The organism is Streptomyces sp. NPDC005722, from assembly GCF_040630935.1.
Taxonomy (GTDB): Bacteria; Actinomycetota; Actinomycetes; order Streptomycetales; family Streptomycetaceae; genus Actinacidiphila.
This window is the reverse complement of record NZ_JBEXYN010000024.1, coordinates 1-110,767: the sequence shown is the minus strand read 5'-3', so window position 1 is coordinate 110,767 and position 110,767 is coordinate 1. Positions and strand designations below refer to the sequence as shown.

Below are 110,767 nucleotides of genomic sequence, written 5' to 3'. Positions count from 1 at the left end.
CAGGTCCCCCGTGAGGGTGAGGTCGTACCGCACGTCCTGGGCGCCGGTGACGAACGACGCCGTGCACAGGCCCAGCTCCAGCGCGGGGCCGCGGTGCGAGTTGAGGCAGTAGGCCGGCTGGGCGACGCTGCGCATCAGGCCGTCCGGCTCGTACGACCAGAACTGCGTGGCGCCGGAGTCGCAGCGCGCGGTGATCGTCCCGGTGCCGATGACGGTCCGGCGGCCGGTCAGGTCGACGCACAGGTCGTTGTCGTCGTTCCGGAGCCGGCCGCGCAGCCCGTCCTCGGGCAGGGGGCCGGTGGTGGTCGTGCCGGAGGCGGGCGCGGTGTCCGAGCCGCCGGCCGGGGACGGGACGGTGGGCGAGGCGGTGGCCGCGGTGGGCGCCGTCGCGGCGGCGCGGTCGTCGCCGTCGCCGCCACCGGTCGTGAGACCGACGACCAGGGTGGTCGCGAGGGCGAAGCCGCCGAGTCCCAGCAGGGTCGCGACGAGCCGCCGGGGCCCGTTCTTCGCGGCCCTGCGCCTGCGGCCGCCCTGGCGGCGTCCCGGAGCGGCGCCGGAGCCGTTCCCGGCATCGTTGTCACGCGCCGCCCGGCGGGTGGGGCGCGAGTCGTAGTAGCCCCGCGCCTCCCAGACCAGCACCGCCTCGGCGATCAGCACGCCCAGCCGGTCCCCGGAGTGGTCGAGCTGCTCGGCCGCGTAGCGGCAGTGGTCGCACCGGGCGATGTGACGCTGCAGGTCGGGTACGAGCCCGGCGCCGCCGCGGTGGACGGAGATGTCCAGCAGGCGGCTGAACTGCAGGCACGCCTCGTAGGGCGCGAGGTCCCGGTGCGCCTGGACGCAGGCCTCGCGGAAGCGGGTGCGGGCGAGCTGCAGCTGGCCCGCGGCCCGTTCCGGGTCGATGCCCAGGAGTCCGGCGGGCACGTCCAGCGGCTCGGCGTCGACCTCGGCGTGCCACAGCAGGCAGCGGGCGGGTTCGGGGAGCCGCATGAAGGCCCGGTTCGCCAGCCGGCGGTTCTCCGGTACGGCCAGGCGGGCGTCGGTCTGGTCGGGCCGGGGCCGCAGTCGCCGGTGGAGCCAGGCCCGCCGGCGGTCGACGGCCCACTCCTCGGAGATCTTGTGGACGGTGATCAGCAGTTCGGGACGCCAGGCGGCCGAGGGCCCGGTCAGTCGCAGTGTGTCGACGAAGACCCGGGTGAACGCGGCCGCCGCGAGTATCCCGGCGGCGTGTCCGGAGACCGTGCACAACTCCGCGTACTCGGAGACCGGCCGCCAATGGCGGGCCAGCAACTCCTCGAACGGCTGGTGCGCGCCCTCCTTTCCCAGGGCCTTTCCGATCTCTCCGGACAGCGACTCGTCCGGTACGCCGAACAGCCGGCCGGGGTGCGCGGAATTCGGATGCGGGGATTCCTTCAACGAGAGTTTCCTTCCGCGTTCGCCCCGCCGGGAAAAGTACGAACCAATGCGCCGGCGCGGCACGCAGCTACGTGGGGGGAGGTGAGGCCGGGGCGCCGGTGAAGGGGCAAGGCGGCCGCTCCTCACTCTCGGCTGATCCTTTCGAATGCCTGCCGGAATGACGGCACGACACCGGCCGGAGCACGGAGAAGGAAGGGTCCGTGCTGAACATCGCTCACCTTTCCACAAATGCAACCGGCGCAACAAGGGTGGGTTCATGGGGAACACAAAACACGACGGCCCCGCCCGCACTATTGTGCGGACGGGGCCGGATCGCTCTGCGATTACCTGCGGTTATGCTTCCTTGCTGAGGTTCGGCCCGCCGGCCGCCTCGACCGGAGGAGCGTCGGCGACGGCCACCTTCTCCTCACCGCGGAAGGTGAACTTGACGTTCTCGCCCTCGCCCTCGGTGCCCACGACCACGATGTGACCGGTGCGCAGCTCGCCGAAGAGGATCTTCTCGGAGAGCACGTCCTCGATCTCCCGCTGGATCGTCCGGCGCAGCGGCCGGGCTCCCAGCACGGGGTCGTAGCCCTTCTTGGCGAGCAGCGACTTGGCCTCGGGGCTGAGCTCGATGCCCATGTCCTTGTCCCTGAGGCGCTCGTCCACCCGGGCGATCATCAGGTCGACGATCTGGATGATGTCTTCCTCGCTGAGCTGGTGGAAGACCACGATGTCGTCGACACGGTTCAGGAACTCGGGGCGGAAGTGCTGCTTGAGTTCCTCGCCGACCTTGGCCTTCATCCGCTCGTACCCGGTCTTGACGTCGCCCGCGGCCGCGAAGCCGAGGTTGAAGCCCTTGGAGATGTCCCGGGTGCCGAGGTTGGTGGTCATGATGATCACCGTGTTCTTGAAGTCCACGACCCGGCCCTGGGAGTCGGTCAGCCGACCGTCCTCCAGGATCTGCAGCAGGCTGTTGAAGATGTCCGGGTGGGCCTTCTCGACCTCGTCGAAGAGGACGACGGAGAACGGCTTGCGGCGCACCTTCTCGGTGAGCTGGCCGCCCTCCTCGTAGCCGACGTATCCGGGCGGGGAGCCGAACAGCCGCGAGACGGTGTGCTTCTCGCTGAACTCGGACATGTCGAGCTGGATCAGCGCGTCCTCGTCGCCGAAGAGGAACTCGGCGAGCGTCTTGGAGAGCTCGGTCTTACCGACGCCGGACGGGCCGGCGAAGATGAACGAGCCACCGGGGCGCTTGGGGTCCTTCAGACCGGCCCGCGTGCGGCGGATGGCCTGCGAGAGGGCCTTGATCGCGTCCTTCTGGCCGATGACGCGCTTGTGCAGCTCGTCCTCCATGCGCAGCAGACGCGAGGACTCCTCCTCGGTGAGCTTGAAGACCGGGATGCCCGTGGCGGTGGCCAGGACCTCGGCGATCAGCTCCTCGTCCACCTCGGCGACGACGTCCATGTCGCCGGCCTTCCACTCCTTCTCCCGCTTGGTCTTCGCGGAGAGCAGCTGCTTCTCCTTGTCGCGGAGGGAAGCGGCCTTCTCGAAGTCCTGCGAGTCGATCGCGGACTCCTTCTCCCGGCGCACGTCGGCGATCTTCTCGTCGAACTCGCGCAGGTCCGGCGGAGCGGTCATCCGGCGGATGCGCATCCGGGAGCCGGCCTCGTCGATCAGGTCGATCGCCTTGTCCGGCAGGAAGCGGTCCGAGATGTAGCGGTCGGCGAGGGTCGCCGCGGCCACCAGGGCGGCGTCCGTGATGGACACCCGGTGGTGGGCCTCGTAGCGGTCCCGCAGACCCTTGAGGATCTCGATGGTGTGCGGCAGCGACGGCTCCGCGACCTGGATGGGCTGGAAGCGGCGCTCCAGGGCCGCGTCCTTCTCCAGGTGCTTGCGGTACTCGTCGAGCGTGGTGGCGCCGATGGTCTGCAGCTCACCGCGCGCGAGCATCGGCTTGAGGATCGAGGCGGCGTCGATCGCGCCCTCGGCGGCACCCGCACCCACCAGGGTGTGGAGCTCGTCGATGAACAGGATGATGTCGCCGCGGGTGCGGATCTCCTTGAGCACCTTCTTCAGGCGCTCCTCGAAGTCACCGCGGTAGCGGGAGCCGGCCACCAGGGCCCCGAGGTCCAGGGTGTAGAGCTGCTTGTCCTTCAGCGTCTCGGGGACCTCGCCCTTGACGATGGCCTGGGCCAGGCCCTCGACGACGGCGGTCTTGCCGACGCCGGGCTCGCCGATGAGGACGGGGTTGTTCTTGGTGCGGCGCGACAGCACCTGCATCACGCGCTCGATCTCCTTCTCGCGCCCGATCACCGGGTCGAGCTTGGTCTCACGAGCGGCCTGCGTGAGGTTGCGGCCGAACTGGTCCAGGACGAGCGAGGTCGAGGGGGTGCCCTCGGCCGGGCCGCCGGCGGTGGCGGCCTCCTTGCCCTGGTAGCCGGAGAGCAGCTGGATGACCTGCTGCCGCACCCGGTTGAGATCGGCGCCCAGCTTCACGAGGACCTGGGCGGCGACGCCCTCGCCCTCGCGGATCAGGCCGAGCAGGATGTGCTCGGTGCCGATGTAGTTGTGGCCGAGCTGGAGGGCCTCGCGGAGCGACAGCTCCAGGACCTTCTTGGCCCGGGGGGTGAAGGGGATGTGCCCGGACGGGGCCTGCTGGCCCTGGCCGATGATCTCCTCCACCTGCTGGCGGACCGCCTCGAGCGAAATCCCGAGGCTCTCCAGGGCCTTAGCGGCGACACCCTCACCCTCGTGGATAAGGCCCAGGAGGATGTGCTCGGTGCCGATGTAGTTGTGGTTGAGCATCCGGGCTTCTTCCTGAGCCAGGACGACAACCCGCCGCGCGCGGTCGGTGAACCTCTCGAACATCGTTAATCGCTCCTCAGAGCGGTCGGGCAGTTAGGGGCGTGTCCCCTCCCTGTCCTTCCGCATGCTAGTCCCGCACAGCGGGGCAGCTCACTTCAACCGTCGACACCTGGCGAGGTCGTTAACCCCCGCGCCGTCGACAACAGCCTCAACCCGATGGTGCGAGACGATGTTCCCGCAGGCCAGGCGGATAGCCCTTTATCCAGTACGCCGAGGGCGAACGTCCCACCTGTCCGACATGGCCGTCGTCCGTTCCCACTAGGTATTTCTTACCCGCCCGCACGGACAGTCCATGCCGGGAGCACGCCCGCTGTCTGCTATAGGCGAACAGACTTGCGTCGGGTGGATTCACGGAGGGTGACGGCACACCGGCCGCCGGGCACTCCCGGTGACCCGCTTCGTAACCCCGGACGCCCGGGGGGCGTTGCGCAGGGCATGCAGGCCTCACGGGTCCCGGTGACCCTGGAACACGCGGACGCGCTCGACGTCCCCGCGGAGGCGGGGCACGAGGTGCTCGGCCGCTTCCCGGCGCCCCGGACGGGGCCGGTCGCCCTGGCGGGGCAGCGGATGCGGTTCTTCGTCGCCCCCGGCAGCGCCGAGGAACTGCCCGGCCTTCTGGACTGGCTGGAGTGGAGCGGCATCCCGCTCGACCTCGTGCCGCTGCGCGGCGCCGGGGCCGCCTACGACGACGGCGCGCCCGCCTGGCTCCGGCCGCCCGTCCCGGACGGCGGACGCCACGCGGGCGCGCCGCTCCACCTGCCCGCCATGACGCTCGGCACGCAGCCCGGCCCCGCGGCGGACGGACGCTCCGGGGGGACCGTGGGCCTCACGCCCCTGGTCTCCGCGCTCGCGACCGCCTGCCACCGGGTCCGGCTGCGGGTCGCCCGGACCGATCAGCCGTGCGCCTTCTCGTACGCCTCGCGGATCTGCGCGGGAACGCGGCCGCGGTCGTTGACCTCGTAGCCCTCTTCCTTCGCCCACGCGCGGATCTTCGCGGTGTCCTGGCTCGCTGCGCCCCCGCGGGAGGCACCCTTCGCGGCGCGCCCGCGGCCGGCACGGCCGCCGGTGCGGCGGCCGCCGTCCACGTACGGGCCGAGGAGACCGCGCAGCTTGTCGGCGTTGTCGGTGGTGAGGTCGATCTCGTACGTCACTCCGTCGAGTGCGAACGTCACGGTCTCATCCGCCTCGCCGCCGTCGAGGTCGTCAACAAGAAGGACCTGAACCTTCTGTGCCACCGGCTTCCCTTTCATCGAATACTGATTACCGGTAAAAGCAAACCGCCTTTTCCCGGAAAACTCAAACCCCTTGCCCGAACTGCTCCCGGCCCGGTAGGCATCCCGGCGGTCTTCCGCGGAACGTTTCGGACATACTGTTGTGCCGGGCGGCCACCGTGGGCGGTCTCACAGATGCAACAGCATCCGGCTGTTGCCCAAGGTGTTGGGTTTCACTCGTTCGAGGTCCAGGAACTCGGCCACACCCTCGTCCTTTGACCTCAGCAGCTCACCGAAGACATCGCCGTCGACCGGCGTCTCGCCGATCTCGACGAAGCCGTGCTTCGCGAAGAAGTCCACTTCGAAGGTGAGGCAGAAAATGCGCCGCACTCCCAGCCACCGCGCCGTCTGCAGCAGCTTCTCCAGCACGAGATGCCCGACGCCCGTGCCGTGCCGCGCGGGGTCGACCGCGAGGGTGCGCACCTCGGCGAGGTCCTCCCACATCACGTGCAGTGCGCCGCAGCCCACCACCTCGGCGTCGTGGTCGTGTTCGGCCACCCAGAACTCCTGGATGTCCTCGTAAAGCGTCACCGTCGGCTTGTCGAGCAGGATGCGGTCGCGGACATACGCGTCGAGCAGTCGCCGGACAGCCGGCACGTCGGCCGTCCGCGCCCGGCGGATGGTGACGTCATTTGATGCGGCGGGCATGTGCGGACGCTATCGCCCGGCCGATCCGCCCGTCTCGCCGGGGTCACCCGGATCAGCTGATTGCACCACCCGCATTGCGTCACGGAGCGCTTCTCGCTGTTCCGCCGACATCATGCCGAAGAAGGCGACAAGGGCGGCGGCAGGGTTGTCGCTCGCGGCCCACGCCTCGTGCATGAGTGCCGCCGAGTAAGCGGCGCGAGTGGATACCGCCTCATAGCGATAGGCGCGCCCTTCGGCTTCCCGCCGGAGCCAGCCCTTCTGATGAAGGTTGTCCATTACGGTCATGACCGTCGTGTAGGCGATCGAACGCTCCCGGCGGAGATCCTCCAGCACCTCGCGCACCGTCGCCGGGCGGTTCCAGCGCCACACCCGGGTCATCACGGCGTCTTCGAGGTCTCCCAAAGGACGGGGCACACCCGAATACTAGTTGCTCACGGGCGCAATGCCCGGAATGCCGGGAATATCGAGGTCACACCCGGTGCTCGGTGCCGCCCGACCGCTGGGCCGGGGGCTGCGCGCCGGACAGCGCGGCGTCGACCACCGCGTCCTCCTTGGCCTTGTTGACCCCGCCCTGGCTCCTGATCAGCGTCCGGATGAGGAAGGTGAACGCGATGGCCATCACGGTGGGGGGCACGAGCGCGGAGACGTAGTCCATGGCACCAGGGTAGCCACGCCCCCGCGCGGCCCCCTCGGCGGACCTCCTCCGGGCCGGCTGAGCGGCCGTACGCGCCCCGCGCCGGGCCGCCGCGGCGAGGCCGCGCCCCGGGGCGCCGGACCGACCGCCAGGGGCCGTGCGGGGCCGAACGGGTGGCGGCGGGGGTGGTCGTCGAGGGCTGCGGCCCGTCCCGGCCGCCGGGACCGCCCCGGAAGCTCCCAGGGTGCTGCCGCCGGGAACGCACGGGAGACGCCACGGGAGGGACCCGTGACGTCTCCGGAAGGTCGTGCGGTGGCCTCGCGTCAGCCCGTGGCGCGCTCCTCGGGGGGCGGCGGGGTGCGCCGGCGCGGGGGGAAGATCTCGGCCGGCGTGGGCACCTTGCGCTTCTCCTCACCGGGTTCCGGCGCGGCCGGCTCGGTGGGAGACGTCTTCGGGTCGGGCTTGGGGCCCGGCTTGGGGTCGTCGGAGGCGGCCCTGCCGCCGGGCAGCGCGCGCAGCCTCGCCCTGCCCGTGTACGGCGTGCCGCAGGGCTGCGAGGGCGCGGGGATGCGCGCCTCCAGGCGGGCGCGCACGTCGAGCTCCGCCAGGTGCTCGCAGCGGCGCAGCACGGCCCTCCTGCGGTGCGCCTCGGCGTCCGTGCACGGCGCGTCGTGCAGCCTGCGCAGCGCGGCGAGGTCGTCGGGCAGGGGCACGTACCCCATGTCGAGCGCTCCCGTCAGCCGCTCGAGGTAGCCGGCGGCGCTGCCCGGCAGCGCGTCCCGGTACCTGGCGAGCTCCGCGAGCTGGAAGGTCCGCAGCCGTCCGCCCTCGCGGGCCGCCTCGTCGACGTCCTCGACGAGGCGCAGGTAGTCCTTGACCTCGTCGGGGGTGGGGATCATGGTGCTGGACTGGAGGGCCGCTGAGAGGGCGCGCCGGAGCACGCGCAGTTCATCCGCGCTGAACGCCATTCCGCCTCGGGACCCGTGTGGCGTGGGCATGGTCTGACTTTACGTACTAAGCGGACAAAATACGCGTAACCAGATATGCCCGGGCGCGCCGCGCACGTTCCCCCGCGGACCCGCCGGGCCGTCGGCTCGTCGGGTCGTCAGGTCGTCGACACGTTCCGCTCGTAGACGAGCCGCAGGCCTATCAGGGTCAGCCAGGGCTCGTGCACGTCGATGACCGCCGACTCGCCCAGCACCAGCGGCGCCAGCCCGCCGGTGGCGATGACCGTGACGTCGTCCGGGTCGTCGGCGAGCTCCCGCGCCATCCGCTCGGCCACGCCGTCCACCTGGCCGGCGAAGCCGTACAGGATGCCGGACTGCATGGCCTCGATGGTGTTCTTGCCGATGACGCTGCGCGGACGGGTCAGCTCCACCTTGCGCAGCTGGGCCCCGCGGGCGCCCAGGGCGTCCACCGAGATCTCGATGCCGGGGGCGATGGCGCCGCCCGCGTACTCGCCCCGCGACGTGACCGCGTCGAAGGTGGTGGCCGTGCCGAAGTCCACCACGATGCACGGGCCGCCGTAGAGGTGCACGGCGGCCAGGGAGTTGATGATCCGGTCGGAGCCGACTTCCTTGGGGTTGTCGGTGAGCACCGGGACACCGGTCTTGACGCCGGGCTCCACCAGCACCGCGGGCACGTCGCCGTAGTAGCGGCGCGTCACCTCGCGCAACTCGTGCAGCACGGAGGGGACGGTGGAGCAGATGGCGATCCCGTGGATGTTGTCGCCGAGCTCCTCGCCGAGCAGCGGGTGCATGCCCATCAGGCCCTGCATGAGCACGGCCATCTCGTCCGCCGTGCGGCGCGGGTCGGTGGAGACCCGCCAGTGCTCGACGATCTCTTCCCCGTCGAACAGCCCCAGGACGGTGTGGGTGTTGCCGACGTCGATGGTGAGCAGCATCAGTCCCGTCCCGACCCCTCGGACCGCAGGTCCAGTCCGATGTCGAGGATCGGCGAGGAGTGGGTCAGGGCGCCCACGGCCAGGTAGTCGACGCCGGTCGCGGCGTAGGCGCGGGCGTTGTCCAGGGTGAGCCGGCCGGAGGACTCCAGCAGGGCGCGGCCCGCGACGAGGGCGACCGCCTCCTCCGTGTCGGAGGGCGTGAAGTTGTCCAGCAGGATCAGGTCCGCGCCCGCGTCCAGGACCTCGCGGACCTGGTGCAGGGTGTCGACCTCGACCTCGATCGCCAGCTCGGGGAACTCCTCGCGGACGGCCTTGAAGGCCGCCGCCACGCCGCCCGCGGCGACCACGTGGTTGTCCTTGACCAGGGCCGCGTCCGACAGCGACATGCGGTGGTTGACGCCGCCGCCGCAGCGGACCGCGTACTTCTCCAGCGCGCGCAGGCCCGGGGTCGTCTTCCGGGTGTCGCGGACCTTCGCCTTGGTGCCCTCCAGCGCGTCGGCCCAGCCGCGCGTGGTGGTGGCGATCCCGGACAGCCGGCACAGCAGGTTGAGCGCGCTGCGCTCCGCGGTCAGCAGGTCCCTCGTACGGGTGCGCACCGACAGCAGCGTTTGACCGGCCTCGACCCGGTCGCCGTCCTCGACGTGCCGCTCGACCTCGAACTCGTCGGTGCAGACGATGGACAGCACCGCCTCCGCGACCCGCAGCCCGGCGACCACGCCGGCCTCGCGGGCGGTGAAGTCGCCGGTCGCCATGGCGTCCTCGGGGATGGTGGCCACGGTGGTGACGTCCACCCCGCCGTCCAGGTCCTCCTCGATGGCCAGGTGCGCGACGTCCTCGACCAGCACCGGGTCCAGCCCGGCGTCGGCGAGCAGCTGCGCCAGGTCGGGGTCGAGACCGCACTCGCCGGGGTCGTGCGCGTACGCGTCGCCGGAACCGCAGCCGCAGCCGTCGCCGCAGCCACCGCCGCCGGCGCCGCCGATCTGCAGGAGGGGGAGGTCGGGCGTGCTCATCGCTGGGGCTCCGTTCCAGGACGGGTTGCGGGAAGGTCCGCTGTGGGGGTGGTCCGGATGGTGAGACTAGTGGGTGCGGCGGGCAGCCCCGCACCACCGGAGGGGAGCCGGACGACGATGTGCCGGCGCCAGTCCTCGTCGTCGCGCTCCGGCCGGTCCTCGCGCCAGTGGCAGCCGCGGGTCTCCTCGCGGCGGCGGGCCGCCTCGACCAGCACCCGGGCGACCAGGCAGAGGTTGGTCGCCTCCCAGGTCTCCACGCAGGGCTCGGCCGTCTTGCCGTCGCGCTCCAGCAGCTCCTCGGCGTCGGCGTACATCCGGCTCAGCGCCGCCGCCGCGCCCTCCAGGCTCTCCGCGCTGCGCAGCACGCCCGCGCCGCGGGTCATGATCCGCTGGATCGCGAAGCGGGCCTCGGAGGGCAGCAGCGGGGAACGGCCCGGCTCCGGGACCACCGGGGCGGCGGGGGCCGCGGGGTGCTCGGCGATGTCGGCGGCGATCCGCTCGGCGAAGACCAGCCCCTCCAGGAGGGAGTTGGACGCCAGCCGGTTGGCGCCGTGCACGCCCGTGCAGGCGACCTCGCCGCACGCGTACAGGCCCGGCACCGTGGTGCGGCCGTGCAGGTCGGTGCGGACGCCGCCGGAGGCGTAGTGCGCCGCGGGGGCCACCGGGATCGGCTGTGTGACCGGGTCGATGCCGTTGGCGCGGCAGGCGGCGAGGATCGTCGGGAAGCGCCGCTCCCACATCCGCGCCCCGAAGTGCCGGCCGTCGAGGTACATGTGCTCGGTGCCGGTCTCCTGCATGCGGCGCGTGATGCCCTTGGCGACGATGTCGCGCGGCGCCAACTCGGCCAGCTCGTGCTGCCCCTGCATGAAGCGCACCCCGTCGGCGTCGACGAGGTGGGCGCCCTCCCCCCGCACGGCCTCGGAGACCAGCGGCTGCTGGCCCTCCGCGTCCCGGCCGAGGAAGAGCACCGTCGGGTGGAACTGGACGAACTCCAGGTCCGAGACCTCCGCGCCGGCGCGCAGCGCGAGGGCCACCCCGTCGCCCGTGGACACCGCCGGGTTGGTCGTGGCCGAGAAGACCTGCCCCATGCCGCCGGTGGCCAGCACCACGGCGCGGGCCCGCACCGCGCCGACGCCGTCGCGCTGCCCCTCGCCCATGACGTGCAGGGTGACGCCCGCGGCGCGGCCCTCGGCGTCGGTCAGCAGGTCCAGCACGAGCGCGTTCTCGATGAACTCGATCCTGGCCTCGCGCACGGCCTCGATCAGCGCCCGGGAGATCTCCAGGCCCGTCGCGTCGCCGCCCGCGTGGGCGATCCGGCGGCGGTGGTGGCCGCCCTCGCGGGTCAGCAGGATCTCGCCCGTCGCCTCGCTGGTGTCGAAGTGCGCGCCCGTCGCGATCAGCCGGCGTACGGCGTCGGGGCCCTCGGTGACCAGGGTGCGCACGGCCTCCTCGTCGCAGAGCCCGGCGCCCGCCACAAGGGTGTCGGCCAGGTGCTGCTCCGGGGTGTCGCCCTCGCCGAGGGCGGCGGCGATGCCGCCCTGCGCCCAGCGCGTGGAGCCGTCGTCGAGGCGGGCCTTGGTGACGACGGTGACCTTGGCGCCCTGTGCGGCGCAGCGCAGCGCGACGGTCAGCCCGGCGACGCCGGACCCGACGACCACCACGTCCGCCTCGTGCTCCCAGCCGGGCGCGGGGGCGTGCAGCCGTATGCCTGTACCTGTGCCGCTCATCGGCGGACTCCGAACTCCAGGGGGATGTTGTCGATCAGCCGGGTCGTGCCCACCTTGGCGGCGACGGCGAGCACCGCCGGTCCGGTGTGGCCGGGGGCGGCCTCGGTGAAGTCGTCCGGGTCGACCAGGGCGAGGTAGTCCACCGCCAGGCCGTCGCCCTTCTCCAGCACCGTCCGCGCCGCGTCCCGTACGGCGTCCGGGCCGTCGTCCAGCGCGTCGCGTCCGGCGAACAGGGCGCGGGAGAGGGCCAGGGCGCTCTCGCGGTCGCCGTCGGAGAGGTAGCGGTTGCGGCTGGACAGGGCCAGGCCGTCCGGCTCGCGGACGGTGGGCACGCCGACGATCTCGGCCGGGAAGTTCAGGTCCGTCACCATACGGCGGATCAGGGCCAGTTGCTGGGCGTCCTTCTGGCCGTAGAAGGCGACGTCCGGCCGGGTCAGGTGGAGGAGCTTGGCGACGACGGTCAGCATGCCGTCGAAGTGACCGGGGCGCGAGGCGCCCTCGTAGCCCTCGCCCATCGGCCCCGCGCTGATCCGGACCCGCGGCTGTCCGCCGGGGTACACCTCCTCGACGGAGGGCGCGAAGACCACGTCGGCGCCGGCCCGCCCGGCGGTCCGGACGTCCGCGTCGAGGGTGCGCGGGTAGCGGTCGAAGTCCTCGCCCGGCCCGAACTGCAGCGGGTTGACGAAGACGGTGACGACGACGGTGCCGTCCCCCACCCGCTCGCGGGCGGTCCGCACGAGGGTCGCGTGCCCCTCGTGCAGCGCGCCCATGGTCATCACGACGCCGGCCTCACCGGACCGGCCGCCGACGGCCTCCCGCAGCTCGCGCGCGGTGTGCACCAGCCTCGTCATCGCCCTCCCCCTTCGGCGCCGTCCGCCAGGACGCCCAGCAGCGCCTCCGCGAACTCCGCCTTCAGCATTCCGCCCGCCAGCGCGCGGTCCGCGGTGGCGCGGGCCATCGCGACGTACGGGGCCACCATCTCCGGGGCGTGCACGCGCAGCTCCGCCAGATGCGCCGCCACCGTGCCCGCGTCGCCGCGGGCGACCGGACCGGTCAGTGCGGCGTCACCGGAGCGCAGGGCGTTGTCCAGTGCCGCGCCGAGCAGCGGGCCCAGCATCCGGCCGGGCTCGCTGACGCCGGAGGCACGCAGCAGCTCCATGGACTGCGCGACCAGGGTGACCAGGTGGTTCGCGCCGATCGCCAGGCCCGCGTGGTAGAGCGGACGGGCCGACTCCTCGATCCACTCGGGCTCGCCGCCCATCTCGATCACCAGCGCCTCGGCCGCCATCCGCAGCTCCACGGGGGCCGTGACGCCGAAGGAGCAGCCGGCCAGCCGCTGCACGTCGACGGAGGTGCCGGTGAAGGTCATCGCGGGGTGCAGGGCCAGCGGCAGCCCGCCCGCGCGCAGGGCCGGCCCCAGCACGGCGGTGCCGTACCGGCCCGAGGTGTGCACCAGCAGCTGGCCGGGCCGTACGGCCCCGGTCTCGGCGAGACCGGCCACCAGCCCGGGCAGCGCGTCGTCCGGCACGGTCAGCAGGACGAGCTCGGAGCGGGCCAGCACCTCGGCCGGCTCCACGAGCGGCACGTCGGGCAGCAGGGCGGCCGCGCGACGGCGTGAGGCGTCGGACACACCCGACGCCGCGACCGGGTGGTGCCCGGCCAGCTTCAGCGCGGCGGCGAGCGCGGGACCGACCCGCCCCGCGCCGACGACGCCGACCGTGAGCCGCGCGGGGCGGGCCTCCACGTCGGGGGGCAGGGGCCCCTGGTTGTGCGATGCGTTCACGCTGCGCTGGCCTTCCGTTCCAGTCCTCACGGGGGTACCGGACGTTCTCGTCAATGCTACGCGAATGTTTCCCGGCGCCCTCGGGCACGGCAGGATCGGTCCATGACCTCTGCCGATGACGAGAAGGCGCGGCGCATCGCCGCCGTACGCTCCTGCGACCGCGTGCTGTCCCACGGGAAACCGCCGACGATGGGCGAACGGCTGGCCGGACTGGCCCGGCGGGACGGCCTGGACGGCCCCGCCGACATGTACGGCGACGGGATCGTCGCGGAACTGGAGCACCGGGTGGCCGGGCTGCTCGGCACGGAGGAGGCCGTCTGGTTCCCCACCGGGACGATGGCCCAGCAGGTCGCCCTGCGCTGCTGGGCGGGACGCACCGGCAACCCCGTCGTCGCGCTGCACCCGCTGGCCCACCCCGAGGTGCACGAGCGCGGTGCGCTGTCCGCGCTGAGCGGGCTGCGGACCGTCCACCCGACCACGGCCCGCCGGATACCCGACGCGGACGAGGTCCGCGGCATGGACGAGCCCTTCGGCACGCTCATGCTCGAACTGCCGCTCCGGGACGCCGGCTTCGTCCTCCCCACCTGGGACGAACTCACCGCCACCGTGGCCGCCGCCCGCGAGCGCGACGCCGTCGTCCACTTCGACGGCGCCCGCCTGTGGGAGTGCCCGTCGCACTTCGGCCGCCCCCTCGACGAGATCGCCGGCCTCGCCGACAGCGTGTACGTCTCCTTCTACAAGTCCCTCGGCGGCGTCTCCGGCGCGGCCCTCGCCGGCCCCGCCGACCTCGCCGCCGAGGCCCGCACCTGGCGGCACCGCTACGGCGGCCTCGTCTTCCAGCAGTGGCCCGCGGTGCTCTCCGCACTCGACGGGCTCGACCACGAACTGCCGCGCCTGCCGGAGTACGTGGCCCACGCGAAGGTCGTCGCGGCGGCCCTGCGGGACGCGCTCGCCGCGGGCACGGGCTGGGTCCGGGTGCACCCGGAGGTGCCGCACACGCACCAGTTCCAGGTGTGGCTCGCGGAGTCCCCGGACGTCCTCAACGAGGCCGCGGTGCGGCAGGCGGAGGAGACCAAGACGGCGCTCTTCGGGCGCTGGACGGGGTCGGAGGTGCCGGGGGTCGCGATGACGGAGGTCACGGTCGCGGCGTCCGCGCTCGAGTGGGATGCGGCGGGGATCGCCGAGGCGGTGGCGGACTTCACGCACTTCCTCCCCGGGGGCGCCTGACCCGGGGTCGTTTGCTTGCGGCCTGTTGTCGTGTGCGGGTTGTTTGCGCCTGCGGCGGGCTGTCTCCCACCCTCCCTCCCGATTGCCCGGCACGGTTGGTGCGGGCCTGCGCACGTTGTGATGGGGTCGGCGCCGCGCCGGCGCACTCCCCCAACCTTCGGCCGGGGGGACCCCCAGAACGCTCGCGGTTTACCCCAACATCCTCGGGCACCGCGTCCGCCGCTCGTCTCCCCCAGCCTTCGGCCAGGGGGAGCACCCCGCCACACCCCCTCCGGCCGGTTTGCGCGCACAACGGCCGGTGGGGGGTATGGAGGCAGTCCGGGGTTGCCGCCCACGTCTGCGTCGGGCGCCGTCCCTCCCGTTGGGCGGGCGCAGTTCTCGCGTGGGCGATGACAGCCGGTGAGGGATGCATCGGACACGTGCGGTGCCCCGGACTGACTTCTGACCACCCGGCCGCCGCGACTGCGGGTGCTTCGGGGTGCTGCTGGGAGGTCGGGCGGTCAGCGGGAGATCGGGCCCGCTTTCAGCGGTATAGCCGTCGGAACAGAGCCCGATGTGGGATCGGGGAAGCACCCGCAGACGCCGGTTACGGCGGGCGCGCCACCCACGCACCGTGGGCGTGGTCACCGGCCATCTGCACCCGCGGACGGCAACGAGACCCGAGCCGGACGAACAACCCGCCCCGCTCCGGCGCCTGAACCCCAGCCACCCACCGGGCCGCACACTGCACACAAAGCAGGCCCCCCACCCTCCCACCCGCAGCCAGCATCTTTGCGCCCGCAGGGCGCGAGACGGCGGTCGCTGTCGAGACGCACCAACCGCGCCGGATGGGGGCACCCCCGGCCGAAGGCTGGGGGAGGGTGGGCGTTCTGGACGCTGACGTGTATGTGATGTGCGGCACAGACGGCACCGACGAGTGCTGCCCGCCATGCACATAAATATGCGGTACAGGATGCCCACCCCGGAAGCCCCGCCCCCGGCCCACCAACCCACAGAGCGCAGGCCCGCACCAACCGCGCCGGGTGGGGGTCTCCCCGGCCGAAGGCTGGGGGAGAGCGGGAGGGCGGGGGAGAAACCCCAACAACAACCACAACGGCGCCGCACACGACAACGGGCCGCAACAAACGACCCCGGGTCAGGCGGCTCCGCCGCCTCCCGCACGGACGAGCCCCGTCTCGTACGCGAGCACGACCGCCTGCACCCGGTCCCGCAGGTCCAACTTCGTGAGGATGCGCCCCACATGCGTCTTCACCGTCGCCTCGCTGAGCACCAGCTTCCCGGCGATCTCCCCGTTCGACAGCCCCTGGGCGACCAGCAGCAGCACCTCGCGCTCGCGGTCGGTCAGCCGCTCCAGTTCCTTGTGCGTCGGCTGGCTCGCACTCGGCAGGAGCGGGGTGAAGCGGTCGAGCAGGCGCCGGGTGGTGCTGGGGGCGACGACCGCGTCGCCGCTGTGGACGGCGCGGATGGCCGCGAGGAGTTCGTCCGGGGGGACGTCCTTGAGCATGAAGCCGCTCGCGCCGGCCTTGAGGGCGGAGAAGGCGTACTCGTCGAGGTCGAAGGTGGTCAGGATGAGTACGCGGGGCCCGCCGTCGTCGGGGGTGCGGTCGGGGGCGCCGCAGATCTGGCGGGTGGCCTCGACGCCGTCCAGGCGGGGCATGCGGACGTCCATGAGGACCACGTCCACCGGGGTGGTGCGCAGGGTCTCGACGGCGTCCGCGCCGTCCCCCGCCTCGGCGACGACCTCCATGTCCGGCTGGGCCTGCAGCACCATGCGGAAGCCGGTGCGGAGCAGCACCTGGTCGTCGACGAGCATCACGCGGATCGCCATCGGTCCGGTCCCTCTTTCCCTTTGCCTGTCGTCTCTGTTTGCCGCTGCCGCGCAGCGCGTCCCGCTAGCGCGCGGCCTTCACCGGGAGGACCGCGCTGATGCGGAAGCCTCCGCCGGGGCGCGGTCCGGCGTCCAGGGTGCCGCTGACCATGCCGACGCGTTCGCGCATGCCGATGAGGCCCTGGCCCTGGCCGTCCTCGCCGCCGCCTTCGTAGAGCTCCTGCTGGGCGCCGCGTCCGTCGTCCTCGATGAGGAGGCTGAGGTCGCTGTCGCCGAAGGTGAGCCGGACCTTGGCGCGCGCCTCGGGCCCGCCGTGCTTGCGGGTGTTGGTGAGCGCCTCCTGCACGATGCGGTAGGCGGTGAGTTCGACGCCGCTGGCGAGCGGCCGGGACTCCCCCTCGACCTCGAAGGCGACCGGCAGTCCCGCGCCCCGGACCTGTTCTATGAGGTCGGTCAGCTGGTCGACGCCCGGCTGCGGCACGTACTCGCCGCCGCCGTCGTCGCCCGCGCGCAGCACCCCGAGCAGCCGGCGCATCTCGGTGAGGGCCTGGCGGCCGGTGGTGGAGATGGTCTCCAGTGCTTGCTTGGCCTGCTCGGGGGAGGCGTCCAGCACATAGGCGGCGCCGTCGGCCTGGACGACCATGACGGAGACGTTGTGGGCGACGACGTCGTGCAGTTCGCGGGCGATCCGGGCGCGTTCGGCGGCGACCGCGGCCTTGGACTGGGCCTCGCGTTCGCGGTGCAGGCGGGCGGCGCGCTCCTCCAGCTCGGCGTAGTAGGCGCGGCGGGTGCGCAGGCTGTCGCCGATCACCCAGGCCAGCAGGAAGGGGACGGCGAGGAAGACGGTCGCGACGGCGTCGGCCCAGTAGCCCTCGCTCTCGTTGGGCCAGCGCAGGGTGGAGATGGTGGAGGCGGACAGACCGCCGAGGAGGGCCAGCCGGGACGCCCAGCGGGCGCCGTTGGCCGCCACGGTGTAGATGATCACCAGCATGGCGAAGTCGCCGGGGTTGGACTGGACGTCCAGCACCAGCTGGACCACCCCGACGAGGACGGCGAGCAGCAGCATCTTCTCCGGCATGCGGCGGCGCAGCGCGACCACGGCGGACAGCGCGAGCGCGAGCGGCACGGCGGCGGCCCGGGTGTTCGCGTGCAGGTCGTCGTTGGCGATCCACAGGGCGGAGAACCCGAGCAGGACGAGGGCCCAGAAGCTGTCGACCCAGGTCGGGTGCCTGCGGAGGAAATCGTAGAGACGCTGCACGTAACCCAGCGTAGGCATCCCGGATGCGTGCGGGAGTCAACCGGAGGAGCGATCCGGGGTACTCCCCAGGGTGGACGCGCGCCCTCCGCCGAGGAGGAGGCGGTGGGCCGTCCGGGGTGCGCCCCGGCCGGTCAGCCCGCGGCGCGGCGGTGGCCGCGGGTGCCGTTGCGGGAGCGCTTCTCGATGTACATGCGCTGGTCCGCGGACTGCAGCACCTCGTCCGCGGTCATCCCGCAGCCGGCCCAGCCGATGCCGAAGCTGGCGCCGACCCGGACCGCCCGGCCCTCGAAGCGGATCGGGGGGATGATCGCGTTGCGCAGGCGGACGGCGAGGTCCTCGGCGTCCTCCCGGCCGAGGCCGTCGGCGAGGACGACGAACTCGTCGCCGCCGAGCCGTGCCACCGTGTCGCCGTCGCGTACCGCGCTGGTGAGGCGGCGGGCCACCTCGATGAGCACGGCGTCGCCGGTGTGGTGGCCGAAGCGGTCGTTGATCGACTTGAAGCCGTCCAGGTCGCAGAAGAGCACGGCCAGGCCCTTGCCGCCGTCGGCGTCGTCGGACGGCGCCGCGGTGTGGGTGTGGTGGTCGAACCCGGGGAGCGGGGCGCTGCGGTCGACCGGGTCGTAGTCGTAGGTGTAGGCGAACTCGTCGGCGCCCGCGAAGGCGGCGGTGTGGCCGTCGGCGTCCGGGGCCTGCGGGCGCGCGCAGATCTTGCCGGACAGCCGGGCGCGCAGTTCGGCGCTGTTGGGCAGGCCGGTGAGGGAGTCGTGGCTGGCGCGGTGGGCGAGGGCGAGTTCGCGGCCCTTGCGTTCCTCGATGTCCTCGACGTGGGTGAGCAGGAAGCGCGGGCCGTCGGCGGTGTCGGCGACGACGGAGTTGCGCAGGCTGACCCACACATAGGTGTTGTCGCGGCGCTGCAGGCGCAGTTCGGCGCGGCCGCCCTCGGCGCTGGTGCGCAGCAGGACGCCGACGTCCTCGGGGTGGACGAGGTCGGAGAAGGAGTGGCGGCGCAGCACCGCGGCGGGGCGGCCGAGCAGCCGGCACAGCGCGTCGTTGGTGCGGACCAGCTTGCCGTGCTGGTCGCCGCCCATCTCGGCGATGGCCATGCCGCTGGGGGCGTACTCGAAGGCCTGACGGAAGCTCTCCTCGCTGGCCCGCAGGGCCTGCTGCTCCCGCTCCAGGCGGACCAGCGCGCGTTGCATGTTCGCACGTAGACGCGCGTTGCTGATGGCTATGGCGGACTGGAAGCCGTACATCTGCAGGGCCTCGCGGCCCCACGGGCCGGGCCGCCGGCCGCCCACCGGGCGGTCGACGGAGATGACGCCGATCAGCTCGCCGCCGCCGTTGGGGTTGGCGTACATGGGGGCGAGGAGGCGGTCCTCGGGGTGCCACTCGTCGGGGAAGCGGGGCGGCGGCCCGTCGCCGGGCCAGCTGGGGACGTCGTCGCCGTCCAGGACCCAGCCCTCGTGGTGGGGTATGAAGCGCAGGGTGCCCCAGCGCTCCCCCATGGTGAGCCGGCGCTCCCAGGAGGCGCGCGAGCCGACCCGGCCGGCCATCAGGGCCTCGGCGGCGGCGCTCCCGGCGACGGCGGCGACGACCAGGTCACCGTCGGGGCGGACGAGGTTGACCACGGCGAGTTCGAAGCCGAGGCCCTTGACGACGCCGTCGGCCACGGCCTGCAGGGTGTCGGCGAGGCTGCGTGCGCAGTTGAGGTCCGCGACGACCTGGTGCACCTGGCGCAGGGTCGCGAGGCGGACATACGGCTCCGACTCGGTGTCCATGCGCTCTCCCCGGGCCCTCGACGACAACTCCTGAGACTGCTTGTGGTCCGTTGTGGTCCAATTCCCACCGCAACTGAATCACAGCGAGCAGTTCGACCGGTACACAGGGTCAACAATTCATGCCCCTTGTGACTCAAGTCACATCTGATTGTCGTGTTCCGATCACGCAGCGTAGAGCAGACCGGGTGTCCCCCTTCACCCATTGAACACAATCGAGCAGGTGAGCGGGGGTTGTACGACCGGAAGCGGTGACGGCCGGGAGGTCCTAGGACCTGGCTCGATCCGAAGTCCGATGCGGGTGGTGCGGCAGTCCGGCTAGCGTCGGGGCGTGTCACAGTCAATCACCTCCACGCCCCGCATCCCGCATCCTGGGACCGTGCCCGACGGTTCCGAGCCACCCGTGTCCGGCGTGGACAGCGACGCCTTCCGCGCCACCATGACCCGCCTCGCCGCGGGGGTGGTCCTGGTGACCGCCCACGACCCCGAGGACGGCCCGCGGGGCGAGGACGTCGGCATGACCGCGACCGCCTTCGTCTCGGTCTCCCTGGAGCCGCCCCTGGTGATGGTGAGCCTGCGCACGGGGTCCCGCATGGACGAACTGCTGGAGCGCAGGCGGCGCTGGGCGGTGTCCGTGCTGAGCGAGAGCCAGCGGCACATCGCCGGGCGCTTCGCCATGCGCGGGCGCATCAGCGACCGGCTGCTCTTCGAGGACGTGGCCTACTACCGCGGCGAGGTCTCGGGCGCCCCGGTCCTCGGCGGCGGCCTGGCCGTGCTGGAGTGCGAGACCGAGCAGCGCGTCCCGGCGGGCGACCACACCCTGGTGATCGCACGGGTGCTGACCGCGCGCACCCCCAGCGCGGACGGCGCGCCCCTGATGTACTTCCGCGGCCGCTACCGGCACCTCGGCTGAGGCGCCCCGGACACCCGGCCGGACACCGCGGGAAGGACACCGCCGGGGGGCTCAGGACCAGTCGCGCCCGTCGCGGCCGCGCTTGGTGTCGCCGCGGCGCTTCTTCTCCCTCAGCCGCCGCTCGTTGATGCCGCGCGGGATCCTCGTGGGCCTGCGCACCTTGGGCGGCGGCGCGGTGGCCTCGGCGAGCAGGGCCGCCAGACGGGTCATCGCCGTCTCCCGGTTGCGCCACTGCGAGCGGTGCTCGGAGGCCCGTACGGTCAGGACGCCGCCCACCAGGCGCGAAGCGAGCCGCTCCAGGGCACGCTGCTTCCACACCGGGGGCAGCGACTCGGAATTGGCGAGATCGAATCGCAGTTCGACCTGGCTGTCCGAGGTGTTGACGTGCTGGCCGCCGGGTCCGGACGAGCGGGAGAAACGCCACATCAGCTCGGCCTCCGGTATGGAGACCGAGCCGCGGACGACGAGTGGGGGCGGCCCTGACATGCCTCCCATGATCCCGCCGACGGGCGCCGGAGTCACAGGATTTTCCGGGACATGGCACCGGAGGCGGTTTTCGCCGTAAAGGAACCATGCCGGCCTCTCACGACGTTCCCCCCTGTGAAGGTAGCGTCGAGGTCGGCACGAACGACCGACATCACGGAGGGGACTCCCATGGCTGTAAGCCTGTCGAAGGGCGGCAACGTCTCGCTCACCAAGGAAGCACCGGGCCTGACGGCCATCACGGTGGGCCTGGGCTGGGACGTGCGCACCACCACCGGCACCGACTTCGACCTCGACGCGAGCGCCATCGCGCTCAACCCGAGCGGCAAGGTCTACGCGGACGCCTACTTCGTCTTCTTCAACAACAAGCAGACGCCGGACCAGAGCATCGTCCACACCGGCGACAACCGCACCGGCGAGGGCGCGGGCGACGACGAGGCGATCAACGTCAACCTGGCGGGGCTGCCCGCCGACGTCGAGCGCATCGTCTTCCCCGTCTCCATCTACGAGGCCGAGGCCCGCAGCCAGAACTTCGGCCAGGTCCGCAACGCCTACATCCGCATCGTCAACCAGGCCGGCGGCGCCGAGATCGCCCGCTACGACCTCAGCGAGGACGCCGCCACCGAGACCGCCATGGTCTTCGGCGAGCTCTACCGCAACGGCGCCGAGTGGAAGTTCCGCGCGGTCGGCCAGGGCTACGCCTCCGGCCTCGCCGGCATCGCCACCGACTTCGGCGTCGGCCTCTGACACCGGTCGGGCCCCAGGGCCCGACGGGCCGCCTCACCCGATGAGGCACCCCGTGCCCCGCACGCGACCGGCGTGCGGGGCACGCCGGTGCCCGGCCCGCCGCGGAGGTGCCGCCGGCACGGACCTGCCGCCGGGGCCGCCGCGTACCATCGGCGGGTGATCGACCTCGGCTACTCGCTCTCCCGCCGCTTCCCCGACCCCCCGCAGACCGACTACCGCACCGCCGACGTACGGGCGCTGCGCCACGACCTCTTCTGCGGGGACGTCTACCTGGCGGACGTGAAGGCCGACCGCGAACTGTCCACAGCCTGGGGATGGGTGCCCGTCCTCGACTTCGCGTGGGCGCTGTGCGACATCGTCGAGGAGCTGGACCGCGACCCGCTCGGCAGCCGCGCCGCCCGCCCCCAGTACGCGGAGCTGGACTTCACCGAGTCCACCGACCGGCTCCGCTTCCGGCGCCGCTTCGGCTTCGTCGACGTCAGCGCCGACTGGGCGCCGGAGGAACGGCCGCTCTCCTTCGCCCACGCCGAGCTGCGCCGCGAGGCCCGCGACTTCCTGCACGACCTGCTCGCCGACCTCACCGACATGCACGACGGCCTGGACGCCAACCCCGCGATCTGGGACCTGACGGCGCGTTTCCCCCGTCTGTAGCCCGGACGGCGCAGCCCCGGGTGCGGGACCCGTTCGGCCGCCGTCCACTTGGGGCATGGACGACTACCCTCTGCTGAACCTCTTCTGGACGATGCTCCTGATCTTCTGCTGGGTGCTGTGGTTCTTCCTGCTCTTCAGGATCATCGGGGACCTCTTCCGCGACCACACGGTCGGCGGCTGGGCCAAGGCCGGCTGGATCATCGTGCTGATCTTCCTGCCCTTCCTCGGCGTGCTGATCTACGTCGTGGCCCGGGGCAAGGGGATGGCGGAACGCGACCAGAAGCAGGCCAGGGACATGGACGCGGCGTTCAAGCAGTACGTGCGGGAGGCCGCCGCGGGCGACGGGGGAACGGCGGGCAACAACGTCGAACGGCTGTCCAAGCTCGCCGAGCTCAAGAGCCAGGGCCACATCACCGAGGACGAGTACACCAAGGCGAAGACGAAGCTCCTCGCCTGACCGGCGCTTGACCTCAACCGCGCTTGAGGTCGGACAGTGGGCGGTGCGGATCATCCGACCGCCCACTGTCGTCGTGTCCAGGGGGAAGCACCGTGCACGCCATCCGTCTCCACGCGTTCGGCCCGGCCGGCAACCTCAGCTACGAGAGGACCGGTGACCCGGAACCCGGCCCCGGGCAGGTGCGCGTCGCCGTCGCCGCCGCCGGTGTCCACGTGCTCGACACCGCCATCCGGTCCGGCGACCCCAAGGGCCCCTACCCGCTGCCGGAACTGCCCACGGTCCCGGGCCGTGAGGTGGCCGGCACCGTGGAGGCCACCGGGGAGGGCGTCGGCGCGGAGTGGCTCGGCCGGCCGGTCGTCGCCCACCTGGGCATGGTGCCCGGCGGTTACGCCGAACTCGCCGTCACCGCCGTCGAGAAGCTGCACGTGCTGCCGGACGACCGTGACCCCGCCGAGGCCGTCGCCATGATCGGCACCGGCCGCACGGCGATGGGCATCCTGCGCCAGGCACCGCACGGCCCCGCCGACACGGTCGTGGTCACCGCGGCGGCCGGCGGGCTGGGCAGCCTGCTGGTCCAGGCGGCGCGCGCCGCGGGCGCGGTCGTCCTCGGGCTGGCGGGCGGGCCCGCCAAGACCGCCCGCGTCCTGGAACTGGGCGCGGACGCCGCCGTCGACTACCGCGCCGAGGGCTGGACGGACGCGGCCCGGGCGGCCCTGGCCGGACGGCCGGGCACGGTCGTCCTGGACGCGGTCGGCGGCGGCGCCGGCCGCGGGGCGGTCGGCCTGCTGGGCCCCGGCGGGCGGCACGTCGTCTACGGCTGGGCGTCCGGCGGCCCGCTGGAGTTCCCGCCCGGGGAGCTGTCCGCACGCGGCATCACCTCCGAGGTCGTGCTCGGTCCTGCCATGTTGCGGATCGGGCTGCGGACGCTGGAGGAGGAGGCCCTGGCCGCGTGGACGACCGGGCGGCTGACCCCCGCCGTACAGCGCTTCCCGCTCGCCGAGGCCGCCGCCGCGCACGCGGCCCTGGAGGGCCGCGGCACGATGGGCAAGGTCGTCCTGGTCCCGTAGCGGTCGCCCGCTCCCCGCGCCCATCGACGCGGACACGGCGCCCGTCGCCGGATCCGATGGCGCGGCCGTGTGCCCGGTGCCGGTCCCGGGCAGGGAGAAAACGTGACAACAGCGACGCACGCCCTGCGCGCGGTCCCGCTGACCGGGGGCCCGGTGGAGATCCGCGGCGCGCTCGACCTGGAACGGACGAGGGCCGGGCTGCTGCCGCGCCGTCTCCCGGCGTGGACGCGGTCGCAGTACCCGGACGTCTTCATGGACGAGACGGCCGCCCTGCCCTCCGGCGTACGGCTGGCGTTCCGCACCGCGGCCCGGGTGGTCGAGCTGGAGCTGCTGACCTCGGTCTGGCAGCTGGCGGGGACCTCGGAGCCGCTGCCCGCGGGCGTCGTCGACCTGGTCGTCGACGGCAGGCCCGCCGGCAGCGCCCCCGCGCCGCCCGGGAACGTGATCCACAAGCCGGACCTCTTCGCCGAGCCCTCCCGGCGCGTGCCGGGGGCGCCGGGCCGGGTCCGGTTCCACGGCCTGCCGGGCGGCGAGAAGGACGTCGAGCTGTGGCTGCCCCAGCAGACCCGCACCGAACTGGTCGGGCTGTGGGCGGACGCCGAGGTGCTGCCGCCGCGCCCGAGCGGCCGGCGGAGCTGGATCCACCACGGCAGCTCCATCAGCCACTGCGCGGCGGCGGATTCCCCGACCGCCACCTGGCCCGCCCTCGCCGCGGCGCTGGCCGGGGCCGAGCTGCTCAACCTGGGGCTCGGCGGCAACGCGATGCTCGACCCGTACGTCGCCCGGACCATCCGGGACCTGCCGGCCGAACTGATCAGCCTCAAGCTCGGCATCAACATCGTGAACCGGGACGCCTTCCGGCTGCGCTCCTTCGGCCCCGCCGTGCACGGCTTCCTCGACACCGTCCGCGACGGGCACCCGGACGTCCCGCTGCTGGTCGTCTCGCCCATCAGCTGCCCGGTCGTGGAGACCACCCCCGGCCCGACCGCGCCCGACCTGTCGGCGGCCGTCCCCCGGGTGGTGGCCATGGGCTCCCCCGCGGACGTGCCCGGCGGCGCGCTGACGCTCACCGTCATCCGGGCCGAGCTGGCCCGGATCGTCGCCGCCCGGGCCGCCGCGGGCGACCGGAACCTGCACTACCTGGACGGCCGCCGGCTCTTCGGCCCCGGCGACGTCGCCGACCTGCCGGACGACCTGCACCCCAACGCCGCGGGCTACCGGCGGATGGGCCGGCGCTTCGCGGCGCTGGCCTTCGGGCCGGGCGGGCCGTTCGCGGCCCCCCGGCGGCCCGGCCCGGGACACTGACCCTGGCCCCGGCGCCCCGGCCCTGACCCGGTCAGCGGCCCGGCCCGGGACACTGACCTTGGCCCCGGGGCCCCGACCCTGACCCGGTCAGTCGAGGGCGAGGGGGCGCAGGACGCCGTCCGGGTCGTGGCGCCGCCACAGCTCGCGCACCCGGGTGCCGGTCGCGCCCGGGTAGGCGCGGTCGAAGACCTCGGAGCCGGTGCCGCTCTCGAAGTTCACGTAACTGCCGCCGCCGTGCTCCCGGACCGGCCTCCACAGCCGGTGCAGATCGTCCTGCCCGTGCGGCGGGAAGAGGTTGCCCTGCGCCAGGACCCGCGCGCCGCGGTGGGCGTAGGCGGTGGCGTCGGCCGGGACGTCGTCGATCGCCCCGCCGAGCGAGCGCAGTTGGACGAAGGCCGGCCGGCGCCGGTCGCCGGCGGTCGCCATGACGGCGCGGGCCGCGTCCCGGGTCATCGCGGGCAGCAGCGAGTTGGTGCTCACCACCGGCTGCTGTCCGGTGTTCGCGTGCTGGTGGGCGGTGGAGACCAGCGCGGTGTACGGGGCCTGCTGGGCGGTCGCCTGCAGCGGGCGGTGCCGCCCGGCGAGCAGCGGGCCGAGCGCCTCGCGGACGCGGCCCGGGTCGTCGTCGGCCGCGGCGACGGTGACGGAGAGCGCCAGCCCGGCGCCGTCGGACAGGAGGTGGGCGGCGGAGGTGAGCACGCGGGGCGCCGCGGCCATCGCGGACGCCCACTGGGCGAGGGCGCCGCCCGCCGGGTCGGCCTCGAAGACCAGCTGGGCCACCGCGATGTCCCCCAGCTCCATCGCCTCGACCTCGAACGCGGTCACGATCCCCACGCCCGCGCCCGCCCCCCGCACCGCCCAGAACAGCTCCGGGTGGTGCGTGGCGTCGGCGCGCAGCGCGGTCCCGTCGGCCAGGACGAGTTCGACGGCGCGGACCCGGTCGACGGTGAGGCCGTACGTACGGGCGAGCCAGCCGATGCCGCCCGCGGTGGCCAGGCCGCCGGCCGCGACGTTTCCGTGGTCGCCGGAGCTGACGGCCAGCCGGTGGGCCGCGAGCGTGGCGGCCGCCCGGCCCCAGCGGGCGCCCGCCCCGATCCGCACCAGCCGGGTCGCCCGGTCCAGGACCCGTACCTCGTCGAGCCCGGAGAGGTCGACGACGACACCGCCGTCGTTGGACGACCGGCCGGACAGCCCGTGGCCGCCGGAACGCACGGACACCGGCAGTCCCTGCGCCCGGGCCGCCGCGAGGGCGGCCGCGATGTCGCCGGGCCCGCGGACGAGGACCACGGCGGCGGGACTGGCGACCGTGGTGTACGTGGAACGCAGCAGCGGGTAGCGGGAGTCGCCGGGGAGCACGGTCCGCCCGGCCAGGGCGGCGGGCACGGCGAAGGCCGCGGCCGGGGCGGTGCCGTGACCGGCCGTCACCGGGCCACCCGCTCGCGGACGGCGGGCACGACCTCGCCGGCGAAGACCTCCAACTGCCGCCGGTGGGCGGTGACGGGCCAGAACACGAAGGTGTCGAAGCGCAGCTTGGTCGCCCACTCGGCGAGCGTGTCGGCCCAGTGGCCGACGTCGCCGTTCAGACCGGGGGCGCCGGAGCCGCCGATCACGCCGATGACGTTGTAGATGCGGCGGACGCGCGCCGGATCGCGCCCGGCGGCGCGGGCGGCCTCGTCGACGATCCGCTGGCGCTCGGGCACCTCCCGGGGCGGCACGTAGATGTTCAGCGGGGAGATCCAGCCGTCCGCCAGCCGGCCCGCGACCGCCAGCATCCGCGGCCGCTGGCCGCCGAGCCACAGCTCGACCCGGCGCGGTGGCACCGGCCCGGCCTGGTAGCCGGGCACGGTGAGGACCTCGCCGTGGTGCCGCACGGGCCCGCCGTCCAGGGCGGTCCGCATGATCCGCAGCGACTCCTCGGTGTACGTCACGACCTCGCGGGGCGGCATCGGCTGCGCCCCCATCGAGCCGATCGCCTCCGGTATCCCGCCGCCGCCCACGCCGAGCCGGAACCGGCCGCCGGAGGCCGCGGCCAGACTGGCGGCGGTCTTGGCCAGCATGACGGGCGGCCGCAGCCGGAGGTCGGCGACGTCGGTGAAGACGGAGACGCGCGAGGTGCGGGCCGTGACGAGGGCGGACAGCGTCAGGGCGTCGAGGTGCCCGGGCTGGTACGGGTGGTCCTGCACGGCGAGCAGGTCCAGCCCCGCGGCGTCCGCGGCGGCGGCCAGCTCCAGCGTCTCCGGCAGCCGGGTCGCGTCCGGGTCGAGGCTCAGCCCGAAGCGGAGCCGCTGTGCACGGTCGGTGGTGTCCATGGCTTCAGCGTCGAGGGCCCGGCGCGTTCGGCAAAGACAAGGGTAAGCGACTTACTTTCAGTAAGCGACTTTCCAGCGCAGCCACCGCGCTCAGGGCGCCGGGCGCCTCCGGCCGGCCTCCCATACGCCGGAGTGGACAGCGGCGCCGGGGTCGGCCAGGCTGCGTCGGCGATCATGTGCGACCGAGGGGTGGGGAGTTCGATGGAACACGTCCGATTCCGGCTGACCTGGTACCAGCGGATGATGCCGCTGCTGCCCGCAGCAATCGCCGTCACCCTGATGACGGGCGTCCTCCCACTGCTCGCCCCTGCCTCGTCCGGCCCCGGACTCACCTTCCCGGTGGGCGTGTTGCTGGCGCTGCCGGTGGTGCTGCTCTCCTCCGCGCGCTTCGGCGTCACGCTCACCCCCTCGGAGGCGGTGGTGCACAACCTCCGGCGCAGGACGATCCGCTGGGCGGACGTCCAGGGCATCTGGGTGGAGTCGGGCATGGGGGTGCGGCGGGTGGTGATCTGCGAGGCGGACGGGCGTCTCACCCGCCTGCGGGCGCCCGTCACCGGTTTCCTGAGCCAGGACGCCGCCTTCGAGGAGAAGTTCGCCGCGATCGGCGAGTGGTGGCTGCGCCACCGCGGACCCGAGTGGACTCCCCGGCCCCAGCCGTGGCGGAGCTGGTGAGTCGCTTGTGCAACGAGTCACGTAAGCCGCGCAAAAAATAGACAGCCAGCCGCACTTCTTCATCATCCTGCCGAAAACCTCGCGCAGGAGCCTTGTGGACCGGCCTGACGGGTCCTTACTGTCGCCTCACCTCACGACGTCCGCTCCGCCTCGAACGTCCCGGGCGGTCGCGCCTTACGAGAGAAGAGCTGGGGATGACACGGAGCAGCAGGAGTGCGTGGCGAAGAGCCGTGGCGGTGGTCGCGGTGGCGGCCGGCCTCGGTGCCGGCATCGGCCCGGCCGGCGCGACGGCCCAGGCCGGCACCGCGTCGGCGAAGGGTGCGGCCGGGCCGGTCGTGACGCGGGCGGCACTGGACCCCGCACTGGTCGAGGGCCGCGGCGCGGACCTCGGGTTCGTGGAACAGGAGGCCGAGAACGCCGCCACGAACGGCGAGGTCATCGGCCCCGACCGGACCGCCTACACCCTCCCCGCGGAGGCGTCGGGCCGCAAGGCGGTGACCCTGCGGCCGGGCCAGTACGTGGAGTTCACGCTGCCGAGCGCCGCCAACGCGATCACCGTCCGCTACAGCATCCCGGACGCGCCCGCCGGGGGCGGCATCACCGCGCCGCTCGACGTGACGGTGGACGGCCGCGCCCGCAGGACGATGACGCTGACCTCGCAGTACGCCTGGCTCTACAACCAGTACCCGTTCTCCAACGACCCCCGTGCCGGGCTGCTCCACGACGACTGGTGGATCACCGAGTGCGGCTGCGTCCCCAACGCGACCACCCCGGCACCGGTCATCGCCAAGCCCTTCCGCCCGAACCACTTCTACGACGAGCAGCGCCTGCTGCTCGGGCGGACGTACAAGGCGGGCGACCGCGTCCGGCTGACGGTGCCCGAGCGGGCGGGGGCCGTGCCGACGACCGTGGACCTCCTCGACTCGCAACTCGTCGCGCCGCCCCGCGTGTCCCTGCTCGCCGCGAACGTCCTCGCCTTCGGCGCCGACCCGACCGGGCGCCGCGACTCCGCCAAGGCCCTGGACCAGGCGATCGCCTTCGCCCGCCGCGCGCACCTGAAGGTCTACGTGCCGCCGGGCACCTACCAGGTCAACCGGCACATCATCGTGGACGACGTGACGATCGAGGGCGCCGGCAGTTGGTACACGGTCTTCAAGGGCAAGGAGGTCGCGCTCGACTCCCCCGCCCCCGACAACTCCGTCCACACCGGCGTCGGCTTCTACGGCAAGGACGCGTCCGCCGGCGGCAGCCGTGACGTCCACCTGTCGGGCTTCGCGATCGAGGGCGACGTCCGCGAACGCATCGACACCGACCAGGTGAACGGGATCGGCGGTGCCATGAGCGACTCCACGATCCAGGGCCTGTACATCCACCACACCAAGGTGGGCATGTGGTTCGACGGCCCGATGTCGAACCTGCGGATCACGGGCAACGTCATCACCGACCAGATCGCCGACGGCCTCAACTTCCACACCGGCGTGACGGATTCCGTCGTGCGCAACAACTTCGTCCGCAACTCGGGCGACGACGGGCTGGCGATGTGGTCGGAGAAGACCGGCAACGCCCGCAACACCTTCGACCGCAACACCGTGCAGACGCCGGTGCTCGCCAACGGCATCGCGATCTACGGCGGCACCGACAACACCGTCTCCGGCAACCTGATCGCCGACCCGATCCGCGAGGGCAGCGCCCTCCAGGTCGGCTCCCGCTTCGGCGCCGAGCCGTTCACCGGGCACCTGTGGATCACCGGCAACACGACGGTGCGGGCCGGCACGTACGAGCTGAACTGGAACATCGGCCTCGGCGCGATCTGGTTCTACGCCCTGGAACGGAACATCGACGCCGACATCCGCGTGACCGGCGACCACTTCCTCGACAGCACCTACAACGCGGTCATGCTGGTCGCCGACTGGCCGGTGAAGGACACCTACTCGATCACGAACGTGCACTTCAAGGACATCCGGGTGGACGGCACCGGCACCTCGGTCGTCAGCGCCCGGGTCGCCGGCTCCGCCACCTTCGAGAACGTCGACGCCCGCAACGTCGGCGCGGTCGGCGTCAACAACTGCGGCTCCTTCAACTTCCCCGCCACCGGCTCCGAGTTCTCCCTGACCGACCTCGGCGGCAACGACGGCGGCGGCACGACGGGCCCCTGGCTGGGCGCGTGGGAGCTGCCCAACACCATCACCTGCGACGACCGTCCCCCGGTCGTGGCGCCCCCGGGACCCGCCCCCTGGTGACCGGCGTCCGCGCCTGACCCGCGGGTCCCGCCGCGCAACGCCCCGGCCGTTCGACGGCCGGGGCGTTCCGCACGTCCGGCCGGGTACGGCGGCGCCGCGGGGACGACTTGACCGAATCCATAACACCGCACCCCCTCCGGGCCACCTGCGCATCCACCACCGGAAACCCGCGCTTCGCCGAACAGGTGTCGGGTGGACACGGGCCGGCGCCCAGCCGGCCCATCACTGGTAAGGAACACGCAATGACACTTCGCGGGAACAGAGCCGCGGGGACCGGCGCACGCCGGACCGCCGTGGTCACCGCGCTGGCGCTGGCGCTGACCGGCGCCGTCGGCGGGGCCGTGGCCACCGCCTCGGCGCCGGCGGGCGACGAGGCCGTCCAGGGCCACTCGCCCGACCGTGACTGGCTGCCGCAGACGCCGCAGAACTGGCCGCTCGTGGTGGACTACACCCGCACCCCCGCCGAGACGGTCACGCGCGGTCTGCAGCACTTCAGCGAGACGTACGACACCGTCGGCGGCCGCCAGCACGTCCAGGTGCTCAGCGCCGACCTCGGCGACCCGAACCTCCGGGTCGGCATGGTCGAGGCCGGCGACACCATCACCGACCCGGCGGACGAGACGCCGTCCTCGATGGCCCACCGCACCGGCGCCGTGGCCGGCGTGAACGGCGACTACTTCGAGATCCACGCCAGCGGACGCCCGCTCGGCGGCATCATGACCGACGGCCGCCTGCTGAAGAGCCCCAAGCCGGGCTTCGCCTCCCAGCTGGGCGTCAAGCCCGACGGAACGATGGTCATGGGCCCGCAGACCTTCTCCGGGACGATCACCGCCGGCTCCGCGACCCGCGCGCTCACCTCCGTGAACACGGTGAACGACCTGACGGCGGGCGGCATCACCGAGGTCACCCCCGACCTCGGCGAGACCCCCGGCCTGTCCAAGCCCTCCACGCTGGTGCTCGGCCACGTCACCGACGGCGGGTTCGTCGTCGACGAGGTGCGGACCGGCGTCACCACCGTGCCGCGGCTCTCCACGGACCAGCTGGGTCTGCTCGGCGCCGGCGACGGCGGACAGTGGCTGACCGACACCCTGCACGGCGGCGACACGGTGGGCATCGCCACCGCACTCTCGCCCGACAACGATGTCACGCAGCTGATCAGCGGTGTTGACACGCTGGTGAAGGACGGCGCGGTCTACAAGGACCCGACCGGCACCCCGCCGAGCGGCGCCAACCCGGAGACCGCGGTCGGCGTCACCAAGGACGGCAAGCACGCCATCGTCGTGGCCGTCGACGGCCAGGGCGGCGCCACCAGGGCCTTCGGCGTGACCCGTGACCAGGTCGCGGGCTACATGGTCGCCCACGGCGCCTACGACGCCATGCTCTTCGACGGCGGCGGCTCCACCGGCATGGTCAGCCGCGCCCCCGGCGCCGACCGGGCCGAGATCGTCAACACGCCCTCCGACCAGCCCGGCAACACCGAGCGTCCGGTCGCCAACGGCATCTTCTTCTACTCCACCGCCAAGGAGGCCGGCCCGGCCGCCGAGGTCGTGGTGAACGGCGGCGAGCAGGTCACCACCGTCGCGGGCGGCACCGTCCCGCTCGCGGTGCACTCCGTCGACCGGCTCGCGAACCCGGCGGCCGGCCAGGTCCACGTCCGCGTCGAGCCCTCGTCGCTGGCCTCGTACGAGAACGGCAGGCTCACGCCGCACCGTACGGGCTCGGGCCGGATCATCGCGTCCAACGGCCGCGTCTCCACCTCGGAGAAGCTCGAGGTCGTCAGCAAGCTGAAGACCCTCACGGTCTCGCCCGACAAGGCCGACCTCGGCAACGGCGCCACCCAGCAGCTGACCCTCTCCGGCACCGTCAAGGACGGCGGCGCGGTGCAGATCCCCGCCGAGGCCGCCACGTGGAAGGTCACCCCGGAGGACCTGGGCACCGTCGACGCGCACGGCCTGTTCACCGCGAGCGCGGACGTCGGCGGTCTGGCCGAGGTCAGCGCCGAGGTCGCCGGCACCACCACGACCACCTCGGTCGCCGTCGGCAGCGTCAGCAAGGTCATCGACCCGATGACCAGCCTCGACGTCTGGCGGCTCAGCAACAACACCACCGGCCAGCCGGCCACCCTCGCCGCCGACCCCGGCGTCCTCCCGCCCGGCTCCACCGAGTCCGGCTCGCTGCGCCTGGACTACTCGATGCCGGCCGGCTCCGGCGTCAAGCAGCTGGTGCTCTCGCCGCGCACGACGCTGAAGACCGAGACCGTGGGCGGCCAGGTGCCCACCGGCATCGGGGTCTGGATCAAGGGTGACGGCAACGGCATCGAGCTCGCCGAGAAGTACATCGGCGTCAACGGCTCGTCGACCACGCTGTACCCGACGTTCGTGACGTGGAAGGACTGGCACCTGGCGGTCGCGCAGCTGCCGGCGGGCATGCAGTTCCCGCTGACCATCAGCTTCATCGACTTCCTGGCGATCAGCCCCAGCACCGCCTACAGCGGCTCGCTGAACGTCGCGGGCCTGCAGGCCCTGTACTCGCCGCGTCCGGTCACGGTGCCCGAGTACCACGCGATCCCCGACAACCCGAAGTGGCTCTCCTTCGAGGAGGACTCCGCCGACTTCGCCAAGCGCGGCACCACGATCCTCACCGGTGACGACGCGCACCTGCTCGCGAGCGACCCGGGTTCGGTCAGCAGCAACGTGATGGACTCCATCGCCCGGCGGCTGCCCACCCTGACCCCGCAGGCACGCCCGGACTCCGCCCAGTTCCTCGGCGACATGCCCGACGACGGCAAGCCGGCCGACCTGCAGTACGCCAAGTCCAAGATCGACGCCCTCGGCGTCCCCGGCCGCGACATCGTCGGCAACCACGAGATCACCCAGGGCGCCGACGCGGAGAACGGCAACTACAGCGACACGTTCGGCGAGACGCACTACGCGTACGACCAGGGCGCGGCGCGGCTGATCGTCACCGACAACTCGCACGGCAGCCTGCAGTCCTCGGACCCGTTCCAGAACCCCGAGGGCGTGCAGTACCCGTGGCTGGTCCAGCAGCTGACCGAGGCCACCGCCAAGGACGTGCTGGTCATCACCCACATGCCGGCCTACGACCCGCACCCGGCCGCGAACAGCCAGTTCACGGACCGCTGGGAGGCGCGGATGTACCTGCGCCTGGTGCAGCGCTACCAGGAGACGCACCCGAAGCAGCACGTGGTCATGATGTACGGCCACGCGCGCGGCTTCGCCGAGCAGATCCTCGACCCCGAGGGCCGGAGCGTCAGCACCGAGGACGGCGGCATCCCGCAGTTCACCTTCGCCGACCTCGGCATGCCGGCCTACGCCCCGGCGGACCAGGGTGGCATCTACCACTTCGGTCTCGTCCGGATCGGCGACGACGGCGACCTGCAGTACACCGTCGAGCCCGCGCTGGCCTCGATCGACGTCACGGGACCCAAGGACCCGATCGCCCGCGGCGACCGCGTCACCCTGACCGCGACCGGCGACCAGATCGCCGGTGACAACATCGCACCGCTCACGATCCCGATCGCGGACCCCGCGTCCCACGTCTGGACCTCGAGCAACACCAAGGTCGCCTCGGTGGACCCGTCCACCGGCGCCCTGACCGCCCACCGCTCCGGCACCGCGACCATCACGGTGACCAGCGGCGGCGTGACGGGCACGGCCCAGGTCACCGTCCGCTGACCCCGCAGGGGTGCCCGCCCGCGCGGGCACCCCTGTCGCGGGCCACGACCGTGGCTCCTCACGGCAGTCGGTCGAGGGGCGGCCGTCCGCGTTCCCTCCGCGACCGCCGTGCCGGTCCCAGCAGCGGTACCCGCATCACGCACAGGGCGAAGGCGAGTTGGCCCGACACGGGGATGACCAGCTGCTCCTCGAAGTTCTGGAAGAGCAGGAACCAGGTGGGCAGAAGCAGGAGGACGGCCAGCGGAAGCCGGAACTGCAGGCTGGTCCGCGGGTTGAGGAGCGCGTAGTAGGCGCTGATCAGGAGTGACGGGATCGCGATCAGGGGGATGCAGGGCGCCCAGAGCGATTCCCCCTCCCCGGGCAGCCGGAGGTCCACCGCCACCCAGGTGAGCGCGTAGGTCACGGCGTAGCGCAGGACCAGATCGCCGAGCCGCAGCCCGACGAACCGGAGATTGCGCCAGGGCGTGTCGGTATCCACAGCCGTCCCCCTCGTGGCACCACGAATCAGCGGCACGCCGAGGCGGCATCCGCTGCGCACGCCATCCTGACAGCAATCTTGAACGCGTTCAATTCCGAGTCGATCACGGCCGCGTACGCAGCAGCGAGCGCCCCGCCGCCGGTCAACGCGGCAGGCCTGCGCGACTCACCGCCCCACCCCCAGCCCTGCCCGGATCAGCGAGTCCAGCCGCCGCCAGGCCGGGGAGGCCGCGTTGACCCTGTCCTGGACGAGGGCGGGGATCCCGGAAGCCGCGTCCCCTTGGGGCGGCGGGCCCGAGCCGTAGCGGCGCCGGGTCTCCTCGACGATCCGCCGGGCGAGGTCCTCGACGCGCGGATCCTCCGGGTCGAGGCCGTACGCCTGGTCGTAGCGCAGGAAGAGCCCCCGCAGCGCGGGATCGGACAGCATCTCGCCCTGGTCCCGGAAGAGTTCGGCCGCCCCGTCCGGGTGGGTGGCGAAGACCAGGATCCACAGGTCCCGCTGGAGCTCGACCCACCGGGCGGTGAAACCCCACCGCTCCAGGGCCTCCAGACGCCCGTGGACCCCGGCGGGCAGCAGCGCAGGCTCCCCGGAGGCGAGCGCGCGCAGCCGTGCCTGCGTGGCCTGCAGTCCGCGGATCCGCTCGATCAGCCGTCCGTCGATGTCGTCCAGGGCCCTGCGGAACTCCTCCTCGCCGGCTGCCCTCAGTTCCCGGATGCGGGCCAGGGGGACGCCGGCTTCGGCGAGCGTACGGATCCCGATGAGGGCGACGACGTCGTCCGCGCCGTAGCGCCGGTAGCCGGACGCATCGCGGCCGGGCTCGGGGAGCAGCCCCTTGGCGTGGTAGACGCGGACGGTCTTGACCGACACCCCCACGTAGCCGGCGAGCTGTCCGATGGTGATCACCCGGCCATCGTGGCACTTGACCCTGCCCCTGGGGCAGGGCCGCACCATGGCGCCATGGTGAACACGCACTTCGACCGCGAGACCCTGCGCGAACTGGCGGACGCCGGGAACGAGACCGCCCTCGACCGGCTGGCCGACCTCGCCGACGCCGCCGGGAACACCGAGGAGCTGAGCGACCTCCTCGACGAGGGCTCCACGCGCGCGGGCCTCCTGCTGACCCGCCGCGCCTGCGCCGCGGGCGACCTGCGCGAGCTGCAGCGCATCGCCGACGCGGGGTACGAGGAGGCCGAGCGCGAACTCGACCGGCTGCTCGACGGGTGACCACGCGCAAGGAGGGGGCCCAGGGACGCCCGGCCTTGTCGGCGCCCACGTCCAACGTGCCCGCAGGACCGGAGCGGACCATGGTCGAGGGCTGGGACTTGCTGCCGGAGAACGCGACCGCCGTGATCCACGGCGCCTCGGCAACGGATGTCAGCCCATGGCGCGTCCGAAGGAGGCCATCTCGCTCCGGAGGGCATTTTCGTGCTCGGCCCTCAGCGTGAGCGACGACCCTGCCATGTCCAGAAGAACGAGCGACGTGACCAGCAGGCCGCGTGAGAGTCCGTGCAGTACCCGGTGCTCGGTCGACGAGTACGACGCGTACAAGCCTTCGACGAACACACGAAAGGTCGGCAGAACCACGTCACAGCCGCCCAGCCGGGCGTTCTCGATCAAGCCGCTCGGCACGTCCAGGTACTCGGCCGCACCTTGGGCAAGGGAGAAGTAGAGCCGACCGCTGGCGTAGCCCGCGTCCCAGAGCGTCTCGCCGTCCAGTGCATAGGGGTAGCTCAAGCTGCCGACTCCGCCTTCTCGCAAGGGTTTCCCACCGGCCGGACAGTCTACGGAACTGCCGACGTCGATGTCAGTCACAAATGCCGGGCCGCCGACCGGTCCAGGCCCAAGGAGGCACGACGCCGTCCAGGCGCGGGACGCCCGCCGCCCCACCCGCCCGCTCGACCTCGACGGTCCAGCCGAGTGAGCACTCGTACCCCAGGCCGAGCCGAGGCCAGAACCACTCGCTGAACGGCCCCACGGGATCGAAGTCCGTTCCTGCCGGGTCCCCGTGGATCGCGCAGGCAACCCCGTACCCGTACAGGACCGGGCCGAGGCGGAAGAGGGAGCGGCCCCGCACGTGCATGTCCGGCCACCAGCGCACGTCGGCGAGGAAGTCGTCACACCATGGCGGTCTTGGTCGCCCAGCCACGTGCACCCATCTTGCCGTCAGAGTCTGCCGTCAGACGGGCGATCCACGGTCGGGCTTGCGGGGCCAACCCAAGACCAGGATCCGGGACTGCCAACACCAGTCGTGCTTCGTGAGGTCTGCTGATCTCGGCTGGTCGGAGGCATGGCGGAGGGATGTGGCCGGCGCAAGTCGATCCAGCTGGTGGCCGAGCGGTTGCCGGACGGGAACATGCGCGCGGCGCCGCTACGGCTGACGTCCACCGGTACGGCCGACGCCGGCGAACGTCCGTGAAGAATGGTGAGCGGGCGGGGCAACCCTGCTCCCGCCTCATGAGTCACACAGGCGTCACCGTCTCACTGCTTTCCCTTGGTCCAGAAGGGGCCCACTCTCTGTGATGACTCGTACCCGGCTGTCCACGCTGGCTGCGACGGCGGCGCTCGCCGCCACCGGCGGCCTGATCACCGCCGCCCCCGCCTCCGCGGCGGTCACCTGCACCTCTCCCGTCTGGAGGGCGCAGTACTTCGGCAACTCCACCTTCAGCGGCACGCCGAAGCTGACCGCCTGCGACTCCGCCATCAGCGAGAACTACGGGTACGGCGACCCGGCCGGCGTCACGCTGCCCAAGGACAATTTCTCCGTCCGCTGGTCCCTCACCCGGGACTTCGGCTCGGGCGGTCCCTTCCGACTCTCCGCCGCCACGCAGGACGGTATGCGCATCTACGTCGACGGTGCGCGGAAGATCGACCTGTGGAAGAACGTCTCCACCACCGCCCGCAAGACCGTCAACCTGAGCATCCCGGCCGGCAAGCACACGCTCCGCGTGGACTACGTCGCATGGACCGGCGTCGCCAACGCCGCCTTCACGTACGCCCCGCGTACCGAGGCCGCCGTTGACACGGTCAAGCCGCTCGCCCCGACCGGCCTCACCGCCGCGTACAACCGCGACACAGCCAAGACGACCCTACGCTGGGCCGCGAACAAGGAGATGGACCTCGCCGGTTACCGCGTGTACCGCCGGCTGAGCGCCACGAGCTGGGCGAAGGTCAGCGGCTCGTCACTGCTCACCTCCCGGTCCTTCGTCGACGCGACGTCCGCGACCGGCCAGACGTTCCTGTACGAGGTTCGCGCTGTCGACAAGGCGGGCCGCGAGTCCGCCGGCAGCCCGGACGTGACGGCGACGACCGTGGACCGCACGGGCCCGGTGCCCCCGACCGGTCTCACGGTCGTCAGCGACGCGTGGTGGGCCGCCCTGAACTGGCAGGCCGTCGCCGACGCGGCGAAGTACGAGGTGTACGCCTCGTCCGCGGCCATCGGCCCGTTCGAGCTGCTGGGCACGACGACCACGGCGTCGTACCGGACCGACGCGCCCCCGAACGCCCCGCGCTACTACCGCGTCCGCGGCGTCGACGCGCTCGGCAACCCTGGGGCGTACGCGACGGTCACCGGCGACGGCGTCGACCGTACGCCGCCGGAGTCCCCGACCGGCCTGAACTCCTACGCCGTTCCCGCCTCCACGTCGGTGAACTGGATGGCGCCCGGCGGCCGCTGGGTCGAGGATTGGGACAACGGCGGGCACTACCGCGTGTACCGCTCGCCCGGCAAGACCTTCGACCCGGCCGCGCGCACGGAGGTGGCCTGCGCCGAAGAGGGAAGCGACGAGGCGGGCAACGGGGGCCGGTGCGTCGACCTGGACATGCCCGTGAACACGTACGTGACGTACGCCGTCACGGCGGTGGACCCGGACGGCAACGAGTCGGCGTACTCCGCGCCGCTCGTCGTCCGCACCGGCGACACCGTGGCGCCCGGCCGGGTCACCGGCGTGAAGGTCACCCCGCGCGCCGACGGCATGCTGGTGAGCTGGGCCGCCTCGCCTGAGGACGACATCGACGAGTACGTGGTGTGGAAGGGCGTCCGGCAGGCCGACGGCACGGTCAAGTGGCTCGGCCCCGACACCTGCGCGGAGGGTACGAGCAATCCGCTCGCGATCCTCTGCGGCGACCTGCCGGCCGGCGAGACGCACGTGTACGCGGTGATGGCCATGGACCGCTGGGGCAACACGCTGCACCCGAGCGACCCGAAGGTCACCATGGTCGAGGCCACCGAGCTCGACGTCCGGCCGTCCGTGACCGTCACCCGGGACTGGAACCTCGGCAGGTTGAGCCACAACGCGACGGCCACCCGTCCGTCCGTCGATTGGCAGTGCACCGACACGGCCCGCTGCGCCACGGTCACCGGCTACCGCGTGAGCCGGTGGAACCCGGCGACCAAGGCGTACGAGCCCCAACACGGCGGACTACTCCCGGCGGACGCCCGGACGTGGGCGGACACCACGGCGACGAAGGGGAACACGTACTTCTACACGCTGGAGGCCGTGACGGCCGACGGCACCGTGGCGGGCACGTACCCCTGGTACACCGTCTTCCAGGATCGCGTCTAGCTTGGATGGGTTCTGGTTCTGCTTCTGTTCGGGGTGAGAGGGCGGCCGCAGGTGGTGCACATGCCGGTCCAGCACCTCAGCAAGTCCTGGACCATGACACGCGGCGCGGCTGTGCGTACCTGCTCTTCGCGGCCGGCCTCGCACCGCGCACCGTCATGGAGATCCTGGGCCACTCGCAGATCGCGGTCACGATGAACGTCTACACGCACGTCAGTGACGACAGCCGCCGGGAGGCGATGAGTCACATGGACCGGCTGCTCAAGCGGCGCCGTTAGAGGTGACTGCCGTCACAATCTGCCGTCAACGCCTCCCGTGACATCCGTCACGGGAGGCGTTGGTGCAGGTCATGGAAAGAGCCGCCTGTCGGGTTCGAACCGACGACCTTCGCTTTACAAGAGCGGTGCTCTACCAGCTGAGCTAAGGCGGCACGGCACCGTCCCCGCTCCGGGTGCCCGGGTGACGGGTGGGGCCATGAGAAGTGTACCCAGGCGGGGAGGGGGGAGGGTCGGGGAATTGGGCGCCGGGAGGGTACTGACAAAGCGGGGCTGGGCGGGTAGCGTCACGGAAGGTCCACACCCTGTGGACTAGACCTCATTCCTTTACTCGGATCGTCCGGCACGTTCCTGCCGGTGAAGGGACCACTGCACCATGGCTACTGTCACTTTCGACAAGGCGACCCGGATCTACCCCGGGTCCGAGCGCCCCGCCGTCGACCAGCTCCAGATCGACATCGAGGACGGCGAGTTCCTCGTCCTCGTCGGCCCCTCCGGCTGCGGCAAGTCGACCTCGCTCCGCATGCTGGCCGGCCTGGAGGACGTCAACGGCGGCGCCATCCGGATCGGTGACCGGGACGTCACCCACCTGCCGCCCAAGGACCGGGACATCGCCATGGTGTTCCAGAACTACGCGCTCTACCCGCACATGACCGTCGCGGACAACATGGGCTTCGCCCTGAAGATCGCGGGCGTCAACAAGGCGGACATCCGCACCCGGGTCGAGGAAGCCGCCAAGATCCTGGACCTGACCGAGTACCTGGGCCGCAAGCCCAAGGCGCTCTCCGGTGGTCAGCGCCAGCGTGTGGCGATGGGCCGCGCGATCGTCCGTGAGCCGCAGGTCTTCCTCATGGACGAGCCGCTGTCCAACCTGGACGCCAAGCTCCGTGTCCAGACCCGTACGCAGATCGCCTCCCTGCAGCGCCGCCTCGGCACCACCACGGTCTACGTCACCCACGACCAGACCGAGGCCATGACCATGGGCGACCGCGTGGCGGTCCTCAAGGACGGTCTGCTGCAGCAGGTCGACACCCCGCGCCACATGTACGACCGGCCGGCCAACCTCTTCGTCGCGGGCTTCATCGGCTCCCCGGCGATGAACCTGGTCGAGGTGCCGATCGCCGACGGCGGCGTGAAGTTCGGCAACTCGGTGGTCCCGGTCGAGCGCGACGCGGTGCAGGCCGCAGCCGACAAGGGCGACCGCACGGTCACCGTCGGCGTCCGCCCGGAGCACTTCGACATCGTGGACGGCGACGCGGGCCTGTCGAAGGACGAGCCGGCCGGTCTGGCCGTGACGGTGAACGTCGTCGAGGAGCTGGGCGCGGACGGTTTCGTCTACGGCTCGGCCGAGGTCGGCGGCGAGCACAAGGACCTGGTCATCCGCGTCGGCGGCCGCCAGGTGCCGGAGAAGGGCTCCGTGCTGCGCGTCGTGCCGCGCGCCGGCGAGAGCCACGTCTTCTCCACCTCCACCGGTGAGCGCCTGAGCGACTGAGCGGCCGGACGGTGACCGCAGGGTCGCCCCACCGCTGAGGACCCGTGTGGCCCGGCCCCCGCGCAAGGGGGGCCGGGCCATGGTCGTTCCCGGGGCCGGGCCCCGGTGTTCGCGGAACCGGGCCCCGGTGTTCGCGCCGGATCACGGCCGTTCCGGGGCCGGATCACCCCTCATTTCCGGTCATACAATGGCGTTTCGACCATGTTCGTCAATGCTCCCGTAGTCGATCAAGGGGCATTCATCACTCATCAGAGTGGCTAAATGTCGCCAAATCATCACTCCTCGCTACCATCACTGCCGTGAACCAGGTAGCCCGCCGCATCGGCAAGTCACTCGCCCTCGTCCTCCCGGTCGTCCTCGTGCTCTCCGGCACCCTCGCCGTCACCCGCGTCCCGTGGGCGACTTCGGCGTCCGAGGCCCAAGTCCTCACCGCCTCGCACCAGAAGGAGGCGGCGTCCCAGCGGTCGGCCCCGCAGGAGGTGCTCCGCCGCAAGCTGCTGGGCGAGCTGCAGGAGAAGAACCCCGGCATCGCCCTGACGCACCTGCAGCGCGAGATGAACGAGCGGCCTTCGCTGGCGCAGTACTGCGGCTCGATCGCCCGGTCCCTGGGCCGTGCCGCGGTCGCCAAGTACGGCTCGGTGCACCGCGCCCAGGCCTGGTCGCGGCCGGTCTGCGACACCGCCTTCGCGACGGGCGTGGCCTCGCTCGGATGACCCGACGCGCGGGTCACGTAGGGTGCGCCCATGACCGGCACGCCCGCGACCTCCCAGACGGTGACCCAGGCTGTCCTCCTCGCCGGAGGACAGGGCTCCCGTCTGAGGCCCTACACCGACACCCGCCCCAAGCCGATGATCGAGATCCCCGGAACCGGGATCCCGATCATCGGCCATCAACTCGCCTGGCTGGCCGCCGAGGGCGTCACCGACGCCGTTGTCTCGTGCGGCCATCTCGCTGAGGTCCTCCAGGAGTGGCTCGCGGGCGCGGCGGCCGACCTGCCGCTGCGGGTGACCACGGTCGTCGAACGCGAACCGCTCGGCCGCGGCGGTGGCCTGAGGTACGCCGCCGCCTCCCTGCCCCGGCCGCAGGAAGCCTGGTACGCCACCAACGGCGACATCTGGACGCGGTTCTCGCTGCGGGAGATGGCCGCCTTCCACGTCGAGCGGGGCGCGGTCGCCACGCTGGCGCTGGCCCGCCCGCGCATCCCGTGGGGCGCCGTGGAGACCGACGAGTTCGGCCACGTCCTGGACTTCATCGAGTCGCCGCCCTCGCCGTTCCTCATCAACGCGGGCGTATACGTCTTCTCCCCCGAGTTCACCGGGCTGCTCCCGGAACGCGGTGACCACGAGCGCACGACCTTCCCCCAACTCGCCCGCGAACGGCGGCTCGCGGGCTTCCCGCTGCCCCAGGGCGCGTACTGGCGGGCCATCGACACCGCCAAGGACCTGGCCGAGGCCGCGAAGGAACTCGCCTCCCGGACCTGAGCGCGACGGGCCGGGTCGCGGCCGGCACGACGGACGCAGCACCGCACAACGGACGCAGCACCGCGCAACGGGCCGGGACGGCCCAGGACGGCCCGCACCGGGCACGAAGAGGCGGCCGGAGGAAGGAACCTCCGGCCGCCTCTTCCCGTGTCCCGTACGGGCGTTACGCGACCTTCCCCGAGCCGTGCCGCGCCGGGGCGCCGAGCAGCCAGCCGGAGGTCTCCCCGCTGCCCAGCAGGCCGCCGAGCGCGCCGCCGCTGTCGGAGGAGCCGCCGCCGTTGCCGCCGGCCCCGCTGCCGCCGCCCGGGGTGGGCGGGTTGTTGGGCACCGTGGGGCGGGACGGGACGGACGGCACGGTCTGCGCGGGACCGCCGCCGGTGCCGCCGCCGCTGCCGGTGTTGGCCGAGGACGACCCCGGACGCGACTGCCGGGTGTTCGGCACCGAGGACGCCGCACCCGGGGCGGACGGCGAGGAGGACGGCGAGGACGAGGGACCGCCGGAGCGGCCCGCCGAGGGGGTCGCGGAAGGCCGGGAGGACTTCTCGCCGGGCACCTCGGGCAGCGGTGAGCCCTCGAGGTCGTTGGTCGGCAGGTCGGTCGGGGCGGGGAGCTGCGACCGCGGGCTGGTGGACCGTACGGCGGTGCCGAGGGTGGCCCCGACCACGAGCGAGATGCCGACCAGCACCGTGGCCAGCACCGCGCCGCGGCGCAGCACCCGGCGCCGCAGCTCCCCGAGCGGGGCGCGCGGGCCGAGCTTGCGCCAGGCCTCGCTCGCCAGGCGCCCGTCGGCGGAGTAGACCGGCGCCCCCGCGATGACCAGCGGGCTCCAGGCGGCGAGCAGGATGATGTCGGGCGTGTCGTAGGCCGGGACGGTCCGCCAGCTCACCGTCACCAGCAGCGCCACCGACAGCAGGGCGCCGACCGACGCGGCGAACCGCTGCCAGAGCCCGAAGACCGTCAGCACACCGGCGATGACCTGCAGGAAGGCCACCGTCAGCCCGGCGCCGATGGGGTGCGCGAGGGCGAGGTCGCGCAGCGGCTCGGCCATTCCCCAGGGATGGAGCGAGGCGAGCCAGGTCACCATCGAGCCGCGCTTGCCGCCGTCGAAGTAGACGGGGTCGCAGAGCTTGCCCATGCCGGCGTAGATGGAGATGAAGCCGAGGAAGATGCGCAGCGGCAGCAGGACGATGCCGAGGTTCATCCGGCGGCCCGGGTAGTAGGCGTGCCGGATGGGATCGGCACGGTCCCGGTTGCGGCCGAGGCCGTGCTCCTCGCCCGGCTCCTCGTACGGGTCGAAGTCGGGGTCCTCGTCGGCGGGACCGGCGGGGGGTGCGGTGTACGCGAACTCGCTGGTGTCCTCGGAGTCGAGGTAGTCGTCGTAGGCACCGCGCGCCGGGCGGATGCCGCCGAGCATCTCGCCGGGCGCCGGCGGCCGGCGCGGCGGGCCGACGACGGGCTGCGGCGGCTCCTCGATCCGCGGCAGCACCTGCGTCGCGGCGCCGAGGTCGAGGCCGTCCTGCTGGCCGTGGCGCACCGCGGCGAGCAGTTGGGTGGCGGCGGCGTCGCCGGGTTCGCTGCGCCCGGACCACACCAGGGGCGCGCCGCGCCGCTGCGCGGCGGCGGAGGGGCGGACGGAGGTGGGGATGACGGGGACGCGCTGGGTCCTCGTCAGGGCACGGCCCGAGGTCGCGCCGAGCTGCACGCGGAAGCTCGCGTGATTGACGATGACCTGGGCGGGGTCGGAGGAGACCTTGAGCATGTTGAGCACAGGCTCGTCGGTGATCGACGACGACCGTCCCCCCGGAGGAGTGCGGGGTGTTCTGGTGTCCACACTCATCTAACCGAGTGACACCCGATAAGGACACTGTGTGACGGGCCCCGTTGTGTCCGAGGCCCGTCAATCAGGGGTTGTCGCCGGGGCGCGCCCGGGGGCGCGTGCGGGTTCAGGCCCGGCGACGGGACGCCTCGTAGAGCACGATGCCCGCGGCGACGCCCGCGTTCAGCGACTCCGCGCCGCCCGGCATCGGGATGCGGACCCGCAGGTCACAGGTCTCGCCGACGAGCCGCGACAGGCCCTTGCCCTCCGAGCCGGCGACGACGACGACCGGTCCGGCCAGCGCTTCCAGCTCGTGCAGGTCGACCTCACCGTCGGCGGCGAGGCCGACGACCGTGAGGCCCGCCTTCTGGTAGGCCTCCAGCGTCCGGGTGAGGTTGGTGGCCCGGGCGACCTGGACGTGCGCGGCGGTGCCGGCCGAGGTCTTCCAGGCGCCCGCGGTCATCCCGGCGGCGCGGCGTTCGGGCACGACGACCCCGTGACCGCCGAAGGCGGCGACGGAGCGGACGACGGCACCGAGGTTGCGCGGGTCGGTGACCCCGTCCAGCGCGACGATCAGCGGGTCCTCGCCCGCGTCGAGGGCCCCGGCGGCGAGGTCCTCGGGGTGGGCGTACTCGTAGGGCGGGATCTGCAGCACCAGGCCCTGGTGGTTCAGCCCGTTGGTGATGCGGTCCAGCTCGGGGCGCGGGGCCTCCATCAGCGGGATGCCCCGGTCGGTGGCGAGCTTGATCGCCTCGCGCACGCGCTCGTCGTTGTCGATGAACTGCTGGACGTAGACCGCCGAGGCCGGGATGTCGGCGCGCAGCGCCTCCACCACCGGGTTGCGCCCGGCCACCAGCTCCGAGGTCGACTTGGAGCCCCGGCCGGAGGGGCGGCGCGACTGGGTGGACGCGGCGCGCTTCACCTTGGCGTTGGCGGCCCGCTGCTTGGCGTGCCCCTTGCGTGCCTCCGCGGGCGGGGTGGGGCCCTTGCCCTCCAGGCCCCTGCGCCGCTGCCCGCCGCTACCGACCGTGGCGCCCTTCTTGTTGGACGTGCGGCGGTTCCTGCGCTGGCTGTTGCCGGCCATGGGTCACCTGTTTCCTGCTGCTGTTGCTGCTACTGCGTGAACGTACGTACGTGTCAATGATGACGCGGGCGCCCGGCTACCGGGAGCCGAGCGTCCAGCGCGGACCGGAGGGGGTGTCCTCGATCTCCAGGCCGGACTGCTGGAGGCGGTCGCGGATGGCGTCGGCGGTCGCGTAGTCCTTGCGGCCGCGGGCCGACTCCCGCTGCTCCAGCACCAGCCGGACGAGGGAGTCGACGACCCCGTGCAGGTCCTCGCCGCGGCCGTCGCCGGTCCAGTGCGGGTCCAGCGGGTCCAGGCCCAGGACGCCGAGCATGGCGCGCACCTCGGCGAGGCGGGCGACGGCGCTCTCCTTGTCGTCCGCGGTGAGCGCCGAGTTGCCCTGCCGGACGGTGGTGTGGACGATCGCCAGCGCCTGCGGGACGCCCATGTCGTCGTCCATCGCCTCGGCGAAGGCCGGCGGCACCTCGGCGGCCGGCTCGACCGGGCCCGCCATCTCGACGACCCGCTGCACGAAGCCCTCGATCCGCGCGAAGGCCGACTCGGCCTCGCGCAGCGCCTCCTCGCTGTACTCGATCATCGAGCGGTAGTGCGGGGTTCCGAGGTAGTAGCGCAGCACGATGGGCCGCCAGCGCTTGGTCATCTCGCTGACGAGGACCGAGTTGCCGAGCGACTTGCTCATCTTCTCGCCGCTCATCGTGACCCAGGCGTTGTGCACCCAGTACCGCGCGAAGTCGTCGCCGAAGGCCTTGGCCTGGGCGATCTCGTTCTCGTGGTGCGGGAAGATCAGGTCGATGCCGCCGCCGTGGATGTCGAAGGCGGTGCCCAGGTACTTGTGGGCCATCGCCGAGCACTCCAGGTGCCAGCCGGGACGGCCGCGGCCCCAGGGGGTCTCCCAGGACGGCTCGCCCGGCTTGACGGCCTTCCACATCGCGAAGTCGCGGGAGTCCCGCTTGCCGGTCTCACCCTCGCTCTCCGGCTGGCGCAGGTTGTCGAGCTCCTGGTTGGACAGCTCCAGGTAGTCCGGGAAGGAGCGGACGTCGAAGTAGACGTTGCCCTCGGACTCGTAGGCGTACCCGCGCTCGATGAGGCCGCGCATCATCTCGATCATCTCGGGCACGTGGCCGGTGGCGCGCGGCTCGTACGTGGGCGGCAGGCAGCCGAGGGCGTCGTAACCCTCGTTGAAGGCGCGCTCGTTCTCGTAGCCGATCGCCCACCAGGGGCGGCCCTGCTCGCCGGACTTGGCGATGATCTTGTCGTCGATGTCGGTGACGTTGCGGACGAACGTCACGTCGTAGCCGCGGTAGGCGAACCAGCGGCGCATGATGTCGAAGTTCAGCCCGGACCGGATGTGCCCGATGTGCGGGGCTGCCTGCACGGTCGCGCCGCACAGGTAGATCGAGACGCAGCCCGGCCGGAGCGGGGTGAAGTCACGGACCTGGTGTGCGTCGGTGTCGTACAGGCGAATGGTCACGCATCAAGGGTAGTGGCCCCGGGTGCGTGCGCCGTCCGCTCCGCGCGAGCTTCACGGTGTTGTGACGCTCACGGGGGCCGTGGCACCGCCCGCCCGGCGGGCGGCCGCTTCACCCGTACGGCGGACGGCACGGCCCGGGAGGGCGGTGGCAACTCGCCACCGCCGCCCCTCACTTCGCCCTGCGGACCACCAGTGCGGTGGCCACCGCCGCGAGTCCGTCGCCGCGCCCGGTGAAGCCGAGGCCGTCGGTCGTGGCACCGGAGACCGAGACCGGGGCGCCCACCGCGTCGGTGAGGACCTTCTGCGCCTCGTCGCGGCGCTTGCCGATCTTGGGGCGCGGGCCGATGACCTGGACGGCCACGTTGCCGATGTCGTAGCCCGCCTCGCGGACGATCCGGGCCGCCTCCGTGAGCAAGGTCACACCGGAGGCGCCGGACCACTCCGGGCGGCCGGTGCCGAAGTGCGCGCCCAGGTCGCCCATGCCGGCCGCGGAGAACAGCGCGTTGCAGGCGGCGTGCGCGACGACGTCGGCGTCCGAGTGCCCGGCCAGGCCGTCCCCCTCGCCCTCCCAGAGCAGGCCCGCGACCCACAGTTCGCGACCCGCCTCGAAGGCGTGGATGTCGGTGCCGATGCCCACCTGGGGCAGCACGGGGACGTACGGCGCCGGGGCGGCGGTCGGCTCAGTAGTCATCGGTGGCCCTCCTGCGGGCGAGCACGGCCTCGGCGAGGACCAGGTCCAGCGGGCGGGTGACCTTGAAGGCCTCCTCGTGCCCCGGCACGACCCGCACCGGGACGCCGAGCCGCTCGACCATGCTCGCGTCGTCCGTGACCGCGCCGGTGACCGTGGTGTGCGCCTTGAGCAGCGTCGCCCGGTCGAAGCCCTGGGGGGTCTGGACGGCGCGCAGCAGCGAGCGGTCCGGGGTGCCGACGACGGCGTCGGTGGCCGGGTCGATCTCCTTGACCGTGTCGGCGAGCGGCAGTCCCGGCACGACGGCCGAGGCGCCGTCCCGCACGGCGGCGGCGACGGCGTCGACCATGTCGACCGGCACCAGCGGGCGGGCGGCGTCGTGCACGAGCACCACCTCGACCTCGTCCGGCAGCGCGGCCAGGCCGAGCCGTACCGAGTCCTGCCGGCTCTCGCCGCCGGCGACGATCCTTATGTCCTTCGCCTCGGGCAGGCCGTGGCTGTCGAGCAGCGCCCTGACCTCGGCGACCCCGTCCGGGGGCGCCACGACGACGACCAGTGACACCGCGCGGGCGCGGGTCATGGCACGTACGGCGTGCACGAGGATCGGGACGCCGCCCAGGGTGCGCAGCGCCTTGGGCGCGCCGGGGCCGAGCCGGACTCCACGTCCGGCGGCGGGAATGACTGCCGCGGTAGTCAGGTTTGTGTCCTTGGCCGAAATGGGTATCGCCTCAACGTGCCGGGCGCGAAGCCCCTGTCGGACCCTTCCGTGACACCGACAGGGCCAGCTGCCCGGGCCCGGCACCCAGTATGCAGGGGGAAGCGACGCGCGAACGAAGACGAGGGGGATCCTCGGCGTCGTCGAAGTGCCAGGCCACCGTGAGGGCGCCCCGGCATGCCGCAGTGCCCGGCGTAGGGAACGCACCGGGCACCACGGCGGAAATCCGCGTCAGGACGCGAGGACCTCGTCGAGGAGGGTCTCGGCCTTGTCCTCGTTGGTGTTCTCCGCGAGCGCGAGCTCACTGACCAGGATCTGGCGGGCCTTGGCGAGCATGCGCTTCTCGCCGGCCGACAGCCCGCGCTCCCGCTCACGACGCCACAGGTCACGCACGACTTCCGCGACCTTGATGACGTCGCCGGAGGCGAGCTTCTCCAGATTTGCCTTGTACCGGCGGGACCAGTTGGTGGGCTCCTCGGTGTACGGTGCGCGCAGCACCTCGAAGACCCGGTCCAGCCCTTCCTGACCGACCACGTCGCGCACGCCGACGAACTCCGCGTTGTCCGCGGGCACGCGTACCGTCAAGTCGCCCTGGGCGACCTTGAGCACCAAGTAGGTCTTGTCCACGCCTTTGATCTGGCGAGTTTCGATGGCCTCGATCAGCGCGGCCCCGTGATGGGGATAGACCACGGTGTCGCCAACCTTGAACGTCATGTGACAGGTACCCCTTCCGTGGCTATCCAGGGTAACACGGGAACGGCTGGTTCTGAATGGCGTTTTCGCAGGTCAGGGCATATCTCGGGGCTTGACAAGTGCGGCCGGAACGTGCTGCGAAGGGGGAGCGGAGGGCGGAATTCGCAGGTCGGAGCGGGTGCCGAGGGGCCTTGAAACGCCCCCGTTACACCCCCTGGAGGGCCAGGACAAGAGGAGGAACATCCCGGTTTGTCGCTCTCTTGCGGGGGGTCTCCCGCTACTCCGTTCGGCCGCCGCGGGCTTGATGTGATCCATTTTCGCACCACGCCGGATTTCCGTCCGGCGGATGAACGTTAAATGGATCTTGCCGTTGTGGCGGGAATCGTTCGGCGGATTCCGGTAATGGATTCCGCCGGGTCCGGGCCGGCCCGTCCGGCGGCCCCGCGGAAGGCCCCGGGCGGCCCCTGTGACGCCTCCGGGACACCCGGGCGGGTGAAGCCCCGCCCCGCCGGGGGGTGGGCCGGTGCGGGCACGCCGGACGGGCTCGGTAACCTAATCCCGCACCAGGTAAGCCGTAAGTCCCGTACGTCCGAACCTTCGTACGCCCGTACCCCGCCCAAGGAGATGCCGCCGCCGTGAGCAGCAGCCTTCGTCGCGGCGCTCTCGCCGCCGCCCTCGCACTCTCGCTCTTCCCGCTCGCCGCCTGCGCTGCCGGGAACAGCGCGGAGACGCTGCGCGTCAGGCCGGACAACGCCGCGACCAGCGTCGGCGACATCGAGGTCCAGAACGTCGTGGTGCTCACCCAGGCCACCTCCGACGGCTCCTCCTCCGTGACGGCCAAGATCTTCAACAACGGCGACGAGCAGCAGACCCTGGACTCCGTGAAGGTCGGTTCGCTCGACGCCGAGCTGTCCGGCCCGATCTCGCTGCCCGCCCACAGCTCCGTGCTGCTCGGCGGCGACGGCAACCCCTCCGCCGTCTTCAAGGGCGGCTCCGAGAGCAAGAACGACGGCGACTTCAAGAACGTCGTCTTCGACTTCAGCAAGACCGGCGAGGTCGCGCTGCAGAGCCTCGCCCTCCCCGCCGCCGGCTACTACGCCTCCTTCGGGCCGAGCGAGAAGCCCTCGCCGACGGAGACCGCGAGCCCCGGCGAGTCACCCGCCGAGGGCGTCACGGCCTCGCCGACCGAGACCGAGACGATCACCGAGTCGCCCGCCGGCTGAGGCCCGCGCACCGGCACACGAAGGGGCCCCGGGAGCTCATCGCTCCCGGGGCCTCTTCACGTCCGGCGGCACCCGGGTCCGGCCGCTCGGCCCCAAGGGGCCTCACCGGCTTCGCAGCGCTGCGCCGGACTCCGTCCGGCAACCCTGGCCGCGGACGGTTTACGGCTCGAACTTGTAGCCCAGGCCACGGACCGTCACCAGGTAACGCGGCGCACCCGGGTCCGGCTCGATCTTCGCGCGGAGGCGCTTGACGTGGACGTCGAGGGTCTTGGTGTCGCCGACGTAGTCGGCGCCCCAGACCCGGTCGATCAGCTGCATGCGGGTCAGGACGCGGCCCGCGTTGCGCAGCAGCATCTCCAGGAGGTCGAACTCCTTGAGCGGCAGGTCGACCTTGCCGCCGCCGACGGTGACGACGTGCCGGTCGACGTCCATGCGGACCGGGCCGGCCTCCAGCGCCGAGGGGGAGATCTCCTCGGGCTCGCCGCGGCGGCGCAGCACGGCGCGGATGCGGGCGACCAGCTCGCGGGAGGAGTAGGGCTTGGTGACGTAGTCGTCCGCTCCTATTTCGAGACCGACAACCTTGTCGATCTCGCTGTCCTTCGCGGTGACCATGATCACCGGGACGGTGGACTTCAACCGCAGCTGGCGGCAGACCTCCGTGCCGGGCAGGCCCGGCAGCATCAGGTCGAGCAGGACCAGGTCGGCGCCGTTGCGCTCGAACTCGTCCAGCGCGTCGGGCCCGGTCGCGGCGATGGCGACCTCGAAGCCCTCCTTGCGGAGCATGTACGACAGGGCATCACTGAAGGACTCTTCGTCCTCGACGACGAGTACTCGGGTCACGGGAGGACCTCCGGGGCGGGGATGTGATCGGGAAACGTCTCGTAGAGCGCGGAGGAGGAGCCGGAGCCTGGCTCGGGCTCCCCGTCCTCCGCCGCCACGGCGGTGGAGCGGTCCCGGCCGTCCCGGGTCGCCGCGGCTTCGGGCAGCCGCAGGGTGAAGGTGGAGCCCTGGCCTTCGGCGCTCCACACCGTGACCTCCCCGCCGTGGGAGGCGGCCACGTGCTTGACGATGGACAGACCGAGACCGGTGCCGCCCGTGGCGCGCGAACGCGCCGGGTCGACCCGGTAGAACCGCTCGAAGATGCGGTCCCGGTCCTTTTCGGAGATGCCGGTTCCCTGGTCGGTCACGGAGATCTCGATCAGGTCGCCGCTGGGTGCGGCGACCCTGCGGCCCGCGATCCCCACACGGGTACGGGCCGGGCTGTAGTTGACCGCGTTCTCGACGAGGTTGCCGAGCGCGGCCGCGAGCTGGCCGCGGTTGCCCCAGATGAACAGGTCGGGGGCACCGCCGGTGGCCATGGTGATCTGCTTGGCGTTCGCCGGGTGGCGGCAGCGGTCCACCGCCTCGGCGACGAGGTCGTCGACGGCGACCGGCTCGGCGTCGTCGAGGGGGTTGTCGTCCTGGACCCGGGAGAGCTCGATGATCTCCTGGACCAGGCTGGTCAGCCGGGCGGCCTCGATCTGCATCCGGCCCGCGAAGCGTTCCACGGCCTCGGGGTCGTCGCTGGCGTCCATCACCGCTTCGGAGAGCAGCGACAGCGCGCCGACCGGGGTCTTGAGCTCATGGCTGACGTTGGCGACGAAGTCGCGCCGTACCGCCTCGATGCGCCGGGCGTCGGTCAGGTCCTCGACCAGCAGCAGCACCAGGCGGGACCCCAGGGGTGCCACCCGGGCGGAGACCGCCAGGCCCTCGCCGCGGCCGGCGCCGCGACGTGGCAGTTCGAGTTCCACCTGCCGTATCTCGCCGTCCCGCCGGGTTTCGCGGGCCATCTGCAGCATCTGGTCGACGGCGAGCCTGCCGCCCCGCACCAGTCCGAGGGCGTACGCCGCCGAGCTGGCCTTGACCACCGTGTCGCCCTCGTCGAGGACGACGGCCGACGAGCGCAGCACGGAGAGCACCGTGTCCACGCCCGGCGGTAGTACGGCTGCGGCGTCCGGCCGCAGGGATGTGCGTGTGGGGCGGGCCTGTTCCCGCTCGCTCCAGCGGAACGCGAGCACAGCGATCACACCGGTGCAGAGCCCGGCGATCGCACTGGCTGCGGCGACTGCCGCGTTCACGTCCATACACCCAGGTTAGGGGGACGAAATGAGTGGCCCACAGGGTCGGAGCGTCTTCTCGAACGGGCGTTGCCAAGAGTTCACCGTGGTGTCAGTACCGGTTCATTCCGGATGCTCGGGCGGTACGCGTGCGCCCGCGAGGTTGGGGAGCGTGTCAGCGTGGGAGGACAATCCTCTTTTCGAACGACTCGAGTGGCAACGGAAGGAACGCGATGCGCGACGCATATCACGAGGAACTCGACTCGATCGGTGACGGCCTGGTCGAAATGGCCCGGCTGGTCGGTTCCGCGATCGGGCGGGCCACCACGGCACTGCTCGACGCCGACCTCAAGCTCGCGGAGAGCGTGATCGCCGCCGACGAGAAGGTCGACGACCTGCAGCGCGAGCTGGAGAACCGGGCCATCACGCTGCTCGCCCGCCAGCAGCCCGTCGCGACCGACCTGCGGATCGTCGTCACCAGCCTGCGCATGAGCGCGGACCTGGAGCGCGCCGGGGACCTCGCCCGGCATGTGGCGAAGCTCGCACGGCTGCGCTTCCCCAACACCGCCGTCCCGCGCGACCTGCACAGCACGATCCTGGAGATGGGCCAGCTCGCGCAGCGCCTGATGGCGAAGGCCGCCGAGGTCATCGTCAGCAAGGACGTCGACGACGCGCTGCAGCTGGAGGCCGACGACGACCGCATGGACGAGCTGCACCGCACGCTCTTCCAGCACCTGCTCGACGACCGCTGGAAGCACGGCATCGAGACGGCCGTGGACGTCACCCTCGTCGGCCGCTACTACGAGCGCTTCGCGGACCACGCGGTCTCCGTCGCCAAGCGCGTCGTGTACCTGGTCACGGGCGAGCACGCGGACGAGCTGTCCCCGGCGCCCACCCCGATGCCGGCGGACTAGGCACTCCTCCCGTCCGGTGCGGCTTGCCGGCCTCTCCGGTAGGGCCTTGCCGGCGCTACGCGGCGCGCGGGGCGGGTGCGCCCCCGGCGCGGAACGCTTCCGCGCGCCGTTGATGCGCCGGGGTGCGGTGTCGTTCACTGGTGACAGGCATGCAAGCAGCCGTCGCCAACGGCAGAGGAGGGTACCCATGCCCGAGTCCCCGACATCGCCCACCGCCCGCGACCAGCCGTCCCCCGAGGGGACCCCGCAGTCCCCCGGCATCCGTGAGCTGCCGCTGCTCGGCGCGTGCGGCTGCGGATCGGGCTGCGGATGCGGTTGCCAGTCCGGAGCGCCCTGCCGCTGCGGCGGCAGCTGCTGACTCCACCGGTTCCACGCCACCCGCGTTCTGCACGCTCGGGGGCCCGTCCGTCCGGACGGGCCCCCGACGCCGTGTTCTCCCGGTCACACGCCGTCGTACGCCCGGCGCAGCGCGGCGAGGTCCATCTTCTTCATGGACAGCATCGCCGCCGTGGCCCGCCCGGCCTTCTCCGGGTCGGCGTCCCCGAGCATCTCCAGCAGCACCTCGGGGAACACCTGCCAGGACACCCCGAACCGGTCCTTGAGCCACCCGCAGGGGCCCTCCTCGCCGCCGTCGGTGAGCTTGTCCCAGTAGTGGTCGACCTCGGCCTGGTCGGCGCAGCGGATCTGGAACGAGACCGCCTCGTTGAAGGTGAAGTGCGGGCCGCCGTTCAGCGCCACGAACTTCTGCCCGTTGGCCGTGAACTCCACGGCCATCACGGACCCGGCGGGCCCGGGCCCGGCCTCGTTGTACCGGCCGATCGTGCCGACGGCCGAGTTCTTGAAGACCGAGACGTAGAACTCCGCCGCCTCCTCGGCCTTCCCGTCGAACCACAGGCACGTGGTGAATCCGTCGGTGGTCATCGCTGCCTCCTCGTTCCTGACGCGTGGTGCGCCCGGCGTTCGGGCGCGTACGTCCTGGGGACGGTCCGGGCGCGGCAAACTCATCGGTGCCCCTGCGGCTCCCCGGGTCCTCGCGTCATGAGCAGGTGGCCCCTGCGGAAGCGCTCGTCCGGCCCGGGCTCGCGGAGCATGCGGCCGGTCTCGGTGAAGCCGGCGGACACCGCCAGGGCGGCGAGGTCGTCGATCGGCCAGCGGTAGGCCGTCGTCACCTTGTGGTCGAACGCGTCGAGGGGGCCGCCGCCGGATTCGAAGAAGCCCAGCAGCAGGTGGCCGCCCGGGGCCAGGACGCGGCGGAACTCGTCGAAGTACGGGGGCAGGTCGCGCGGCGGGGTGTGGATGACGGAGTACCAGGACAGGATGCCGTCCAGCCCGCCGTCGGCGACGTCGTGCAGGGCGTCCATCGAGCCGACGTCGAAGCGCAGTTCCGGGTACGCCTCGCGGGCGAGGCGGATCATCTCGGGGGACAGGTCGACGCCGAACGCGTCCAGCCCGAGGTCCCTGAGGTGCGCGGTGACGTACCCCGGCCCGCAGCCGAGGTCGGCGACGGTCCTGCCGCCGGCGGCCCGGACGGAGTCGGCGAAGGCCGTGATCAGCGCGCGGTCCAGCGGGAGCGAACCGAGCCAGTCGCCGAACAGCTCGGCGTAGAGGACGGCGACGGAGTCGTAGGCACCGGCCGTCGAGACGGAGTGCGGGGTGGGGTCGGTCACGGGCCACGACCCTAGGCCGTGTCGGGGCGCCGTCCGCGGGGTCTTCTCCTCCGGGCCGGGGCGAATCCGGTTGACGGCGGCCGGGCGTGGTCGCTGTACTCCGTTGCCGGGACGGAGACTTGGGAGGGCCCGTGACCGTACTGCCGGCGAGCGTGGACCGCGACATCCTCGACCACCGGATCATGTTCGCGCTGCGGACGATCCGGGAAACCCTCGGCTGCTCGATCCCCGAGGCCATCGACCTGGTCGCGGCCCGCCACGAGGAACTGCGCCGGGAGCGCCCGGACGACTTCGGCTACCCGCCCGAGGAGTTCGGCCGCGGCTTCCACTCCTGAACGGCGGCCTCGGTGCCCACGCCTGGGGTCGGACGCCCCTTCCCGCGGACCCCGAGCAGGGTGTGCGGCGTCCGTGGCGCCCGGCGCCGCTCAGCCCCTCACGGCGCGTTTCCGCAGGTCAACGCCCCTGCGTCCGCGAGGACCCTCACCCGAATGGCCCAGCACGACGTGCCACCGTCATGGGTGAAGATCAAGCTGGCTAGTGCCCCGTCCGAGGCAATCCGTGAAAGGGGAACCACATGCGCATTCGACGAATCTCCGCCGCCGTCATCGCCACGGCAGCCCTCGCCGGACTCGGCCTCACAGGCGCCGCCACCGCCACGGCCGCCACCCACAACGCCACCACCACCGCCCACACCGAAAGCCTCACCCCGGGTGAGTGCTTGGACGGCGGCGGAAAGGTGGTCGGGATGAAGTGCGTCGGTGGTACGGGCGACGGGCAGATGGTCGACTAGCCCCCCTCAGGGCGCCCCGCAGCAACGCGCTGCGGGGCGCCCCCGCACGCGCAGCGAGCCGCGGAGGGCCCGGGAGCGCGGCAAGGACGGTCAGGTCAGAAGGCGTCGCGCCACCAGCGATGTGACGGCTCGCCGTACGGCACGGCATCCGGCCGCCGAAGGATTCTTCGGTCGAGGGGCTCCACGATGCTGCGCAACTCGCGTGCCGCCTTCCTGGGCAGGGCACATATCGCCAGTTCCAGAAGGTCGCGTTCGTCCGCCGGTTCGGGGCAACAGTCCGAGACCCCGCACCGGTCGTGGAACGGCCGGGGAAGGCGATCCATCGGTGCCCGCGCGATGGCCGCCCAACGCGAAAGTGCCAGCCCCACCAGGCCCGGCCGGAGCCGTGTTCGCTCCAGCGCGATCACCTGCGCCTGCGCCGGGCCCGAGAGCCGGCCGATCTTCGAGTAACGCCCACGATCTGCGGCGAAGCGTCTGCTGTCCGCCCGGAGGCGGGAAGGGCGCCTACGCGGCATGTCCCTTTCGGCTGTGTCTCATGGCGGGCAGTGTGCCACGCGGCCGGCGCGGTGCGAACCCCAAGGGATCCGGCCACCGGGCCTTCCTTGTCGGCCCCGGGTCGGAAGACAGAGGACCAGGCCCCGCTGTGCCCTCGCGCATCCGTTTGGCACGCCTGTGGAGAACGGCCGGAGCCGGGGTCGCCGACGGGCTGGGCACGGCCCGATCAACTCACTGACGGCCCGGGGACGGCCCCGGAGCGGCAACAAGCCCCCTCCCCGCGGGGAAACCGCAGGTAGGGGGCTTGATCGCGTCGGGTTACTTCTTCTTGCCCTGGTTCTTCACGGCCTCGATCGCCGCCGCGGCCGCCTCGGGGTCGAGGTAGCGGCCGCCCGGGGTGACGGGGCGGAAGTCGGCGTCGAGCTCGTAGGCGAGCGGGATGCCGGTGGGGATGTTCAGGCCCGCGATGTCGGCGTCGGAGATGCCGTCGAGGTGCTTGACGAGGGCGCGCAGGCTGTTGCCGTGGGCGGCGACCAGGACCGTGCGGCCCGTGAGGAGGTCCGGGACGATGCCGTCGTACCAGTACGGCAGCATGCGCTGGACGACGTCCTTGAGGCACTCGGTGCGCGGGCGCAGCTCCGGCGGGATGGAGGCGTAGCGCGGGTCGTCGGCCTGCGAGAACTCGCTGTCGTCGGCGATCGGCGGCGGCGGGGTGTCGTAGGAGCGGCGCCAGAGCATGAACTGCTCCTCGCCGAACTCGGCGAGGGTCTGCGCCTTGTCCTTGCCCTGCAGGGCGCCGTAGTGGCGCTCGTTGAGGCGCCAGCTGCGGTGGACGGGGATCCAGTGCCGGTCGGCGGCCTCGAGGGCCAGCTGCGCGGTGCGGATCGCGCGCTTCTGGAGGGAGGTGTGGACGACGTCGGGGAGGAGTCCGGCGTCCTTCAGCAGCTCGCCGCCCCGGACCGCCTCCTTCTCCCCCTTCTCGTTGAGGTTGACGTCAACCCAGCCGGTGAAGAGGTTCTTCGCGTTCCACTCGCTCTCGCCGTGGCGGAGGAGGATCAGCTTGTAGGGAGCATCTGCCATGCCATGGAGTCTAGGAGAAAACCCCTTGGTGCCCTCCGGAGGGCACCTGTAAGCTGCGCTCGCCACCCTGGCCCATTACGCCTACGACGCCCCGAACGCCGCGAGGAGCAGCCGCCGTGCCCGATGTCAGACGTGCCGTACGGGAGACCGTGTCGGGACTCCCCCGGACCTTCTGGTGGCTGTGGACCAGCACGCTGGTCAACCGGCTCGGCGCCTTCGTCGTCACCTTCCTCGCCCTCTACCTGACCCTCGACCGGGGCTACTCGGCCACCTACGCCGGGCTCGTCGCGTCCCTGTACGGCCTCGGCGGCGCCGTGGGCGCGGTCGTCGGCGGGGTGCTGACCGACCGGGTGGGGCGGCGCTGGACGATGCTGCTGGCGCAGGTCGCGGCGGCGGCCGGCACGGCGACGCTGGCCTTCGTGCAGGGGCAGGCGGAGATCGCCGCGGTGGCCACCGTGATCGGCGTGGCCAGCAGTGCCTCGCGGCCCGCGGTGCAGGCGATGATGGCGGACGTGGTGCCCGCCGAGGACCGGGTGCGGGCGTTCTCGCTCAACTACTGGGCGATCAACATCGGTTTCGCCGTCTCCTCGGCCGCGGCCGGCCTCATCGCCTCGCAGGGCTACCTCTGGCTGTTCCTGGGCGACGCCTTCATGACGGTGCTCTGCGCGCTGGTGATCTACGCCAAGGTGCCGGAGTCGATGCCGGGCCGCGAGACGGAAGCGGCGGCGGCAGCGGCCGCCGGGGGCGGGGGCGGGGAGCCCCGGATCGGCCTCGGGGTGGTGCTGCAGGACCGGCGCTTCATGGCGTTCGTCGCGCTGACGTTCCTGCTGGGCACGGTCACCCAGCAGGGTTCGACGACGCTCTCGGTCGACATGGGCCGCCAGGGGTTCTCCGCGAGCGAGTACGGCCTGGTCATCGGGCTCAACGGGCTGCTCATCGTGCTCCTGCAGCTCCCGCTCACCCGGCTCGTCGAGCGGCGGAGCGTGGCGGCGCTGCTCACCGCGGGCACGCTGCTGATGGGCTGGGGCTTCGGGCTCACCGCGTTCGCCGGTTCGGTCCCGTTCTACGCGCTGACCGTGGCGGTGTGGACGATCGGCGAGATCCTGCACGCGCCGGCCTCGATGTCGCTGGTCGCCGACCTGGCGCCGGCCCATGCCCGGGGCCGCTACCAGGGCATGTACTCCCTCGCCTGGCCTGCGGCGTCCTTCGCCGGGCCGCTGCTGGGCGGCGTGGCGCTCGACCGGTGGGGCGGCGGCGTGGTCTGGGGGGCCTGCGCCGTGGTCGGCACGGTCGCCGGCGCGGGCTACTGGACGCTGCTGCGGGAACGCGGGCCGCGCGCCGAGCCGGTGGACACGGTGCCCCCGGCCCCGGCCCCGGCCAAGGCGCTGGTGCCGCAGCCGGAGCCGACCGCGGACTGCTAGCGGGTCGTACGCAGGGCGCGCTGCGCCTCGTACAGGTTCGGCGGGGTGACCGCCGGGTTCCCGTACGAGACGAGCCGCGAGTTCAGCGGCCCCGTGAAGTCCGGGACGTCGATCTGGCCGAAGGCGGTGACCTCGGAGATGCCGACGGTCGCGCTGCACGGGGCGACGTCGTCGATCTTCACGCAGCCGGCCCGCCCGTTGGTGACGGTGACGTTCCAGTGCGCGAAGCGCGCCCCGTACAGCGGCCCCGCCGACGCGTCGCCGCCGTGGGAGCCGTCGTTGTCGACGGTGATCCCGGTGCGGACGTTGGCGAAGGGCAGTCCGCGGTGGGTGTCGAAGGTGCCCGTCGCCATCCGCCCCCGCGACCAGACGTTGTGGCTGGACAGGCCCTCGACGTTGATGCCGTGCAGCTGGGTGCCCGCGGGGGCCGGCGCAGTGCGGGGGTCGATGACGAAGTCCTCGACGAGGTTGTCGTGGGCGCCCTCGCGGCAGGCGTACGGGTGGTGACCGCCGCGTCCGGAGACGCGGGTGCGGCGCAGGGTGACGCTCTTGGTGGCGACCAGCAGGAACCCGTTGTCGGCGTTGACCACGGCGACGTCGTCGGCCCAGCAGTCCCAGGCGCACTGCAGGGCCAGTCCGTTCCAGCCGGTGTCCAGCAGGTGCGGGGCCTGGGGGATGTCGGGCAGTTCGATGGTGAGGCCCTCGACGCCGCTGCCGACGACCGGGGTGACCAGCGTGGTGAGCACGGGTTCGAACGCGGGACGGGCGTCCAGCGGCAGGGGCTGGGCGAGCGTGACGCGCCGGCCGTGGACGGCGCCGATCCGCACCGGCCACTCGTAGGGCACGTAGCTGAGCACCTTGCTCTTGTCGGACCAGTCGTACGCGGCGGTGCCCTCGACGTCGCCCGCCATGTGGTCGAGCAGGCTGTGGTCGTCGGGGTCGGACAGCCGCAGCATGACGCGGTCGCCGGGACGCAGCGCCCCCGCGGTGTCCACGGTGACGGTGCGGTCGCCCCGGCGGGCGCCGCCGGTGATCCGGGCGAGCGGGCGCCACTCGTCGCGGCGGTTGCCGGTCCAGCCCTCGAACGGCCAGTCCTGGGCGCGGATGGCGTCGGTGAGGGTGCGGTAGCGGTCGGTGGGGCAGACCCAGACCAGGCCGCCCGCCCACGACCAGGCGGACTTGGTGCCGCCGTAGCGGCTGCCGTAGGGGCCGATGATCTCGGTGAGGGACCGCCCGGCGCGCAGCACGGTGGCACCGCTGCCCGCTCCGCGCAGGGTGACGCCGCTGTGGCCGAGCCGGACGACGTCGTCGATGCGGTACGTGCCGGCCGGGACCAGGACCGTGCCGCCGCCGCTCGCGCCGACGTGCTCGATCGCCCGGTTGATGGCGGGCGCGGCGTCGGCGCTGCCGTCGGGGCGGGCGCCGTAGCGCCGGACGTCCGCGCGGACCGGGCGCCGGGGGAAGTGCCGGCTGCCGCCCGCGTGGCCGGCCTGGCCGACCCAGGGGATCTGCGGGTGGGTGTACGGGGCGCGGGCGAACTCCGCCCACAGTCGTTCCGCCGGTCCGGAGGGGCCCGGCCGTCCGGCGGCCGGGGCGGCGGTGGGGACGGCGGTGGGCCGGGGGACGAACGCGAGGGCGCCGCCGGCTTGCAGGATGCGTCTGCGGCTGATGGCCATGAACAGGACCCGCCTTTCACGTATCTGAACAACATTCAGATGTGCGACGGGCATGAGGGTGTCATGGCGCGACGACCCCTGGGAAGACCCGGACATGACAACCCGGTGACTCCCGGTCACTCCTGCGCACCCGAGAAAGTGCGCGCACGGCGATGCCGCGCTACTCGGCGCCCTGGTCGGCCTTGCCGATCAGATGTGTGAACGCGTCGAGGTTGCGCGTGGATTCGCCGCGCGCGATCCGCCAGGCGTGCTCCTTGCGGATCGCCTCGGCGAAGCCCAGCTCCAGCAGCGTGTTGAAGCTGCCGTCGGCGTTCTCCACGACCGAACCCAGCACCCGGTCGACCTCCTCGGGCGTCACCGCGACCAGCGGCAGCCGGCCCGAGAGGTAGACGTCGCCGAGCGCGTCGATGGCGTACGCCACCCCGTACAGCCGGGTGTTGCGCTCCAGGAGCCAGCGGTAGAACGCCTCGTGGTTGGCGTCGGGGCGGCGCACGACGAAGGCGTTCACCGTCAGGGTGTGCCGTCCCACGGCCAGGGCGACGGTCGTGGAGAGCTTGCGCGTGCCCGGGAGCGTGACGACGTACTCGCCGCCGGCGCCGGTCTCCCAGCCGAGTTCCGCGTCCGTCAGTGCCTGCTCGACCGCCGCGCGCGCCGCCGTCTGCTCCCGCTCACCCATGCGGCGATCGTAGGCGACGCCGCCGCTCGGCCATCGCACCCGCGTACACCTCGGCGGTCCTCGTCGCCGCCGCGTCCCAGCCGAAGCACTCCGCGTGCTTGGCCGCGGCCGCGCCCATGGCGGGCACCAGCTGCGGGTGCTCGACGAAGCGGCGCAGGGCGCGCGCGTAGTCGGCCGGCTCGTGGCCCGCGACGAGGAAGCCGGTCTCGCCGTCCTTCACGGCCACCGGCAGCCCGCCGACCGATGCCGCCACGACCGGCGTGCCGCAGGCCTGGGCCTCGATGGCGACCAGCCCGAACGACTCGCTGTACGAGGGCATGACCAGCACGGACGCGGCCCGGTACCAGTCCGCGAGCCGGTCCTGGGCGACCGGCGGCTGGAAGCGCACGAGGTCGGAGATGCCGAGCCGGGCCGCGAGCTTGTGCAGCCGCTCGGGCTTGGCAAGCCCGCTGCCGCTCGGCCCGCCGACGACGGGGACGACGAGGCGGTCGCGCAGCGACGGGTCCTCCGCGAGCAGGATCGCCGCGGCGCGCAGCAGGATGTCGGGCGCCTTGAGGGGCTGTATCCGGCCGGCGAAGAGCGGGATCACCGCGTCCTGCGGCAGGCCCAGGCGCGCGCGGGCCCCGGCGCGGCCGCCGTGGGCGTCCGGCCGGAAGCGCTCCAGGTTCACCCCGGGGTGGACGACGGCGACCTTGCGGGGATCGGCCTCGTAGTGCCGGATGAGCTCGTCCGCCTCCTCATCGGTGTTGGCGATCAGCCGGTCGGCGGCGTCCACGATCTGCGTCTCGCCGATCACCCGGGCCGTCGGCTCAGGCGTGTCGCCCTCGGCGAGCGCGGCGTTCTTGACCTTGGCCATGGTGTGCATGGCGTGGACGAGCGGGACGCCCCAGCGCTCGGCGGCGAGCCAGCCGACGTGCCCGGAGAGCCAGTAGTGCGAATGCACCAGGTCGTAGTGGCCCTGCCGGTGGCTGGCCTCGGCGTGCATCACGCCGTGGGTGAAGGCGCACAGCTGCGCGGGCAGGTCCTCCTTGTTCAGGCCCTCGTACGGGCCCGCGTCCACGTGCCGCACCAGGACCCCGGGGGCCAGCTCGACCGTGGGCGGCAGGGCGGCCGTGGTGGCGCGGGTGAAGATCTCCACCTCCACACCGGGACCCTCCGCGAGCCGCTTGGCCAGCTCGACGATGTAGACGTTCATGCCGCCCGCGTCCCCGGTGCCGGGCTGATGGAGGGGCGAGGTGTGAACGCTGAGCATGGCCACGCGCCGCGGACGGCGCCCGCCGGGATGGCGGCGCAGCCGGCGATGGGCACCGCCGGCCAGGACCTTCGCCACGTACTGGCTCACGTCGCGTCCTCCACTTCTCCACGGGCGGCGGAGCGGAAGCCACCCATCAACAGGGGCAACCGGTGGAGGGCCTAGATCCATTTCCGCTTTGCCAAAGCGTGACCGTCCACGGGGCCCGGATCCGGCGCCCGCCGGCTCGCATAGGCTCGTCGCATGCGTGCGACACGGCCGGTCGGCGAGGTGACCCGGGGGACGACCAATCCCAACCGGCTGCGCCGCATGGACCGCTGGATCGCCGCCCAGCACGCACCCGCCCTGCGCCGCAGCCACGACCCCCTCGCCGTGGACCTGGGCTACGGCGCCGCGCCCTGGACCGCCCTGGAGCTGCTCGTACGGCTGCGCACCGCGCGCCCCGACGCCGAGGTCGTCGGCATCGAGATCGACCCGGCCCGGGTGGCCGCCGCCCGGCCGTACGCCCGTGAGGGGCTCTCCTTCGCGCACGGCGGCTTCGAGGTGCCCCTCCCGGACGGCCGCAGGCCGTTCCTGATCCGGGCGGCGAACGTGCTGCGCCAGTACGACGAGGAGCGCGTCGCCGAGGTGTGGAGCCGGCTGCGGTCCCGGCTCGCGCCGGACGGGCTGCTGGTCGAGGGCACCTGCGACGAGATCGGCCGCCGCCACGTATGGGTCGCGCTCGGCCCCGAGGGACCGCGCACGGTGACCTTCGCCACCCGGCTCGGCTCGCTGGAACGCCCCTCCGACCTGGCGGAACGGCTGCCCAAGGCGTTGATCCACCGCAATGTGCCGGGCGAACCGGTGCACGCGTTCCTCGGCGACTTCGACCGCGCGTGGGCGGCCGCCGCGCCCTTCGCCCCGCTGGGCGCCCGGCAGCGCTGGATCCGCACGGTACGCAGCCTCGCGGGCCCGGGCGGCTGGCCGGTCACCGACACCGCGGCCCGCTGGCGCCAGGGCGAGGTGACCGTCCGCTGGGAGGCCCTGGCCCCGGCACGGGGCTGACCCGGACGCGCTCCCGCCGAGGAACCGAGGGCGTCGCTCGGCCCGCCGGCCGCACAGGCCCGGGGCGAGCCGTACGCGCGCCGGCAGCCGGACTCCCGGCGGCCCGACGCCGAGAAGGCCACTCGGCACCGGCAACCGGTCCCGGGCCGGGCCGATGCGGCGCCGACCCGTGACGCAGCAGCGCACGGCTCTGGCCGATTCACGTCTTCCGTGGCAGCATCCACAGCCATGTGACGATCCGTCAGATGCCTTGCGGAGGTGCCCGCATGAAGCGTACGGCCTGCCTCGCCTGCGCCGCGCTGCTGCTCCTCGCCGCCCCCGTACCGTCCGCGCACGCCGATCCGTCCCACCCCCGCCGCACGCTCCAGGACGTACGGGCCGAGGTCGGCGCCCTCTACCGGCAGGCCGAACGCGCCACCGACACCTACAACTCCGCGCACGAACGGGTCCTCGCCCAGCAGCGGCAGATCGTCCGGCTCGCCCGCCTCATCGACCGCGGGCAGACCCGGCTGCGCACCCTCACCGCCCAGGCGGGCGCCCTCGCCCGCGCCCAGTACCGCGGCGGCGGCGTCGGCCCCGGGGTCGACCTGCTGCTCAGCGACGACCCGGACGCCCTCCTCGACGGACTCGCCCTCGCCGACCGGGGCGCGCACGCGGCCGACGCCACCATCGAGCAGCTGCGCGCGACCACCGCGGAACTGGGGGCCTACGCCCGTTCCGCCACAGTCGCCTGGGAGCGCCTCATGGCCGGCCAGAAGGCGGCCGCCGACGCCGAACGGGAGGTCACCGCCCGCCTGGCCCGGGCGAAGCGCCTGCTCGCCGGGTTGGAGGCCCGCGAACGGGCCCGGCTGGAACGGCTGGAGGACGAGGCCGCCTACCGCTCGCAGATCGCCTGGCTGCGCACCGGCGCCGCCACCCGCCTGCGCCGCGACGCCGCGGGCGCCTCCCGGCAGGGCGCCGCCGCCGTCGCGTTCGCCGCGGCCCAGATCGGCAAGCCCTACATATGGGGAGCGGACGGCCCGGCGGCGTACGACTGCTCCGCGCTGACCCGGGCCGCCTGGCAGGCCGCCGGCGTCGGCATCCCGCGCACCTCCCAGGAGCAGTGGCGACTGCTGCCGCACGTGCCGGTGGCGGCGATGCGCCCGGGCGACCTGGTCGTCTACTTCGACGACGCGAGCCACGTCGGCATCTACGTGGGCGACGGCGCCATCGTCCACGCGCCGCGGCCCGGACGGCGGATCACGATGGCGGGGGCCGGTTCGATGCCCGTCCTGGGGGTCGTGCGCCCCGGCTGAGCGGACGCGCGCCGCGCCGGAGCACCGCCCCGCCGCGACCTGCGTCCTGCGCCCTGTGACCTGCGCCCTGTGACGGCGACCGCGTGACGCGCGCCACCCCGCGACGGACCAAACGTGACGTTGGTCATGCCCGTTTCATCCCACCGCAGTCGAAATCCGCAGCTCAGCACCGCATATGACACGGGCGGTTTACCAACGGGGCCTCCCGCGCCGCCGGGCGCTACCGCTATGGTCGCCCTTCAGTGTGCTCGGAGCCGAGCAACCGATCCGACCGATCGACCGCTCCGGGACGTTGCCCTCGGGGGGAGGGAAGGAATTGTCCGATGTCGCCGATGTCCGCGACCGGGCGGCGCACCGACCAGTACGCCGCCGTGCCGGGGCCTCGCCAGGAAACACCCCTGGCCGACGGCCGGACCTCCCCTGCCCTGACCCTGCTCGTCATCGGTGACGACCCCGTCGGCGCCTTCACCGTCCCCGACCTGCTGGACGTCTCCGGCACGCGCGTCCGTATCCGCCGCGCCCGCAACCTGACCGAGGCCGAGCGGCTGCTCAGGGACGACGTCAACTGCATCCTGCTGGAGCTCTCGGCGCGCGCCGCCGAGGGCGCCTCCGACGCGATGGACAGCCTGCGGCAGCTGCTGCGGCTCGCCCCGCGCACCGCCGTCCTGGTGCTGACGGCGGGCACCGACACCGACGCCGAGCGCGCCGCCGAGGCCGTCCGCGTCGGCGCCCAGGACCACCTGACCCCGGCCGACCTGGACCCGTCCCACCTGACCCGGGCGATCCGCTACGCCGTGGAGCGCAAGCGCGCGGACGTCGCGCAGCGGCAGCTGACCGAGACCAGGCTGCTGGCCCAGGAGAACGCGCGGCTGGAGCGCGGGCTGCTCCCCACGCCGCTGCTGCACGGCGCCGACCTGCGCTTCGCCGCCCGCTACCGGCCCGGCCGCAGCCGGGCCCTGCTCGGCGGCGACTTCTACGACACCGTGCGCACCCCGGACGGCACCGTGCACGCGATGATCGGCGACGTCTGCGGCCACGGCCCGGACGAGGCCGCCCTCGGCGTGGAGCTGCGCATCGCCTGGCGCGCGCTGACGCTGGCCGGACTGTGCGGGGCCGCCCTGCTGGGCACGCTCCAGCAGGTCCTGGAGCACGAGCGCTCCGACGACGAGATCTTCGCGACCCTCTGCCAGGTCGACATCAGCCCGGACGGCCGCGCCGCCGACCTCTGGCTGGCCGGGCACCCGGCCCCGCTGGTGTCGCTGTCCGGGATGGCCCCGCAGCTGCTGCCGTACGAGCACGGCGGCCCGGCGCTGGGGCTGCTGCCGCAGAAGGACTGCTGGGAGGGCGCACGCTTCGAGCTGGGAGAGTCGTGGAGCCTGATGCTCTACACCGACGGGCTCATCGAGGGCCGGATCGGCCCCGGTCCGCAGCGGCTGGGCCAGGAGGGCATGGTCGAGCTGGTCGGACGGCAGCTGTCCGCCGGGCTCACCGGCGAGGAGCTGCTGGACGCGGCCATGACCGAGGTGCGCCGGCTCAACGGCGAGGAGCTGACGGACGACGTCGCCCTGATGCTCCTGGAGTCGGGCGCCTGACACGACGGCCCCGGCCGGTCAGCCGGCCGGGGAAGGGCAGGCCCGGGGAGGGTCTCAGCGGTTGAAGGGGCCGTACGGGCCGTCGCTGCTGCTGCCGCCGCCGCGCCGCCGCGGACCGGAGACCTGCTTGAGGGCGGGACGCACGTCCACCGTGTAGACGATCACCGCGATCAGGCCGATGACCGGCAGGAACGACATGATCGGCAGGATCGCGATCAGCGCCGCCGCCACGGCCAGGATGATCAGCCAGAAGGCCTTGGTCTTCTTGTCCGCCGCCCGGTAGGCGTCCTCACGCCGGATGGCGGCGTCGACCAGCGCGAACACCGCGAAGACCAGCAGGGCGATGGAGATCCAGCCCATAAGGTCGTAGAAGCCCTGCACCAGCATTGCCGTCCACCTCCGTCATCGGCTCCCACCGTACCCGCACAACGAGCCGGGCACGCCGCGCGTGCCCGGCCCGTGATGTCCGGACGCTCAGGAAGCGGGCTTGCCCGGCGTCGCGGGCTTCTTGGCCACGGGGGCCTTCTTGGCCGGCGCCGGGGTCTTCTTGCCCTGGCCGTCGTGCACGGAGGCAGATGCGGGGGCGGGCGCCGGGGCCGGAGCCGGGGCGGGCGCCGGAGCCGGGGCCGGCTTGGCGTCCGAGGCGGGCGCCTGCCGCGCGGCCGGGACGGGCTCCGGCTCGATCGCGACCGCGATGTCCTCGACCTGCTCGGCGGCCTCGCCGCGCCAGGTGGCGACCGCGTCCTTGCCGCGCTCGGCCAGGCCGTCGTACGCCTCCTTGGCGCGGACGGCGTACTCGGCGGCACGGCCCACCTGCTGCAGGGCGAAGTCCTGCGCGGAGTCGCGCAGCTTGCGCAGGTCGCCGTCGATGGTGCCGAGGAGCTCGTTGACCTTGGCCTGCGCCTTGGTCTGGGCGTCCTTGGCCTGCGCGGTCACCTTCTCCTGCACGACCTTGGGGTCGGTGCCGCGGATCTTCTCGATCCGCTCGGGGGCCTCGGCGCGGATCTTCTCGATCAGCGGCGGGACCTCCTTGAGCTTCTCGGCCGCGAGGTCCGCGGTCCCGGCCAGCGCGTACAGCGGGGTCGGGTCCTTGAGGGTCTTGACGATGTCTTCGGTGATCGCCATGAGGGTTTCTCCCGTTTGAGGATGGTGGCGGTTACGTCAGTTGGGTCCGCTCGTTCCGCGCGACCGGGCGCGGCCGGTCACCCGGCGGCAGCGGCGTCGTCGCCGCCGCTGCCCGGTCCGGCCGGTCCGTTCGCGTTCGGCTTCAGCACGGCGACAGCCTTCTTCGCCGCCTTCTTCGCCACGTGCTCGCGCGGCGCAGCGGGCTGCTCGTCAAGAGCTTCCTCCACTGCGGCGTTCTCCTTGCGGAACGACTCGTAGATCTGGACGAGGACTTGCTTCTGCTTCTCGTTGATCGCCGTGTCGGCCAGGATGGCGGTCCGCACCTCCATGCCGTCGCCCTGGTCCCGCTCGTCGAGGATCCCTGCCTGCACGTACAGGGTCTCGGCGGAGATGCGCAGCGCCCTGGCGAGCTGCTGCAGGATCTCCGCGCTGGGCTTGCGCAGCCCGCGCTCGATCTGGCTGAGGTAGGGGTTGGACACCCCGGCGGCGTCGGCGAGCTGACGCAGGGACAGCTGCGCGTTGCGGCGCTGCTCCCGCAGGTACTCGCCGAGGGTGCCGACGTTCAGTGAAGCCATGTCTCCGAGCATGCCGCCCGGTGCTAACTTTTGCAAGCAAGGTGCTTGCAAAAGTCTCGTTACGGCGATGTGACGTCCCTCTCCCGGCCCAGCCCTGCCGCAGCGGCCCTGCGCGCGGGCCGGAGCGGTGCCGCCGGGCGCCTGGCGGACCTGTCCCGCACGCGCCCGTTGTCAGCCCCGGCGCGCACAATGCCTGCGTGGACCTGCGTGCCGAACTCCTCCCGCCGCCCGTCAGCCCGCAACGACTGGCGGAGCTCGCCCGTGAGATCGAGCGCGTCGCTCACCTGGCCGGGTCCGGCCGGCCCTTCGACGAGGCGGTGGCCGCGTTCAACCAGCGGACCGGCCATGCCTACCTGCCCTCGGACTTCCCCTGGTACGACGCCGCCCGTGGACTGAAGGAGTTCGCCCGGGAGGCCGCCCGGCCCGCACGGCCGCGGGTGCCGGACGTCACGCGCGAGGAGCTCGTCGAGATCGTCCGCCGCGTTACGGCCGACCCGGCCGGCGAGGACACCGACTACTACCTCCTGCTCTTCCAGAGCAACACCCTGCATCCCAGGGCCTGCGACCTGGTCTTCCACCCGCCGGCCGGTCTCGAGGACGCCTCGCCCGAACAGATCGTCGATGCCGCGCTCGCCTACCGGCCGATCGCCCTGTGAACGGGCCGGGACGGCCGGTTGACCTTGACCTTGGGGCAGGCCGCAGCATCGAGGCGGCCGGGCGGCGTGCCCGGCCCGAGGGAGGGGAGCCCGCCGTGGACTCGCTGACGATCGGGGCCTTCGCGAAGGCGTCCCGGCTGTCGCCGAAGGCGCTGCGGCTGTACGACGAGCTCGGGCTGCTGACGCCCGCGCGCGTCGATCCGCAGACCGGCTACCGCCACTACGCACCCGCCCAGCTGGAGCGCGCCCGGCTCGTGGCGTGGCTGCGGCGGCTGGGGATGCCGCTGGCCCGCATACGGGAGGTGTGCGCGCTGGACGCGCCCGCCGCCGCGCGGGAGGTCCGGGCGTACTGGGCGCAGGCCGAGGCCGCGCACGGGGCGCGGCAGGACCTGGCCGCCTTCCTCGTCGATCACCTGTCCCGGAAGGACTCCGCCGTGAACGACGCGAACACGAACACGAACCCGAACCACCGCCTGGAACTGCGCTACGCCGCCCTCTCCGACGCCGGCCTGGTCCGGCCCGGCAACCAGGACACCGCCTACGCCGGCGAGCGGCTGCTCGCGGTGGCCGACGGCTTCGGCGGCGAGGGTGCGCCCGCGGGTGCCGCCGCCGTCGACGCGCTGCGGGAGCTCGAGTCCGGCGACGCCGCGGGCGGCGGTCTGCTGGACGTGCTGCAGGACGCCCTCGACCGGGCCGACGAGACCGTGCGCGGCTTCGCGGACTCGGGCACCACGCTCACCGCGCTGCTGTGGTCCGGGGAGCGGCTGGCCCTCGTCCACATCGGCGACTCGCGGGCGTACCTGCTGCGCGCCGGCGAGCTGTTCCGGATCACGCACGACCACACGATGGTGCAGTCGATGGTGGACGAGGGCCGGCTGACCGAGGCCGAGGCCGCCTCGCACCCCCAGCGGTCGCTGCTCGTAAGGGCGTTGGGCTCGGGCACCCGTCCCGCCGGGCGCCTGCCCGACCTGCGGCTGCACGATCCGCGGCCCGGCGACCGCTACCTGCTGTGCACGGACGGCCTGTCCGCCGTCGTGCCGGACGAAGAGCTGCACCGGGTCCTCGCCTCCGGCGCCGGGCCGGGGGAAGCGGTGCGGGTGCTGGTCGGGCTGGCCAACGCCGCCGGCGGTCCGGACAACGTGAGTTGCGTGGTCGCCGATGTACAGCAGGCAGCCGCGGCGGCATAGTCCTCGCCCATGGGTGAGGAATGGTTTCTGCAGACAGGTCACGGGGTGCGGTTCGACTGGGGACCGGAGGGCGCCCGGCGGGTCGGGGCGCACGTCGCGTGCCTGGTCGTCGTCGACGTCCTCTCCTTCACCACCGCGGTGACGGTGGCCGTCGAGGCGGGCACCGCGGTGCACCCGTACGCCTGGCGCGACGCGACGGCCGCCGCCTACGCGCGGCGGGTCGGGGCGCGGCTGGCCGTGGGGAGACGGGAGGTGACCGAGCGCTCGCCGTGGTCGCTGTCCCCCGCCGCCCTGCGCCGCGCGCCCTTCACCCCGCGGCTGGTGCTGCCCTCGCCCAACGGGTCGGCGATCGCCGCCGCGGCCGGGGAGGCGGCGACCGTGGTCGCCGCCTCCTTGCGCAACGCGGGCGCGGTCGGCGCGTGGCTCGCCCAGCACGGCTACGGCGTCCGGGACCGGCCGGTCGCGGTGGTCGCCGCCGGCGAGCGCTGGCCCGACGGGAGCCTGCGGCCCGCGCTGGAGGACCTGCTCGGCGCCGGCGCGGTCCTCGCCGCGCTGCGCGGGCACGCCCCCGCGGTGACGCTGTCCCCCGAGGCCCGCACCGCGGCCGCCGCCCGCAGCGGGACCCCCGACGTCGCCGCAGCCGTAGTGGCCTGCGCCTCCGGACGCGAGCTGGCCGGCGGCGGCTTCCCCGAGGACGTCGCGATCGCCACGGAGCTCGACGCGGCCTCCGTCGTCCCCGTGCTCTCCGGGGGAGCCTTCTCCTCCGGGACCTCCTCGGAGACCTCCTCCCGGACCATCGAGGACCGGAACTGACCGCAAGGGTGCGTACCGTCGAAGACGTGAAGGACGCCGGAACACCCCGGCGCCACGACCGGCGCGGACGTCCAAGGGGGCGTCCGAGCGGACGACCAAGGGGAGCGCATGCCGACGGTGGTAAGGAACGAGACGGGTGAGCGGGACGCGCTGCTGGCGTACCTGGAGGCTCAGCGCGGCGGGGTGCGCCGCGCGGTGCTCGGGCTCACCGACGAGCAGGCCGCCTCACGGCCCAGCGTCAGCGGGATGAACCTCGCCGGGCTGGTCAAGCACGTCACCAGGACCGAGGAGTCGTGGGTGCAGGGCCTGCTGCTCGGCCACGAGGACAAGAAGGGCACCCAGGAGGACTACCTCGACGGCTTCCGGCTGGTGGAGGGCGAGACCCTCGCCGGCTGGCTGGACGCGTACGCCAGGACCGGCCGGGAGACCGAGGAGGCGATCCTGGCGCTGCCCGACCTGGACGTCGTGGTGCCGCTGCCGGACGCGCCCTGGAACCCGCCCGGCATGAAGGTCAGCGCCCGCTGGATCCTGCTCCACCTCATCGAGGAGACCGCCCGGCACGCCGGCCACGCGGACGTGATCCGCGAGTCCCTGGACGGCCGGACGGCCTTCGAGCTGGTCGCCGAGGCGGCTCAGCAGGGCAAGCCGATGGGCTGACCCGTCACGCTCCCGGGGCCACCGGTTCCTGCAGCTCCGTCACCCACGTGTCGGGGCGCCCCTCGCACTCCAGGTACAGCTCCCGGGGGTAGCCGAGGGACCGGTGGCCGTGGGCGTCGATCCAGCGGGCCAGCGCCTGCTCGGAACGCAGGACGTCGTCCATGGAGCCGCGGTGCACGATCGTCGCCGCGCTCTCCAGCCCCGGCAGGTCGACGACCGCGAAGTCGTACCGGCCGTCCGGCCCGACCGCGACCTGCAGCCCCGCGTGGACGAGGATCGCCCCCTCCCCCTCCGGCGCGTCCTCGTAGTACGCGATCCCCGGCCCGACGGGCCGCACCCCCGCCGCGTCCAGCCGCCGGCACAGCTCGTCGTACAGCGGCTGGATGACGGGCCCGATCTGCGCCGGCTCGAACCCGGCCGCGGTCGCCGTCAGCTCCGCGAGCCGTACCGCGGGCACCTTCTTGATCACCACGTCGTCGGTGGACATCCGTCCCTCGCTCTCGATCGTCCGGAGCCTCGCCTCGACGCCCGCCAGCCGGGCCGCGTCGGCGGCCATCGCCGCCGCGAGCTCGGCGCGGCGCAGGCGCAGCATGCCGCGCAGCTGCTCCACGCTCACCTCCTCGTCGAGGATCGACCGCACCTGTTCGAGCGTGAAGCCGAGGTCCTTGAGGGCGATGACGCGGTTGAGCCGGGCGAGCTGCCCGGCGGCGTACTGGCGGTAGCCGGTGGCGGGGTCGACACGGTCGGGGCGCAGCAGCCCGATGGCGTCGTAGTGACGCAGCATGCGGACCGACACGCGGCCGTGCCTGGCGAAGTCTCCGATGCCGAACATGACGCCTCCGAGTCCAGCGCCTCACACGGTGTGAGGGTCAAGGCGGAACGGCCGATGCCCCGGCGCCGACCGCGCCGGGGCATCCGTGGGAAGCGGCGGTCAGCCGCGCAGCTCCGCGGCGACCAGCTCCGCGATCTGGACGGCGTTGAGCGCGGCGCCCTTGCGGAGGTTGTCGTTGGAGAGGAAGAGCGCGAGGCCGTGCTCCACGGTCTCGTCCACCCGGATCCGGCCGACGTAGGAGGGGTCCTTGCCCGCGGCCTGCTGCGGGGTCGGGATCTCGGACAGCTCCACGCCGGGGGCCTCCGCCAGCAGCTCGTACGCGCGCTCCACGCTGACCGGACGCTCGAAACGGGCGTTGACCTGCAGCGAGTGGCCGGAGAAGACGGGCACGCGGACGCAGGTGCCGGACACCTTCAGCTCCGGGATGCCCAGGATCTTGCGGGACTCGTTGCGGAGCTTCTGCTCCTCGTCGGTCTCGAAGCGGCCGTCGTCGACGATCTTCCCGGCCAGCGGGACGACGTTGAACGCGATGGGCCGCTGGTAGACCGCGGGCTCGGGGAACTCCACGGCCGCGCCGTCGAAGGCCAGCCCGGTCGCCCGGTCGGCGACCTTGCGCACCTGGCCGTCGAGCTCGGCGACACCGGCCAGACCCGAGCCGGAGACCGCCTGGTAGGTGGTGGCGACCAGCGCGGTCAGCCCCGCCTCCTCGTGCAGCGGGCGCAGCACGGGCATCGCGGCCATGGTGGTGCAGTTCGGGTTGGCGATGATGCCCTTGGGGCGGTCCGCGATCGCCTGCGGGTTGACCTCGGAGACGACCAGCGGGACCTCGGGGTCCATCCGCCAGGCGGAGGAGTTGTCGATCACGACGGCACCCGCGGCGGCGACCTTCGGGGCCAGCGCCTTGGAGGTGGCGCCACCGGCCGAGAAGAGCACGATGTCGAGACCGGAGTAGTCCGCGGTGGCCGCGTCCTCGACCGTGACCTCGCCGTCCTTCCACGGCACGGTGCGCCCGGCCGAACGGGCCGACGCGAACAGCCGCAGCTGCTCCACCGGGAAGTCGCGCTCGGCCAGCACCTTGCGCATGACACCGCCGACCTGGCCGGTGGCTCCGACGATTCCGATCCTCATCCGGTCTCTCCGATCAGTGCGTACGTACGGTCCCGAGTATCCCCCGATGCGGCGAGTGCCCGGAGTGCCGTCCCGAGGGACGGGCGCCCGGCGGGCAGCAGCGGCAGCCGCACGTCAGGGGTCGGGATGCGTCCCTGGGCGTGCAGCACCGCCTTGATCACCGTGGGGTTGGGCTCGGCGAAGAGGGCGGCGGCGAGCCGCGCGAGCGCCTGCCCCGTCGCCGGATCGTGGGAACGGGCCAGCTCCGCCCACCGCTCGGTGGCCAGGTGCGCGGAGGCGCTGATCGCCCCGGCGGCGCCCAGGGCGAGCAGCGCGGGCGCGAAGACGTCGTCCCCGGCGTACAGCGGCACCTCCCCCACCAGGAGCACGGTGTCCTGGTCGATGCCGCCGACGGCGTGCTTGAAGCCGGCGACCCCGTCGATCGCGGCGAGCCGGCGCACCGTGTCCGCGGTGAGGGCGAGCCCGGTGCGGTAGGGGATGTTGTAGACGACCAGCGGCACGGCGGACGCCCGGGCCAGGGCCTCGAAGTGCGCGACGACGCCGTCCTGGGAGGGCCTGACGTACGACGGCACGGAGACGAGGGCGGCGTCCGCGTCCAGCTCCGCGAGTTCCGCCGCGGCCCTGCGCGTGTCCGTCCCGCCGGCCCCCACGGTGAACCGCAGCCCGCGTTCCCGGCACACCCGCCCCACGGTCTCCCGGACGACCGCCTTCTCGGCCTCGTCCAGCATCGCCGCCTCGGCGGTCGTCCCCAGCGCCACCAGCCCGGCGACGCCTCCGTCGGCCACCTCGTGCGCCAGGCGCTCCAGGGCGCCGGAGTCCACACGGCCGGCCCCGTCGAAGGGGGTGATGAGCGGTACGTGAATACCCATGCCCTCGAGCGTGGGCCCAGGGCACCCCCAAGGTCCAGTTAATAGTCCTTCATCGCACCGGTAAGCGCTTCTGCATGAAGGCGCCTCCCGACCGGCCTGGCCCCCGCTACCCTCCGCGCATGACGACCGCCGAAGAGCAGTACGAGATATCGGCCGACCCCGCCCGCGTGGACGCGGTCCTGGTCCACCACTGGCTCTCCACCGACGCCTACTGGGCCCTCGGCCGCCCCCGCGCCGTCCAGGACGCCGCGATCGCCGGCTCCCTCAACTTCGGCGCGTACGACAGGGCTTCCGGCGCCCAGGTCGCCTGCGCCCGCGTCGTCACCGACCACGCGACGTTCGCCTGGCTCTGCGACGTCTACGTCACCCCCGCCGCCCGCGGCCGGGGCCTGGCGACGGCCCTGGCGACCGCCGCCCGCGACCACCTGGAGGGCCTGGGCGTCCGCCTCGTCCTCCTGGCCACACACGACGCGCACGGGGTCTACGAGAAGGTGGGGTTCACCGCACTGTCGGAACCGGGGCACTGGATGTCGTACGGGCTGTGAGCTCCACTCCAGCGTCAACCCGGCTTGGGTCAACGCGGCTGGCCCACCACTCACACGGACACTGCGACTGCCGACAGCTCACCCAACGACGTCACGACGTACTCGGCTCCGGCCCCGTACAGGTTCCGCGACTTGGGCTCGTCACGAGCGAAGCCGAGGAACTGCACGCCTGCGCGTTCGGCGGCCCGGAGGTCGCTCGGGGAATCCCCGATCATCAGGCACCTCTCGGGCGGCGCCTCCGTACCAGCCATGGCACGCACCAGGCAGTGGGGATCCGGCTTCCAGAGGCCCGGGTCGGCCGCGCGCCCGTACACATGAGTGCCGAAGTACCGCGACAGCCCGCTTCGGTCCAGATAGGCGGTGGCCGCCTCAGCCGAGTTGTTGGTGGTGATGGCGACCCTCCGGCCGCTCTCGGCAAGGGAGCGCACGAGACGGCCGGCATGCGGTGTCGGCAGGGCCGTCGCCGCAGCCCGGACCTCCTCCCGGGCCAGACGCTCTTCGAGCTCCGCCGTGATCCGACCGGAGGTGTCGCGTTCCGAGGTGATCCGCAGGACGCGTAGGGGATCGCTGACGCTGCTCAGTTCCTCCGGCTGCAAACCCAGCTCCACTGCCCGGCCCCGAAGAGCCTCAGCGATGCGGGCAGCAGGGTGGCAGGCGAAAAGGTCCGCGAGAGGACCGTCGAAGTCGAAGAGGACGCAATGCGCGCGTTCCAGCAGGTCCGACACGTCCTCGACGGCTTCCGGAGCCGTGGCGCTAGAAGGCACGGGCCTGGCCGCGGGCCTGCCTCTCCGCGAAACCCCACCTCCGGCGCCGCTCGGGGTAACGCCGGGCATGCCACTCGTTCAGCGCGGCCTCGACCTCAGGCTCCCCGGGGACGGATGCAAGGCCGAAGGGGACCTGTGCTCGCTGCAGCGCTCGCAGGACCAGGCTGACGGAAGGACCGAGAAGCGGTTTCCCTGGAACGTCCCCGAGCCTGAGGGCGGCCCGTACGACATCGGCGTAGACGGACTGGGCGTACTCGAAGTCCACGTAGACCTGCAGGTCCCTGGCCATCCCGGCGGTCATCGCCGAGTGGCCCCGCAGGTTGAGGGTCCTCTCCCACTGCCGTTTCATCCGTTCGCGCTCGCGGTCGGTGTACTCCATCCGGACCAGGTGGGTCGCCAGGTCGTGAAGGGGGTCACCGTAGGTGGCGAGTTCCCAGTCGAGGATGAACAGGCTCCCGTCCTCGAGCAGAACGATGTTGTCGCGGTGAAGATCGGTGTGCAGCAACGAGTAGGGCCGCGCGTAGAGGGTCCCGACCCGCTTCCGCACCCCCTGCCGGAAACCGTCCAGCGCGTCCACCGGAACACCGAAGGCGTCGAAGAGGCTGCCGTACACCGGACGGTGCTCTTGGTGGACCTGCTCCGCGTGCTCGACCAGGACGTCCAGGAACCTGTCGCTGTCCTTCTCGTCCGGCCATCGTGCCGGCAGCTTCGGCAACTGCTCGCGCGTGACCGTCGCCGCGTAGGCGAAGACCTCAGCGATGTCCCGCAGCCGCTTCTCGCCGATCGGAGCACCGGCGGGTGCGTCTTGGGACAGCGCCTTCCCATCCACGAATCGGTGCAGGGACGCCCGCCCGAAGGTGACCAGGCACTGCGGGATGCCGAAGTTCGGCCGGAGCCGTTGACCTCCGACGGCTTCGTTCAGCGCCGCCAGGACCTCGGCCTCGTCCGACCATGTGCGCATGACGACCTTGGGCGTCGCGAGCGGCACCCGCAGCTTGATGCGTGCGGCCTCGTCCAGCGTCACCTGGGCCAGCCAGGCGAGCCGCTTGTCCAGCGTCACCACTTCGTTGGAATTATGGTGACCCGTCAGGGTCAAGGACCCCCCGTCACGCTTCCGGCGGTTGTAGTGCCAGCGCACGAAATGCTTGTGCAGCCGACTGCGCACGATGTGACGGGGCGGCGTTGTGCCGGCAGCCCGGGCACTCGCAGGCGCAGTCATGGTCATAAGTTGCACCGACCGTTTGAGATCGATCCAGCAGGGAATCACCACTTGATACGGTGTGGATGGGGGCTGAGCCTATAACGGTTGCCCGCGTGAAGCGAATCGAAACTTCGAGTTCTGTCAATCGAAATTCCTGCGCCTCACTCCCTCACACGAGCGCTCCGACAGTCGAGATCGGCCCGGGAGAAAGCTTCCGTCACCTGCCCCATGTCGCTGACCAGGAAATCCGCACCGTCACCCAGAAGGCGCTCCCCGCGCTGTGGGTCCCGTTCATCCGGGACGGCATATGCCAGAAATCTGACCCCGGCACTGCGGGCGGCCTTCAAGTCGCGCACGGAATCACCAATCATGAGGCAATTGCCCGGGTCACCCTCGAACCCGAGGTAGCGCATGGCCTCCAAGAGGCAATGAGGGTCCGGCTTCATGAGCCGGGGAGCTTTCCGGCCAAAGATTCTTTCGCCGAATGGCGGCTCCAACCCGTGTTTCTTCAGGTAGACCCGGACAGCGGCCGCAGAATTGTTCGTCGTGATCGCTATCGGCAGCTCTGCGCCGGCCAGGAACTCCACGAGTTCGGCCGCACCGTCCGTGGGGCGCGCCACCTTCGCGGCCTGCCTTTCGGCCTCCACAAGCACCTCGTCCAGGCCACGGCGGACACCGCCGGGTATGTCGTCGTGTGCCGCAACGTCGTACAGCAGTTGATGCGTATCCGTGTACGAGGCGAATTCCGATAGCAGCCATCGCTCACGGCGCAGGTAGTCCTTCATGCGCTCGGCAACTGCTTCCGCCGTGTACACGGCGAACAGGTCACAAAGCGGCCCATCGAAGTCGAAGAGGACGACCTTGACGCCTCGCACTCGGCTCAGGAGCCACTCAGGGTCGATCGAAGCCATTCAGTGAGTGTCACACCGATTCGGCGATTGTGTCCCACAGGGAGTCGAACCACTGCTGACAGTCCGCCCGTTGCTCGGTCCCCTGAAGGTACAGACGTGCCCCCAGACCCAGGACGTCGTGAATCTGAACGCTCTGGCCGTCCGGAAGTTCGACGGTGTTCGCCTCGACCTTGTAGAAGCCCATGAGCCCCTGATGCCCGTTGAGCAAGTAGTACTTGGCCACCGGCGTGATGGGGACGGTCCGTACGTCGACGGCCACATCGACCTTCCGCCTGCTCAGGTCCTCGAGCAGGTTGCGCAGGGTGAACGCGTGGCGCTCGATCAGCTCGGACAACCGGTCGAGCGGCCGGGTGTCATCCGGGTCCCCCACGATGCGGGGGATCGCCAAGTGCGCACCGGGACGGGCCAGCAGGAGCCGAACCCGGATCGACTGAGGTTGGATCTCCTCACGGAGGATCCGGCGCGCCTGGGGCATGATGGCCCCGTTCAGAGACTCAGCCGTCAGGCAGTACGCGTCGATCGTGACGTGATCCGCCTCGAACGCCTCCGCGATGGCGTCGTCCAGCTCGATGCTGCCGGCTTCCACCGTCGCCGTGGCGGTCCCGTTGGCGTGGGAGGTGACGGCGGACTTCCGCCAGTCCCGGGCGAATACGCCCTTGCCCTGCGCCGACTCCACGTAACCCTTGCCCTCAAGCGCCTTGATCGCCTTCTGGACGGTGGCGCGGGAGACGTCGAACCTGTCCACCAGTTCGGCGTGCGTGGGGAGTTGGTCGCCCACCTCGATGGCGCCGCCCTCGATTTCGTGACGCAACGCATCGGCCACGCGCTCGTACTCACGCCTGGCCCCGCCGACGGTGCGGTCGTTGCTCACGTGACCCACACTACAGCTTCACGCCAGGCAAGTGGAGTTGACTGCATGGAGTTTAGCGATCTGCAGTCAGCGGCAACATGACCATAGAGGAATGCAGTCAACTGGTCCAGCGGACAATCAAGTTGGACCAGTTGACGCCATCGGGGGCCGCAGCCTCTCCGTCCCGACGACGCGCCGGGGATGACCGCGGCTGAGAGTGCAGCGCCACGACGCTTCGCACGCATCAGCAGCACCACGCTTCCGCTCAGCCACCTGCCGACCTACGGGTCAAATCTGCCCCCTTCGCGGTCTACGCGCGGAGGGATCGATCCAACGCGCCCCGAAGGAGTGAATCGCTATGCCCGCTCTCGCTCTGTGCGCCTTCGCGTTCGAGCAGCTCGTCCAGTGGCGGTACGGCGCGGCCGGCGCCTTCGCCGTCGGACTGTTCACGGTGGGCCACAAGGCCCGGAACACGACGTTCACGTGCGTCGGACTCGCGGTGATCGCGCTGCTGCTGGCCCAGTAGGGCCGGTGCGGCAGCGGACCCGCGGCTTTCGGTCGGCCACCTGGGAAGGGGGTGGGTCATGCTGTGGGGTCATCTGACGGCGGCGCTGCTGGAGCAGTACCTGGCGTGGCAGTACGGGCCGTTGATGGGGCTGGGCGTACTGCTGGTGGCCGCCGGGCGCAGGGCGCGTTCCCGTTATGCGATGTGCGTCGGCGGGGTGCTCGTCCTGCTGGTGCTGGTGTCGTACGGACACCGCTAGCCACCGCTAGAACGTGTCGATCGGCCAGGGCCTGCGTGCCGTACGGAACAGCGCGTCGACACGGGCCGCGCCGCCCGGGCGGGACTCCGTGACGGCGCCCGTGACGGTCAGGCGGGCCGCGGACTCCTCGCCGAGGTAGAGGGAGGCGAGGGCCACCGCGGTGAGGGAGACGTCCGGGGCGGCGGAGGGGGCCGCCTCGGCGGTGGCGGTGCCGTCGGCGGCGGCTTCGAGGCGGAAGCGGCCGGCGGCGTACCCGTCCGGGTCGGCGACGTCGAGGACGACCGAGCCCGGGGCCGCGTACGTACGGGCGGACAGCGCCCGGGGCACGTCCAGCAGCCGCAGCCACAGGAAGTCGCTCGTGGAGTGGACGTGGGCGGCGCGCGGGTCGTCCAGCAGCAGCGGCAGGACGTCGTCCTGGCCGCGGAAGCCGGTGCGGACGGTGGCGACCCAGTCGACGGCGAGCAGGTAACGCCACAGGGCGCGCTCGGCCTCGGGGGTCGCGGCGATCAACTCCCGCACCGTGACAGGGACCTTCGGGAACATCCCGTGCCAGGTGTCCTCGGCCGTGTACGCGGCCAGGCCGTCCACCCGCCCGGAGGCGTCGCGGTAGAGGACGAAGATCGGTTCCTTCCAGGGGAAGGAGGGGTTGACCACCGTCCCGGTGGCGTACTCCCAGTTGCGTTCGGTGCGGTTGATCGCGCCGGGGTGGCGCAGCCGCACCCGGTCGTGGAGCTGCGGTCCGAGCTTGAGGACCTCGGACGGGTCCGACAGGTCGACGCGGCCGCTGTCGGACGGCGGCCCCTGGGGGCGGCCGGCGCGGGCGGTGTCGACCTCCCACTCGGTGATCCCGGCGGCGGGGCCGAAGCCGAAGCGGCCGTAGATCCGGTACTCGGCGGCGACGAGGATCGCGACGGGCTCGCCACGGCGCACGGAGGCGTCGAGTTCGGCGGCCATCATGCGGGAGGCCAGGCCGCGGCGGCGGTGCGTGGCGGTGACGGAGACGCTGGTGATCGCCGAGGCGGGCAGCACCGCGCCGCCGGGCACCGTCAGTTCGCGGGGCATGCTGCGGAAGGTGGCCACGCAGCGGCCCTCGTCGAAGGCGCCCTGGGTACGGTCGAGGTCCGTCTGGGAGCGGCGGAGCGCGATCTCCTCCTCGGTCACCGACGGCGGCCGGTGGAAACCGGTGTTGACGGCGCGCAGCCAGCCGGGGAAGTCGGACTCGCCGATCGTACGGACCTCAAGGCTCATGTCCGGCACGGTAGGCGGACCCCGGCCCGGGCCGCATCCGGTTTTCGCCACGCGGCCGTCAGTCGCCCGCCAGCAGGTCGTCGACCCGGGCCTCGCCCTCGCGGTAGCGGCGGGCGATCTCGGTGCTGCAGCCGTCCACCGTCCGCTGCAGGGACTGCCGGCAGCGCGAGACCTGCTGCTCGTGGCGGACCAGCCGGCCCATCGCGTCGTGGAGTTCCTGGTCGGTGCGGGCCTCGAGGTCGGAGAGCTGGACCTCGGCGAGCATCTCCTCGGCGAGCTGCCGGTAGCGCTCGCTGTGCGGGGTGCCCAGGGTGACGTGGCGGGCGGAGGAGCGGTGCCGGGACGGGGTGTCGGTGAGGATCTCGGAGAGCCGGTCGAGCACGGGCGCGTCCGGGGCGGTGCGCCGGGCGACTTCGGCGCGGAGGATGTCGATCCGGCCCTGCAGGAGCCGCCGCAGGTAGGAGAGGTCGGCCTCCTCCAGCTGGGCCTCGCGGCGCGCGGTGCGCAGCCCGTCGAGGGTCAGGCCGGCGAGGTCGGGCTGGGGGGTGCCGGCGGTGAGGGGGGAGCGCGGGCCCGGTGCCTTGAGCATGCGATCGCCTTCCGCCGTACCGGTCGTGATGCTGTGCTTCATCGCTGTCCGTCCCCTCGTCCCCCACGTCGGGCAGACTTCGATCGTGCCACCGAGTAGCTGCGTCGCGCAGGCACCTGCACCCGAACGGCGGCTCCGGACAGTTGTGCGTGAGTCCAAGCGGGCGTACGGCCCGGGTGCCGCGCGCCCCCGCCGGGCCGGGACAATGGCGGCATGCGTGCGGTGGCCCAGCGGGTGAGCGAAGCGAGTGTCGTGGTGGACGGCGAGACGGTCGGCGAGATCGCGGGTCCCGGCCTGTGCGTGCTGGTGGGGGTGACGCACGACGACACCGCCGAGAAGGCGGCCCAACTGGCCCGGAAGCTGTGGGGGCTGCGCATCCTGCCCGGGGAGAAGTCCTGCTCGGACATCGCCGCGCCGCTGCTCGTGATCTCCCAGTTCACCCTCTACGGTGACGCCCGCAAGGGGCGCCGCCCCACGTGGAACGCGGCGGCGCCCGGCCCGGTCGCCGAGCCGCTGGTGGACGAGGTGGTGGCGCAACTGCGGTCGCTGGGCGCCCATGTGGAGACGGGCCGGTTCGGAGCGGAGATGAAGGTCTCGCTCACGAACGACGGCCCGTTCACGGTCGTCCTGGAGATGTGAGGCGGGGCCCTCAGGGCCGGCCCCTCACGGCGCGCCCCTCACCTCACGGCGCGACGACCGTCTCCTGGCTCGCCGCCGTCCCGTCCGCGAGCAGCGTCGCGTCCACCGGGGTGTTGCGCTTGATCACGGCGATGGCGATCGGCCCCAGTTCCCAGTGCCGGGCGGAGGAGGTGACGGTGCCGACCGGGCGGCCGTCGGGCCCGTCCGCGGCGAGCCGTACGGGCGCGCCGTGGCCGGGCAGCTTGACCTCGCTGCCGTCGAGGTGGAGGAAGACCAGGCGGCGCGGCGGCCGGCCGAGGTTGTGCACGCGCGCGACGGTCTCCTGGCCGCGGTAGCAGCCCTTGTCGAGGTGGACGGCGGTGTCCAGCCAGCCCAGCTCGTGCGGGATGGTGCGGTGGTCGGTCTCCAGGCCGACCCGCGGGCGGTGCGCCTCGATCCGCAGCGCCTCCAGGGCCAGCACGCCCACCGGGGTGCCGAGCTGCCGCGGCAGGTCCTCCAGTTCGCCGCGCGGCACGAACACCTCGCGGCCGTACGGGACCTCGCGCACCGGCCAGTCCCCGGGGACGGTGGCGATGCTGCCCGCGGGCAGGTGTACGACGGCGTACTCGCCGGTCCGGTCGGAGACGTCGACCTGGTAGAAGAACTTCATGCTCTCCAGGTACGCGATGAGCTCGCCCTGCGTGCCGGGCTCGACGTGCATCCAGGTGGTCGTGCCGTCGTCGACGAGGTAGAGGGCGTGCTCGATGTGGCCGTGGGCGGAGAGGACCAGCGCCTCGGTGGCCCGGCCCGGCGGGAGGTCGCTGACGTGCTGGGTCAGCAGCAGGTGGAGCCACGCGAGGCGGTCCTGCCCGGTGACGGCGACGACGCCCCGGTGGGAGAGGTCGACGAAGCCGTCGCCGCCCGCCAGCGCGCGCTGTTCGCGGAAGAGGTCTCCGTAGTGCGCGGCCACTCCCTCGTCCGGGCCCTCCGCGGGGACGGCACCGGGGAGCGACAGCAGGGGACTGGTCGTTGTTTGGCGCTGCATGCCCACCACCCTACGTCCGGTTACTTGAACCCTCAGGCGTTCGGGGCTTCCCCGCGCAGTCCGCGCAACGGCCGAAGATCGCGAAGTGCTTCATGTCGGTCTCGAAGCCGTACGTCTCGCGCAGCCGGGCCGTCAGCGGCTCGGCGACGGAGACGTCGGCCTCGATGACGGACTCGCAGTCCCGGCACACCAGGTGCATGTGGTGGTGGCGGTCGGCGAGGTGGTAGGTCGGGGCGCCGTGTCCGAGGTGGGCGTGGCTGACCAGGCCCAGCTCCTCCAGGAGCTCCAGGGTGCGGTAGACCGTGGAGATGTTGATCCCGGAGGCGGTCTTGCGCACCTCGGTCAGGATGTCGTCGGGGGTGGCGTGCTCCAGCTCGTCCACAGCCTCCAGGACAAGCTGCCGCTGCGGCGTCAGTCGGTAGCCGCGCTGCCTCAGGTCGCTCTTCCAGTCCGTGGTGACCACGAGGACAGTCTAGGCAAGGGAAAGGGGGATCACGGCGTCGTGATCCCCCTCGGCGGCCTTCCGGCCGGACGTCTCAGCGGAAGAAGGCGATGCCGTCGTCCGGGAGGTCCCCCAGGTCCTTCGCCCACTCGCTGGGGTTGACGACCTTCTTCAGGTGCGCCGACATGTAGGGGCGGAGCGGCACCTCGGGGGTGGCCTTCTCGCCGACCCACATCAGGTCGCTCTTGACGTAGCCGTACAGGCGCTTGCCGCCGCTGTACGGGGGCGCGTCGGCGAGCCGGGCCACGGCGTCGGTGACGAGGTCGATCTGCGGCTTGGCCTCGGCGAGCTCGCCGTACCAGATCTCGATGACGCCGTCGTCACGGGTCATGGTGACCTCGACCTTGCGGTCCTTGTCGACGCGCCAGAAGCCGGACTCGCTCTCCAGCGGCTTCGCCGGCTTGCCCTCGGCGTCCAGCACCCAGGTCTTGGAGGTGTACTCCAGGAACGACCGCCCGTCGTGGCTGAAGATCACCTCCTGCCCGAAGTTGCACTTCTCGTCGCCCGGGAAGTCGAAGACGCCCGCGCCCTCCCAGGTGCCCAGGAGGAAGGCCAGGGGGACCAGGTCGGGGTGCAGGTCGGAGGGGATCTCGATCATGTTCAGCGCTGTCCCTGGTAGAGCTTCTTGACGACCAGAGCCGAGAACGCGATGACGCCCAGGCAGACCAGGACGAGCAGGGTGTCGAAGAAGAACTCAAGGGGGCTCACGAGCGTGCTCCTCGGGCATGCGCGGACGGTCGGCGGCCCGGTGGGGCCGGCTACGAGTCTAGTGGGCGGGTGCGGGCGCGGCCGCGTGAGGTCTCCCCACGCGCCGCGCCCGCACCCGGTCGCCCGCGTACGGCCCGGTCAGCCGAGCAGCTGTGCCTGGAGCAGCACGGTCTGGTGGAACGGCACGGCGGGCTGGGTGCCGGCCTTGGAGAGGACGACCACCGCCAGGACGTCGCCGGCCTGGACGTAGCCGTAGCGGACGTGCTCGGCGCCGCGCGGTGTGTCCTCGTCGAACAGGGAGGGGTGCAGCTCGGGGTCGTCGAGCCAGGTCGACTCCCACTCCTTGTCGTAGTCGGCCGAATCCACCTGCGCGGGGGTGCCGTCCACGACGAACGTGTCCTTGGCGTCGCCCGAGTAGCCCTCGGTGGCGAACTGCAGCAGGTAGACCTCCGCGCGGGTGCCGTCGCCCATGGTCCAGGCGCGGGCGGCGATGTGCCGGAGGGTGTTCTGCTCCAGGGCCGCGCCCAGCTTCTTGCGGTCTCCCTTGGGGTAGAGCTCCAGGAAGTCGCCGGTCGGCAGCCACCCGGTGGCGCCCGGGAAGTCCTTGTCGACCTTGGCCCCGGCGGGGGCCGGGAGCAGCAGGGTGCGGACGTCCGCGTAGTGACGGCGGGGCCGGTTCCGCTCCGTGTCCAGCGCCCGGGGCTCCCCCGCGGGGAGCTTGGGCAGCTTCAGCGCGGGGTACGTCCAGCGGCCGTCGTCCGGGGTCTCCAGACCCGGGATCTCGGTCCGCTCGGGCTGCGTGACGGCGTACGCCGTGGCTCCGCCGAGGGCCGCGAACACCACGACGGCGGCCGTCCACCGCAGCGCGGCCCGCAGGACCCGCCGCTCCCGCAGCGGCTTCCGCCGAACGGGGGCGACGGCCTCGGGGGTGGCGACTTCGGGGGTGGCGGCCTCCGCCGGCACCCCGTCCGCGGGCACGGGCTCGGGCTCGGGCTCGGCTGCCGGCGATGTGCCGGGGGACACGGCCTCCGGGGCGGCGCCTTCGGCCGGCACCCCGTCCGCGGGCTCGGGCTCGGGCTCGACGGCCTCCGGGGCGGCCTCGGCGGACACAGCCTCCACGGAGGTCCGCGCCACGACAGGCTCCGCGGCCTCCGCGGAGGCCTGCGCTGCGACGGCGTCGGGCTCGGCTGCCGGCTCGGCGCCCTCCGCCGGGGCGGCCACGCGGCCGGCGTCAGGGAGGGTCTCCGCCGCCGGGGCGGCGGACTGGGCCGGGACCTTCACGTCGTCTCTCTGGGTCTGCTCGCTCATGCGGCCTCTCCCGGGTCCTGTACGCGGTCGAGCTGCTGCTTGAACAGATCCGCGGCGTCGTCCTTCTCCAGCGGCGAGGTGCCGGAGACGGACATGCGGATGGTCAGGTCGCCCTCGGTCGCCTCGCAGATCATGGTGTCGAGCTCGGCGCCGGGCTTCTTCGGCGGCAGTACGCAGCGCGCCTTGTCGTGGCCCTCGATCCTCGGCCCGTTCCTGAAGACTCCGAGCGCCTTGGTGAACTCGGTGAAGAACTCGGTTCCGGCGCGCGCCGCGCGCTTGTTCTTCATCTGCACGATCTGCGTCTCGAAGACGGCCGCGCCCATCGCCTCGCGGTACGTCCGCAGGCCGACGCCCTGGATGTGCAGCCCCGCCACGGTCTTGTGCAGCCGGTCGCGCTGCTTCTTCGGCAGCCCGGCGAGGTCGCCCTCGAACACGGCCACCGCCTCCTTGCCGGTGAACTCGGCGTCGTTGCCGAACTCCCCGACGTCCGGGCCCGGCATGTAGGTGTCGGGCACGGGCAGCAGCAGCTTGCCGAGGGTGCCGTAGTGGCTGCCGCCGGACCGGGTGCCGTACTCGCCGGTCTTCTTCGGCTCGGGGGCCTTCCAGGTCTGGTGGCTCGCCTGCTTGCCGTCGTCCTTCTGGTGCTGGAGCACGGCGAAGCCGAGGCCGCCGCCCGCGACGACGGCGACCAGCGCGGCGGCGATGCCGAGCGCGAGGCCGCGACGGCCACGACGGGGCGCGGGTGCGGGTGCGGACTCGGACTCGGACGCGGGCACAGGAACCGGCACGGGGACGGTCTCCGGCGCGGTGGCCCCGTCCACGGGCTCGGGCCCCTCGACCGGCGCAGGCTGCGCTTCGGACGGGGCCGTCGGCGCGTCGGCACGGCCCTCGGACTGCGGCTCCGGCTGCGGCTCCGGCTGCGGCTCCGGCTCCGGCTGGGACTCCGGCTGCGACTCCACGGGGACAGGGGTGTTCTCGTCGCTCACAGCCGCTCCCACTGCCGCTCGGCCAGGGACATCATGGTGGACTTCTTGATCGGCCGTTCCGAGTTCACCCAGATGTCCATCATGACCGTGCCCTTCCGGGCCAGGGCGCGGGCCGTGTACAGGGGCAGGTAGCCCGCCTTCGTCCAGGGCTTGGAGTAGACCCACACCCTGCCGTCGAAGGCGCCGGGGATGGCGGACCCGGTGTTGCCCGCGTACTTCTTCTCGGCCATGTAGCTCTGCTGCCCGTCGAGCATGTCGTCGGTGTACGTGCCGCTCTCGTCACGGAACTGGATCAGGCGGACCTCGGTGGTGGTGGTCGTGGCGTAACCGCCCGTCCGCCACACGGAGACGGCGGCCCTCCGGAAGTCGTTGCTGTTCAGCTCGCTGAACATGTAGTCCGGCTCGTCGAAGCTGTCCGCGTACTCGTACAGCGACATCCAGTGGTCGTTGCCGGTCTGGCCGTCCAGGTCCTTGGCGCCCTTCGGCCGCTTCAGCAGCAGCTTGCGCAGGTCCCCGTCGGAGGTGACCAGCGTGTCCTCGGCGGCCGTGAGCGGCTTCGCCGCGGGGGCGGCGCCCGTGGGCTGCACGAGCTTGTGCTGGGCCAGCGGCGGGAGCGGGGTCTCGGGGCGGTCGTACTGGATCTGGTATCCCGTGCCGGCTCCCGCGAGGACGCCGAGGACGGCCGCGCAGGCGATCAGCAGGGTGGTCCGGCCGCGTCTGCGCGGCGGGCGGACGGGGGGCCCGTCCGGAACAGGTGCGTCCTGTTCCGGGACGGGGGTGTCCTGGGACAAGGGGTTCTCCACTGGCGTGTTCGTGGGTGGATGGGGCCGGCGTGCGGGCCGGCCCGTACGTTCGGTGTGCCGTGCGGCTCGGCTCAGCGGCCGGTCTTCAGGCGTCGGTACTGCTGGTCGAGGAGCCGCGCGAGCAGGTTCTTGCCGGGGGTCTTCGCCCCGGTGACGGAGAGGGTGATGTGCACGTCGCCCTGGTGGGACAGCACGATCACCGAGCCGGTGCTCTCCGCGGAGGAGGACGACAGCCGGTAGGCCTTGCCCGGGGTGCCCGAGGACGGCAGCGTGATCCGGGTGCCCTCGTAGTAGAAGCCGTCGTAGTAGGCCGTGGCGGAGCCGGCGCTCGCGAAGCGGACGAGCTGCGCGGAGACCTCGTAGTCGCCGTCACCGGTGAGGTAGGTCCGCTGGGCCGCGGCCTTGAAGCCGCCTGCGGCCAGGGCCCGCTTGACGTCTACGGAGTCCGCGACCTCCGAGCGGGACAGCTCGGTGCCCTGCTCGTCGCCGTAGACCTCGGCGTCGGCCGGCGGGGTCAGCAGGAAGTAGCGCAGGTCCCCGCCGTGCCTGCCGTCGGCCACGGTGCCCTTGAGGGTGTGGGCGGGCGAGGGCGAGGCCGTCGCGCTCCGGCTCGGGGAGGCCGTCGGCGACGGCGTCCCCGGTCCTGTGGTTCCCGGATCCGCGCTGCTCGACGCGGTATCGGCCGGGAACGCGGACGCGGACGGCGATGAGGACGATGAGCCGAACGCCACGACGGCCCCGGCAGTCAATGTCGCGATCACGACAAGTCCGGCAATCGTGGCGATCACGACGCCGGTACGCGATTCAGTACGCGCTTCCACAAGCCCCCCCGGGCAGAAATCCGCAGCAGGCGCGCTGATCGCGCCTACGCGGCGAACGCATTATTGTCGAGCGTCGGCAAACGCTCCCAGTGTTTTTCCTGTGCGACCGGCCACCCTAAGGTATGAACCATGGCGAAGAAGCTCGTGATCAAGGTAACCGCAGGTGCCGACGCCCCCGAACGCTGCTCCCAGGCGTTCACGGTGGCGGCGGTGGCGGTCGCCAGCGGCGTGGAGGTGTCCCTCTGGCTGACCGGTGAGTCCTCGTGGTTCGCGCTGCCGGGACGGGCCGCCGAGTTCGAGCTGCCGCACGCCGCGCCGCTGCCCGAGCTGATCGAGGGGATCCTTGCGGGGGGCCGGATCACACTGTGCACGCAGTGCGCGGCGCGCCGCGACATCACGGAGGAGGACGTGCTCGACGGGGTCCGGATCGCCGGTGCGCAGGTCTTCGTCAGCGAGGCCATGGCCGACGGCACGCAGGCACTCGTCTACTGAGCCGCCGCGCCCCGCGTGCGCGCACCAGGTGCGGTGGGCGCGTGGGCGCCCCGGGGCGTCAGCGCTGGTCGCGGTGGTCGTCGCGGCGGTCCAGCTCGCGCCACCACTCGTCGGAGGTCGCGTCCCCGGTCTCGTCCCACCAGTGCTCGTCCGGGCCCCTGCGGTTGGCCACCACGGCGGCGATCGGCGGGATGACCATGGCCACCACGCACATCCCGACGGCCACCGGCACCGACCACAGGCGCACGAGACTCCACGCCAGGACGAAGAGCAGGACGCAACTGCCCATCATGGCGTAATACCAGCGACGACGACGCCTCGTGGACACCCTTCCACCGTACGACCCGAAGGGCCGCACTCCCAGTCGGTGGCCCGGTGGGAATGTGCGGCCCTTCGTCGTACGCGCTGCCGTGGGTCAGACGGCGATGGCGACCTCGGTGAGGTCGCCCTGCTGGGCGACGACGGCGCGGTCCACCGTCGCGCCCGGCACGAGGGCGCGCAGCGTCCACGTCCCGGGGGCCGCGAAGAAGCGGAACTGGCCGGTCGCCGAGGTCGGCACCTCGGCCGTGAACTCGCCGCCGCCGTCCAGCAGCCGGACGTAACCGGTCACCGGCTCGCCGTCGCGGGTCACGGAACCCTGGATGATCGTCTCGGTCGCCACGTCGATGCCGGCCAGGTCCGGGCCGCCGGCCTTCGCTCCACACATGGTGCTGATTCCTCCGGGTCGGGGTCTCGGGTCTCGGGGCTTACTTCGCGGCGCCGAGCTCGATCGGCACGCCGACGAGGGAGCCGTACTCGGTCCAGGAACCGTCGTAGTTCTTGACGTTGGGCTGGCCGAGCAGCTCGTGCAGCACGAACCAGCTGTGCGCGGAGCGCTCGCCGATGCGGCAGTAGGCGATGGTGTCCTTCGCCAGGTCCACGCCCTCGCCCTCGTACAGCTCCTTCAGCTCGTCGTCCGACTTGAAGGTGCCGTCGTCGTTGGCCGACTTCGACCACGGGATGTTCCGGGCTGTCGGGACGTGGCCCGGGCGCTGGGACTGCTCCTGGGGGAGGTGGGCCGGGGCGAGCAGCTTGCCGGAGAACTCGTCGGGCGAGCGGACGTCGACCAGGTTGAGGCTGCCGATGGCGGCGAGCACGTCGTCGCGGAAGGCGCGGATCGAGGTGTCCTGGGCCTTGGCCCTGTACTCGGTGGCCGGGCGGGACGGGACCTCGGAGCCGTCGACCAGGTCGCGGGAGTCCAGCTCCCACTTCTTGCGGCCGCCGTCGAGGAGCTTGACGTCCTGGTGGCCGTAGAGCTTGAAGTACCAGTACGCGTAGGACGCGAACCAGTTGTTGTTGCCGCCGTAGAGGACGACGGTGTCGTCGTTCGCGATGCCCTTCTCCGACAGGAGCTTCTCGAAGCCGGCCTGGTCGACGAAGTCACGGCGCACCGGGTCCTGGAGGTCCTGCTTCCAGTCGATCCGGACGGCGTTCTTGATGTGGTTCTTGTCGTACGCCGACGTGTCCTCGTCGACCTCGACGATGACCACCTTCGGGTCGTCGATCCGGGCCTGGACCCAGTCGGCGTCCACCAGGACGTCACTGCGGCTCATTGCTGTCTCCTCCGGGGCAGTTGCGGAATGTCACGGCGCACGGACGGGTGCGCACGGGGGCCGGGCTGCGCTGCGCGGGCGCGCCACGGCGTGAGCGCGGGGAAGGGTGGGGCGGAGTGCGGCGCCGGGAGACGGCGCGGGGCCCCTAGGGGACGCGACAGAGCATGGCGGCGACACGGCACAGGTCGACTGCCCGCCGCTTCGTGAGGTCCGCCTGTCGCTTCATGGCCTCGATCGTAGGGAAGGGGACCGGCCGGTGTCACCGGCGGTCCGTATCCCGAGATGAGATTGTCCGTACTTCGAGATGAACATCGGGTGCCGCACCTCCGCCCGGTGGCCCGGGGCCAGCCGGCCGCCGCGTCGGCTGCGGAGCGGACGCCGACGTCTCACTGGGCGAGAACGACCTTCTTGCCGGTCGCCGCGATGTCGATGCCGTCGGCGGTCGCGGTGACCGACGAGAGCTCGATGCCCTCCGGCAGGCCCGTCAGCGCGCGGGTGAAGTCGATCCGCTCGCGGATCAGGTCCTCCACGACCGGGGGCAGCGAGTCCAGTCCCGGTATCTTGCCCGCGGTCAGCTTGATCTTGCCCTTGCCGGCCACGGCGACCTCGCTCACCACGCTGCGCTTGATCGTGCCGACCGGGGTGGAGACCTCCACCCCCACCTTGACCTGGCCCTTGCCGTTCGCCGAGGTGCCGCCGTAGCCGATCGTCACGCCGCTGGGGGCGGCCTTGGCCAGGTCCTCGTAACTGACCAGGGCGGTGCCCTCGGCCGTGTCGGCGACCGCGCTGCTGAAGCCGTCGCCCAGGCTCACCCCGTGCAGGTCGGCCCGGAAGCGGGCGACGCGCAGCGTCTCGCCCCCGGTGCCGGCGGCCTGCACGCCGTCCGCCGTCACCTCGACGTCGTCGAGCTTCTTGGCCAGCACCTGCGTGAGGAACGGGAAGCCCTTGATGTCGATCCCCGGCGGGGAGGTCAGTCCCAGTGTCGTCTTCGCCCGGTCCGCCGCCTCGGACTCCGCGAAGTGCACGGCGATCCGGTCCGCCGCGACGAACAGGCCGCCGAGGAGCACGAAGAGGACGAGCAGGACCTTCAGAGTGCGCATGCGACAACCCCCGAGTCGGTGTTCGGACCGACCCTAGTCGGTGTGTCAGCCCAGCAGTGCCCGGGCGGTCATGTAGACCGCCGGGGCCGCGGCGGTCAGCGGCAGCGCCACACCCGCCGTGAAGTGCACGAACCGGGACGGGAAGTCGTAGCTGGCCGCCCGCAGGCCGATCAGCGCGCAGATCCCGGCGACGAGCGCGACCGGCGCCGCGTCGGAGGTCTCCAGCTGCCCGAGGGCGACGCCGCTGCCGGTGGCGGCCGCGAGCGCGACGAGGACCGAGACCACGCCGGGCAGCGGGATCGCCCGGGCGAGCGTCGCGACGGCGACCGCGACCACCGCGGTCACGACGGCGTCGGTGCCGCGCGGGTCGGCCGTCGTCGCCAGGAATCCGGTGGCCAGGATCGTGATGAGCGTCGAGGCGGAGGTCGCGGTCAGCGAGGAGAGCCGCTCCTCGGGGGTGCCGCGGTGGCGCAGCTGCAGGACGAGGACGAGCAGCAGCCAGACGCCGAGGGTGCCGATGATCACCGCCGGGGCGTTGTCCACCCCGTCGGCCAGCACGGCGACCTCGGCGGTGACGCCCGCCAGGAAGGCCAGCACGATGCCCTGCCGGGCCGGCCACATGCCGTTCAGCCGGAACCAGCCGGCCGCGGTGACCGCCTGCAGCAGCACGCCCGCGGCGGCGAGCGCGGGGCGGCCCAGCAGCGCTCCGCCGGCCAGCAGCAGCGCCAGGGCGGCCGTGACGAGGGCGGGCTGCATGCCGGGGGCGATGATCGGCGAGCCGGTGCGGGAGGCCTGCCGGCGCCGAGCGGCGCGGCCGCCGCCGGGGGGCGGCTCCGGGGCGCCGTCCACGGGCGGGAGGAGGGCGGTGGTGTCGTGCGCGGGCATCGGGCCCGCGCCGCGGTCGTACCAGTCGTGGTTGTCGGTCACGTGCTCATCCTCCCGCGAACGGCGGGAGCACCTCGACGGTGCCGCCGTCGGCCAACCGGACCCCGGTGTGGTCCCGGGTGCCGACGGGGTTCCCGTCGACCAGGAACGAACAGTTCGCCAGGACGCGGGCGAACTCGGGGCGGGACGCGTGGCGCTCGCGCGCCGCGTCCAGCGCCTCGGCGAGGGTGCCCTCCCGGTACGGCTCCTCCGCGGCGCCGGCGGCGGCCTTGGCCGCGGCCCAGTACCGGATGGTTCCGTGTGCCGCCATAGCGGTCCTTCCGTTCGCCCGTGCGGGTCCTGCCGCGGTCCATGATGGCGCAGCGCGGGCGGGGCACGGCGGCCGGGCCCGGTCCGTGCGGGCGGCGGGCGGGCCGGCGGGGTCAGGCGGGGCGGGCCGGCGGCGCGGGTGCGGGCGGCCGTCCACACGGCGATGCGGCGCAGGAGGTCGGGCGCCGCGGCGTTCTCGGCGTGGCCGAACCCGGGCTCGATCCACAGTTCGGCGGCGCCGCCCGCGGCCTCGGCGAGGGAGAGCGGGTGGTCGAGCGGGAAGTAGCCGTCGCGGTCGCCGTGCACGACGAGCAGGGGTGTGGGCGCGATGGAGCGCACCGCCTCGACGGGCGGCACGGGCACGGGGTCCCAGTCCCGGTCGTGGATGCGCGTGTGCAGCAGTCCCCGGGAGACCAGTCGTCCCACGGGCTGGGTGATCGCCCAGTGCACCCGGCGCATCGGCGCCGTACCGCGGTAGTACCAGCGCGCGGGCGCGCTCACGGAGACGACGGCGTCAACGTGCGCCCCCTCGTGCGCCGGTTTGCGCCCCGCGTGCCGCAGGACGACGGAACCGCCCATCGAGAAGCCCACCGAGGCCACCGCGGGGTGGCCGAGCCGCCGTGCCCAGCGCACCGCGGCGTCCAGGTCCAGGACCTCGCGGTCGCCGACCGTGGAGCGCCCGCCCGAGCGGCCGTGCCCGCGGAAGGAGAAGGTCACCACGCCACCGACGCCGTCCACCCGGGCGAAGGTCTCCGCCGCCCGGACCACGGCCGGCCGCTCCAGGGCGCCGGTGAAGCCGTGCGCCACGACGATCGCGAGCCCCCCGGGCGTCGTCCCGGGCAGGTACGCGGCGTCGATCGGCACCCGGTCCTCGGCCGTCAGGACGGCCCGCAGCCCCCCGGAGACGATCGACGGGACACTCGACCGCACGGCGGCGGACTCACTCACGGACTCCATGTGGGCTATTCTCTTTGGTCAAGAGGATCCGGGCAGCGTCGCCCCCGGGTCCTTTCGTGCTTTCCGGGGCACCGGAGCGCACACGTCGGCGCACGCACACGTCCTCGCAGGACCGAGGAGGGTCGCTATGGGCAAGCGGAACACGCATGACCGGACGGTGGACGACGGGAGCGGCCGGTGAGCTCACTCCTCCTCCTGACCAACGCGCTGCAGCCGTCCACCGAGGTGCTCCCGGCGCTCGGGCTGCTGCTGCACAACGTACGGGTGGCCCCGGCCGAGGGCCCCGCGCTGGTGGACACGCCCGGCGCCGACGTGATCCTCGTCGACGGCCGCCGCGAGCTGCCGCAGGTCCGCTCGCTGTGCCAGTTGCTGCGCTCCACCGGGCCCGGCTGCCCGCTGGTCCTGGTGGTCACCGAGGGCGGCCTGGCGGCCGTCACCGCGGACTGGGGCATCGACGACGTCCTGCTGGACACGGCGGGGCCCGCCGAGGTCGAGGCGCGGCTGCGGCTGGCGATGGGCCGGCAGCAGATCGGCGTCGACGACAGCCCGATGGAGATCCGCAACGGCGACCTGTCGGTGGACGAGGCCACGTACAGCGCGAAGCTCAAGGGCAGGGTCCTGGACCTGACCTTCAAGGAGTTCGAGCTGCTGAAGTACCTGGCGCAGCACCCGGGCCGGGTCTTCACCCGCGCCCAGCTCCTCCAGGAGGTCTGGGGCTACGACTACTTCGGCGGCACCCGCACCGTGGACGTCCACGTACGGCGGCTGCGCGCCAAGCTCGGGCCCGAGCACGAGTCCCTGATCGGCACCGTCCGCAACGTCGGCTACCGCTTCGTCACCCCGGAGAAGGGCGAGCGGGCGACGGAGGAGACGGCGCCCGCGCGGACCGGGCGGGAACCCGCGCAGGGGTCGGCCGTGACCGCCTCCAGGAACGGGTGATCACGCGGTGGTCACGCCTGTGGACAGACGGTGGGACGCGCGGGTGTACCCGCGTAGACTCGGCCCGTGGCAAAGGTGACGCGTGACGATGTGGCCAGGCTTGCGGGGACCTCGACCGCGGTCGTCAGCTACGTCATCAACAACGGACCCCGGCCGGTCGCACCGGCCACCCGCGAGCGCGTGCTCGCGGCGATCAAACAGCTGGGCTACCGCCCCGACCGGGTGGCCCAGGCGATGGCGAGCCGCCGCACCGACCTCATAGGGCTGATCGTGCCGGACGCCCGGCAGCCGTTCTTCGCGGAGATGGCGCACGCCGTCGAGAGGGCGGCCGCCGAGCGCGGCAAGATGGTGCTGGTCGGCAACTCGGACTACCTCGACGAGCGCGAGGTGCACTACCTGCGGGCCTTCCTCGGCATGCGGGTCTCGGGGCTGATCCTGATCAGCCAGGGCCTCAGCGAGCACGCCGCGACGGAGATCGACGCCTGGGACGCGCGGGTCGTGCTGATGCACCGGCGCCCGGAGGCGATCGACGACGTCGCGGTCGTGACGGACGACGTCGGCGGCGCCCAGCTCGCCACCCGGCACCTGCTGGAGCACGGCCACGCGTACGTGGCCTGCCTCGGCGGCACCGAGATCACCCCGAAGCACGGCGACCCGGTCACCGACCACATCGAGGGCTGGCGCCGGGCGATGCAGGAGGCGGGCATCCCCGTCGACGGCCGCCTGTTCTCGTCCTCGTACAACCGCTACGACGCCTACGAGGTCGGCCTGGAACTGCTGTCCCGGCCCGACCGGCCGACGGCCATCGTCTGCGCCACCGACGACCAGGCCATCGGCCTGCTCCGGGCGGCCCGCGAACTGCGGATCGACGTGCCGGGCGAGCTGGCCGTGGCCGGGTTCGACGACGTCAAGGAGGCGGCGCTCACCGACCCGCCGCTGACGACGGTGGCCTCGGACCGCGAGGCGATGGCCCGCGCGGCGGTCGACCTGGTGCTGGACGACGGGCTGCGGGTGAACGGCTCGCGGCGCGAGCGGCTGCGGCAGTTCCCGTCCCGGCTGGTCGTACGACGCAGCTGCGGCTGCCACTGACCGCGGCGCCGGCCGCGGCGGGCCCGCCCCCGCCCCGGTCGGCGGCCCGTCTACGGGCTGTGTAAGCGTAGGCCCTGACCTGCGGCTTCGTTCCTCATATCGGGCATACGGAACTCTGCCCCGCTTCTCAGGTCACACTCAGGCGGCTCTCATGTTCGGCGAGAACAGTCATAGGCATGAACGAGAGCACCCGTCGCAACGACGCCCACGACCCGCAGCAGCCGCAGCAGTCCTCCGGCGCCGGCGGGTACCCGCCCCGGCCGCCCTACGAGCCGCTGCTGACGTACGGGCACCCCGCGCCCTACGCCGCGCAGCCGCAGCCCCAGGCGCAGTCGCAGCGCCGGAACCGCCGTCCCGTGGCCCTGGTCGCCTCCGTGGCGCTGGTGTCCGCGTTGATCGGCGGCGGCACGGCCGCCCTCGTGGGACGGGCGACCACCCCGGCCTCCACGGCGGGCACCTCGACGAAGGTGATCGGCACCAGCAGCTCGGGCAGCACCGGTGTCTCGGCCGTGGCCGCCGCCGTCAGCCCGAGCATCGTGGAGATCAGCGCGACCTCCGCCGCCGGGGAGTCGACGGGTTCCGGGGTGGTCGTCACCGGCGACGGTGAGATCGTCACCAACAACCACGTGGTCTCCGGGGCCGACTCGGTCAAGGTGACGTTCAGCTCCGGCAAGACGGTCACCGGCAGCGTCGTCGGCACCGACAGCGGCAAGGACCTCGCGCTGGTGAAGGCCGAGGGCGTGAGCGGCCTCACCGTCGCCTCGCTCGGCGACTCCAGCCGGGTCGCGGTCGGCGACCAGGTCGTCGCCATCGGCTCGCCCGAGGGCCTGACCGGCACCGTCACCAGCGGCATCGTCTCCGCGGTCGACCGCGACGTCACCGTCTCCACCGGCGAGGGCCAGGGGCAGCGGCCCGGCGGCGGGACCGGCCGGTGGCCGTTCGAGTTCGGCGGCGGCCAGTACAACGGCGACGTCGGCCCGTCCACGACCACGTACAAGGCGATCCAGACCGACGCCTCCCTCAACCCCGGCAACTCCGGTGGTGCCCTGATCAACATGAGCGGCGAGATCATCGGCATCAACTCGGCCATGTACTCCGCCGCCTCCTCCGCCACCGGCCAGGCCGGCAGCGTCGGCCTCGGCTTCGCGATCCCGGTGAACACCCTCAAGTCCGACCTCGGCACCCTGCGCAACGGCGGCAGCGACAGCTGACCGCACCGCATCGAAGGGATGTGGGCACCATGAACGTCTTCCTCAGCACCTCCCTCCACCCCGCTACCGTCCCCTCCGGCCCCGCCGACCGCGCGCTGATCCCCTACCGGGAGCCGGCCGCCCGCGAGCCCGAGATCGCGACCACCCGCCGGTACGCGCGCCGCTACGCGCGCCGGGCGATTGCGGCCCACCGCCTCGCCGCCGTGCGAGGCTAAGAACCGGAGCACCCCGCCGCACCCCCGGGCGGCACCGACCGCCCCCGACCCTCATCCCGCGAGGTGGAAGACCATGAGCCCCGGCGAGAACGGCGAGGCCCCCGCCCGCATCCTGATCGTGGACGACGAACCCGCGGTCCGCGAAGCACTCAGGCGCAGCCTCGCCTTCGAGGGATACGAGACCGAGCTGGCGGAGGACGGCCTGGCCGCTCTGGACCAGGTCGCCTCCTACCGGCCGGACGCGATCGTCCTCGACGTCCTCATGCCGCGCATGGACGGCCTCACCACGGCCCGCAGGCTCCGGTCCGGCGGCACCACCACGCCGATCCTCATGCTCACCGCCCGCGACACGGTCGGCGACCGGGTCACCGGTCTCGACGCCGGCGCGGACGACTACCTGGTCAAGCCCTTCGAGCTGGACGAACTGCTGGCCAGGCTGCGGGCGCTGCTGCGGCGCAGCGCGTACGCGACGGTGACGGGCGGCGCCACCGGCGAGGAGAGCGCGCTGTCCTTCGCGGACCTGCGGATGGACACCTCGACCCGGGAGGTCACCCGGGCCGGTGCGCCGGTCGAGCTGACCCGCACCGAGTACACCCTGCTGGAGATGTTCCTCGCCCACCCGCGCCAGGTGCTCACCCGCGAGCAGATCCTCAAGGCGGTCTGGGGCTTCGACTTCGAGCCGAGCTCCAACTCCCTGGACGTGTACGTGATGTACCTGCGGCGCAAGACCGAGGCCGGGGGCCTGCCGCGGCTGGTCCACACCGTGCGGGGCGTCGGCTACGTGCTGCGCTCCGCGGAGGGCAAGGGCTGATGCGGCGCATCCCGCGCTTCCGCTCGCTGCCGCTGCGGTCCCGGCTGGCGATCCTCACCGCGGCCGCCGTGGCGGTCGCCGTGGCCGCGTGTGCGCTGGCCTGCTGGTTCATCGTGGAGAAGCAGCTGATGGACCAGCTCGACGAGTCGCTGCGCGCACCGGGCAACGCGGCCCCCGCCGCCCGGAGCGTGCTCGGCGACTACGGGTGCCTGAGCTCACCGCAGAGCGACACGTCCGACGGACCGCTCTCCTTCAACCCCAACCACTCGTCCGTGCTGCTCGTCACCGAGGACGGCACGGGCTGCTGGGTGCTCGGCGACGAGATGCTCCCGGTGACGGAGGCGGACCTGGCCGTGGTCCGTGGGCAGTCCTCGGAGTCCCTGCAGACCGTGACCACGAAGGACGGCACGGAGATGCGGGTGCTGACCCGGCCCGCCCAGATCGAGTACTCCCGCCAGCGGACGGAGCAGGCCGCCATCTCGGTCGGCCGCCCGCTGGACGAGGTGACCGGCCCGCTCAACACCCTCGCCCTGATCCTGCTGGCCGTCAGCGGCATAGGGGTGCTCGGCGCGAGCGCGGCCGGCCTCGGGGTGGCCCGCGCGGGGCTCAAGCCGGTGGACCGGCTGACCGACACCGTGGAGCACGTGGCTCGCACCGAGGACCTGAGCGTCCGCATCCCGGTCGAGGGCCGCGACGAGATCGCGCGGCTGTCGGCGTCCTTCAACTCGATGACGGCCGCGCTGTCCTCCTCCCGTGAACTCCAGCAGCAGCTGATCGCGGACGCCGGGCACGAGCTGCGCACCCCGCTGACCTCCCTGCGCACCAACATCGAACTGCTGGAACGCAGCGAGCTGACCGGACGGGAGCTGCCCGCGGAGGACCGCCGGGAGCTGATGCTGTCGGTGAAGGCGCAGATGGGCGAACTGGCGGCGCTCATCGGCGACCTGCAGGAGCTGTCCCGGCCGGACGCGGCGCACGGCGGCGCGCCCCCGCAGACCGTGGCGCTGCACGAGGTCGTGGAGGCCGCGCTGGAGCGGGCCCGGCGGCGTACCGGCCCCGACCTGAAGATCACCGCCGACCTGGCCCCCTGGTACCTGCGGGCCGAGCCGTCGGCCCTGGAACGGGCGGTGATCAACCTCCTGGACAACGCGGTGAAGTTCAGCCCGCCGGCCGGCACGGTCGAGGTGGAACTGCACGGCGGGGAGCTGACCGTCAGGGACCACGGCCCGGGCATCCCCCCGGAGGACCTCCCGCACGTCTTCGAGCGCTTCTGGCGCTCGGCCTCCGCGCGCAGCCTGCCCGGCTCGGGCCTGGGCCTGTCGATCGTGGCCCGTACGGTGCAGCAGCTCGGCGGCACCGTCGCGCTGCAGCCCGCGCAGGGCGGCGGCACCGTGGCGGTCGTCCGGCTGCCCGGGGCGCGGACCCCGCCCCCCGAGGCGCCGGAGGGCACGCCGGCCGGCTAACCGGCGTGCCAGCGCTGGGCGTCGGCGGTGCCGACGGTGGTGAAGGAGAGGGTGGAACCGGGGATCGAGCCGTCCGGCCGCATCGCGGTGCCGAGGTCGATCTGCGGGCGGACCCGGCCCAGCGAGTCGACCAGGAACAGCAGGTTCGCCGCGTTCCCGCCCTCGACCGACGAGCAGGCCCAGATGCCGACGCCGCGGTCGGTGTCGCCGCGCGAGTCCAGGCAGAAGGCGGGGTCCGCGCCGTTGACCAGCAGGCCGCGCGGGTCCACCCGCCACTTCTGTGAGGCCGAGCCCGCGTCGCAGCCGGCGACGATGACGTCGTCCCCCTTGTCGAACTCCTCGTCCCGTACGTCCAGGCAGAGACCCGACGCGTCGTTGACGACCTGGGCGTAGGCACTGCCCGGCACCTTCCGCGGCGGCCGGGTGCCCGGCGTGTGCGTCGGCGGCGCGGGCGACCGGGTCGCCGTCCCGCCCGGGCCGCCGGAGGCGCTCGCCGTACGGGAGGGGCCCGGCGTCGCGGCGCGGCTCGGGGTGACGGTCTGCGTGGCGGTCGCGGTGACCGTGACCGCCGGCGGCCGGGGCAGCGCCCCGCCGTTGCCGGTCGGGGCGGGGTGGTCGCCCGTCGCGTAGACCAGACCGGTGGCGGCCAGGGCGGCGACGGCGACGAGCAGCAGGGAGACCAGCGGCGAGGGGTAGCGGGTGCGCAGCCGCAGCAGCCGCTCCAGCGGGCCGGGCCGCCGGCGCCGGCGGGAGGTGCCGGGCGCCGCGGGCGGGGCGGGCGCGGTGGCGGGCGGCTCGGGGGCGGACCGGGCCGCCAGGTAGGCGGGCCCTGCCCAGCCGAGCAGGGCCGCGACCAGCAGCGGCCGGGGGTCGCGTTCGAGGGCGATCAGCGTCTCCAGCGCGCCGGAACAGCCCGGGCAGTGCGCGAGGTGCCGGTCCACGTCCGCGTTCTGCCGGGCGTCGTCGCGGCGGGCGGCGGCGTCGAGGAGCCGGCCGAAGCCCTTGCAGCGGGGGTCCTGGCTGCGGTCCAGGTACGTCCGCAGGTAGGCCTCGCGCAGCGCGTCCCGGGCCCTGGCGGTCAGGTCCGCGAGCTCCGAAGGCCGGTCGCCGGTGCACAGGGCGACGCCGGCGGCGCTCTCCCGCTCCACGACGGCGTGCCACAGCACGCCCTGGGTGTGCTGCGGCAGGGCGGCGAAGGCACCGGCCGGCACGAAGCGTTCGGCCAGGTGGAGCCGGGGGTGGACGGGCAGCCCCGGCAGGCCGGGAAGGCGCTGCTCGGCGCCGCGGATGTCGTCGATGAAGGCGGCGTACGCGTCGCCGAGCCGTTCGCGGCGGCTGCCGGCCGCCCACACGGCGGCGGCCTGGTGGACGAGCATCAGCAGCCGGTGCCGCCAGGGGCCGCGGGGGTCGACGCCGCGGTGCACCTCCTGCCAGGCCAGCGCGAAGGCCTGCGCGGCGAGTTGGCCGGCGGCGGCCCCGTCGCGGGTGCACAGCCGGGCGTAGCAGGCGACGGCGGGCAGGTGGCGGCGGCGCAGTTCCTCGGTCGCCGGGTAGGCGGTCGGCGCGCCGGCCCGTACCCGCTCGGTGAGGGCGGCGTCGGACAACTCCTCGTACACGGGCGCTTGGTGCTTCTGGGACACGGCGGACCACCCGGACACATCGATGGGTCTGGAGGGACGGGGCTGCCCATGGTGAAGCACAAGTTACTGCCGAGGAAAGTGTTCCCGCCGGTAACTCCCCGGCGCCGGAGGGGGTAAGCGCTTCAGCCCACGCGCGGTCGCCGAAGGGTCACCCCGCGCCGCCGTTCCGGCTCAGCGGATCACGTGCGGCAGGAAGCGCGCGTACGTGTCGGTGACCAGGCCGGCCGACTCGCGGATGCCGAGCCCGGCCGCCTCGTCCGCCACGACCCAGGCGCCCAGCACCACGTGGTTGCCGTCGAACACGGGCAGCGGGGCCAGTTCCTGGTAGCAGCAGGGCTCGTCGGCGGGCGGCGCCGCGGCCTCGCCCACCCGGTGCACGGTGACGCCCGCCCCCTCCCGGCCGAGCAGCGGCTTGGCGACCCAGCCCGTGGTCCGGGCGAGCTCACGGGGACCGTCGAGGTACGCGGCGAGGAGGTTGGGGTGGCCGGGGTAGAGCTCCCACAGGACGGCCAGCAGCGCCTTGTTGGAGAGCAGCATCTTCCAGGCGGGCTCGATCCAGCAGGTCGTGCCGGTGCCGCCGCCGTTGTCGAGGGTGTCCAGGACGTGACCGCCGAACTGGTCGGTGGCCAGCCACTCCCAGGGGTAGAGCTTGAAGCAGCTGCGGATGAAGCGCAGCCGGTCGTCGACGAAGCGGCCGGACAGCTCGTCCCAGCCGATCGCCTCCACCGACAGGGCGTGGGTGTCGAGACCGGCCTGTTCCGCGGTCTCCCGCAGGTAGGCCACCGTCATCAGGTCCTCGCCGAGCTCGTCGGCCTCGGTGTGCGCGAAGTGCACAGGGCCGGGCGGCAGCAGCGGGGCCTGGCGCCGCCACGCGTCGACGAGGCGTTCGTGGAGGGAGTTCCACTGGTCGGCGCCGGGGAAGCGGTCCTCCATCCAGAACCACTGGGCGCCGGCCGCTTCCACCAGCGAGGTGGGGGTGTCGGCGTTGTACTCCAGCAGCTTCGCCGGGCCGGTCCCGTCGTAGCGCAGGTCGAAACGGCCGTAGAGGGAAGGGAGTTCCGTGCGCCGCCGCCATGACTCGGCGATCCGCCCGGCCAGGCGCGGGTCGTGGACGCCGAGCTCGGCGAAGCGGTCCTCGGCGACGATGTGCTCCGCGGCGGCGAGGCACATCGCGTGCAGTTCCCCGACGGTCTCCTCCAGGGCCTCGACCTCGGGGAGTGAGAACTCGTAGTAGCCGCTCTCGTCCCAGTACGGCCGCAGCGAGCCGTCGGGGTAGCGGGTCAGCGGGTAGACGACGCCCTGCTCCTCCACGGTCCGCTGCCAGCCGGGCCGCGGCTCGACGGAGTGCCGGCGCATCAGCCGCCGCCGGACCCGTGGCCCGAGCCGTGGCCGCCGAAGCCCCCCGTCTTCACCGACGACTTGTCGAAGCTGCCGCCCTTGGCCTTCCCGCTCCGGACGCTGCCGCCGTAGTAGTAGCGGCCGTGGCCGTGATCGTCCTCGCACTCCTTGGAAGGAAGCGTCCGGTAGGTCTCGGGGTCGACGCAGCGCTTGTCGGGTTCGGAGCCGCACGCGGTCAGCGCGGCGGCGAGCACGCCCATGCCGCCGAGGATCACCGTGCCGGACCTGAACCGCCGTCGCCCCGTAGTCGTCATGTCCACAGCGTAGGCAGCGGAAGCCCGCAGCACGAGGGCGGGGTCGCGGGCGCCCTGGCGGGAACGGCTGGGAACGGCCGGGGGCGGCCGTCGGTGTCGACGGCCGCCCCCGGTGCGGTGCGCGGTCGCGGGCCCTGCCCGCTCCCGCCGCGTACTACTGGACGATCGTGATGCGGTCGGCCGCCGGGGCCGCCAGCGGCGCGGAGGCCGAGGAGTTGGCGGTCAGGTAGGCGTTGAGCGCGGCCAGGTCGTCGCCGCCGACGAGCTCGTTCGTCCCGTTGGCCAGCTCGGCGAAGCCGTCGCCGCCGCCCGCGAGGAAGTTGTTCATCGCGACGCGGTAGGTGGCCGCCGGGTCGATCGGGGCACCGTTCAGGCGGATCGAGTCCGCGACGACGCGGTCGGCACCGGACTTGGTGAGGTCCAGCGTGTAGGTCAGGCCGGCGGAGATCTGCAGGATCTTCGGGGCGGCCGCGTTGGCGCCGCTGACCTGCTGCTGCAGCACGGTGACCAGCTGGGCGCCGGTCAGGTTCCGCAGGTTGACCGTGTTGCTGAACGGCTGGACCGCGAAGCCCTCCGCGTAGGTGACCACGCCGTCGCCCTCGCTGCCGGTGGCCTTGTGCACCAGGTCGGTGCGGATGCCGCCGGGGTTCATCAGGGCGAGGTCGGTGTCGGGGTCGAGCGACTTGCCGTAGGCGAGCTGCGCGTCGGCGATCAGGTCGCCGAGCGGCGACTCGTTGCCGGCCCGGTTGATGTCCTGGGAGATGTAGCCGACGGTGCGGCCCGCGACCGGGGCGGCCAGCGTCTGCCAGCGGCCGATCAGCGCCGTCAGGTCCGCGGCCTTGCTCTGGGTGCGGTCGACGACGTGGTTCGAGCCGCGCACCGAGGCGCGCACGATGTCGTGGGTGCGCAGGTCGTACTTCATGTCCAGCTCGGTGAAGAGCCGGCCGAAGGAGGCCGCGCTGGTGACCAGGCGGTCGTGGCCCTTGGGGTCCGGGACGGTGCAGACGTACGCGTTGTGCGTGTGGCCGGTGACCAGCGCGTCGACGTCCGCCGAGGTGTTCTTGGCGATGTCGACGATCGGGCCGGACAGACCGGTGCCGGCGCCGCCCGCGTCGCAGTTGTAGTTGTACGCGGAGGAGGCGGGGAAGCCGCCCTCGTGCACGAGCGCGACGACGGCGTTGACGCCCTTGCGCTTGAGCTCCTTGGTGTACTTGTTGATCGTCTCGACCTCGTCGAGGAACTTCAGGCCCTTGACGCCCTCGGCGGAGACGATGTTGGGGGTGCCCTCGAGCGTGACGCCGATGAAGCCGACGCGGACGCCCTTGACGTTCTCGATGGTGTACGGCTTGAGCAGCGGGCGGCCGGTCTTCTCGTTGACGACGTTCGCCGAGAGGATCGGGTAGTCCGCGCCCTTGAACTTGCGGCCCTTCTCGTAGCAGCCCTCGACCGGGTGGCAGCCGCCGTTCTGCAGGCGGAGCAGCTCGGCCTTGCCCTCGTCGAACTCGTGGTTGCCGACGCCGGTGACGTCCAGGCCCAGCTTGTTCATGGCCTCGACGGTGGGCTCGTCGTGGAACAGGCCGGACAGCAGCGGGCTGGCGCCGACGATGTCGCCCGCGGCGACGGTGAGCGAACGCGCCTGGCCCTTGCGGGCGGTGCGCAGGCTGGAGGCCAGGTACTCGACGCCGCCGGCGTCGATCGTCTTGGTGGTGCCGTCCGCCTGGAGCTCGGTGACGCGGCCGGAGGAACCGGCCGGGGGCTCCAGGTTGCCGTGGAAGTCGTTGACGGCGAGCAGCTGGAGGTCGACGGTCCGGCTGCCGTGGCCGTGACCCCCGTGGTGGGTCTCGTGGGCCTGGGCGGTCGGGCTCGCTATGACGAGCGCACCGACCGCGGCCAGGCCGGCGGTCGCGGCGGCGACGCGGCGTGCGCCACGGTGACGCGGGTGGGTCACAGACATGGGTCCCCTTGGACGTGGGCGATGGACGTGGGCGATCGAGGTGGGACGGAGGACGGCGGCAGCCTATGGTCAACGCGCGTAGTTGTCAGTGGCTTTGCGGTTACGGGCAGGTTTCGACTGATCGGTACATGCCGGATCCCCGGGGATGACGTCTCACATCTCGGAAGGATCTGTCTCGCCATTCAAACAAGCGGCATAGTTGGATCCACCACCGACCGAGGAGGTGCACGCCATGCGCCGCCGCTGGCTGATGCTCGCCCTGGGCACCGGGGCGCAGACCGCCGCCTGCGCCTTCGTCTACGGAGTCCCCTACCTGGCCGCCGCGTTGCGGGACACCGCACACCTGACCCTGCCGCAGATCGGGCTCCTCATCGCCTGCCCCACCGCCGGGCTGGTCGCCGCCCTCGTCGCCTGGGGAGCCGCCGCGGACCGGTACGGCGAACGCGTCGTGATCGCCTCGGGTCTCGGCGGCGCCGCCGTGCTGCTCGCCCTCGCGGCCGGCCCGGTGGGCGCCGGGCGCGGCACGACGGCACTGGGCGCGCTGCTCGCCCTGGCCGGAGCCGCGGGGGCCTCGGTGTACTCCGCGAGCGGACGCCTCGTCATGGGCTGGTTCTCCGCCCGGGAGCGCGGACTGGCCATGGGCATCCGGCAGACCTCCACCCCGCTCGGCATGGGCGTGGCCGCGCTGACCATGCCGTCGCTCGCAGCCGCGTACGGGGTGCGCGGCGCCTTCGGCTTCCTGGCGGCGGTGTGCGGGGCCGTCGCCTGCCTGGTCGCGCTGTTCGCCGCCGACCCGGCACGCCCGCAGGCCGCTCCCGGGGCCTCCCCGGCCGTCAACCCCTACCGGGGCTCGGCCACCTTGTGGCGGATCCACGGCGCGGGCGCGCTGCTGGTCGTACCGCAGTTCACGGCGGGAGCCTTCGCCCTGGTGCTGCTGGTGGACACCCGGGGCTGGTCGGCGGTCGGCGCCGGGCGGCTGATCGCCCTCGCGCAGGTACTGGGGGCCTGCACCCGGATCGCCGCCGGACGCTGGTCGGACCGGGTCGGCAGCCGGCTGCGGCCGATGCGGCAACTGGCCGTCCTCACCGCCGTGGTGGTCTCGGCCGCCGCCCTGACCGCGGCCTTCCCCTCACCGCTGACCGCCGCCGCCCTCGTACTGTCCGTCGGGATCACCGCCAGCACCAACGGGCTGTCCTTCACCGCCACGGCCGAACGGGCGGGCCCGTCCTGGTCCGGTCGCGCCCTCGGCGTCCACAACACCGGCCAGAACCTGACCGCCGCCCTCGTCCCTCCACTGAGCGCCACCCTCATCTCGGCCACCGGCTACTGGCCCGCCCTCGCCGCCGCGGCGGTCGTGGCCTGCGGTGCGGCGGCACTGGTGCCGATGGACACCTCCCGCACCCCCGCGGTCGTAAGCTCGGTCCCATGACCGACGCAGCAGCACAGCAGACCGCCGTGGGCCCCCGCCGGATCGAGACCCTCGACGAGCTGAGCCCCGGCCGGGCCGACGCGGTCCTCGCCCTGATCGAGGCGGCCGCGGAGGTCGACGGCCAGGCCGCGGTCTCCGAGCAGGGCCGGCTCCACCTGCGCGGCGGCGCCCGTGAGGGCGTGACCCACCTGCTGGTCGAGAGCGACGGCGCGCTCGTCGGGTACGCCCAACTGGAGGACACCGACCCGGTCGAGGCCCCCGCCGCCGAGATGGTCATCCACCCGGCGCACCGCGCGCAGGGCCACGGCCGCGCGCTCGGTCACGCCCTGCTCGCCACCTCCGGCAAGCGGCTGCGCGTGTGGGCGCACGGCGGCCACCCCGCCGCCCGCCACCTGGCCGGACTGCTCGGTCTCGCCCTCTTCCGCGAGCTGCGGCAGCTGCGCCGCCCGCTGACGGAGGGAGCCGGCGCGCCCCCGCTGGGCGAGCCCGTGTACCCCGCCGGCGTCACCGTGCGCACCTTCGTCCCCGGCCGGGACGACGCCGCCTGGCTGGCGGTCAACGCCGCCGCCTTCGCGCACCACCCCGAGCAGGGCAGCCTCACCCAGCGCGACCTGGACGACCGCAAGGCCGAGCCCTGGTTCGACCCGGCCGGCTTCTTCCTCGCCTTCCGCGGCGACCGGCTGGCCGGCTTCCACTGGACGAAGGTGCACGCGCGCGAGCGCCTCGGCGAGGTCTACGTGCTGGGCATCCACCCCGAGGAGCAGGGCGGCGGCCTGGGCCGGGCGCTCACCCTGACCGGGCTGCGGCACCTCGTGCACGACCGAGGGCTGCCCACCGCGATGCTCTACGTCGACGCGGACAACGCACCCGCCCTCGCCGTCTACGAACGCCTCGGCTTCACCACGCACGAGGTCGACCTCATGTACCGCACGGAGACCTGAGCCCCGCCGCCGGGCGGCCCGCCCCCCGGACGGGCCATCGCCCGGCCGCGGGCCGGTCCGCGACGGATCCGGGACGGATCCGGGACGGATCCGGGACGGATCCGCGGCAGGACGGCGCGGGGGGCCGCCGGGGAGCCCCCGCGGGGCCGTCGCGGTGACCGCCCGGTCACGGCCGGTACGTACGGCGATTTCCTGACCGCCACCTGCCCGTTACCGGAGATTCAAACTCGCTTGCGAGCATCTGTGAATGCAGACGCCCGCCGCCACCTCCCTCCCCCCTCTCGACCTGCCGGTATCCCGGCTCGCCGGGGACAATGGAGGCATGGTCGGTGGCCGGGTTCCGCGCGCCGCCGTCCAGCCGAACGACGTGCCGGATCCGGAGGAGGGCTCGCACCCATGGCCTCGATGAATTTCCCGACGAACGCCCGGACCGAGCGGTCCGGCTCCGGTACCACCCCGGCCGAGTCCGATACGCCGGAGGAGCAGTCCCCGGCCTACGGCCGGCCGCACGTCGTCCCGCCCCTGCACCCCGAACTGAAGCGCCTGGACGGCCTGTCGACGGTGCCGCGTCCCGCGGAGAACAGCGGCGAGGCCCGCCCCGCCGACGCCGCGGAGGACGAGGAGCCGGCGGAAGAGCTCCCGCTGAACCGCTTCCTGGACCGCGAGCAGAGCTGGCTGGCCTTCAACGAGCGGGTGCTGGAACTCGCCGAGGACCCGGAGACGCCCCTCCTCGAACGGGCCAACTTCCTCGCCATCTTCGCCAGCAACCTGGACGAGTTCTTCATGGTCCGGGTCGCCGGCCTGAAGCGCCGCATCACCACCGGCGTCGCCCAGCGCTCGGCCTCCGGCCTGCCGCCCACCAAGGTGCTGGAGAACATCCTCAGCCGCGCCCGCGAGCTCATGGCGCGGCACGCCGCCTGCTTCCAGAACGACGTGGCCCCGGCGCTCGCCGAGGAGGACATCCACATCATCCGGTGGAACGACCTCACCGAGAAGGAGCAGGCCCGGCTCTTCACGCTCTTCCGGAACAAGATCTTCCCGGTCCTGACCCCGCTGGCCGTCGACCCGGCGCACCCGTTCCCGTACATCTCCGGCCTGTCGCTGAACCTGGCCGTCACCGTGCGCAACCCGGTCTCCGGGCACGACCACTTCGCCCGTGTGAAGGTCCCGCCGATCCTGTCCCGCTTCCTCGAGGCCGGCCCGCAGCGCTTCGTCCCGCTGGAGGACGTCATCGCCGCGCACCTGGAGGAGCTGTTCCCGGGCATGGAGGTGCTGGACAGCCACATGTTCCGGGTGACCCGGAACGAGGACCTGGAGGTCGAGGAGGACGACGCGGAGAACCTGCTCCAGGCACTGGAGAAGGAACTGCTGCGGCGCCGCTTCGGGCCCCCGGTCCGCCTCGAGGTCGAGGAGTCGATCGCCCCGCAGGCCCTGGACACGCTGGCCCAGGAGCTGAACATAGAGGCCGCCGAGGTCTACCCGCTGCCCGGGCCGCTCGACCTGACGGGACTGTTCGCGATCGCCGGGCAGGACCGTCCGGAGCTGAAGTACCCGAAGTTCGTCGGCGGCACCCACCCCGACCTGGCCGAGGTCGAGTCCGCGCACGCCACCGACGTCTTCGCGGCGCTGCGCGAGCGGGACGTGCTGCTGCACCACCCGTACAACTCCTTCTCCACCTCCGTGCAGCGGTTCCTGGAGCAGGCCGCGCAGGACCCGGACGTCCTGGCCATCAAGCAGACCCTGTACCGCACCTCCGGCGACTCACCGATCGTGGACGCCCTGATCGACGCCGCCGAGGCCGGCAAGCAGGTCCTGGTGCTGGTCGAGATCAAGGCGCGCTTCGACGAGCAGGCCAACATCAAGTGGGCCCGCAAGCTGGAGGAGGCGGGCTGCCACGTCGTCTACGGCCTGGTCGGGCTGAAGACGCACTGCAAGCTGTCGCTGGTGGTCCGCCAGGAGGGCGACACCCTGCGCCGCTACAGCCACGTCGGCACCGGCAACTACCACCCGAAGACCGCCCGGCTCTACGAGGACCTCGGGCTGCTGACCGCCGACCCGCAGGTCGGCGCCGACCTGTCGCACCTGTTCAACCGGCTCTCCGGCTACTCGCGCCGCGAGACGTACAACCGGCTGCTGGTGGCCCCGCGCAGCCTGCGCGACGGGCTGGTCTCGCGGATCCTCGCGGAGATCGCCCACCACCGCGAGGGGCGGCCCGCGTACATCCGGATCAAGGCCAACTCGATGGTCGACGAGGCGATCATCGACGCGCTGTACCGGGCCTCCATGGCCGGCGTGCCCGTCGACGTCTGGGTGCGCGGCATCTGCGCGCTGCGCCCGGAGGTGCCGGGCCTGTCGGAGAACATCAGGGTGCGCAGTGTGCTCGGCCGCTTCCTGGAGCACTCCCGGGTCTTCGTCTTCGGCAACGGAGGCGACCCCGAGGTGTGGCTCGGCAGCGCCGACATGATGCACCGCAACCTCGACCGCCGGATCGAGGCGCTGGTCCGGGTCTCCGACCCGGCGCACCGGTCCTCGCTGAACCGGCTGCTGGAGACCGGAACCTCGGACTCCACCTCGTCCTGGTGGCTCGGTCCGGACGGGGACTGGACCCGGCACAGCACCGACGCCGAAGGGCGTCCGCTGCCCCACATCCAGGAGATGCTCATCGATGCGCGGAGGCGCCGGCGTGGCCCAGCGACACCCTGACACGGCAGCGACGCCCGCCGGCCTGGCCGCCGGCGGGCTCCCCGACCGTGAGGCCGGTGCGGTCCTCGGACAGTACCTGCGGGACGAGGCGACGGCCTTTCTGCGCGCGCTGGCACCACGCGAGGGCGACCCCGGCCGTCCCCAGGACGACACCGCCGAGACCGGCCGGCAGATGCGCCGCTCGGCCCGCCGCATCGCCGGCACCCTGCACACCTTCGGCTCGCTCACCGATCCCGCCTGGGCCGACCCGCTGCGGGGCGAGCTCGGCTGGCTCACCGACACCCTCGGCCGCGAGCACCGCTACGCCGCCCGGCTCGGCCGGCTGATCGGCGCTCTCCAGCGGCTGGCCTCCGCCGAGGACGCCGGGGGCATCCCCACCGCCCCCGTCCCCGCCGACGACGACCTCGGTCTGTGGCTGCCGGTGCCCGGTGCGCCCGACCCGGCCGCGCCCGCGGCCACCGAGATCCCGGAACCGGTGGGCGCGGCGGCCCTCGCCGCGGGGGCCCGTCGTTCCCCCGCCCCCGCCCAGGCCGGCGAACGCGGCGGCGCCGGGAGCGGTCCGCTCGCCGTGGGCGCGGCCCGGGCCGGCGCCCTGCTGGAGCGTCAGCTCACCCTCGCCCGGACCCGGGCGCACTCCGCGGCCCTCCAGGCCATGGGCTCCTCGCGCTTCCACGCCGTCGTGGACGCGGTGGCGGTGCTCGCCTCCGAGGTGCCGCTGTCCCCGGCCGCGCGCAAGCCCGCCGCCACCGTGCTGCCGCTGCTGGCGGAGCAGGCCCACGCCCGGCTCAACGAGGCCGCGGCGGCGCTGCCGCTGACCCGCGCACGCCACCCGTACAACGGCGAGACGCTCCATGCCGCGCTCGCCGGCGAACTGTCCGCCGAGCGCCAGGACGCCGCGTGGAACCGGGTCCGCGTGCTGCTGCGGCTGCGCCGCTACGCCCAGGAGGTCCTCGCGTACGAGGACGGGGACTCCGCCGCCCGGCTGTCCGCCGCGGCGCGGGTGCTGGAACAGCACCGGGAGGCCGCGGAGGCGGCCGCCGCCGTCACCGCCGCCGCCCGTACCCCGCGGATCGCCCCGGCCACCGCCTACGCGCTGGGCGTGCTCCACGCCGACCAGCGCCTGGAGGCGGAGGCGGCCCGGTACGCCTTCGCCCACCTGTGGGCGCGCTGACGCGCCCGGCACGTCCTGCCCGTCCGCGGGAGCGGCCCGACCCGCGACCCGCAGCCCGGAAAGGAGCACCGCCATCGCCGCCACCGGTACCGCGGGCACCCCGATCCTCGCCGCCGGGGCGGTGCTGTGGCGCCGCTCCCCGCTCGACGGCGGCCTGGAGATCGCGCTGATCCACCGTCCCAAGTACGACGACTGGTCGCTCCCCAAGGGCAAGTTGAAGCGCGGGGAGACCGCGCTGGACGGTGCGCTGCGCGAGGTCAGGGAGGAGACCGGACTGGACTGCGTGCCCGGCCGGGTGCTGCCCTCCTCCACCTACCTCGTCGAGGGGCGCACGAAGATCGTGCGCTACTGGGCGGCCGAGGCGCGCGAGGGGTCCTTCGCCCCGAACCGCGAGGTCGACCGGATGGTCTGGCTGCCGCCGACCGCCTCGCGCAACCGGCTCACCCACGAGCGGGACCGCGTCGTGCTCGACGCGTTCCTGCGCGGAACGGGCATGTGACCCTGGCACGCTGAGACGTACGCCACTCGGTGTGGGCTACAGCACCGCACTGATATGCGAGGTTCACCTTGCGTTCACCCTCGGCCGTCGACCACTTCACCTGATCTGCCTAATTTCGGCCTTACCGGTGAGCGAGCAGCCGCCGGGTGGATGCAGAAATCCATACCTCTGCTTCGCCGTCCACCGGCGGGCTCCAGGAAGGAATCACCAAAGGTGAAGCTTCAGCGTAAGAGCGGGCTCCGCGCCCTGGCCGTCGGCGCGGTCGCGGTCTCCGGTGCTCTCATGCTCACTGCGTGCGGTTCGGACGACAACACCAACGCCGGCGGCGACAGCAGCAAGGCGCCCTCCACGTCGTCCAGCAGCATCAAGTGCGC

Annotated in this window: 110 protein-coding genes, 1 tRNA gene and 2 pseudogenes (1 of these 113 cut by a window edge); 47 read left to right on the top strand and 66 right to left on the bottom strand. The window is 72.8% G+C overall.

What is annotated here, in order from left to right; translation table 11 throughout:
• Together ABZ479_RS25875 and ABZ479_RS25870 are read right to left on the bottom strand one after the other, a co-directional pair.
• Positions 1-1,413 carry the 5' portion of an RICIN domain-containing protein gene (locus ABZ479_RS25875; RefSeq protein ID WP_500463764.1) on the bottom strand. Its footprint begins 336 nt before the window's first position, so only the first 1,413 of its 1,749 coding nucleotides appear in the window; its start codon is at positions 1,411-1,413; its stop codon lies beyond the left edge, outside the window.
• Positions 1,414-1,746: 333 nt separating this feature from the next.
• Complete coding sequence (locus ABZ479_RS25870) at positions 1,747-4,263, bottom strand: ATP-dependent Clp protease ATP-binding subunit (RefSeq protein WP_018559555.1); 2,517 nt, start codon at positions 4,261-4,263, stop codon at positions 1,747-1,749.
• Between the two features lie 432 nt (positions 4,264-4,695).
• Between ABZ479_RS25870 and ABZ479_RS25865 the strand changes: the two genes are divergently transcribed.
• Positions 4,696-5,223, top strand: a complete 528-nt coding sequence (locus ABZ479_RS25865) for an SCO3374 family protein (protein ID WP_500463763.1) — start codon at positions 4,696-4,698, stop codon at positions 5,221-5,223.
• Here ABZ479_RS25865 and ABZ479_RS25860 read toward each other — a convergent pair.
• The 10 genes from ABZ479_RS25860 to ABZ479_RS25815 all read right to left on the bottom strand — a co-directional run bounded on the left by ABZ479_RS25860 (position 5,154) and on the right by ABZ479_RS25815 (position 13,236).
• Complete coding sequence (locus ABZ479_RS25860; RefSeq protein WP_500463762.1) at positions 5,154-5,495, bottom strand: histone-like nucleoid-structuring protein Lsr2; 342 nt, start codon at positions 5,493-5,495, stop codon at positions 5,154-5,156. The two genes, ABZ479_RS25865 and ABZ479_RS25860, sit on opposite strands and share 70 nt — an antisense overlap.
• Positions 5,496-5,660: 165 nt before the next feature.
• Positions 5,661-6,179: an amino-acid N-acetyltransferase gene (locus ABZ479_RS25855; protein WP_500463761.1), complete on the bottom strand. Its 519-nt coding sequence runs from the start codon at positions 6,177-6,179 to the stop codon at positions 5,661-5,663.
• 9 nt (positions 6,180-6,188) lie between these two features.
• A complete protein-coding gene (locus tag ABZ479_RS25850) occupies positions 6,189-6,593 on the bottom strand; it encodes a BlaI/MecI/CopY family transcriptional regulator (RefSeq protein ID WP_500463760.1) in 405 nt (134 codons plus the stop codon).
• A gap of 55 nt (positions 6,594-6,648) precedes the next feature.
• Positions 6,649-6,834, bottom strand: coding sequence for a hypothetical protein (locus tag ABZ479_RS25845; RefSeq protein ID WP_499610816.1), 186 nt, complete (start codon positions 6,832-6,834; stop codon positions 6,649-6,651).
• A gap of 302 nt (positions 6,835-7,136) precedes the next feature.
• Positions 7,137-7,811 (bottom strand): hypothetical protein, encoded by a 675-nt coding sequence (locus tag ABZ479_RS25840; protein WP_500463759.1) that lies wholly within the window; start codon positions 7,809-7,811, stop codon positions 7,137-7,139.
• Positions 7,812-7,918: 107 nt separating this feature from the next.
• On the bottom strand, positions 7,919-8,716 hold the full coding sequence (locus ABZ479_RS25835; protein WP_499610808.1) for a type III pantothenate kinase: 798 nt from the start codon (positions 8,714-8,716) through the stop codon (positions 7,919-7,921).
• The gene (gene nadC / locus ABZ479_RS25830) at positions 8,716-9,726 is read right to left on the bottom strand and encodes a carboxylating nicotinate-nucleotide diphosphorylase (RefSeq protein WP_500463758.1); all 1,011 of its coding nucleotides are present in this window, start codon (positions 9,724-9,726) and stop codon (positions 8,716-8,718) included. The genes ABZ479_RS25835 and nadC overlap by 1 nt, the downstream gene beginning before the upstream one ends.
• Positions 9,723-11,453 (bottom strand): L-aspartate oxidase, encoded by a 1,731-nt coding sequence (locus ABZ479_RS25825; protein WP_500463757.1) that lies wholly within the window; start codon positions 11,451-11,453, stop codon positions 9,723-9,725. Before ABZ479_RS25825 ends, nadC begins: the two co-directional genes overlap by 4 nt.
• Positions 11,450-12,304: a pantoate--beta-alanine ligase gene (gene panC / locus ABZ479_RS25820; protein ID WP_500463756.1), complete on the bottom strand. Its 855-nt coding sequence runs from the start codon at positions 12,302-12,304 to the stop codon at positions 11,450-11,452. Before panC ends, ABZ479_RS25825 begins: the two co-directional genes overlap by 4 nt.
• Positions 12,301-13,236: a Rossmann-like and DUF2520 domain-containing protein gene (locus ABZ479_RS25815; RefSeq protein ID WP_500463755.1), complete on the bottom strand. Its 936-nt coding sequence runs from the start codon at positions 13,234-13,236 to the stop codon at positions 12,301-12,303. The genes panC and ABZ479_RS25815 overlap by 4 nt, the downstream gene beginning before the upstream one ends.
• Before the next feature lie 102 nt (positions 13,237-13,338).
• On the opposite strand from ABZ479_RS25815, the gene ABZ479_RS25810 reads away from it, so the two are divergent.
• On the top strand, positions 13,339-14,463 hold the full coding sequence (locus tag ABZ479_RS25810; protein ID WP_500463754.1) for a threonine aldolase family protein: 1,125 nt from the start codon (positions 13,339-13,341) through the stop codon (positions 14,461-14,463).
• A 1,135-nt stretch (positions 14,464-15,598) separates the two neighbouring features.
• On the opposite strand, the gene ABZ479_RS25805 is transcribed toward ABZ479_RS25810, so the two are convergent.
• The 3 genes from ABZ479_RS25805 to cdgB form a co-directional block, all read right to left on the bottom strand.
• Entirely contained in the window at positions 15,599-16,291 is a 693-nt protein-coding gene (locus ABZ479_RS25805) for a response regulator (protein WP_500463753.1), read from the bottom strand.
• Positions 16,292-16,355: 64 nt separating this feature from the next.
• Positions 16,356-17,549, bottom strand: coding sequence for a sensor histidine kinase (locus ABZ479_RS25800; protein WP_500463752.1), 1,194 nt, complete (start codon positions 17,547-17,549; stop codon positions 16,356-16,358).
• Between the two features lie 131 nt (positions 17,550-17,680).
• Positions 17,681-19,327: a diguanylate cyclase CdgB gene (cdgB, locus tag ABZ479_RS25795; protein WP_500463751.1), complete on the bottom strand. Its 1,647-nt coding sequence runs from the start codon at positions 19,325-19,327 to the stop codon at positions 17,681-17,683.
• A 409-nt stretch (positions 19,328-19,736) separates the two neighbouring features.
• Between cdgB and ABZ479_RS25790 the strand changes: the two genes are divergently transcribed.
• The gene (locus ABZ479_RS25790) at positions 19,737-20,237 is read left to right on the top strand and encodes a flavin reductase family protein (protein WP_500463777.1); all 501 of its coding nucleotides are present in this window, start codon (positions 19,737-19,739) and stop codon (positions 20,235-20,237) included.
• Positions 20,238-20,288: 51 nt separating this feature from the next.
• Here ABZ479_RS25790 and arfB read toward each other — a convergent pair whose 3' ends face one another.
• On the bottom strand, positions 20,289-20,732 hold the full coding sequence (gene arfB / locus ABZ479_RS25785) for an alternative ribosome rescue aminoacyl-tRNA hydrolase ArfB (protein ID WP_499610781.1): 444 nt from the start codon (positions 20,730-20,732) through the stop codon (positions 20,289-20,291).
• Positions 20,733-20,891: 159 nt separating this feature from the next.
• Between arfB and ABZ479_RS25780 the strand changes: the two genes are divergently transcribed.
• The 5 genes from ABZ479_RS25780 (at position 20,892) to ABZ479_RS25760 (ending at position 24,947) form a co-directional block, all read left to right on the top strand.
• The gene (locus tag ABZ479_RS25780; RefSeq protein WP_500463750.1) at positions 20,892-21,467 is read left to right on the top strand and encodes a TerD family protein; all 576 of its coding nucleotides are present in this window, start codon (positions 20,892-20,894) and stop codon (positions 21,465-21,467) included.
• 156 nt (positions 21,468-21,623) lie between these two features.
• The gene (locus ABZ479_RS25775) at positions 21,624-22,118 is read left to right on the top strand and encodes a hypothetical protein (protein WP_500463749.1); all 495 of its coding nucleotides are present in this window, start codon (positions 21,624-21,626) and stop codon (positions 22,116-22,118) included.
• A 55-nt stretch (positions 22,119-22,173) separates the two neighbouring features.
• Positions 22,174-22,575 (top strand): SHOCT domain-containing protein, encoded by a 402-nt coding sequence (locus tag ABZ479_RS25770; RefSeq protein ID WP_499610774.1) that lies wholly within the window; start codon positions 22,174-22,176, stop codon positions 22,573-22,575.
• A gap of 92 nt (positions 22,576-22,667) precedes the next feature.
• Positions 22,668-23,642 (top strand): zinc-binding dehydrogenase, encoded by a 975-nt coding sequence (locus ABZ479_RS25765; protein WP_500463748.1) that lies wholly within the window; start codon positions 22,668-22,670, stop codon positions 23,640-23,642.
• 102 nt (positions 23,643-23,744) lie between these two features.
• A complete protein-coding gene (locus tag ABZ479_RS25760; RefSeq protein WP_500463747.1) occupies positions 23,745-24,947 on the top strand; it encodes a GDSL-type esterase/lipase family protein in 1,203 nt (400 codons plus the stop codon).
• Between the two features lie 87 nt (positions 24,948-25,034).
• Here the strand turns inward: ABZ479_RS25760 and ABZ479_RS25755 are convergent, their stop codons facing one another.
• Both ABZ479_RS25755 and ABZ479_RS25750 read right to left on the bottom strand, forming a co-directional pair.
• Positions 25,035-26,372 (bottom strand): FAD-binding oxidoreductase, encoded by a 1,338-nt coding sequence (locus ABZ479_RS25755; protein WP_500463746.1) that lies wholly within the window; start codon positions 26,370-26,372, stop codon positions 25,035-25,037.
• Positions 26,369-27,256 (bottom strand): LLM class flavin-dependent oxidoreductase, encoded by an 888-nt coding sequence (locus ABZ479_RS25750; protein WP_500463745.1) that lies wholly within the window; start codon positions 27,254-27,256, stop codon positions 26,369-26,371. The genes ABZ479_RS25755 and ABZ479_RS25750 overlap by 4 nt, the downstream gene beginning before the upstream one ends.
• 201 nt (positions 27,257-27,457) lie before the next feature.
• On the opposite strand from ABZ479_RS25750, the gene ABZ479_RS25745 reads away from it, so the two are divergent.
• The 3 genes from ABZ479_RS25745 (at position 27,458) to ABZ479_RS25735 (ending at position 33,863) form a co-directional block, all read left to right on the top strand.
• Entirely contained in the window at positions 27,458-27,928 is a 471-nt protein-coding gene (locus ABZ479_RS25745) for a hypothetical protein (protein ID WP_500463744.1), read from the top strand.
• Between the two features lie 194 nt (positions 27,929-28,122).
• Positions 28,123-30,168: a glycosyl hydrolase family 28-related protein gene (locus tag ABZ479_RS25740; RefSeq protein ID WP_500463743.1), complete on the top strand. Its 2,046-nt coding sequence runs from the start codon at positions 28,123-28,125 to the stop codon at positions 30,166-30,168.
• Between the two features lie 242 nt (positions 30,169-30,410).
• Positions 30,411-33,863 carry a phosphodiester glycosidase family protein gene (locus ABZ479_RS25735; protein WP_500463742.1) on the top strand — a complete coding sequence of 1,151 codons (3,453 nt, stop codon included), beginning with the start codon at positions 30,411-30,413 and terminating at the stop codon, positions 33,861-33,863.
• Positions 33,864-33,921: 58 nt separating this feature from the next.
• On the opposite strand, the gene ABZ479_RS25730 is transcribed toward ABZ479_RS25735, so the two are convergent.
• Positions 33,922-34,341: a hypothetical protein gene (locus tag ABZ479_RS25730; protein ID WP_500463741.1), complete on the bottom strand. Its 420-nt coding sequence runs from the start codon at positions 34,339-34,341 to the stop codon at positions 33,922-33,924.
• 165 nt (positions 34,342-34,506) lie between these two features.
• Positions 34,507-35,244, bottom strand: coding sequence for a MerR family transcriptional regulator (locus tag ABZ479_RS25725; protein ID WP_500463740.1), 738 nt, complete (start codon positions 35,242-35,244; stop codon positions 34,507-34,509).
• Positions 35,245-35,298: 54 nt separating this feature from the next.
• Between ABZ479_RS25725 and ABZ479_RS25720 the strand changes: the two genes are divergently transcribed.
• Complete coding sequence (locus ABZ479_RS25720; RefSeq protein WP_500463739.1) at positions 35,299-35,565, top strand: hypothetical protein; 267 nt, start codon at positions 35,299-35,301, stop codon at positions 35,563-35,565.
• A 150-nt stretch (positions 35,566-35,715) separates the two neighbouring features.
• Here ABZ479_RS25720 and ABZ479_RS25715 read toward each other — a convergent pair whose 3' ends face one another.
• The gene (locus ABZ479_RS25715; protein ID WP_500463738.1) at positions 35,716-36,075 is read right to left on the bottom strand and encodes a DUF6086 family protein; all 360 of its coding nucleotides are present in this window, start codon (positions 36,073-36,075) and stop codon (positions 35,716-35,718) included.
• 553 nt (positions 36,076-36,628) lie between these two features.
• Between ABZ479_RS25715 and ABZ479_RS25710 the strand changes: the two genes are divergently transcribed.
• From ABZ479_RS25710 to ABZ479_RS25700, 3 genes and pseudogenes are all read left to right on the top strand, one after another.
• Complete coding sequence (locus tag ABZ479_RS25710) at positions 36,629-36,757, top strand: hypothetical protein (RefSeq protein WP_500463737.1); 129 nt, start codon at positions 36,629-36,631, stop codon at positions 36,755-36,757.
• Positions 36,758-36,860: 103 nt separating this feature from the next.
• Complete coding sequence (locus ABZ479_RS25705; protein ID WP_500463736.1) at positions 36,861-38,903, top strand: fibronectin type III domain-containing protein; 2,043 nt, start codon at positions 36,861-36,863, stop codon at positions 38,901-38,903.
• An 89-nt stretch (positions 38,904-38,992) separates the two neighbouring features.
• A pseudogene (locus ABZ479_RS25700) lies at positions 38,993-39,178 on the top strand (tyrosine-type recombinase/integrase); the annotation flags it as partial.
• Between the two features lie 79 nt (positions 39,179-39,257).
• Here the strand turns inward: ABZ479_RS25700 and ABZ479_RS25695 are convergent.
• Positions 39,258-39,330, bottom strand: a tRNA-Thr gene (locus ABZ479_RS25695).
• Positions 39,331-39,551: 221 nt separating this feature from the next.
• Between ABZ479_RS25695 and ABZ479_RS25690 the strand changes: the two genes are divergently transcribed.
• From ABZ479_RS25690 to ABZ479_RS25680, 3 genes are all read left to right on the top strand, one after another.
• On the top strand, positions 39,552-40,667 hold the full coding sequence (locus ABZ479_RS25690) for an ABC transporter ATP-binding protein (protein ID WP_500463735.1): 1,116 nt from the start codon (positions 39,552-39,554) through the stop codon (positions 40,665-40,667).
• 299 nt (positions 40,668-40,966) lie between these two features.
• Positions 40,967-41,380 carry a hypothetical protein gene (locus tag ABZ479_RS25685; RefSeq protein WP_500463734.1) on the top strand — a complete coding sequence of 138 codons (414 nt, stop codon included), beginning with the start codon at positions 40,967-40,969 and terminating at the stop codon, positions 41,378-41,380.
• Between the two features lie 30 nt (positions 41,381-41,410).
• Positions 41,411-42,148: a nucleotidyltransferase family protein gene (locus tag ABZ479_RS25680; protein ID WP_500463733.1), complete on the top strand. Its 738-nt coding sequence runs from the start codon at positions 41,411-41,413 to the stop codon at positions 42,146-42,148.
• Between the two features lie 163 nt (positions 42,149-42,311).
• On the opposite strand, the gene ABZ479_RS25675 is transcribed toward ABZ479_RS25680, so the two are convergent.
• From ABZ479_RS25675 to ABZ479_RS25650, 6 genes are all read right to left on the bottom strand, one after another.
• Positions 42,312-43,985 (bottom strand): DoxX family protein, encoded by a 1,674-nt coding sequence (locus ABZ479_RS25675; protein WP_500463732.1) that lies wholly within the window; start codon positions 43,983-43,985, stop codon positions 42,312-42,314.
• A 106-nt stretch (positions 43,986-44,091) separates the two neighbouring features.
• Entirely contained in the window at positions 44,092-45,048 is a 957-nt protein-coding gene (rlmB, locus tag ABZ479_RS25670) for a 23S rRNA (guanosine(2251)-2'-O)-methyltransferase RlmB (protein WP_500463731.1), read from the bottom strand.
• A gap of 76 nt (positions 45,049-45,124) precedes the next feature.
• The gene (cysS, locus tag ABZ479_RS25665; RefSeq protein WP_499609036.1) at positions 45,125-46,519 is read right to left on the bottom strand and encodes a cysteine--tRNA ligase; all 1,395 of its coding nucleotides are present in this window, start codon (positions 46,517-46,519) and stop codon (positions 45,125-45,127) included.
• Between the two features lie 169 nt (positions 46,520-46,688).
• Positions 46,689-47,210: a 2-C-methyl-D-erythritol 2,4-cyclodiphosphate synthase gene (gene ispF, locus ABZ479_RS25660; RefSeq protein WP_500463730.1), complete on the bottom strand. Its 522-nt coding sequence runs from the start codon at positions 47,208-47,210 to the stop codon at positions 46,689-46,691.
• Entirely contained in the window at positions 47,200-47,925 is a 726-nt protein-coding gene (gene ispD / locus ABZ479_RS25655) for a 2-C-methyl-D-erythritol 4-phosphate cytidylyltransferase (RefSeq protein WP_499609103.1), read from the bottom strand. Before ispD ends, ispF begins: the two co-directional genes overlap by 11 nt.
• Positions 47,926-48,153: 228 nt before the next feature.
• Positions 48,154-48,636, bottom strand: coding sequence for a CarD family transcriptional regulator (locus ABZ479_RS25650; RefSeq protein WP_018559600.1), 483 nt, complete (start codon positions 48,634-48,636; stop codon positions 48,154-48,156).
• A gap of 614 nt (positions 48,637-49,250) precedes the next feature.
• Between ABZ479_RS25650 and ABZ479_RS25645 the strand changes: the two genes are divergently transcribed.
• The gene (locus ABZ479_RS25645) at positions 49,251-49,838 is read left to right on the top strand and encodes a DUF461 domain-containing protein (RefSeq protein ID WP_500463729.1); all 588 of its coding nucleotides are present in this window, start codon (positions 49,251-49,253) and stop codon (positions 49,836-49,838) included.
• A gap of 159 nt (positions 49,839-49,997) precedes the next feature.
• Here ABZ479_RS25645 and phoP read toward each other — a convergent pair whose 3' ends face one another.
• Complete coding sequence (phoP, locus tag ABZ479_RS25640) at positions 49,998-50,678, bottom strand: two-component system response regulator PhoP (RefSeq protein WP_018559602.1); 681 nt, start codon at positions 50,676-50,678, stop codon at positions 49,998-50,000.
• A complete protein-coding gene (phoR, locus tag ABZ479_RS25635) occupies positions 50,675-51,961 on the bottom strand; it encodes a two-component system sensor histidine kinase PhoR (RefSeq protein ID WP_499609030.1) in 1,287 nt (428 codons plus the stop codon). Before phoR ends, phoP begins: the two co-directional genes overlap by 4 nt.
• 206 nt (positions 51,962-52,167) lie before the next feature.
• Here phoR and phoU point away from each other — a divergent pair, with 206 nt between their 5' ends.
• Positions 52,168-52,848 carry a phosphate signaling complex protein PhoU gene (phoU, locus tag ABZ479_RS25630; protein ID WP_500463728.1) on the top strand — a complete coding sequence of 227 codons (681 nt, stop codon included), beginning with the start codon at positions 52,168-52,170 and terminating at the stop codon, positions 52,846-52,848.
• Between the two features lie 187 nt (positions 52,849-53,035).
• Entirely contained in the window at positions 53,036-53,206 is a 171-nt protein-coding gene (locus ABZ479_RS25625; RefSeq protein WP_158689751.1) for a hypothetical protein, read from the top strand.
• An 83-nt stretch (positions 53,207-53,289) separates the two neighbouring features.
• Here the strand turns inward: ABZ479_RS25625 and ABZ479_RS25620 are convergent, their stop codons facing one another.
• Positions 53,290-53,769 (bottom strand): VOC family protein, encoded by a 480-nt coding sequence (locus ABZ479_RS25620; RefSeq protein ID WP_500463727.1) that lies wholly within the window; start codon positions 53,767-53,769, stop codon positions 53,290-53,292.
• 80 nt (positions 53,770-53,849) lie between these two features.
• Positions 53,850-54,515 carry a class I SAM-dependent methyltransferase gene (locus tag ABZ479_RS25615; protein WP_500463726.1) on the bottom strand — a complete coding sequence of 222 codons (666 nt, stop codon included), beginning with the start codon at positions 54,513-54,515 and terminating at the stop codon, positions 53,850-53,852.
• 131 nt (positions 54,516-54,646) lie between these two features.
• Here ABZ479_RS25615 and ABZ479_RS25610 point away from each other — a divergent pair, with 131 nt between their 5' ends.
• Positions 54,647-54,850, top strand: coding sequence for a hypothetical protein (locus ABZ479_RS25610; protein ID WP_500463725.1), 204 nt, complete (start codon positions 54,647-54,649; stop codon positions 54,848-54,850).
• A 239-nt stretch (positions 54,851-55,089) separates the two neighbouring features.
• Complete coding sequence (locus ABZ479_RS25605; protein WP_499609018.1) at positions 55,090-55,305, top strand: hypothetical protein; 216 nt, start codon at positions 55,090-55,092, stop codon at positions 55,303-55,305.
• Positions 55,306-56,118: 813 nt separating this feature from the next.
• Here the strand turns inward: ABZ479_RS25605 and ABZ479_RS25600 are convergent.
• On the bottom strand, positions 56,119-56,880 hold the full coding sequence (locus ABZ479_RS25600; RefSeq protein ID WP_500463724.1) for a phosphoglyceromutase: 762 nt from the start codon (positions 56,878-56,880) through the stop codon (positions 56,119-56,121).
• A gap of 116 nt (positions 56,881-56,996) precedes the next feature.
• Between ABZ479_RS25600 and ABZ479_RS25595 the strand changes: the two genes are divergently transcribed.
• Positions 56,997-58,301 carry an MDR family MFS transporter gene (locus ABZ479_RS25595; RefSeq protein ID WP_500463723.1) on the top strand — a complete coding sequence of 435 codons (1,305 nt, stop codon included), beginning with the start codon at positions 56,997-56,999 and terminating at the stop codon, positions 58,299-58,301.
• Here ABZ479_RS25595 and ABZ479_RS25590 read toward each other — a convergent pair.
• The 3 genes from ABZ479_RS25590 to mshA form a co-directional block, all read right to left on the bottom strand.
• The gene (locus tag ABZ479_RS25590) at positions 58,298-59,977 is read right to left on the bottom strand and encodes a glycosyl hydrolase family 28-related protein (protein WP_500463722.1); all 1,680 of its coding nucleotides are present in this window, start codon (positions 59,975-59,977) and stop codon (positions 58,298-58,300) included. The genes ABZ479_RS25595 and ABZ479_RS25590 overlap by 4 nt on opposite strands.
• A gap of 160 nt (positions 59,978-60,137) precedes the next feature.
• Complete coding sequence (locus tag ABZ479_RS25585) at positions 60,138-60,653, bottom strand: YbjN domain-containing protein (protein WP_499609009.1); 516 nt, start codon at positions 60,651-60,653, stop codon at positions 60,138-60,140.
• Positions 60,646-61,995 (bottom strand): D-inositol-3-phosphate glycosyltransferase, encoded by a 1,350-nt coding sequence (gene mshA, locus ABZ479_RS25580; protein ID WP_500463721.1) that lies wholly within the window; start codon positions 61,993-61,995, stop codon positions 60,646-60,648. The genes ABZ479_RS25585 and mshA overlap by 8 nt, the downstream gene beginning before the upstream one ends.
• Positions 61,996-62,148: 153 nt before the next feature.
• Between mshA and ABZ479_RS25575 the strand changes: the two genes are divergently transcribed.
• From ABZ479_RS25575 to ABZ479_RS25565, 3 genes are all read left to right on the top strand, one after another.
• Positions 62,149-62,949 carry a class I SAM-dependent methyltransferase gene (locus ABZ479_RS25575; protein WP_500463720.1) on the top strand — a complete coding sequence of 267 codons (801 nt, stop codon included), beginning with the start codon at positions 62,149-62,151 and terminating at the stop codon, positions 62,947-62,949.
• Positions 62,950-63,215: 266 nt separating this feature from the next.
• Positions 63,216-64,244, top strand: a complete 1,029-nt coding sequence (locus ABZ479_RS25570) for a C40 family peptidase (RefSeq protein WP_500463719.1) — start codon at positions 63,216-63,218, stop codon at positions 64,242-64,244.
• A 323-nt stretch (positions 64,245-64,567) separates the two neighbouring features.
• Positions 64,568-65,836, top strand: coding sequence for a PP2C family protein-serine/threonine phosphatase (locus ABZ479_RS25565; protein WP_499608999.1), 1,269 nt, complete (start codon positions 64,568-64,570; stop codon positions 65,834-65,836).
• Between the two features lie 54 nt (positions 65,837-65,890).
• On the opposite strand, the gene ABZ479_RS25560 is transcribed toward ABZ479_RS25565, so the two are convergent.
• The 3 genes from ABZ479_RS25560 to ABZ479_RS25550 form a co-directional block, all read right to left on the bottom strand.
• Entirely contained in the window at positions 65,891-66,223 is a 333-nt protein-coding gene (locus ABZ479_RS25560; RefSeq protein ID WP_499608997.1) for a DUF2516 family protein, read from the bottom strand.
• Between the two features lie 87 nt (positions 66,224-66,310).
• Complete coding sequence (locus ABZ479_RS25555) at positions 66,311-66,961, bottom strand: hypothetical protein (RefSeq protein ID WP_500463718.1); 651 nt, start codon at positions 66,959-66,961, stop codon at positions 66,311-66,313.
• A 77-nt stretch (positions 66,962-67,038) separates the two neighbouring features.
• Positions 67,039-67,536, bottom strand: a complete 498-nt coding sequence (locus ABZ479_RS25550) for a helix-turn-helix domain-containing protein (RefSeq protein ID WP_499608993.1) — start codon at positions 67,534-67,536, stop codon at positions 67,039-67,041.
• 197 nt (positions 67,537-67,733) lie between these two features.
• Between ABZ479_RS25550 and ABZ479_RS25545 the strand changes: the two genes are divergently transcribed.
• The 4 genes from ABZ479_RS25545 to ABZ479_RS25530 all read left to right on the top strand — a co-directional run bounded on the left by ABZ479_RS25545 (position 67,734) and on the right by ABZ479_RS25530 (position 70,849).
• The gene (locus tag ABZ479_RS25545; protein WP_500463717.1) at positions 67,734-68,192 is read left to right on the top strand and encodes a bacteriocin immunity protein; all 459 of its coding nucleotides are present in this window, start codon (positions 67,734-67,736) and stop codon (positions 68,190-68,192) included.
• Positions 68,193-68,287: 95 nt separating this feature from the next.
• Complete coding sequence (locus tag ABZ479_RS25540; RefSeq protein WP_500463716.1) at positions 68,288-69,379, top strand: MerR family transcriptional regulator; 1,092 nt, start codon at positions 68,288-68,290, stop codon at positions 69,377-69,379.
• A 9-nt stretch (positions 69,380-69,388) separates the two neighbouring features.
• The gene (locus ABZ479_RS25535; protein WP_500463715.1) at positions 69,389-70,192 is read left to right on the top strand and encodes a 2-phosphosulfolactate phosphatase; all 804 of its coding nucleotides are present in this window, start codon (positions 69,389-69,391) and stop codon (positions 70,190-70,192) included.
• A gap of 108 nt (positions 70,193-70,300) precedes the next feature.
• The gene (locus tag ABZ479_RS25530) at positions 70,301-70,849 is read left to right on the top strand and encodes a DinB family protein (RefSeq protein WP_500463714.1); all 549 of its coding nucleotides are present in this window, start codon (positions 70,301-70,303) and stop codon (positions 70,847-70,849) included.
• 4 nt (positions 70,850-70,853) lie between these two features.
• Here the strand turns inward: ABZ479_RS25530 and ABZ479_RS25525 are convergent, their stop codons facing one another.
• From ABZ479_RS25525 to ABZ479_RS25515, 3 genes are all read right to left on the bottom strand, one after another.
• Positions 70,854-71,681 (bottom strand): MerR family transcriptional regulator, encoded by an 828-nt coding sequence (locus ABZ479_RS25525; protein WP_500463713.1) that lies wholly within the window; start codon positions 71,679-71,681, stop codon positions 70,854-70,856.
• Positions 71,682-71,780: 99 nt separating this feature from the next.
• On the bottom strand, positions 71,781-72,809 hold the full coding sequence (locus ABZ479_RS25520; protein ID WP_500463712.1) for an aspartate-semialdehyde dehydrogenase: 1,029 nt from the start codon (positions 72,807-72,809) through the stop codon (positions 71,781-71,783).
• A complete protein-coding gene (locus tag ABZ479_RS25515; RefSeq protein WP_500463711.1) occupies positions 72,806-73,678 on the bottom strand; it encodes a dihydrodipicolinate synthase family protein in 873 nt (290 codons plus the stop codon). Before ABZ479_RS25515 ends, ABZ479_RS25520 begins: the two co-directional genes overlap by 4 nt.
• A gap of 119 nt (positions 73,679-73,797) precedes the next feature.
• Here ABZ479_RS25515 and ABZ479_RS25510 point away from each other — a divergent pair, with 119 nt between their 5' ends.
• Positions 73,798-74,223: a GNAT family N-acetyltransferase gene (locus tag ABZ479_RS25510; protein ID WP_500463710.1), complete on the top strand. Its 426-nt coding sequence runs from the start codon at positions 73,798-73,800 to the stop codon at positions 74,221-74,223.
• Positions 74,224-74,273: 50 nt separating this feature from the next.
• Here the strand turns inward: ABZ479_RS25510 and ABZ479_RS25505 are convergent, their stop codons facing one another.
• The 4 genes from ABZ479_RS25505 to ABZ479_RS25490 form a co-directional block, all read right to left on the bottom strand.
• Positions 74,274-74,948, bottom strand: coding sequence for an HAD family hydrolase (locus tag ABZ479_RS25505; RefSeq protein WP_500463709.1), 675 nt, complete (start codon positions 74,946-74,948; stop codon positions 74,274-74,276).
• A 28-nt stretch (positions 74,949-74,976) separates the two neighbouring features.
• A complete protein-coding gene (locus tag ABZ479_RS25500) occupies positions 74,977-76,050 on the bottom strand; it encodes a phosphotransferase (protein ID WP_500463708.1) in 1,074 nt (357 codons plus the stop codon).
• A gap of 299 nt (positions 76,051-76,349) precedes the next feature.
• Positions 76,350-77,099 carry an HAD family hydrolase gene (locus tag ABZ479_RS25495; protein WP_500463707.1) on the bottom strand — a complete coding sequence of 250 codons (750 nt, stop codon included), beginning with the start codon at positions 77,097-77,099 and terminating at the stop codon, positions 76,350-76,352.
• A 10-nt stretch (positions 77,100-77,109) separates the two neighbouring features.
• Positions 77,110-77,970 carry a GntR family transcriptional regulator gene (locus ABZ479_RS25490; protein ID WP_500463706.1) on the bottom strand — a complete coding sequence of 287 codons (861 nt, stop codon included), beginning with the start codon at positions 77,968-77,970 and terminating at the stop codon, positions 77,110-77,112.
• A gap of 337 nt (positions 77,971-78,307) precedes the next feature.
• Here ABZ479_RS25490 and ABZ479_RS25485 point away from each other — a divergent pair, with 337 nt between their 5' ends.
• Positions 78,308-78,475, top strand: coding sequence for a hypothetical protein (locus ABZ479_RS25485; protein ID WP_179280085.1), 168 nt, complete (start codon positions 78,308-78,310; stop codon positions 78,473-78,475).
• 58 nt (positions 78,476-78,533) lie between these two features.
• Entirely contained in the window at positions 78,534-78,713 is a 180-nt protein-coding gene (locus tag ABZ479_RS25480) for a hypothetical protein (RefSeq protein WP_500463705.1), read from the top strand.
• Between the two features lie 6 nt (positions 78,714-78,719).
• Here ABZ479_RS25480 and ABZ479_RS25475 read toward each other — a convergent pair whose 3' ends face one another.
• Positions 78,720-79,961 carry a GNAT family N-acetyltransferase gene (locus ABZ479_RS25475; RefSeq protein ID WP_500463704.1) on the bottom strand — a complete coding sequence of 414 codons (1,242 nt, stop codon included), beginning with the start codon at positions 79,959-79,961 and terminating at the stop codon, positions 78,720-78,722.
• A 58-nt stretch (positions 79,962-80,019) separates the two neighbouring features.
• Positions 80,020-80,550, bottom strand: coding sequence for an RsiG family protein (locus ABZ479_RS25470; protein ID WP_500463776.1), 531 nt, complete (start codon positions 80,548-80,550; stop codon positions 80,020-80,022).
• Positions 80,551-80,763: 213 nt separating this feature from the next.
• On the opposite strand from ABZ479_RS25470, the gene dtd reads away from it, so the two are divergent.
• Positions 80,764-81,189 carry a D-aminoacyl-tRNA deacylase gene (gene dtd, locus ABZ479_RS25465; RefSeq protein ID WP_499608962.1) on the top strand — a complete coding sequence of 142 codons (426 nt, stop codon included), beginning with the start codon at positions 80,764-80,766 and terminating at the stop codon, positions 81,187-81,189.
• Between the two features lie 43 nt (positions 81,190-81,232).
• Here dtd and ygfZ read toward each other — a convergent pair whose 3' ends face one another.
• From ygfZ to ABZ479_RS25430, 7 genes are all read right to left on the bottom strand, one after another.
• Positions 81,233-82,213 (bottom strand): CAF17-like 4Fe-4S cluster assembly/insertion protein YgfZ, encoded by a 981-nt coding sequence (gene ygfZ, locus ABZ479_RS25460; RefSeq protein ID WP_500463703.1) that lies wholly within the window; start codon positions 82,211-82,213, stop codon positions 81,233-81,235.
• A gap of 10 nt (positions 82,214-82,223) precedes the next feature.
• Positions 82,224-82,676: a Fur family transcriptional regulator gene (locus tag ABZ479_RS25455; protein WP_500463702.1), complete on the bottom strand. Its 453-nt coding sequence runs from the start codon at positions 82,674-82,676 to the stop codon at positions 82,224-82,226.
• A gap of 73 nt (positions 82,677-82,749) precedes the next feature.
• Positions 82,750-83,313, bottom strand: a complete 564-nt coding sequence (locus ABZ479_RS25450; RefSeq protein ID WP_499608956.1) for a heme-binding beta-barrel domain-containing protein — start codon at positions 83,311-83,313, stop codon at positions 82,750-82,752.
• Between the two features lie 248 nt (positions 83,314-83,561).
• A complete protein-coding gene (locus ABZ479_RS25445) occupies positions 83,562-84,731 on the bottom strand; it encodes a hypothetical protein (RefSeq protein ID WP_500463701.1) in 1,170 nt (389 codons plus the stop codon).
• Positions 84,728-85,717, bottom strand: coding sequence for a hypothetical protein (locus tag ABZ479_RS25440; protein WP_500463700.1), 990 nt, complete (start codon positions 85,715-85,717; stop codon positions 84,728-84,730). Before ABZ479_RS25440 ends, ABZ479_RS25445 begins: the two co-directional genes overlap by 4 nt.
• Positions 85,714-86,508, bottom strand: coding sequence for a hypothetical protein (locus ABZ479_RS25435; RefSeq protein ID WP_500463699.1), 795 nt, complete (start codon positions 86,506-86,508; stop codon positions 85,714-85,716). Before ABZ479_RS25435 ends, ABZ479_RS25440 begins: the two co-directional genes overlap by 4 nt.
• Positions 86,509-86,591: 83 nt before the next feature.
• Positions 86,592-87,080: a hypothetical protein gene (locus ABZ479_RS25430; protein WP_500463698.1), complete on the bottom strand. Its 489-nt coding sequence runs from the start codon at positions 87,078-87,080 to the stop codon at positions 86,592-86,594.
• A 390-nt stretch (positions 87,081-87,470) separates the two neighbouring features.
• On the opposite strand from ABZ479_RS25430, the gene ABZ479_RS25425 reads away from it, so the two are divergent.
• On the top strand, positions 87,471-87,833 hold the full coding sequence (locus ABZ479_RS25425) for a DsrE family protein (protein WP_500463697.1): 363 nt from the start codon (positions 87,471-87,473) through the stop codon (positions 87,831-87,833).
• A 58-nt stretch (positions 87,834-87,891) separates the two neighbouring features.
• Here the strand turns inward: ABZ479_RS25425 and ABZ479_RS25420 are convergent, their stop codons facing one another.
• The 7 genes and pseudogenes from ABZ479_RS25420 to ABZ479_RS25390 form a co-directional block, all read right to left on the bottom strand.
• A complete protein-coding gene (locus tag ABZ479_RS25420) occupies positions 87,892-88,125 on the bottom strand; it encodes a hypothetical protein (RefSeq protein ID WP_499609096.1) in 234 nt (77 codons plus the stop codon).
• A 123-nt stretch (positions 88,126-88,248) separates the two neighbouring features.
• Positions 88,249-88,539 (bottom strand): DUF1416 domain-containing protein, encoded by a 291-nt coding sequence (locus tag ABZ479_RS25415; RefSeq protein ID WP_499608943.1) that lies wholly within the window; start codon positions 88,537-88,539, stop codon positions 88,249-88,251.
• Between the two features lie 40 nt (positions 88,540-88,579).
• Positions 88,580-89,425 (bottom strand): sulfurtransferase, encoded by an 846-nt coding sequence (locus ABZ479_RS25410; RefSeq protein ID WP_500463696.1) that lies wholly within the window; start codon positions 89,423-89,425, stop codon positions 88,580-88,582.
• A 145-nt stretch (positions 89,426-89,570) separates the two neighbouring features.
• Positions 89,571-89,651 (bottom strand): putative leader peptide, encoded by an 81-nt coding sequence (locus ABZ479_RS25405; RefSeq protein WP_354797803.1) that lies wholly within the window; start codon positions 89,649-89,651, stop codon positions 89,571-89,573.
• A gap of 160 nt (positions 89,652-89,811) precedes the next feature.
• The gene (locus tag ABZ479_RS25400) at positions 89,812-90,525 is read right to left on the bottom strand and encodes an LmeA family phospholipid-binding protein (RefSeq protein WP_500463695.1); all 714 of its coding nucleotides are present in this window, start codon (positions 90,523-90,525) and stop codon (positions 89,812-89,814) included.
• A gap of 931 nt (positions 90,526-91,456) precedes the next feature.
• Positions 91,457-91,720: a MoaD/ThiS family protein gene (locus tag ABZ479_RS25395; RefSeq protein WP_500330746.1), complete on the bottom strand. Its 264-nt coding sequence runs from the start codon at positions 91,718-91,720 to the stop codon at positions 91,457-91,459.
• A gap of 137 nt (positions 91,721-91,857) precedes the next feature.
• Positions 91,858-92,676, bottom strand: a pseudogene (locus ABZ479_RS25390) (alpha/beta hydrolase); the annotation flags it as partial.
• A gap of 177 nt (positions 92,677-92,853) precedes the next feature.
• On the opposite strand from ABZ479_RS25390, the gene ABZ479_RS25385 reads away from it, so the two are divergent.
• The 6 genes from ABZ479_RS25385 to ABZ479_RS25360 all read left to right on the top strand — a co-directional run bounded on the left by ABZ479_RS25385 (position 92,854) and on the right by ABZ479_RS25360 (position 98,404).
• Positions 92,854-93,615, top strand: coding sequence for a response regulator transcription factor (locus ABZ479_RS25385; RefSeq protein ID WP_500463694.1), 762 nt, complete (start codon positions 92,854-92,856; stop codon positions 93,613-93,615).
• Positions 93,616-93,681: 66 nt separating this feature from the next.
• Positions 93,682-94,704, top strand: coding sequence for a LacI family DNA-binding transcriptional regulator (locus tag ABZ479_RS25380; protein WP_500463693.1), 1,023 nt, complete (start codon positions 93,682-93,684; stop codon positions 94,702-94,704).
• Positions 94,705-94,880: 176 nt separating this feature from the next.
• Entirely contained in the window at positions 94,881-95,915 is a 1,035-nt protein-coding gene (locus ABZ479_RS25375) for a S1C family serine protease (protein ID WP_500463692.1), read from the top strand.
• A 29-nt stretch (positions 95,916-95,944) separates the two neighbouring features.
• Entirely contained in the window at positions 95,945-96,130 is a 186-nt protein-coding gene (locus ABZ479_RS25370; RefSeq protein ID WP_089227694.1) for a hypothetical protein, read from the top strand.
• A gap of 73 nt (positions 96,131-96,203) precedes the next feature.
• On the top strand, positions 96,204-96,941 hold the full coding sequence (locus ABZ479_RS25365) for a response regulator transcription factor (RefSeq protein ID WP_500463691.1): 738 nt from the start codon (positions 96,204-96,206) through the stop codon (positions 96,939-96,941).
• Entirely contained in the window at positions 96,941-98,404 is a 1,464-nt protein-coding gene (locus ABZ479_RS25360) for a sensor histidine kinase (protein ID WP_499608924.1), read from the top strand. Before ABZ479_RS25365 ends, ABZ479_RS25360 begins: the two co-directional genes overlap by 1 nt.
• Here the strand turns inward: ABZ479_RS25360 and ABZ479_RS25355 are convergent.
• From ABZ479_RS25355 to ABZ479_RS25340, 4 genes are all read right to left on the bottom strand, one after another.
• Positions 98,401-100,044, bottom strand: a complete 1,644-nt coding sequence (locus ABZ479_RS25355) for a ricin-type beta-trefoil lectin domain protein (protein WP_500463690.1) — start codon at positions 100,042-100,044, stop codon at positions 98,401-98,403. The two genes, ABZ479_RS25360 and ABZ479_RS25355, sit on opposite strands and share 4 nt — an antisense overlap.
• Before the next feature lie 171 nt (positions 100,045-100,215).
• On the bottom strand, positions 100,216-101,400 hold the full coding sequence (locus ABZ479_RS25350; protein WP_500463689.1) for a glutathionylspermidine synthase family protein: 1,185 nt from the start codon (positions 101,398-101,400) through the stop codon (positions 100,216-100,218).
• On the bottom strand, positions 101,400-101,696 hold the full coding sequence (locus tag ABZ479_RS25345) for a hypothetical protein (protein ID WP_499608916.1): 297 nt from the start codon (positions 101,694-101,696) through the stop codon (positions 101,400-101,402). Before ABZ479_RS25345 ends, ABZ479_RS25350 begins: the two co-directional genes overlap by 1 nt.
• A gap of 154 nt (positions 101,697-101,850) precedes the next feature.
• Entirely contained in the window at positions 101,851-103,650 is a 1,800-nt protein-coding gene (locus ABZ479_RS25340; protein ID WP_500463688.1) for a bifunctional metallophosphatase/5'-nucleotidase, read from the bottom strand.
• A 199-nt stretch (positions 103,651-103,849) separates the two neighbouring features.
• Here ABZ479_RS25340 and ABZ479_RS25335 point away from each other — a divergent pair, with 199 nt between their 5' ends.
• The 5 genes from ABZ479_RS25335 to ABZ479_RS25315 all read left to right on the top strand — a co-directional run bounded on the left by ABZ479_RS25335 (position 103,850) and on the right by ABZ479_RS25315 (position 110,393).
• The gene (locus tag ABZ479_RS25335) at positions 103,850-105,079 is read left to right on the top strand and encodes an MFS transporter (RefSeq protein ID WP_500463687.1); all 1,230 of its coding nucleotides are present in this window, start codon (positions 103,850-103,852) and stop codon (positions 105,077-105,079) included.
• Positions 105,076-106,020, top strand: a complete 945-nt coding sequence (gene mshD / locus ABZ479_RS25330) for a mycothiol synthase (RefSeq protein ID WP_500463686.1) — start codon at positions 105,076-105,078, stop codon at positions 106,018-106,020. The genes ABZ479_RS25335 and mshD overlap by 4 nt, the downstream gene beginning before the upstream one ends.
• Before the next feature lie 396 nt (positions 106,021-106,416).
• Positions 106,417-108,723, top strand: coding sequence for an RNA degradosome polyphosphate kinase (locus ABZ479_RS25325; RefSeq protein WP_500463685.1), 2,307 nt, complete (start codon positions 106,417-106,419; stop codon positions 108,721-108,723).
• Positions 108,686-109,894: a CHAD domain-containing protein gene (locus tag ABZ479_RS25320; protein ID WP_500463684.1), complete on the top strand. Its 1,209-nt coding sequence runs from the start codon at positions 108,686-108,688 to the stop codon at positions 109,892-109,894. The genes ABZ479_RS25325 and ABZ479_RS25320 overlap by 38 nt, the downstream gene beginning before the upstream one ends.
• 121 nt (positions 109,895-110,015) lie before the next feature.
• Complete coding sequence (locus ABZ479_RS25315) at positions 110,016-110,393, top strand: NUDIX hydrolase (protein ID WP_500463683.1); 378 nt, start codon at positions 110,016-110,018, stop codon at positions 110,391-110,393.
• Positions 110,394-110,767: the final 374 nt, after the last annotated feature.

Coding starts and splice junctions, on each gene's coding strand:
- ABZ479_RS25870 (WP_018559555.1), bottom strand. CDS start 4,263: ATGTTCGAGAGGTTCACCGACCGCGCGCGGCGGGTTGTCGTCCTGGCT.
- ABZ479_RS25865 (WP_500463763.1), top strand. CDS start 4,696: ATGCAGGCCTCACGGGTCCCGGTGACCCTGGAACACGCGGACGCGCTC.
- ABZ479_RS25855 (WP_500463761.1), bottom strand. CDS start 6,179: ATGCCCGCCGCATCAAATGACGTCACCATCCGCCGGGCGCGGACGGCC.
- ABZ479_RS25845 (WP_499610816.1), bottom strand. CDS start 6,834: ATGGACTACGTCTCCGCGCTCGTGCCCCCCACCGTGATGGCCATCGCG.
- ABZ479_RS25840 (WP_500463759.1), bottom strand. CDS start 7,811: ATGCCCACGCCACACGGGTCCCGAGGCGGAATGGCGTTCAGCGCGGAT.
- ABZ479_RS25835 (WP_499610808.1), bottom strand. CDS start 8,716: ATGCTGCTCACCATCGACGTCGGCAACACCCACACCGTCCTGGGGCTG.
- nadC (WP_500463758.1), bottom strand. CDS start 9,726: ATGAGCACGCCCGACCTCCCCCTCCTGCAGATCGGCGGCGCCGGCGGC.
- ABZ479_RS25825 (WP_500463757.1), bottom strand. CDS start 11,453: ATGAGCGGCACAGGTACAGGCATACGGCTGCACGCCCCCGCGCCCGGC.
- panC (WP_500463756.1), bottom strand. CDS start 12,304: ATGACGAGGCTGGTGCACACCGCGCGCGAGCTGCGGGAGGCCGTCGGC.
- ABZ479_RS25810 (WP_500463754.1), top strand. CDS start 13,339: ATGACCTCTGCCGATGACGAGAAGGCGCGGCGCATCGCCGCCGTACGC.
- ABZ479_RS25805 (WP_500463753.1), bottom strand. CDS start 16,291: ATGGCGATCCGCGTGATGCTCGTCGACGACCAGGTGCTGCTCCGCACC.
- cdgB (WP_500463751.1), bottom strand. CDS start 19,327: ATGGACACCGAGTCGGAGCCGTATGTCCGCCTCGCGACCCTGCGCCAG.
- arfB (WP_499610781.1), bottom strand. CDS start 20,732: ATGGGAGGCATGTCAGGGCCGCCCCCACTCGTCGTCCGCGGCTCGGTC.
- ABZ479_RS25780 (WP_500463750.1), top strand. CDS start 20,892: ATGGCTGTAAGCCTGTCGAAGGGCGGCAACGTCTCGCTCACCAAGGAA.
- ABZ479_RS25770 (WP_499610774.1), top strand. CDS start 22,174: ATGGACGACTACCCTCTGCTGAACCTCTTCTGGACGATGCTCCTGATC.
- ABZ479_RS25750 (WP_500463745.1), bottom strand. CDS start 27,256: ATGGACACCACCGACCGTGCACAGCGGCTCCGCTTCGGGCTGAGCCTC.
- ABZ479_RS25745 (WP_500463744.1), top strand. CDS start 27,458: ATGGAACACGTCCGATTCCGGCTGACCTGGTACCAGCGGATGATGCCG.
- ABZ479_RS25740 (WP_500463743.1), top strand. CDS start 28,123: ATGACACGGAGCAGCAGGAGTGCGTGGCGAAGAGCCGTGGCGGTGGTC.
- ABZ479_RS25735 (WP_500463742.1), top strand. CDS start 30,411: ATGACACTTCGCGGGAACAGAGCCGCGGGGACCGGCGCACGCCGGACC.
- ABZ479_RS25720 (WP_500463739.1), top strand. CDS start 35,299: ATGGTGAACACGCACTTCGACCGCGAGACCCTGCGCGAACTGGCGGAC.
- ABZ479_RS25710 (WP_500463737.1), top strand. CDS start 36,629: ATGGCGGAGGGATGTGGCCGGCGCAAGTCGATCCAGCTGGTGGCCGAG.
- ABZ479_RS25705 (WP_500463736.1), top strand. CDS start 36,861: ATGACTCGTACCCGGCTGTCCACGCTGGCTGCGACGGCGGCGCTCGCC.
- ABZ479_RS25690 (WP_500463735.1), top strand. CDS start 39,552: ATGGCTACTGTCACTTTCGACAAGGCGACCCGGATCTACCCCGGGTCC.
- ABZ479_RS25680 (WP_500463733.1), top strand. CDS start 41,411: ATGACCGGCACGCCCGCGACCTCCCAGACGGTGACCCAGGCTGTCCTC.
- ABZ479_RS25675 (WP_500463732.1), bottom strand. CDS start 43,985: ATGAGTGTGGACACCAGAACACCCCGCACTCCTCCGGGGGGACGGTCG.
- rlmB (WP_500463731.1), bottom strand. CDS start 45,048: ATGGCCGGCAACAGCCAGCGCAGGAACCGCCGCACGTCCAACAAGAAG.
- ispF (WP_500463730.1), bottom strand. CDS start 47,210: ATGACTACTGAGCCGACCGCCGCCCCGGCGCCGTACGTCCCCGTGCTG.
- ABZ479_RS25650 (WP_018559600.1), bottom strand. CDS start 48,636: ATGACGTTCAAGGTTGGCGACACCGTGGTCTATCCCCATCACGGGGCC.
- phoR (WP_499609030.1), bottom strand. CDS start 51,961: ATGGACGTGAACGCGGCAGTCGCCGCAGCCAGTGCGATCGCCGGGCTC.
- phoU (WP_500463728.1), top strand. CDS start 52,168: ATGCGCGACGCATATCACGAGGAACTCGACTCGATCGGTGACGGCCTG.
- ABZ479_RS25625 (WP_158689751.1), top strand. CDS start 53,036: ATGCCCGAGTCCCCGACATCGCCCACCGCCCGCGACCAGCCGTCCCCC.
- ABZ479_RS25620 (WP_500463727.1), bottom strand. CDS start 53,769: ATGACCACCGACGGATTCACCACGTGCCTGTGGTTCGACGGGAAGGCC.
- ABZ479_RS25605 (WP_499609018.1), top strand. CDS start 55,090: ATGCGCATTCGACGAATCTCCGCCGCCGTCATCGCCACGGCAGCCCTC.
- ABZ479_RS25600 (WP_500463724.1), bottom strand. CDS start 56,880: ATGGCAGATGCTCCCTACAAGCTGATCCTCCTCCGCCACGGCGAGAGC.
- ABZ479_RS25590 (WP_500463722.1), bottom strand. CDS start 59,977: ATGGCCATCAGCCGCAGACGCATCCTGCAAGCCGGCGGCGCCCTCGCG.
- ABZ479_RS25585 (WP_499609009.1), bottom strand. CDS start 60,653: ATGGGTGAGCGGGAGCAGACGGCGGCGCGCGCGGCGGTCGAGCAGGCA.
- ABZ479_RS25575 (WP_500463720.1), top strand. CDS start 62,149: ATGCGTGCGACACGGCCGGTCGGCGAGGTGACCCGGGGGACGACCAAT.
- ABZ479_RS25570 (WP_500463719.1), top strand. CDS start 63,216: ATGAAGCGTACGGCCTGCCTCGCCTGCGCCGCGCTGCTGCTCCTCGCC.
- ABZ479_RS25565 (WP_499608999.1), top strand. CDS start 64,568: ATGTCGCCGATGTCCGCGACCGGGCGGCGCACCGACCAGTACGCCGCC.
- ABZ479_RS25560 (WP_499608997.1), bottom strand. CDS start 66,223: ATGCTGGTGCAGGGCTTCTACGACCTTATGGGCTGGATCTCCATCGCC.
- ABZ479_RS25555 (WP_500463718.1), bottom strand. CDS start 66,961: ATGGCGATCACCGAAGACATCGTCAAGACCCTCAAGGACCCGACCCCG.
- ABZ479_RS25550 (WP_499608993.1), bottom strand. CDS start 67,536: ATGGCTTCACTGAACGTCGGCACCCTCGGCGAGTACCTGCGGGAGCAG.
- ABZ479_RS25535 (WP_500463715.1), top strand. CDS start 69,389: ATGGGTGAGGAATGGTTTCTGCAGACAGGTCACGGGGTGCGGTTCGAC.
- ABZ479_RS25530 (WP_500463714.1), top strand. CDS start 70,301: ATGCCGACGGTGGTAAGGAACGAGACGGGTGAGCGGGACGCGCTGCTG.
- ABZ479_RS25525 (WP_500463713.1), bottom strand. CDS start 71,681: ATGTTCGGCATCGGAGACTTCGCCAGGCACGGCCGCGTGTCGGTCCGC.
- ABZ479_RS25520 (WP_500463712.1), bottom strand. CDS start 72,809: ATGAGGATCGGAATCGTCGGAGCCACCGGCCAGGTCGGCGGTGTCATG.
- ABZ479_RS25515 (WP_500463711.1), bottom strand. CDS start 73,678: ATGGGTATTCACGTACCGCTCATCACCCCCTTCGACGGGGCCGGCCGT.
- ABZ479_RS25510 (WP_500463710.1), top strand. CDS start 73,798: ATGACGACCGCCGAAGAGCAGTACGAGATATCGGCCGACCCCGCCCGC.
- ABZ479_RS25495 (WP_500463707.1), bottom strand. CDS start 77,099: ATGGCTTCGATCGACCCTGAGTGGCTCCTGAGCCGAGTGCGAGGCGTC.
- ABZ479_RS25485 (WP_179280085.1), top strand. CDS start 78,308: ATGCCCGCTCTCGCTCTGTGCGCCTTCGCGTTCGAGCAGCTCGTCCAG.
- ABZ479_RS25480 (WP_500463705.1), top strand. CDS start 78,534: ATGCTGTGGGGTCATCTGACGGCGGCGCTGCTGGAGCAGTACCTGGCG.
- ABZ479_RS25475 (WP_500463704.1), bottom strand. CDS start 79,961: ATGAGCCTTGAGGTCCGTACGATCGGCGAGTCCGACTTCCCCGGCTGG.
- ABZ479_RS25470 (WP_500463776.1), bottom strand. CDS start 80,550: ATGCTCAAGGCACCGGGCCCGCGCTCCCCCCTCACCGCCGGCACCCCC.
- dtd (WP_499608962.1), top strand. CDS start 80,764: ATGCGTGCGGTGGCCCAGCGGGTGAGCGAAGCGAGTGTCGTGGTGGAC.
- ygfZ (WP_500463703.1), bottom strand. CDS start 82,213: ATGCAGCGCCAAACAACGACCAGTCCCCTGCTGTCGCTCCCCGGTGCC.
- ABZ479_RS25450 (WP_499608956.1), bottom strand. CDS start 83,313: ATGATCGAGATCCCCTCCGACCTGCACCCCGACCTGGTCCCCCTGGCC.
- ABZ479_RS25445 (WP_500463701.1), bottom strand. CDS start 84,731: ATGAGCGAGCAGACCCAGAGAGACGACGTGAAGGTCCCGGCCCAGTCC.
- ABZ479_RS25425 (WP_500463697.1), top strand. CDS start 87,471: ATGGCGAAGAAGCTCGTGATCAAGGTAACCGCAGGTGCCGACGCCCCC.
- ABZ479_RS25420 (WP_499609096.1), bottom strand. CDS start 88,125: ATGATGGGCAGTTGCGTCCTGCTCTTCGTCCTGGCGTGGAGTCTCGTG.
- ABZ479_RS25415 (WP_499608943.1), bottom strand. CDS start 88,539: ATGTGTGGAGCGAAGGCCGGCGGCCCGGACCTGGCCGGCATCGACGTG.
- ABZ479_RS25410 (WP_500463696.1), bottom strand. CDS start 89,425: ATGAGCCGCAGTGACGTCCTGGTGGACGCCGACTGGGTCCAGGCCCGG.
- ABZ479_RS25405 (WP_354797803.1), bottom strand. CDS start 89,651: ATGAAGCGACAGGCGGACCTCACGAAGCGGCGGGCAGTCGACCTGTGC.
- ABZ479_RS25400 (WP_500463695.1), bottom strand. CDS start 90,525: ATGCGCACTCTGAAGGTCCTGCTCGTCCTCTTCGTGCTCCTCGGCGGC.
- ABZ479_RS25395 (WP_500330746.1), bottom strand. CDS start 91,720: ATGGCGGCACACGGAACCATCCGGTACTGGGCCGCGGCCAAGGCCGCC.
- ABZ479_RS25375 (WP_500463692.1), top strand. CDS start 94,881: ATGAACGAGAGCACCCGTCGCAACGACGCCCACGACCCGCAGCAGCCG.
- ABZ479_RS25370 (WP_089227694.1), top strand. CDS start 95,945: ATGAACGTCTTCCTCAGCACCTCCCTCCACCCCGCTACCGTCCCCTCC.
- ABZ479_RS25365 (WP_500463691.1), top strand. CDS start 96,204: ATGAGCCCCGGCGAGAACGGCGAGGCCCCCGCCCGCATCCTGATCGTG.
- ABZ479_RS25360 (WP_499608924.1), top strand. CDS start 96,941: ATGCGGCGCATCCCGCGCTTCCGCTCGCTGCCGCTGCGGTCCCGGCTG.
- ABZ479_RS25350 (WP_500463689.1), bottom strand. CDS start 101,400: ATGCGCCGGCACTCCGTCGAGCCGCGGCCCGGCTGGCAGCGGACCGTG.
- ABZ479_RS25345 (WP_499608916.1), bottom strand. CDS start 101,696: ATGACGACTACGGGGCGACGGCGGTTCAGGTCCGGCACGGTGATCCTC.
- ABZ479_RS25340 (WP_500463688.1), bottom strand. CDS start 103,650: ATGTCTGTGACCCACCCGCGTCACCGTGGCGCACGCCGCGTCGCCGCC.
- mshD (WP_500463686.1), top strand. CDS start 105,076: ATGACCGACGCAGCAGCACAGCAGACCGCCGTGGGCCCCCGCCGGATC.
- ABZ479_RS25325 (WP_500463685.1), top strand. CDS start 106,417: ATGGCCTCGATGAATTTCCCGACGAACGCCCGGACCGAGCGGTCCGGC.
- ABZ479_RS25320 (WP_500463684.1), top strand. CDS start 108,686: ATGCGCGGAGGCGCCGGCGTGGCCCAGCGACACCCTGACACGGCAGCG.